Origin of the sequence: Chryseobacterium oranimense (assembly GCF_900129755.1) — a bacterium.
GTDB lineage: Bacteria > Bacteroidota > Bacteroidia > Flavobacteriales > Weeksellaceae > Chryseobacterium > Chryseobacterium oranimense.
The window spans coordinates 227,104-342,446 of sequence record NZ_FQWT01000003.1; the positions used below are offsets into that span (position 1 = coordinate 227,104).

At 38.2% G+C, this 115,343-nt stretch carries 108 protein-coding genes and 2 tRNA genes (1 of these 110 running past the window's edge); 50 read left to right on the forward strand and 60 right to left on the reverse strand.

Going from position 1 to position 115,343, the window contains the following annotated elements:
- Positions 1 to 89, reverse strand: the 5' end (the start) of a protein-coding gene (locus tag BUB03_RS22090) for a hypothetical protein (RefSeq protein WP_228417854.1). It extends 523 nt beyond the left edge of the window; only the first 89 of its 612 coding nucleotides appear in the window; the start codon lies at positions 87 to 89; its stop codon lies beyond the left edge, outside the window.
- A complete protein-coding gene (locus tag BUB03_RS11660; protein ID WP_228417856.1) occupies positions 34 to 1,257 on the reverse strand; it encodes an HNH endonuclease signature motif containing protein in 1,224 nt (407 codons plus the stop codon). Before BUB03_RS11660 ends, BUB03_RS22090 begins: the two co-directional genes overlap by 56 nt.
- A 193-nt stretch (positions 1,258 to 1,450) precedes the next feature.
- Here BUB03_RS11660 and BUB03_RS11665 point away from each other — a divergent pair, with 193 nt between their 5' ends.
- The 9 genes from BUB03_RS11665 to BUB03_RS11705 all read left to right on the forward strand — a co-directional run bounded on the left by BUB03_RS11665 (position 1,451) and on the right by BUB03_RS11705 (position 9,878).
- Entirely contained in the window at positions 1,451 to 2,590 is a 1,140-nt protein-coding gene (locus tag BUB03_RS11665) for an acyl-CoA dehydrogenase family protein (protein ID WP_040995243.1), read from the forward strand.
- A gap of 17 nt (positions 2,591 to 2,607) precedes the next feature.
- Positions 2,608 to 3,105, forward strand: a complete 498-nt coding sequence (locus BUB03_RS11670; RefSeq protein WP_040995245.1) for a DinB family protein — start codon at positions 2,608 to 2,610, stop codon at positions 3,103 to 3,105.
- Positions 3,106 to 3,311: 206 nt separating this feature from the next.
- The gene (locus BUB03_RS11675) at positions 3,312 to 6,242 is read left to right on the forward strand and encodes a reprolysin-like metallopeptidase (protein WP_073063266.1); all 2,931 of its coding nucleotides are present in this window, start codon (positions 3,312 to 3,314) and stop codon (positions 6,240 to 6,242) included.
- 384 nt (positions 6,243 to 6,626) lie between these two features.
- Entirely contained in the window at positions 6,627 to 7,340 is a 714-nt protein-coding gene (locus tag BUB03_RS11680) for a glycohydrolase toxin TNT-related protein (RefSeq protein ID WP_073063268.1), read from the forward strand.
- A 10-nt stretch (positions 7,341 to 7,350) separates the two neighbouring features.
- Positions 7,351 to 7,770 carry a hypothetical protein gene (locus tag BUB03_RS11685; protein ID WP_073063270.1) on the forward strand — a complete coding sequence of 140 codons (420 nt, stop codon included), beginning with the start codon at positions 7,351 to 7,353 and terminating at the stop codon, positions 7,768 to 7,770.
- A gap of 270 nt (positions 7,771 to 8,040) precedes the next feature.
- Positions 8,041 to 8,508 (forward strand): pyrophosphohydrolase domain-containing protein, encoded by a 468-nt coding sequence (locus BUB03_RS11690; RefSeq protein WP_073063272.1) that lies wholly within the window; start codon positions 8,041 to 8,043, stop codon positions 8,506 to 8,508.
- Between the two features lies 1 nt (position 8,509).
- On the forward strand, positions 8,510 to 9,076 hold the full coding sequence (locus BUB03_RS11695) for a TlpA family protein disulfide reductase (protein ID WP_040995250.1): 567 nt from the start codon (positions 8,510 to 8,512) through the stop codon (positions 9,074 to 9,076).
- Position 9,077: 1 nt separating this feature from the next.
- Positions 9,078 to 9,683 (forward strand): DUF4230 domain-containing protein, encoded by a 606-nt coding sequence (locus tag BUB03_RS11700; protein WP_073063274.1) that lies wholly within the window; start codon positions 9,078 to 9,080, stop codon positions 9,681 to 9,683.
- 12 nt (positions 9,684 to 9,695) lie between these two features.
- A complete protein-coding gene (locus BUB03_RS11705) occupies positions 9,696 to 9,878 on the forward strand; it encodes a hypothetical protein (protein ID WP_040995254.1) in 183 nt (60 codons plus the stop codon).
- A gap of 129 nt (positions 9,879 to 10,007) precedes the next feature.
- Here the strand turns inward: BUB03_RS11705 and leuB are convergent, their stop codons facing one another.
- The 4 genes from leuB to BUB03_RS11725 are packed head-to-tail and all read right to left on the reverse strand — an operon-like array spanning position 10,008 to position 14,310.
- Positions 10,008 to 11,132, reverse strand: coding sequence for a 3-isopropylmalate dehydrogenase (gene leuB / locus BUB03_RS11710; RefSeq protein WP_073063276.1), 1,125 nt, complete (start codon positions 11,130 to 11,132; stop codon positions 10,008 to 10,010).
- Entirely contained in the window at positions 11,113 to 11,718 is a 606-nt protein-coding gene (gene leuD / locus BUB03_RS11715; protein WP_073063279.1) for a 3-isopropylmalate dehydratase small subunit, read from the reverse strand. Before leuD ends, leuB begins: the two co-directional genes overlap by 20 nt.
- Positions 11,719 to 11,734: 16 nt before the next feature.
- A complete protein-coding gene (gene leuC / locus BUB03_RS11720; protein WP_073063771.1) occupies positions 11,735 to 13,123 on the reverse strand; it encodes a 3-isopropylmalate dehydratase large subunit in 1,389 nt (462 codons plus the stop codon).
- 23 nt (positions 13,124 to 13,146) lie between these two features.
- A complete protein-coding gene (locus BUB03_RS11725) occupies positions 13,147 to 14,310 on the reverse strand; it encodes a 2-isopropylmalate synthase (protein WP_073063281.1) in 1,164 nt (387 codons plus the stop codon).
- A gap of 146 nt (positions 14,311 to 14,456) precedes the next feature.
- On the opposite strand from BUB03_RS11725, the gene BUB03_RS11730 reads away from it, so the two are divergent.
- Positions 14,457 to 16,001, forward strand: a complete 1,545-nt coding sequence (locus tag BUB03_RS11730) for a hypothetical protein (RefSeq protein WP_073063284.1) — start codon at positions 14,457 to 14,459, stop codon at positions 15,999 to 16,001.
- Positions 16,002 to 16,102: 101 nt separating this feature from the next.
- Here BUB03_RS11730 and BUB03_RS11735 read toward each other — a convergent pair whose 3' ends face one another.
- Positions 16,103 to 17,074: a dipeptidase gene (locus BUB03_RS11735; protein WP_073063285.1), complete on the reverse strand. Its 972-nt coding sequence runs from the start codon at positions 17,072 to 17,074 to the stop codon at positions 16,103 to 16,105.
- Between the two features lie 360 nt (positions 17,075 to 17,434).
- Between BUB03_RS11735 and thrS the strand changes: the two genes are divergently transcribed.
- The 8 genes from thrS (at position 17,435) to BUB03_RS11775 (ending at position 25,694) form a co-directional block, all read left to right on the forward strand.
- Complete coding sequence (gene thrS / locus BUB03_RS11740) at positions 17,435 to 19,354, forward strand: threonine--tRNA ligase (protein WP_073063288.1); 1,920 nt, start codon at positions 17,435 to 17,437, stop codon at positions 19,352 to 19,354.
- A 184-nt stretch (positions 19,355 to 19,538) separates the two neighbouring features.
- Complete coding sequence (gene infC, locus BUB03_RS11745) at positions 19,539 to 20,039, forward strand: translation initiation factor IF-3 (protein ID WP_172617123.1); 501 nt, start codon at positions 19,539 to 19,541, stop codon at positions 20,037 to 20,039.
- Positions 20,040 to 20,319: 280 nt separating this feature from the next.
- Positions 20,320 to 21,018 carry a DUF6304 family protein gene (locus BUB03_RS11750; protein WP_052352597.1) on the forward strand — a complete coding sequence of 233 codons (699 nt, stop codon included), beginning with the start codon at positions 20,320 to 20,322 and terminating at the stop codon, positions 21,016 to 21,018.
- 151 nt (positions 21,019 to 21,169) lie between these two features.
- The gene (gene rpmI / locus BUB03_RS11755; protein ID WP_040995266.1) at positions 21,170 to 21,367 is read left to right on the forward strand and encodes a 50S ribosomal protein L35; all 198 of its coding nucleotides are present in this window, start codon (positions 21,170 to 21,172) and stop codon (positions 21,365 to 21,367) included.
- A 120-nt stretch (positions 21,368 to 21,487) separates the two neighbouring features.
- Positions 21,488 to 21,832 carry a 50S ribosomal protein L20 gene (gene rplT, locus BUB03_RS11760; protein WP_040995267.1) on the forward strand — a complete coding sequence of 115 codons (345 nt, stop codon included), beginning with the start codon at positions 21,488 to 21,490 and terminating at the stop codon, positions 21,830 to 21,832.
- A 233-nt stretch (positions 21,833 to 22,065) separates the two neighbouring features.
- Positions 22,066 to 23,241: a M28 family metallopeptidase gene (locus BUB03_RS11765; RefSeq protein WP_073063301.1), complete on the forward strand. Its 1,176-nt coding sequence runs from the start codon at positions 22,066 to 22,068 to the stop codon at positions 23,239 to 23,241.
- A gap of 26 nt (positions 23,242 to 23,267) precedes the next feature.
- On the forward strand, positions 23,268 to 24,449 hold the full coding sequence (locus tag BUB03_RS11770) for a M28 family peptidase (protein ID WP_073063304.1): 1,182 nt from the start codon (positions 23,268 to 23,270) through the stop codon (positions 24,447 to 24,449).
- Positions 24,450 to 24,506: 57 nt separating this feature from the next.
- Positions 24,507 to 25,694 carry a M28 family peptidase gene (locus tag BUB03_RS11775; protein ID WP_073063307.1) on the forward strand — a complete coding sequence of 396 codons (1,188 nt, stop codon included), beginning with the start codon at positions 24,507 to 24,509 and terminating at the stop codon, positions 25,692 to 25,694.
- Between the two features lie 79 nt (positions 25,695 to 25,773).
- Here the strand turns inward: BUB03_RS11775 and hisIE are convergent, their stop codons facing one another.
- The 11 genes from hisIE to BUB03_RS11830 form a co-directional block, all read right to left on the reverse strand.
- Positions 25,774 to 26,361 (reverse strand): bifunctional phosphoribosyl-AMP cyclohydrolase/phosphoribosyl-ATP diphosphatase HisIE, encoded by a 588-nt coding sequence (gene hisIE / locus BUB03_RS11780; protein WP_073063309.1) that lies wholly within the window; start codon positions 26,359 to 26,361, stop codon positions 25,774 to 25,776.
- Positions 26,358 to 27,110: an imidazole glycerol phosphate synthase subunit HisF gene (gene hisF / locus BUB03_RS11785; RefSeq protein WP_073063311.1), complete on the reverse strand. Its 753-nt coding sequence runs from the start codon at positions 27,108 to 27,110 to the stop codon at positions 26,358 to 26,360. Before hisF ends, hisIE begins: the two co-directional genes overlap by 4 nt.
- On the reverse strand, positions 27,103 to 27,825 hold the full coding sequence (hisA, locus tag BUB03_RS11790; protein ID WP_073063314.1) for a 1-(5-phosphoribosyl)-5-[(5-phosphoribosylamino)methylideneamino]imidazole-4-carboxamide isomerase: 723 nt from the start codon (positions 27,823 to 27,825) through the stop codon (positions 27,103 to 27,105). Before hisA ends, hisF begins: the two co-directional genes overlap by 8 nt.
- 3 nt (positions 27,826 to 27,828) lie before the next feature.
- On the reverse strand, positions 27,829 to 28,407 hold the full coding sequence (gene hisH, locus BUB03_RS11795) for an imidazole glycerol phosphate synthase subunit HisH (protein WP_073063317.1): 579 nt from the start codon (positions 28,405 to 28,407) through the stop codon (positions 27,829 to 27,831).
- Between the two features lies 1 nt (position 28,408).
- Positions 28,409 to 29,503 carry a bifunctional histidinol-phosphatase/imidazoleglycerol-phosphate dehydratase HisB gene (gene hisB, locus BUB03_RS11800; protein WP_073063320.1) on the reverse strand — a complete coding sequence of 365 codons (1,095 nt, stop codon included), beginning with the start codon at positions 29,501 to 29,503 and terminating at the stop codon, positions 28,409 to 28,411.
- On the reverse strand, positions 29,500 to 30,531 hold the full coding sequence (gene hisC / locus BUB03_RS11805) for a histidinol-phosphate transaminase (protein WP_073063323.1): 1,032 nt from the start codon (positions 30,529 to 30,531) through the stop codon (positions 29,500 to 29,502). The genes hisB and hisC overlap by 4 nt, the downstream gene beginning before the upstream one ends.
- Positions 30,532 to 30,535: 4 nt before the next feature.
- On the reverse strand, positions 30,536 to 31,810 hold the full coding sequence (gene hisD, locus BUB03_RS11810; protein ID WP_073063326.1) for a histidinol dehydrogenase: 1,275 nt from the start codon (positions 31,808 to 31,810) through the stop codon (positions 30,536 to 30,538).
- Positions 31,811 to 31,812: 2 nt separating this feature from the next.
- Positions 31,813 to 32,670 carry an ATP phosphoribosyltransferase gene (gene hisG / locus BUB03_RS11815; RefSeq protein WP_073063329.1) on the reverse strand — a complete coding sequence of 286 codons (858 nt, stop codon included), beginning with the start codon at positions 32,668 to 32,670 and terminating at the stop codon, positions 31,813 to 31,815.
- A gap of 252 nt (positions 32,671 to 32,922) precedes the next feature.
- Positions 32,923 to 34,020, reverse strand: a complete 1,098-nt coding sequence (locus tag BUB03_RS11820) for a glycosyltransferase family 4 protein (RefSeq protein ID WP_073063330.1) — start codon at positions 34,018 to 34,020, stop codon at positions 32,923 to 32,925.
- 120 nt (positions 34,021 to 34,140) lie between these two features.
- Positions 34,141 to 34,953, reverse strand: a complete 813-nt coding sequence (locus BUB03_RS11825; protein WP_040995292.1) for a 2,3,4,5-tetrahydropyridine-2,6-dicarboxylate N-succinyltransferase — start codon at positions 34,951 to 34,953, stop codon at positions 34,141 to 34,143.
- Between the two features lie 162 nt (positions 34,954 to 35,115).
- Positions 35,116 to 35,688, reverse strand: coding sequence for a C40 family peptidase (locus BUB03_RS11830; protein WP_139258828.1), 573 nt, complete (start codon positions 35,686 to 35,688; stop codon positions 35,116 to 35,118).
- A gap of 154 nt (positions 35,689 to 35,842) precedes the next feature.
- Between BUB03_RS11830 and BUB03_RS11835 the strand changes: the two genes are divergently transcribed.
- Positions 35,843 to 36,490 carry a hypothetical protein gene (locus tag BUB03_RS11835; protein WP_073063333.1) on the forward strand — a complete coding sequence of 216 codons (648 nt, stop codon included), beginning with the start codon at positions 35,843 to 35,845 and terminating at the stop codon, positions 36,488 to 36,490.
- A 40-nt stretch (positions 36,491 to 36,530) separates the two neighbouring features.
- Here BUB03_RS11835 and BUB03_RS11840 read toward each other — a convergent pair whose 3' ends face one another.
- A complete protein-coding gene (locus BUB03_RS11840; protein ID WP_040995296.1) occupies positions 36,531 to 36,899 on the reverse strand; it encodes a hypothetical protein in 369 nt (122 codons plus the stop codon).
- Between the two features lie 416 nt (positions 36,900 to 37,315).
- On the opposite strand from BUB03_RS11840, the gene BUB03_RS11845 reads away from it, so the two are divergent.
- Positions 37,316 to 37,999, forward strand: a complete 684-nt coding sequence (locus BUB03_RS11845) for a hypothetical protein (RefSeq protein WP_073063336.1) — start codon at positions 37,316 to 37,318, stop codon at positions 37,997 to 37,999.
- A 245-nt stretch (positions 38,000 to 38,244) separates the two neighbouring features.
- Here BUB03_RS11845 and BUB03_RS21700 read toward each other — a convergent pair whose 3' ends face one another.
- The 12 genes from BUB03_RS21700 to amaB form a co-directional block, all read right to left on the reverse strand.
- Complete coding sequence (locus tag BUB03_RS21700) at positions 38,245 to 38,400, reverse strand: UbiD family decarboxylase (RefSeq protein WP_139258831.1); 156 nt, start codon at positions 38,398 to 38,400, stop codon at positions 38,245 to 38,247.
- A 325-nt stretch (positions 38,401 to 38,725) separates the two neighbouring features.
- A tRNA-Ala gene (locus BUB03_RS11850) sits at positions 38,726 to 38,799 on the reverse strand.
- A gap of 163 nt (positions 38,800 to 38,962) precedes the next feature.
- Positions 38,963 to 39,445 (reverse strand): MarR family winged helix-turn-helix transcriptional regulator, encoded by a 483-nt coding sequence (locus tag BUB03_RS11855; protein ID WP_040995302.1) that lies wholly within the window; start codon positions 39,443 to 39,445, stop codon positions 38,963 to 38,965.
- Positions 39,442 to 39,939 (reverse strand): GNAT family N-acetyltransferase, encoded by a 498-nt coding sequence (locus BUB03_RS11860; RefSeq protein WP_073063339.1) that lies wholly within the window; start codon positions 39,937 to 39,939, stop codon positions 39,442 to 39,444. The genes BUB03_RS11855 and BUB03_RS11860 overlap by 4 nt, the downstream gene beginning before the upstream one ends.
- A 145-nt stretch (positions 39,940 to 40,084) precedes the next feature.
- Complete coding sequence (locus BUB03_RS11865) at positions 40,085 to 41,500, reverse strand: TolC family protein (RefSeq protein ID WP_040995306.1); 1,416 nt, start codon at positions 41,498 to 41,500, stop codon at positions 40,085 to 40,087.
- A gap of 96 nt (positions 41,501 to 41,596) precedes the next feature.
- Positions 41,597 to 44,743 (reverse strand): efflux RND transporter permease subunit, encoded by a 3,147-nt coding sequence (locus tag BUB03_RS11870; RefSeq protein WP_073063342.1) that lies wholly within the window; start codon positions 44,741 to 44,743, stop codon positions 41,597 to 41,599.
- 1 nt (position 44,744) lies between these two features.
- Positions 44,745 to 45,929 carry an efflux RND transporter periplasmic adaptor subunit gene (locus tag BUB03_RS11875; protein WP_040995308.1) on the reverse strand — a complete coding sequence of 395 codons (1,185 nt, stop codon included), beginning with the start codon at positions 45,927 to 45,929 and terminating at the stop codon, positions 44,745 to 44,747.
- A 1-nt stretch (position 45,930) separates the two neighbouring features.
- Positions 45,931 to 46,386 carry a P-loop NTPase family protein gene (locus BUB03_RS11880; protein WP_040995310.1) on the reverse strand — a complete coding sequence of 152 codons (456 nt, stop codon included), beginning with the start codon at positions 46,384 to 46,386 and terminating at the stop codon, positions 45,931 to 45,933.
- A 116-nt stretch (positions 46,387 to 46,502) separates the two neighbouring features.
- Positions 46,503 to 47,015 (reverse strand): GNAT family N-acetyltransferase, encoded by a 513-nt coding sequence (locus BUB03_RS11885; RefSeq protein ID WP_040995312.1) that lies wholly within the window; start codon positions 47,013 to 47,015, stop codon positions 46,503 to 46,505.
- Positions 47,016 to 47,346: 331 nt separating this feature from the next.
- Entirely contained in the window at positions 47,347 to 47,577 is a 231-nt protein-coding gene (locus tag BUB03_RS11890) for a DUF2007 domain-containing protein (RefSeq protein ID WP_040995314.1), read from the reverse strand.
- Positions 47,578 to 47,639: 62 nt separating this feature from the next.
- Positions 47,640 to 48,965: an L-lysine 6-transaminase gene (gene lat, locus BUB03_RS11895; RefSeq protein WP_073063344.1), complete on the reverse strand. Its 1,326-nt coding sequence runs from the start codon at positions 48,963 to 48,965 to the stop codon at positions 47,640 to 47,642.
- A 103-nt stretch (positions 48,966 to 49,068) separates the two neighbouring features.
- Positions 49,069 to 50,619, reverse strand: a complete 1,551-nt coding sequence (gene amaB, locus BUB03_RS11900) for an L-piperidine-6-carboxylate dehydrogenase (protein WP_073063346.1) — start codon at positions 50,617 to 50,619, stop codon at positions 49,069 to 49,071.
- A 135-nt stretch (positions 50,620 to 50,754) separates the two neighbouring features.
- Between amaB and BUB03_RS21895 the strand changes: the two genes are divergently transcribed.
- The gene (locus BUB03_RS21895) at positions 50,755 to 50,907 is read left to right on the forward strand and encodes a histidine kinase (RefSeq protein ID WP_040995320.1); all 153 of its coding nucleotides are present in this window, start codon (positions 50,755 to 50,757) and stop codon (positions 50,905 to 50,907) included.
- A gap of 122 nt (positions 50,908 to 51,029) precedes the next feature.
- Here the strand turns inward: BUB03_RS21895 and BUB03_RS11910 are convergent, their stop codons facing one another.
- The 3 genes from BUB03_RS11910 to ccsA all read right to left on the reverse strand — a co-directional run bounded on the left by BUB03_RS11910 (position 51,030) and on the right by ccsA (position 55,762).
- Positions 51,030 to 51,224, reverse strand: coding sequence for a type II toxin-antitoxin system antitoxin (locus BUB03_RS11910; protein ID WP_042279116.1), 195 nt, complete (start codon positions 51,222 to 51,224; stop codon positions 51,030 to 51,032).
- Positions 51,225 to 51,338: 114 nt separating this feature from the next.
- Positions 51,339 to 52,205: an SPFH domain-containing protein gene (locus tag BUB03_RS11915; protein ID WP_040995325.1), complete on the reverse strand. Its 867-nt coding sequence runs from the start codon at positions 52,203 to 52,205 to the stop codon at positions 51,339 to 51,341.
- A 287-nt stretch (positions 52,206 to 52,492) separates the two neighbouring features.
- Positions 52,493 to 55,762 carry a cytochrome c biogenesis protein CcsA gene (ccsA, locus tag BUB03_RS11920; protein ID WP_073063349.1) on the reverse strand — a complete coding sequence of 1,090 codons (3,270 nt, stop codon included), beginning with the start codon at positions 55,760 to 55,762 and terminating at the stop codon, positions 52,493 to 52,495.
- Between the two features lie 538 nt (positions 55,763 to 56,300).
- Here ccsA and BUB03_RS11925 point away from each other — a divergent pair.
- The 5 genes from BUB03_RS11925 (at position 56,301) to BUB03_RS11945 (ending at position 62,781) form a co-directional block, all read left to right on the forward strand.
- On the forward strand, positions 56,301 to 58,853 hold the full coding sequence (locus BUB03_RS11925; RefSeq protein ID WP_073063351.1) for an FtsK/SpoIIIE family DNA translocase: 2,553 nt from the start codon (positions 56,301 to 56,303) through the stop codon (positions 58,851 to 58,853).
- Positions 58,854 to 58,918: 65 nt separating this feature from the next.
- Positions 58,919 to 59,566, forward strand: a complete 648-nt coding sequence (locus tag BUB03_RS11930) for an outer membrane lipoprotein periplasmic chaperone LolA1 (RefSeq protein ID WP_040995327.1) — start codon at positions 58,919 to 58,921, stop codon at positions 59,564 to 59,566.
- A gap of 109 nt (positions 59,567 to 59,675) precedes the next feature.
- Positions 59,676 to 61,130 carry an LptF/LptG family permease gene (locus tag BUB03_RS11935; RefSeq protein ID WP_073063354.1) on the forward strand — a complete coding sequence of 485 codons (1,455 nt, stop codon included), beginning with the start codon at positions 59,676 to 59,678 and terminating at the stop codon, positions 61,128 to 61,130.
- Between the two features lie 145 nt (positions 61,131 to 61,275).
- Positions 61,276 to 62,067 carry a hypothetical protein gene (locus tag BUB03_RS11940; protein WP_083538907.1) on the forward strand — a complete coding sequence of 264 codons (792 nt, stop codon included), beginning with the start codon at positions 61,276 to 61,278 and terminating at the stop codon, positions 62,065 to 62,067.
- A gap of 72 nt (positions 62,068 to 62,139) precedes the next feature.
- Complete coding sequence (locus tag BUB03_RS11945) at positions 62,140 to 62,781, forward strand: hypothetical protein (RefSeq protein WP_073063357.1); 642 nt, start codon at positions 62,140 to 62,142, stop codon at positions 62,779 to 62,781.
- 51 nt (positions 62,782 to 62,832) lie between these two features.
- On the opposite strand, the gene frr is transcribed toward BUB03_RS11945, so the two are convergent.
- A complete protein-coding gene (frr, locus tag BUB03_RS11950; protein WP_040999213.1) occupies positions 62,833 to 63,387 on the reverse strand; it encodes a ribosome recycling factor in 555 nt (184 codons plus the stop codon).
- 118 nt (positions 63,388 to 63,505) lie between these two features.
- A complete protein-coding gene (gene pyrH, locus BUB03_RS11955) occupies positions 63,506 to 64,213 on the reverse strand; it encodes a UMP kinase (protein WP_040999212.1) in 708 nt (235 codons plus the stop codon).
- A 166-nt stretch (positions 64,214 to 64,379) separates the two neighbouring features.
- On the opposite strand from pyrH, the gene porQ reads away from it, so the two are divergent.
- The 5 genes from porQ to BUB03_RS11980 all read left to right on the forward strand — a co-directional run bounded on the left by porQ (position 64,380) and on the right by BUB03_RS11980 (position 67,467).
- Positions 64,380 to 65,372, forward strand: a complete 993-nt coding sequence (porQ, locus tag BUB03_RS11960; RefSeq protein WP_040999211.1) for a type IX secretion system protein PorQ — start codon at positions 64,380 to 64,382, stop codon at positions 65,370 to 65,372.
- Between the two features lie 85 nt (positions 65,373 to 65,457).
- The gene (gene cmk / locus BUB03_RS11965) at positions 65,458 to 66,132 is read left to right on the forward strand and encodes a (d)CMP kinase (RefSeq protein WP_073063360.1); all 675 of its coding nucleotides are present in this window, start codon (positions 65,458 to 65,460) and stop codon (positions 66,130 to 66,132) included.
- A gap of 95 nt (positions 66,133 to 66,227) precedes the next feature.
- Positions 66,228 to 66,578 carry a YtxH domain-containing protein gene (locus tag BUB03_RS11970; RefSeq protein ID WP_040999207.1) on the forward strand — a complete coding sequence of 117 codons (351 nt, stop codon included), beginning with the start codon at positions 66,228 to 66,230 and terminating at the stop codon, positions 66,576 to 66,578.
- 79 nt (positions 66,579 to 66,657) lie between these two features.
- A complete protein-coding gene (locus BUB03_RS11975) occupies positions 66,658 to 66,966 on the forward strand; it encodes a phage holin family protein (RefSeq protein ID WP_040999206.1) in 309 nt (102 codons plus the stop codon).
- A 3-nt stretch (positions 66,967 to 66,969) separates the two neighbouring features.
- Positions 66,970 to 67,467, forward strand: a complete 498-nt coding sequence (locus BUB03_RS11980; protein ID WP_073063363.1) for a phosphoribosyl-ATP pyrophosphatase — start codon at positions 66,970 to 66,972, stop codon at positions 67,465 to 67,467.
- A gap of 81 nt (positions 67,468 to 67,548) precedes the next feature.
- On the opposite strand, the gene BUB03_RS11985 is transcribed toward BUB03_RS11980, so the two are convergent.
- Entirely contained in the window at positions 67,549 to 68,274 is a 726-nt protein-coding gene (locus tag BUB03_RS11985; protein ID WP_040999203.1) for a TrmH family RNA methyltransferase, read from the reverse strand.
- Here BUB03_RS11985 and tamL point away from each other — a divergent pair.
- Positions 68,260 to 70,857, forward strand: coding sequence for a translocation and assembly module lipoprotein TamL (gene tamL, locus BUB03_RS11990; protein WP_073063365.1), 2,598 nt, complete (start codon positions 68,260 to 68,262; stop codon positions 70,855 to 70,857). The genes BUB03_RS11985 and tamL overlap by 15 nt on opposite strands.
- Here the strand turns inward: tamL and BUB03_RS11995 are convergent.
- Positions 70,854 to 71,444, reverse strand: coding sequence for a SanA/YdcF family protein (locus tag BUB03_RS11995; protein WP_228374969.1), 591 nt, complete (start codon positions 71,442 to 71,444; stop codon positions 70,854 to 70,856). The genes tamL and BUB03_RS11995 overlap by 4 nt on opposite strands.
- A 23-nt stretch (positions 71,445 to 71,467) precedes the next feature.
- Positions 71,468 to 72,592, reverse strand: coding sequence for a ferredoxin--NADP reductase (locus BUB03_RS12000; protein ID WP_073063368.1), 1,125 nt, complete (start codon positions 72,590 to 72,592; stop codon positions 71,468 to 71,470).
- A 32-nt stretch (positions 72,593 to 72,624) separates the two neighbouring features.
- On the opposite strand from BUB03_RS12000, the gene BUB03_RS12005 reads away from it, so the two are divergent.
- The 8 genes from BUB03_RS12005 to BUB03_RS12040 all read left to right on the forward strand — a co-directional run bounded on the left by BUB03_RS12005 (position 72,625) and on the right by BUB03_RS12040 (position 82,085).
- Positions 72,625 to 73,185, forward strand: a complete 561-nt coding sequence (locus tag BUB03_RS12005) for a TlpA family protein disulfide reductase (protein WP_073063371.1) — start codon at positions 72,625 to 72,627, stop codon at positions 73,183 to 73,185.
- Positions 73,186 to 73,207: 22 nt separating this feature from the next.
- Complete coding sequence (locus BUB03_RS12010; protein WP_073063372.1) at positions 73,208 to 74,179, forward strand: iron ABC transporter permease; 972 nt, start codon at positions 73,208 to 73,210, stop codon at positions 74,177 to 74,179.
- A 197-nt stretch (positions 74,180 to 74,376) separates the two neighbouring features.
- Positions 74,377 to 75,300, forward strand: a complete 924-nt coding sequence (locus tag BUB03_RS12015; protein ID WP_073063375.1) for an ABC transporter ATP-binding protein — start codon at positions 74,377 to 74,379, stop codon at positions 75,298 to 75,300.
- A 162-nt stretch (positions 75,301 to 75,462) separates the two neighbouring features.
- Positions 75,463 to 75,915 (forward strand): MarR family winged helix-turn-helix transcriptional regulator, encoded by a 453-nt coding sequence (locus BUB03_RS12020; protein ID WP_040999194.1) that lies wholly within the window; start codon positions 75,463 to 75,465, stop codon positions 75,913 to 75,915.
- Positions 75,916 to 75,970: 55 nt separating this feature from the next.
- Positions 75,971 to 78,364, forward strand: a complete 2,394-nt coding sequence (locus BUB03_RS12025; RefSeq protein ID WP_073063783.1) for a 3-hydroxyacyl-CoA dehydrogenase/enoyl-CoA hydratase family protein — start codon at positions 75,971 to 75,973, stop codon at positions 78,362 to 78,364.
- 87 nt (positions 78,365 to 78,451) lie between these two features.
- Positions 78,452 to 78,916, forward strand: coding sequence for an IS200/IS605 family transposase (gene tnpA, locus BUB03_RS12030; RefSeq protein WP_073063377.1), 465 nt, complete (start codon positions 78,452 to 78,454; stop codon positions 78,914 to 78,916).
- A 99-nt stretch (positions 78,917 to 79,015) separates the two neighbouring features.
- Positions 79,016 to 80,194 carry a thiolase family protein gene (locus BUB03_RS12035; RefSeq protein ID WP_073063380.1) on the forward strand — a complete coding sequence of 393 codons (1,179 nt, stop codon included), beginning with the start codon at positions 79,016 to 79,018 and terminating at the stop codon, positions 80,192 to 80,194.
- A gap of 115 nt (positions 80,195 to 80,309) precedes the next feature.
- Positions 80,310 to 82,085, forward strand: coding sequence for an acyl-CoA dehydrogenase family protein (locus BUB03_RS12040; protein ID WP_073063383.1), 1,776 nt, complete (start codon positions 80,310 to 80,312; stop codon positions 82,083 to 82,085).
- 77 nt (positions 82,086 to 82,162) lie between these two features.
- On the opposite strand, the gene BUB03_RS12045 is transcribed toward BUB03_RS12040, so the two are convergent.
- Positions 82,163 to 82,567 (reverse strand): DUF805 domain-containing protein, encoded by a 405-nt coding sequence (locus tag BUB03_RS12045; protein WP_073063386.1) that lies wholly within the window; start codon positions 82,565 to 82,567, stop codon positions 82,163 to 82,165.
- Positions 82,568 to 82,770: 203 nt separating this feature from the next.
- Between BUB03_RS12045 and BUB03_RS12050 the strand changes: the two genes are divergently transcribed.
- The 3 genes from BUB03_RS12050 (at position 82,771) to BUB03_RS12060 (ending at position 83,971) form a co-directional block, all read left to right on the forward strand.
- Positions 82,771 to 83,085 carry a hypothetical protein gene (locus tag BUB03_RS12050; RefSeq protein ID WP_139258833.1) on the forward strand — a complete coding sequence of 105 codons (315 nt, stop codon included), beginning with the start codon at positions 82,771 to 82,773 and terminating at the stop codon, positions 83,083 to 83,085.
- A gap of 24 nt (positions 83,086 to 83,109) precedes the next feature.
- Positions 83,110 to 83,445 (forward strand): YegP family protein, encoded by a 336-nt coding sequence (locus tag BUB03_RS12055; RefSeq protein WP_040999186.1) that lies wholly within the window; start codon positions 83,110 to 83,112, stop codon positions 83,443 to 83,445.
- 79 nt (positions 83,446 to 83,524) lie between these two features.
- Complete coding sequence (locus BUB03_RS12060) at positions 83,525 to 83,971, forward strand: phosphohydrolase (protein WP_081780238.1); 447 nt, start codon at positions 83,525 to 83,527, stop codon at positions 83,969 to 83,971.
- Here BUB03_RS12060 and BUB03_RS12065 read toward each other — a convergent pair.
- Positions 83,968 to 84,648 (reverse strand): DUF2490 domain-containing protein, encoded by a 681-nt coding sequence (locus BUB03_RS12065; protein ID WP_228417858.1) that lies wholly within the window; start codon positions 84,646 to 84,648, stop codon positions 83,968 to 83,970. The genes BUB03_RS12060 and BUB03_RS12065 overlap by 4 nt on opposite strands.
- A gap of 107 nt (positions 84,649 to 84,755) precedes the next feature.
- Positions 84,756 to 86,567: a TonB-dependent receptor plug domain-containing protein gene (locus tag BUB03_RS12070; protein ID WP_073063394.1), complete on the reverse strand. Its 1,812-nt coding sequence runs from the start codon at positions 86,565 to 86,567 to the stop codon at positions 84,756 to 84,758.
- 602 nt (positions 86,568 to 87,169) lie between these two features.
- Here BUB03_RS12070 and uvrA point away from each other — a divergent pair.
- Positions 87,170 to 89,968, forward strand: coding sequence for an excinuclease ABC subunit UvrA (uvrA, locus tag BUB03_RS12075; RefSeq protein ID WP_073063396.1), 2,799 nt, complete (start codon positions 87,170 to 87,172; stop codon positions 89,966 to 89,968).
- A gap of 39 nt (positions 89,969 to 90,007) precedes the next feature.
- Here uvrA and BUB03_RS12080 read toward each other — a convergent pair whose 3' ends face one another.
- Positions 90,008 to 90,649: an NAD(P)-dependent oxidoreductase gene (locus BUB03_RS12080; RefSeq protein WP_073063399.1), complete on the reverse strand. Its 642-nt coding sequence runs from the start codon at positions 90,647 to 90,649 to the stop codon at positions 90,008 to 90,010.
- A 267-nt stretch (positions 90,650 to 90,916) separates the two neighbouring features.
- Between BUB03_RS12080 and BUB03_RS22095 the strand changes: the two genes are divergently transcribed.
- From BUB03_RS22095 to BUB03_RS12090, 3 genes are all read left to right on the forward strand, one after another.
- Positions 90,917 to 91,291 (forward strand): alpha/beta hydrolase, encoded by a 375-nt coding sequence (locus BUB03_RS22095; RefSeq protein ID WP_228417860.1) that lies wholly within the window; start codon positions 90,917 to 90,919, stop codon positions 91,289 to 91,291.
- Between the two features lie 108 nt (positions 91,292 to 91,399).
- Positions 91,400 to 91,687, forward strand: coding sequence for a hypothetical protein (locus tag BUB03_RS22100; protein ID WP_228417862.1), 288 nt, complete (start codon positions 91,400 to 91,402; stop codon positions 91,685 to 91,687).
- A 390-nt stretch (positions 91,688 to 92,077) separates the two neighbouring features.
- A tRNA-Arg gene (locus tag BUB03_RS12090) sits at positions 92,078 to 92,149 on the forward strand.
- A 44-nt stretch (positions 92,150 to 92,193) separates the two neighbouring features.
- Here the strand turns inward: BUB03_RS12090 and BUB03_RS12095 are convergent.
- The 3 genes from BUB03_RS12095 to BUB03_RS12105 form a co-directional block, all read right to left on the reverse strand.
- On the reverse strand, positions 92,194 to 93,108 hold the full coding sequence (locus BUB03_RS12095; RefSeq protein ID WP_073063402.1) for a helix-turn-helix domain-containing protein: 915 nt from the start codon (positions 93,106 to 93,108) through the stop codon (positions 92,194 to 92,196).
- Positions 93,109 to 93,185: 77 nt separating this feature from the next.
- Positions 93,186 to 93,983 (reverse strand): SDR family oxidoreductase, encoded by a 798-nt coding sequence (locus BUB03_RS12100; protein WP_073063404.1) that lies wholly within the window; start codon positions 93,981 to 93,983, stop codon positions 93,186 to 93,188.
- Between the two features lie 198 nt (positions 93,984 to 94,181).
- The gene (locus BUB03_RS12105) at positions 94,182 to 95,240 is read right to left on the reverse strand and encodes a 3-oxoacyl-ACP synthase III family protein (protein WP_073063407.1); all 1,059 of its coding nucleotides are present in this window, start codon (positions 95,238 to 95,240) and stop codon (positions 94,182 to 94,184) included.
- A gap of 246 nt (positions 95,241 to 95,486) precedes the next feature.
- Here BUB03_RS12105 and BUB03_RS12110 point away from each other — a divergent pair, with 246 nt between their 5' ends.
- Positions 95,487 to 98,831, forward strand: coding sequence for a DEAD/DEAH box helicase (locus BUB03_RS12110; RefSeq protein ID WP_073063410.1), 3,345 nt, complete (start codon positions 95,487 to 95,489; stop codon positions 98,829 to 98,831).
- 98 nt (positions 98,832 to 98,929) lie between these two features.
- Here BUB03_RS12110 and BUB03_RS12115 read toward each other — a convergent pair whose 3' ends face one another.
- The 5 genes from BUB03_RS12115 to BUB03_RS12135 all read right to left on the reverse strand — a co-directional run bounded on the left by BUB03_RS12115 (position 98,930) and on the right by BUB03_RS12135 (position 102,853).
- Complete coding sequence (locus BUB03_RS12115; RefSeq protein ID WP_073063413.1) at positions 98,930 to 100,228, reverse strand: T9SS type A sorting domain-containing protein; 1,299 nt, start codon at positions 100,226 to 100,228, stop codon at positions 98,930 to 98,932.
- Positions 100,229 to 100,374: 146 nt separating this feature from the next.
- On the reverse strand, positions 100,375 to 100,944 hold the full coding sequence (locus BUB03_RS12120; protein ID WP_317041470.1) for an endonuclease V: 570 nt from the start codon (positions 100,942 to 100,944) through the stop codon (positions 100,375 to 100,377).
- Positions 100,890 to 101,252, reverse strand: coding sequence for a VOC family protein (locus BUB03_RS12125; RefSeq protein ID WP_073063415.1), 363 nt, complete (start codon positions 101,250 to 101,252; stop codon positions 100,890 to 100,892). Before BUB03_RS12125 ends, BUB03_RS12120 begins: the two co-directional genes overlap by 55 nt.
- Positions 101,249 to 101,698: a GNAT family N-acetyltransferase gene (locus BUB03_RS12130; RefSeq protein WP_228417864.1), complete on the reverse strand. Its 450-nt coding sequence runs from the start codon at positions 101,696 to 101,698 to the stop codon at positions 101,249 to 101,251. The genes BUB03_RS12125 and BUB03_RS12130 overlap by 4 nt, the downstream gene beginning before the upstream one ends.
- Positions 101,699 to 101,809: 111 nt before the next feature.
- Positions 101,810 to 102,853 (reverse strand): M28 family metallopeptidase, encoded by a 1,044-nt coding sequence (locus BUB03_RS12135; RefSeq protein WP_040999166.1) that lies wholly within the window; start codon positions 102,851 to 102,853, stop codon positions 101,810 to 101,812.
- 88 nt (positions 102,854 to 102,941) lie between these two features.
- Here BUB03_RS12135 and BUB03_RS12140 point away from each other — a divergent pair, with 88 nt between their 5' ends.
- A complete protein-coding gene (locus BUB03_RS12140; RefSeq protein ID WP_073063418.1) occupies positions 102,942 to 104,081 on the forward strand; it encodes an aminotransferase class I/II-fold pyridoxal phosphate-dependent enzyme in 1,140 nt (379 codons plus the stop codon).
- Between the two features lie 178 nt (positions 104,082 to 104,259).
- Here the strand turns inward: BUB03_RS12140 and BUB03_RS12145 are convergent, their stop codons facing one another.
- Complete coding sequence (locus BUB03_RS12145) at positions 104,260 to 106,998, reverse strand: sodium-translocating pyrophosphatase (protein WP_073063420.1); 2,739 nt, start codon at positions 106,996 to 106,998, stop codon at positions 104,260 to 104,262.
- Between the two features lie 133 nt (positions 106,999 to 107,131).
- Between BUB03_RS12145 and BUB03_RS12150 the strand changes: the two genes are divergently transcribed.
- A complete protein-coding gene (locus tag BUB03_RS12150; protein WP_073063423.1) occupies positions 107,132 to 108,859 on the forward strand; it encodes an amidohydrolase in 1,728 nt (575 codons plus the stop codon).
- A gap of 103 nt (positions 108,860 to 108,962) precedes the next feature.
- Here the strand turns inward: BUB03_RS12150 and BUB03_RS12155 are convergent, their stop codons facing one another.
- The 8 genes from BUB03_RS12155 to BUB03_RS12190 form a co-directional block, all read right to left on the reverse strand.
- Positions 108,963 to 109,574, reverse strand: a complete 612-nt coding sequence (locus BUB03_RS12155; RefSeq protein WP_040999160.1) for an inorganic pyrophosphatase — start codon at positions 109,572 to 109,574, stop codon at positions 108,963 to 108,965.
- 16 nt (positions 109,575 to 109,590) lie between these two features.
- Positions 109,591 to 110,103 (reverse strand): DUF7935 family protein, encoded by a 513-nt coding sequence (locus BUB03_RS12160; RefSeq protein WP_073063426.1) that lies wholly within the window; start codon positions 110,101 to 110,103, stop codon positions 109,591 to 109,593.
- Positions 110,104 to 110,127: 24 nt separating this feature from the next.
- Entirely contained in the window at positions 110,128 to 111,240 is a 1,113-nt protein-coding gene (locus tag BUB03_RS12165; RefSeq protein WP_175547502.1) for a hypothetical protein, read from the reverse strand.
- Between the two features lie 140 nt (positions 111,241 to 111,380).
- Entirely contained in the window at positions 111,381 to 112,313 is a 933-nt protein-coding gene (locus BUB03_RS12170) for a phytanoyl-CoA dioxygenase family protein (RefSeq protein ID WP_073063432.1), read from the reverse strand.
- A gap of 91 nt (positions 112,314 to 112,404) precedes the next feature.
- Positions 112,405 to 113,316 (reverse strand): hypothetical protein, encoded by a 912-nt coding sequence (locus BUB03_RS12175; RefSeq protein WP_083538908.1) that lies wholly within the window; start codon positions 113,314 to 113,316, stop codon positions 112,405 to 112,407.
- Positions 113,313 to 113,990 carry a RadC family protein gene (gene radC, locus BUB03_RS12180; RefSeq protein WP_040999150.1) on the reverse strand — a complete coding sequence of 226 codons (678 nt, stop codon included), beginning with the start codon at positions 113,988 to 113,990 and terminating at the stop codon, positions 113,313 to 113,315. Before radC ends, BUB03_RS12175 begins: the two co-directional genes overlap by 4 nt.
- 35 nt (positions 113,991 to 114,025) lie before the next feature.
- Positions 114,026 to 114,601: a murein L,D-transpeptidase catalytic domain-containing protein gene (locus BUB03_RS12185; protein WP_073063437.1), complete on the reverse strand. Its 576-nt coding sequence runs from the start codon at positions 114,599 to 114,601 to the stop codon at positions 114,026 to 114,028.
- Between the two features lie 13 nt (positions 114,602 to 114,614).
- On the reverse strand, positions 114,615 to 115,283 hold the full coding sequence (locus tag BUB03_RS12190; RefSeq protein ID WP_040999146.1) for an ABC transporter ATP-binding protein: 669 nt from the start codon (positions 115,281 to 115,283) through the stop codon (positions 114,615 to 114,617).
- Positions 115,284 to 115,343: the final 60 nt, after the last annotated feature.

A 115,343-nucleotide genomic window follows, 5' to 3' on the forward strand; every position in this document is an offset into this window, starting at 1 on the left:
TGTACCCGTATGCTGTAGTTGTTTAAATCTACTTCATGCCCTGTCTTGTTTACAATTTTCCAAAGCTTTGTTATTACCCGTTCCTTCAATGTATTTAACGATAAAAAGATCTTTTGAATTTGTATCTGCAGCTGTTGTTGATACCGTAATTGCATTGCTGTCAGGGGACTGCAGGTAACCCTGATCATACGCTTTCACTGTAAACGGATAAGAGGTGGAAGGTACCAGATGATCAATAACTATGGATGTAGATTTTGTTGTGGCTACAAGAGTCCCGTTCTGATAAATATTATACCCTATAACATCTGAACTTGTGCTTGGCGACCATGCTAGATTGGTATAATAAGCTCCGGATTGGGTAGAATTTAAGTTTAAAGGAGCCTGTGGTGCCACAGCATCAGGCGTCTGGACCCAGATAGCATTCACCCATTGAGGGTTATCAATAAAAGGATTCCTGTTTCTCTGAATGGCATATATGGCATTATTCCGGTCAATTTCCCTTTGAGATACAGGGTCCTGAACGTGCCACTGCAGAAGCATCGAAATATAAGCCGGATCAAAAGCCCGTTCTGCGGTTCCGTCAAGAGGAGACCTGTCTATCGCAGGATTAATATTCGTGGAGTAATTAAACGATGGCAATTTACCTTCATATCTTACCGCGAAATAAAGCAGCATTCTCGCAATATCTCCTTTAAATTCATTAACAGGCTCATAGACCCTGTTGGTATAAACATAATTAGGAATAGCGCTATTTGCAATTTTAGATGAATTTGTGAAAGTATAATGAACCGTGGAATTCCCAACACCGTAAGGATAATTATTTCTAAGCTGGTTGATTCTGGCATCCGTAGGAATCACAAAATGCAGGTCAGAATACATGGGATAATCACTGTTAAAGGTGCTCTGCGGAACAGCATGTTCCCTGTTGAAGCCCAGCCCTTCGGCTCCCGAAGTACTTATTAAATTGGCCGATGTATATTCGTAAGCATCCGCTCCGCCAGGAATTTCCGAATAAATATCAAGTAATATCGTCGTATTACCCGGCCCATGATCATAATACTTATCTAAATCCGTCTGATTATAAAAATTAGGAAGGTCACCGTAATGCCAGTTCACATTCTTTTCAGAAATAATATCATGCAGTTTCGACTTCAGTGCATAGCCTGTAAGTCCGGTCGTTCCGTCATAGTATCCTGCCGGAGCCTGGGCAGAAACAAATGATGCAATTAAAATAATAGGCAGTAAAAATTTTTTCATTCCTTAAAAATTGGGTGGCTAAAATAGTAAATTAAAACACTTAAAGTTCTGAAATTTTTATTAAAAAATCATTAATTGTTAAAATATAAAAAATTGATTATTAAAATCTTGCGTATTTGCCACCCCAAGCTGAATAATTATTTTTGGCTTTCCATCAATTTAATTATCTTTGGGAACTAACTATTTTATCTATATGAACACAGAGACTATTGACAACATTAAAATGATAGCAGAAACAGCAAGAGAATTTGCTGAAAAAAATATCAGACCGAATATTATGGAATGGGACGAAAGCCAGACGTTTCCAAAAGATCTTTTTCACCAGCTGGGAGAAATGGGATTTATGGGAATTGTAGTTCCTGAGCAGTACGGAGGTTCCGGTTTAGGCTATCATGAATATGTTACTATTCTGGACGAAATATCTCAGGTAGATCCGTCTATTGGTCTTTCTGTAGCTGCACACAACTCACTGTGCACCAACCATATTTATGAGTTCGGAAATGAAGACCAGAGAAATAAATGGCTTCCGCAGCTTGCTTCAGGAAAAGTGATCGGAGCATGGGGGCTTACGGAGCACAATACAGGTTCCGATTCAGGAGGCATGTCTACCACTGCTGTTAAAGACGGTGACGAATGGGTCATTAACGGGGCTAAAAACTTTATCACTCATGCTATTTCCGGAGATATTGCTGTGGTAATGACAAGAACAGGTGAAATAGGAGCCAAAAACAACTCCACAGCTTTCGTTTTGGAAAAAGGAATGCCAGGTTTTACTTCCGGAAAAAAAGAAAACAAACTGGGAATGCGTGCTTCTGAAACTGCTGAACTTATTTTCGATAATGTTCGTGTACCGGATTCTCACCGTTTAGGAGAGGTGGGCGAAGGTTTTAAACAGGCAATGAAAATCCTGGACGGAGGAAGAATTTCTATCGCAGCTTTAAGTTTAGGCACAGCAAGAGGAGCTTATAAAGCGGCTTTAAAATATGCTAAAGAAAGACACCAGTTCGGAAAAGCAATTGCTGAATTCCAGGCTATCAACTTTATGCTTGCCGATATGGCCACTGAAATTGATGCAGCTGAACTTCTGATCCAAAGAGCTTCAACCCTGAAGAATGCCAAGCAAAAAATGACTAAAGAAGGCGCTATGGCAAAATTATATGCTTCTGAAGCATGCGTAAGAATTTCCAACAATGCCGTTCAGATTTTCGGAGGTTACGGATATACCAAGGACTTCCCTGCTGAAAAATTCTACAGAGATTCCAAATTATGTACGATCGGTGAAGGAACTTCAGAAATCCAGAGACTTGTAATAGGAAGAGACATTACAAAATAATTCAAATACATACACAAATGATTAAACAAGCCCTCTTAGGTGAATTTCTGTATGAAGCAGAAAGCACAAGAAAACTGTTAAAAGCGATCCCGGATAGTGCTTTGAACTGGAAACCTTCTGAAAAGAACTGGACTACCGGCCAATTAGCTTCTCACATTGCAGAAGTATATAACTGGTATGAAGCAACTTTCAATCAGGATGTTTTCGATATGGGAACCTATCAGTATGATAAAGGTGATATTTCCAAAGCTGAAAATATTGTAGCAAAATTTGAAGAAAATGTAGCCAAGGCACAGAAAGTTATAGAAAATTCAAATGAAGACCACTATTTTAACGAATGGAAAATGGAAATGGGTGGAAACCCACTTTTCCCTCCTATGCCGAAGATCCAGGTGATCCGTTCTTTTTTATACAATCACTTATACCACCACAGAGGTGAGCTGATTGTTTATCTGAGAGCAACAGGGAATAACGTACCTGGCTTATACGGACCTACGGCTGACGACCAGATGTAATAATTTAGACTTATATTAAGATAAGTAAATAGCATACGTATTTTGCGTGTGCTATTTTCTTTTTTTGAGATAATACATTTTAAATTATATTCAATGCATTGCATAATAAACTGAACAGATGTTCTAAAAATTTCTTAAATAATTTTGTTTTTCGTAATAAATTTTTTATTAGCTTTGATATTCCACAATCAAAAATAAAATTTCATATGAAAAAACAATTATCCATGATTGGGATGCTTCTTATTACAGGCATCTCTTTCGCGCAGACTGACCGTCTCTGGAGTGAAGGTTCAAAAAAAGCACCTTCAAACGTTTTTGAAAACAAAACCCAAATCAACAATCCGAAAATCTACAGCTTAGATTTTGAAGGACTGAAAAACGCTCTCGCCAAGGCCCCGAAAAGACTTGCTCCGGGAGAAAAATCAGAGATTATCATTTCTTTTCCCAATTCTGAAGGGAAAATGGAAAACTTTAAAGTAAGAGAAAATTCAAACTTTGACCCTCAGCTTGCCGCGAAGTATCCGGATATCAAATCTTATGTAGGCGAAGGCCTTAGCGATTCTAATTCAACTGTGTATTTCAGCACCTCTTCCCTTGGTCTTTCTTCCATGGAGATCTATGGAGATAAATCTGCAGTGTTTATCGAGCCTTACACCAAAGACCTTTCTTCTTATGTAGTATATAGAAAGTCCGACAAAAAAGATGATCTTAGCAAATTCGAATGTACCGTTATCGACGTAGCCCAAAAAGGAGTGTCCAACAATACCCTTGCTGCCAGGCCCAATGCAGATGATGCCAAGCTGAGAACATTCAGGCTTGCCCTTTCAACTACCGGGGAATATACAACGTATTTTGGAGGCACCAAAGCAAATGCCCTTGCCGCCATCAACAATACAATGACCCGTGTAAATGGTGTTTTTGAAAAAGATTTTGCAGCAAGAATGGTTCTGATCGCCAACAATGATGCTGTAATTTATACCAACGCTTCTACAGACCCATATTCTCCCGCTTCAGGAATGAGCAACTGGAATTCACAGCTTCAGAGCACCCTTACTTCTGTGATCGGAGAAGCCAATTATGACATCGGGCATTTATTCGGTGCTTCCGGAGGAGGCGGAAATGCAGGATGTATCGGCTGTATCTGTACAAACGGATCAAAAGGAAGCGGATATACTTCACCGGCAGACGCTATTCCATCAGGAGATAATTTTGATATTGATTATGTTGCCCACGAAATGGGCCATCAGTTTGGAGGAAATCACACCTTCTCTATGAACAATGAAGGAACCGGCGCGAATATGGAACCGGGCTCAGGATCAACCATTATGGGGTATGCAGGAATTACCTCTCAGGATATCCAGCCTCATTCCGATGCATTTTTCCATGCGATAAGCATCCAGCAGATCACCAATAATATTAAAGCAAAAACATGTCCGGTAAGCACTTCAACAGGAAATGCCATTCCTACAGCCAATGCCGGTCTTGACTATACGATTCCTAAAGGCACACCTTTCATGCTTACAGGAACAGGAACTGACGCCAACGGAGATTCATTAACCTATATCTGGGAACAGATGGACAACGCTTCATCATCCCAAACCGGAGCAAGCTCAGCAGCCAGTGCTACCAAAGCATCAGGTCCAACTTTCAGATCATGGACTCCTACAACTTCTCCAACAAGATATTTCCCCAAAATGTCATCTATCTTAGCAGGAGCTACAACTACAGCGGGATCAGAGATCACAGTTGAGGCACTTTCCAACGTTGCAAGATCATTAAATTTCAGATTTACAGTACGTGATAACAGAGCCGGAGGTTCAGGAAATAATTCCGACGATGCTTTAATTACAGTAAACGGAACAGCAGGACCTTTCAGTGTTTCTTCACAGAACTCCGCAACTACCTATACGGGAGGAACCTCACAAACCGTAACATGGAATGTAGCAGGAACAACTGCTAATGGCGTGAATGCTGCCAATGTAGACATTTTATGGTCAACAGACAGTGGAAATACATGGACTACCCTTCTTGCAGGAACTCCAAACGATGGAACACAGGCCGTAACGATTCCAAATTCATCTACAACAACAGGAAGAATTATGGTAAAAGGCTCAAACCATATCTTCTTTGATGTGAACAATGCCAATATTACAGTGAATGCAGGCAGCGGAGGTACGGATACCGTAGCACCTACAGCTCCTACCCTTGCAGCTTCCGGAACTACAGCCACTAGCACTAATCTTTCCTGGAGTGGAGCTACAGATAATGTAGGCGTTACAGGTTACGATGTGTATCAGGGTACTTCATTAATTGGTTCTACAGCATCTACAACATATACAGTAACAAGCTTAACACCTGCAACTACTTACAGCTTCACTGTTAAGTCTAAAGATGCAGCAGGAAACGTTTCTCCTTCAAGCAATACAGTGAGCGTTACCACCCTTTCAGGAGGTACGGTAACTTACTGCTCTTCTTCTGCGAGCAATACAGCAGATGAAAGAATCGGAAATGTGAAATTCGGAACCATCAATAATACTTCAACAGGAACAGCAGGTTATGAGAACTTCACTTCAGTTTCTACGAATGTAACAAGAGGAAGCGCTTATACCATTTCGATAACTCCAACATGGACTTCAACGGTTTACAGCGAAGCTTACGCGGTATATATTGATTATAACGGTGACGGCGACTTTACAGACAGCGGAGAGCTTGCCTGGTCCAAAGCAGGTTCCACAACAACCCCTGTAACCGGAAGTATTACTATCCCTGCAACTGCCACTGTTGGCTCTACAAGAATGAGAGTAATGATGAAATACAGCTCCGTACCTACTTCTTCATGTGAGGCCTATACTTATGGACAGGTTGAGGATTATACCCTGAATATTGTTTCTTCAGGAAGAGGAGAACTTACAGATATCAAGGATCTGATCACTGATATCAAGTTGTATCCAAACCCGGCAAGAGATGTATTACATATTTCAAACACGACATCAGAAGAGTATAAAATCTTCGATATGGGTGGAAAACTAATCAATTCAGGAAAACTTGAAAGAGGCAGCGTTAATGTAAGCGGACTTATCAAAGGCGCTTATATGATCCAGGTTGGAGAAACTGCCAAGAGATTTATTAAAAATTAATAACCATTCAGTAAACACTTTGGAAGACTGCCTTCGGGCAGTCTTTTTTTATGTCTATGATTTTAAAACATTAACGGACATTTATAATACAAATAAAACTCTAAAAACAGAATATAAATAATTAAAATTCAATTGTAATTACTTATTTAAACAAAATTTATTAAGATTTAAAATTTTTAATTTAAATTTATCATTCAGATTTCTTTGTACCGTTACTGATCGGGCTTGATAGAACTGATAATTGTGCCCTCAGCTCATACCATATAAGCCTCTCAACTGAATTTTTATTTTTTAAATGGTCTGCAATAAAAAAATTGTCGGAGCAAGTTTATTTCATAAAAAACAATACCCAAAGCTTAAAAAAATAACCATAAAACTTTTACCATGAAACATTTATTCAAGTACCTTTTTTTAGTAACAACTCTATTATTTTCAGTTGCCTGTAGTTCAGACAATGAAGAAACCGAAAATCCCACGGGAGTCGTTACCCATGTGTTTTATAAAAATGCAGATGAATTCGCCTTAACCTATGATCCGGCCGGAACTGTAAGCCAGGCCATCAGAAATCAAGCGTTTGATTTATACAAACAGGGAAAATGGAGCGAGCTGGAAGCACTTTTCAATGCCAACAATCTTAATGGTGGATGGCCTCCTGCCAACGGCGGATACAATATCGTTGATGATGTTCCGTTTCAGGCAGGCCAAAAATTCGACAGGTATAGCGGAGCTGTTGGCAGCTATGACGGAACGGGTGTCCCTACTTTAGGGGGAAGCTTCACAAGCCCGATCATCAATGGATATGTGTATACTTTCTCCCAAAGAGCATTAAACCAACCCGAGAATAAATATGATTTCTATTACGAAATAGATGTTTTGAATAATTTACTACCTTTCAAATCTCAAACGGCAGATGTAATTCCCTGGTTTAATCAGATCGGCGGAGGAAAGCAGACGATGTGGAAAATCCCGATTGATGTGGCAACAGGTTATCAGAAAACATGGAATAAACTGGCCCAGGAAGGATATGTAAGGATTACCATTAAAAAAAGCCCTAGCGGAAAATACAATAATCAGGTAGGAACAGTGATTCAGCAATAAATAAACTCAGATGTATTCAATATTTAAAAAAATAAAACTCATCAGGCAGGCAGCCCTTGCCAAAAACCATTTCAGCAATGATGAAATCGTCCCGGCAGCTGTAACCCAATTCATATGTTGTGATTGCGGTCAGGAGAATTCCGTTAAAATCTTTCCTTATGAATCCGGCTTCCCTATTTTTCAGATTTACGATGAAGACAAAGTCCTATCTAGAAATGAGTTATTAGAAAACAAAATCGTTACTGAAACCTCCCGTAGAATATCATATCTCGGAGAGTTAACGGTAAATGATTTACCTACTTTATATTTTGGAACGGACTGTCAAAATTGTTACTCAAAATACTTCTGCGTATTCAGTTATGGGGAATGGCAGCCGGGATTGACACTTTTAAAAATTTCCGGTGTCTGGGAATATGAAGAATTGGAATAATCTGCTTACATTCTTAAACCATTAAGAAAGATGAAGAGATTAAAGTAAGTTAAGAAAAATCAAGATGTTTTTTTTTAATACATTCATAATAAAAACTGCAAAGTTCATCTTATCCTTAAAAATTTAAAATAAAATCCACGGTTCAGGCTGTGGATTTTCGTTACAAAGCTTTTCCACTAAAAATTAGTCAGATTTTTACGGGACAGATATGTAGGTGCATGCCAAAATTTTCAAAATCGTTTTCTATCTTTGCTGTAAATAATAAAATTCATGGATAAAATTGATAGTCTGAACCAGGTAGCAGAATTCCACACCACTTTTAAAGCCCCTATTTTAGATACCCCACAAATTCCTTCTCAGGAAAGATGTAACCTTAGAGTTGAACTTTTACAGGAAGAATTAAACGAGCTGAAGCAGGCCATTGCCGATAATGATATTGTAGAAATTGCTGACGCCCTGTGTGATCTTCAGTATGTTTTAAGCGGAGCTGTACTGGAATTCGGACTTGGCAATAAATTTGTAGAGCTATTTAACGAAGTACAGCGTTCCAATATGTCTAAAGCATGCGATAATGCAGAACAGGCAGAGGAAACTGTAGCATTTTATAAAGAAAAGGAAGTAGAATCTTTTTATGAAAAATCGGGAGAGAAATTTAACGTCTACAGAAAAGCAGACCATAAAGTTCTTAAAAACAAGTACTATTCTCCTGCAGATTTAAAAACAATTATCGAAAAATAATATGAAGAAATTTATTACTAATATTGTTGCCGTTTCAAGCCTTGTCCTGGCTTCCCAGCAGTTCAGCGCCCAAAAGGTCGTGATGAACCGCGAGGTAGAAACTCAGAATGACGGTAAAATGCTGTTAGGGAACCAATATAAAGAACAGTTCCTGAAAGCTCCGTATGCAGACTGGTACGTGAAAGAGCACGATGAGTATGCCATTGATCAGAAAGCCATCGGTGAACTGAAAAAAGCCAAATTCAATACTTATTCTCTGGTCGTTTTTATGGGAACATGGTGTGAAGACAGCCACAGGGATTTCCCTAGGCTAATGAAAATCCTGGAAGAACTTAAATATCCTGATAATAAACTGACAATCATTGCCGTAAACCGCAAAAAGGAATCCCCTACCGGAGATGAGGTACGCTATAACATCCAGAAAGTCCCTACCATTATTGTTGAAAGATATGGAAAAGAGATCGGAAGGATCATAGAAATGCCTACCACCGGATATATTGAAAGGGATCTGGTTGAAATCATGAAAAAAGACGACAGTTCTGTAATCAAAGAAATTTTTAACAAATAAATTGAGAAATTACAAAGTAATCATATCATTTGCAGCGGGAATTCTCGTTATGCTCATCCTGTTCTTCGGGCTCAAATCATGTTTAAATCTTGGCGGAAAGACGGAAAAGTCAGATTATTATATTCTGACCAACCAGATCTCTAAAATGAATAAGATGGTAGTTATGGAGCAGGATATTTCCAGCATGCAGAAAACCAAAATGGGCTATGAGGTGTTTGGAAAAGAAGTTTCAAACAACAGCATTATTACCTACACCCAAACCAATGCCCAGGTTTCTTATGATCTTAATAAAATGAAGATAGAAGTAGATTCCATCAACAAAAAATTAGTGATCACCGAACTGCCTGATGCGGAAATAAGAATTACCCCAAGCGTTGAAATCCAGTCACTGGATGATTCCTTTTTTAACAGGATTTCTGAAAAAGACATTAAAAATGTAACCCAAAAAGCCAAGGAAACGGCGATACAGTCCGTTAACCAGAACCAACTTAGAACTGAAGGTCGCAAACAATTATTGGAAAATCTCAATAATATTTTCGTTTTGGCAAAAGCTTTGGATTATACCATAGAAGATGAAACCGGCAAGCTCGGTGTTTTAGGACTCTAAAAATATAACGCTATGGATTCAAAAGACAACAAAAAGAAAGAATCTGCCAACAGTGCAGAAACAAAAAAGCAGAATGAAGATTTTCAGAACATTCCTGCTTCATCAGAAAAAAGCAATCCCCCTGATATTGATAAAGAAGATGTCCAGAAATCTTCAAAAAACAAATCAGGAAAAACGGATAATACCAAAAAATAGAAGGTTCTGTCTCATACGAGGCAGAATTTTTTTTTTGTAAAATCTTAAGCAGATAAAAACGAAAGATTCCATCCCAACGGAACAGAACCTTTCTAACTAATCTATTATTTATGTGAACTTTATTTGTAACTATACGATTGTAGATTTACCAATCTTGATATTTTCGAAATTGTAATAAGACTTTTCAGAATATTTAATGTAATCTGCAATAAAACTTCCTACTTCGCTCGTGGAATAATGCTGCTCCGAATTAAGATCCACAGTAACATACCTGTTCTCAATAGCATGCTCCACTGCCCTTCTCAATTTATCTGCTGCTTCGGGAAGCTCAAGATAATCAAGCATCATCGCTGTACTGAGGATAGATGCAACAGGGTTGGCAATCCCCTTCCCTTTTGCCTGAGGATAAGAACCATGAATAGGTTCAAACAAAGCATTTTCCTCGCCTATCGATGCCGATGGTAAAAGCCCGATGGAACCTCCGATAACACTTGCTTCATCGGAAATAATATCCCCGAACATATTCTCTGTCAGGATCACATCAAACTGTTTTGGATTCAGAACCAGCTGCATGGCTGCATTGTCTACAAATATATAATCCAGCTGTACATCAGGGTATTGCGGGGCAATTTTCTGGCAGGTTTTTCTCCAAAGTCTTGAAGTATCCAGAACATTAGCTTTATCAATTAGAGTAAGCTTTTTTCTTCTTTTTTGAGCTTCCTTAAAAGCCATATGGGCAATAGGAATAATCTCTTCTGTACTGTATTTACATACATCGTAAGCATATTTACCATCCGGATCTGTAAATTTTTCACCAAAATAAATACCGCTTACCAGCTCCCGGAAGATCTGGATATCCGTTCCTTCAATAATTTCTCTTTTCAGCGGACTTTTATCAATAAGTGAAGCATAGGTCTTCAGAGGCCGGATATTGGCATACAGTCCCAGTTCTTTCCGAAGTTTCAGCAGCCCCTGTTCAGGTCTTACCTTTGCTTCAGGGTTATTATCGAAAACAGGATCTCCAATCGCCCCAAAAAGGACAGCATCCGAGTCTTTACAGATCCTCAATGTTTCTTCAGGAAGAGGGTCTCCGGTTTTAAAAATGGCTTCAGCACCCATTAATCCATAGGAAAACTTGAACTGGCATTGAAAAACTTCTGCCACAGCATCCAAAACTTTAATACTTTCGCCGACCACTTCCGGCCCGATCCCGTCTCCGGGCAAAACTGCTATTTTAAAATAACTGCTGCTCATACTTTTGTGTTTTTTGTTCGAATTGTTGTATTGCCTCTTTTTTGCTGATTAAATAATCGATATCGTCATAACCGTTTAGCAGGCATATTTTTTTATAAGAATCAAGTTCAAAGGTCTCGGTTGTATCTTTAAAGCTTACAGACTGTAATTCCACATCAATGGCAATTTCATTATCAGGATTTTCATGAATGCCTTCCAGAATTTCTTTTAAGAATTCTTCGGAAACTTTTACAGGGAGAAGCCCGTTATTCAGGGCGTTTCCTCTAAAAATATCAGCAAAATAGCTTGATATGATTACTTTAAAGCCATAATCCGTTAAAGACCAGGCGGCATGTTCACGGCTGCTTCCACAACCGAAATTATTTCCCGCAACAAGAATTTCACCACTGAATTTACGATTGTTCAAAACAAAATCCGGATTCGGCTCTCCTGTATGAATATTGAACCTCCAGTCCCTGAACAGGTTCTCTCCAAAACCTTTTCTGTCTATACTTTTAAGGAATCTTGCCGGAATAATCTGGTCTGTATCTATATTTTCTGCCGGCAGCGGTACTGCGCGGGATTTTAAAACAACTAATTTTTGCATGTACTTTTTAATAGATTTAGTTTAAACTTTCAAAAGCAGATATCCTACCTTCTATCGCTGCTTTTGCTGCCGTAAGCGGACTGGCAAGAATTGTCCTCGCACCCTGCCCCTGTCTTCCTTCAAAATTTCTGTTGGATGTGGAGACACAGTATTCTCCTTCAGGAATTTTATCGTCATTCATGGCCAGGCACGCCGAACATCCGGGCTGGCGGATCTGGAATCCTGCATCGCTGAATATTTTATCCAAACCTTCTTCATAAATCTGCTTCACGACCTGCTGGGAACCCGGAACAATCAAGGCTGTTACCTTCTCCGATTTACTTTTTCCTTTAATATACTGTGCTGCAGAACGGAAATCTTCTATCCTGGCATTGGTACAGCTTCCGATGAAAACATGATGCACTTCAATTCCTGAAACTTCCTGTCCTGCTTTAAGTCCCATATATTTCAGGGCTTTTTCTTCAGATTCATTTTGAGGGACAGGAATCACTTCATTCACTGAAATTCCCATTCCGGGATTCGTTCCGTAAGTAATCATAGGAAAGATCTGTGATGCATCAAATGTCAGTTCTTTATCAAAAACAGCTCCTTCATCTGTTTTAAGAGTTTCCCAATAGGCCTGTTTTTCTGTCCATTCTTCACCTTTAGGAGCAAATGCTCTTCCTTTTACATAGTCAAAAGTAGTCTGATCAGGTGCAATCATTCCTCCTCTGGCTCCCATTTCTATACTCATATTGCAGACCGTCATTCTTCCTTCCATAGACATTTCTTCAAAAACATTTCCGGCATATTCACAGAAATAGCCTGTTCCGCCATCGGTTCCTATTTTAGAAATAATATACAGGATCACATCTTTCGGCTGAACATTTTCATTCAGTTTTCCGGATACTGTTATTCTCATGGATTTGGGCTTATCGAGCAGAAGGCACTGGCTTGCAAAAACCTGTGCCACCTGGCTGGTCCCGATTCCGAAAGCGATGGCCCCAAAAGCACCATGGGTAGAGGTATGGCTGTCTCCGCATACAATACTCATTCCCGGCTGGGTAATTCCCAGCTCAGGAGCAATAATATGGACAATTCCCTGATACGGATGTCCAAGTCCGAATAGTTCAATATTATTTTTTCTGCAGTTTACCGTAAGCTGTTCTACCTGGTTTCTTGAAAGCTCATCCCGGATTGGTTTTTCCTGATCAAGCGTAGGAACATTGTGATCCGCCGTAGCTACAATCTGGTTGGGTCTGAAAATTTCAAGATTCCTTGCTTCAAGTTCTGCAAAAGCCTGGGGACTGGTTACCTCATGGATCAGATGTTTGTCTATATAAATGATTTGAGGTCCGTCCGGAATAGTTTCTACTACATGGGCATCCCAGACTTTATCAAAAAGTGTCTTTTTTATGTTGTTCATTTTTAATTTACCTGATTTTAATACTATCCTATCTTTCTGCTGCATGTTTCCATGATCATATAAAGATCATCATTTTTAACTTCCTTCTTGCGGTCGGCAATCTTCAAAAACTCCTGATACAGGAAATCAAGCTCATTTTTAGTGATATCGTAACCGATATGCTTGAACCTGTAAGCCAAAGCCGAACGTCCGCTTCTTGCCGTAAGAATAATGGAAGAATCATTAACACCCACTTCCGCAGGATCGATAATTTCGTAAGTTTCCCTGTTTTTGATCACCCCATCCTGATGAATTCCCGAGCTGTGTGCAAAGGCATTGGCCCCAACAATAGCCTTATTGGGCTGTACCGGCATTCCCATCAGATCTGAAACCATAAGGCTCATTTCGTTAAGCATCTTTGAATTGACGTCCGTATGAAAATTTAAGTCTTTATGCTGCTTTAAAATCATAACAACTTCCTCTAAAGCAGTATTTCCAGCTCTTTCTCCTAACCCGTTAATCGTGCATTCGATCTGGCGGGCTCCGTTGATAGCTCCGGCAATTGAATTGGCTGTAGCCAATCCCAGATCGTTGTGACAGTGGCATGAAAGAATTGCTTTTTCAATACCTTTTACATTTTCCTTCAGGTATTTTATCTTCTGCCCATACTCTTCAGGTAAACAATAACCCGTTGTATCAGGGATATTCAAAACTGTAGCTCCGGCTTTAATGACTTCTTCGCAGACTTTCGCCAGGTATTCGTTATCTGTCCTTCCCGCATCTTCAGCATAAAACTCTACGTCTTCCACATAGCTTTTTGCATACCTCACAGCTTCTGCGGCGCGTTCAATAATATCTTCCCGTGTTGAATTGAATTTATATCGGATATGAGAATCTGAAGTGCCTATTCCTGTATGGATACGCGGTCTTTTTGCATATTTAAGTGCCTCCGCAGCCGTATCAATATCTTTTTTATTCGCTCTCGTTAATCCGCATACTTTCGCATTCTTTACCAGCTTGGAAATCTCTGAAACGGATTCAAAGTCCCCCGGGCTTGAAATTGGAAAACCCGCTTCTATTACGTCAATCCCTAGACTATCAAGCTTTTCAGCGATAATCAGTTTTTGTTTTGTATTCAGTTTACATCCGGGAACCTGTTCCCCATCCCTCAGCGTAGTATCAAAAATTTCAATTTTTTCGGAATTCATAATGAACTTTTTTACTTAATTTTGATCAAAACTACCGCTTACAATATTTTTGCATTTTCATTTTTGCTGAAAATTACAATATTCAACAACCGGAAAATCAATATTATTTATCTCATAATCAAAATATTACATTTTATAAATTTACAATGGCAGAATTGCAGAAAGATTTTTTGTTTGTACTGATCAAGTCATTAACCACTTCTGAAAAACGTCAGTTCAAGCTGTACGTCAATCGTCTGGGAATTAATGTGGACGCTAAATTCCTGCTGCTTTTTTCAGAACTGGACAAAATGAAAGAATATGATGAACATATCATCATTGAGAAAAAAATTTCTACCAAACAGCAGCTTTCCAACCTGAAGGCCCACCTTTATAAGCAGATCCTGGTGAGCCTCCGCATGAACCCCAGCCATCAGAATTACAGAATACAGCTTCGCGAACAGCTTGATTTTGCCAACATCCTATATCAGAAAGGACTTTACAAACAGGCTTTAAAAATACTGGATAAAACGAAACAGTCCGCATTGGAACTGGACGAAAAAAGTATAGCTTCAGAAATTATAGACCTTGAAAAAGTAATTGAATCCCAGTTTATTACACGAAGTATTAAAGGAAGAGCTGATGAGCTGATCCAGCAGTCTACGGAAATCAGCAAGCAAAATCATTATGCAACAGAACTTTCCAACCTTTCCCTGAGATTGTACAGTGAAATGCTTATGCATGGCTATGTGAAAAATGATGCAGACCGGGAAAAGGTATTGGAACTTTTCAATGATCAGATTCAAAAAATAAAACTGGAAAAGCTTAATTTTACAGAGAAGCTATGGTACTTTAAAGCTCATGTCTGGAAAAACCAGCTGCTTCAGGATTATAAGTATACGTTGAAATACGCCTATCAATGGGTGGATCTTTTCCATAAAAAGCCTGAAATGATCCTCAGCCATCCGGTATGGTATATCAAAGGAAATACTTACCTGCTGAAAATTCTGTTCCTGTATGGGAATATTGACATTCTGGAGGAACATTTCGAGAACTTCAATGCCATGGTAAATTCCCAGAATTTTGCCCAGAATGAAAATTTGCAGGCTTTGATTTTCCTTACCCATTACAATACTTTAATGAACATCCATTTTGTGAAAGGTGAATTTTTTACAGGCACAAAACTTATTCCTGAAATTGAAATGAAGATGGAGAAACTCAGGGAAAGAATTGATGAACATCACTTTATGATTCTTTACCTGAAAATGGCTGCCATGTTTTTTGGAAGTAAAATGTTTGGGAAATCCATTGAATATTCCATGAAAGTGGTTGAATGTAAAGGGAATGTTCAGGAGGATCTTCTTTTTCATACCCGTATCCTGATTTTAATGGCCAAATATGAGTCCGGTAATGATGAAGACTATGATGAATTCATCAATTCAACGCTGAAATTTGCCCGCAAGATGAAAAAACCTGAAGCTTTCCATTTTGAAAGTATTCAATTCTTTAAAAATATTAACAATCTGGTTTTAAGCCGTCAGCAGGAATCATTTAAAGCATTTGACAAAGTACTGGAAGAATTTTCAAAAAATGAATACTACAGAAGATCTTTGCTGTATATTGATATTCACGGCTGGGTAAAATCCAAGATTAAAAATGTGGATGTCATTGAGATCATCAAACAGAAAGTACGGTATAAAAGGAAGAAATAAAATATGCCTGGTAGCGTCGGAAGCCTCAGGCAACCAAGCGCTTTTTAACATATCAATCAGTAAATATATCATCTGGTGGCTGAGGCTCCTGAAGCCACCATCTAAACCGAAATTCTTTCTAAAAATTTCAAAGCATTTTTATGACTGATTTTCTCCATCAATTCAGTTGAAAAATCCTTTTCAAGCCTGCTGTTGATTGTATTAAATGCAGAAGCATCATCATAACCTTCAAAGAAAAAAGGGTAACGGGATTGGTCCGGATGGGCTTTATCATGGAAAAAATCCAGACCGTATGCAACAGCATCGCTCCCTCCCAGATCAATCCCGTGCTGAATATGTTCATATAATCTTTCAGGGCTGTTATCGTCCAGCCAGTCTTTTATAAGATTGAGACCTATTAAGCCTTTTCTTTTAATAACTTCTTTGGCCAGTTCGTCCGGAAGATTTCTTTTTTTATCCTGAATGCTTCTGTAATTGGAATGGCTTGCCAGAATGGGAATGCTATAATTTTTCTGATCTATGTAATTCAGAATATCATAAGCCAGCTGATCGCTTGTATGGGCCAGATCTATGGCAATTTTCCTGTCTTCAATATAGTCTATCAAGACTTTTCCATCGTCTTTAAGTCCGGCTTCGGAATTATTTCCACCTCCAAAACGGTTTTCTGTGTGATGCGTGATTCCTAAGTAAAGAATTTTCCTGGTGTTCTCAATAATCGTTTCAAGATTTTTAAAGCCTGCCTCCAAAGTGTCATCCTCATTACAGAAAGCGGAGGCATTTTCAATGGAAGCTATAACACCTACTTTATCGCTGTTCCCAGTGTTTTTATAGTTTTCGCCTTCGAATAAAAAGAAGTTTTCATTTTTTATCAGCTCGGAAAATATTTCACTCTGTTTTATTCCGTTAGCAGAGCTGTTTCCCCCTGTCCCGGCATATATGGCCATTACCTGAAGCTTCACGTTTCCCTGTTTTAAAAAAGGCAGCGAGCAGCCCAATTCCCTGTCATCAATTGCCGAACCTTCTTCAAGTAAATAGCATAATAAATCGCAGTGTAGATCAATATTAAAATTCATATGATTTAATGGTAAAATTATTTTTTTGTTTTTTTAATGCATTAATTCAATATACTTGTTACCGGGAACAAATCTTTGAAAGTTTTACATTACTTTTTAGCTCGTGTTCAAAATTCTTATTGTTCCTTTCTATGCCTGGAATTAAAGATTATTTGTAAAAAAAGGAGTTTAAGTATTTCGGTTGTAAAAGCCTGAATCCTGATCTGTTTTCCCGTAAAAAGCAGAATGTAAAAATAAAGAGACCCAAAACTACAGCAATCTTTTTCTTCTTTGATATTAATTCTTATTCTAAATGCAGGCTAATATAGTATTTTATCTAAAAAATGCGTATTTTTGCATCTTAAAATTTTTTAGTAAACAATGATAAAAATTACACTTCCAGACAATAGTGTCAAAGAATTCGAAGGAGCAGTTACTCCTTTAGATGTGGCAAAATCTATAAGCGAGGGATTGGCTAGAAATACCATTTCCGCAGTTGTAAACGGCAAACAAGTAGAAACCACCACACCTATAACGACGGATTCAACGGTACAGTTGTTAACATGGAATGATGATCTTGGTAAGAAAGCATTCTGGCATTCTTCTGCCCACTTGTTGGCGCAGGCTATCCTTGAATTTTATCCTAATGCTAAATTAACGATCGGACCCGCTATTGAAAGTGGATTCTATTATGATGTAGATTTTGGGGACGAAAGCTTATCCGAAAAAGATTTTGATAAGATTGAAAAGAAAGTTTTGGAAAATGCCAAAAAAGGTTCAACATTCTCTTTATATCCTGTTTCTAAAGAAGAAGCATTAAAAACGTATGCAGATAACCCTTACAAAGTGGAGCTTATTTCCAATCTTAACGATGGAGAGATCACTTTTGTAACTCATGATAATTTCACAGATCTATGTCGTGGAGGGCACATTCCAAATACTGGAATTGTGAAGGCCGTGAAAATCTTAAATGCAGCCGGAGCTTACTGGAGAGGAAATGAAAAAAATCCTCAGCTGACAAGAGTCTACGGTATTTCTTTCCCTAAACAGAAAGAGCTTACCGAATATCTTGAAAGACTGGAGGAAGCTAAAAGAAGGGATCACAGAAAACTAGGTAAGGAACTTGGAATTTTTGCATTCTCTGAAAAAGTGGGTGCAGGTCTTCCTTTATGGCTTCCAAAAGGAACCGCTTTAAGAAAGAAATTGGAGAATTTCCTTAGTGATGCCCAGAAAAAAGGAGGCTATGAATTCGTAATGTCGCCACACATCGGGGCAAAAGAATTATATGTAACTTCAGGACACTGGGATAAGTACGGTGCAGACAGCTTCCAGCCAATCAAAACTCCTAACGAAGGAGAAGAATTCATGCTGAAGCCTATGAACTGCCCTCACCACTGTGAAATCTACAAAACTTCACAATGGAGCTACAGGGATCTTCCGAAAAGATATGCAGAATTCGGAACCGTGTACAGATATGAGCAAAGTGGAGAACTTCACGGGCTTACAAGAGTGCGTGGATTTACCCAGGATGATGCCCACCTTTTCTGTACTCCGGATCAGTTGATGGAAGAGTTTAAAAAGACCATCGATTTAGTTCTGTATGTATTTGGTTCACTTGGATTTGCAGATTTCACCGCTCAGATTTCTTTAAGAGATCCTGAAAATACTGAAAAGTATATCGGTACCGACGAGAACTGGGAAAAAGCAGAAACTGCCATTGTTACCGCTGCAAAAGAAAAAGGATTAAATACCATTACAGAATACGGAGAGGCTGCTTTTTATGGTCCGAAACTGGATTTCATGGTAAAAGATGCTTTAGGAAGAAAATGGCAGCTTGGAACGATCCAGGTAGATTATAATTTACCGGAAAGATTTGATCTTCACTATATCGGAAGCGATAATGAGAAGCACAGACCGGTAATGATCCACAGAGCGCCATTTGGTTCTATGGAACGGTTTATTGCGATCCTTTTAGAAAATACAGCAGGAGATTTCCCGCTATGGCTGAGCCCGGATCAGTTCATCATTCTACCGATCAGTGAAAAATATGTAGATTATTCAAAAAAAGTTTCACAATTTTTGGAAAATCACGATATTAGCGGTCTGATTGACGACAGGAATGAGAAAACAGGGAAAAAGATCCGCGATGCGGAATTGAAGAAAATCCCATTCATGCTGGTTGTAGGTGAAAATGAAGAGAAGGAAGGCACAATTTCTGTAAGAAGACGTGGTGAAGGAGATCTTGGCGTCATGAGCATGGAAGATTTTGTTGCTTATTTTAAAAAGGAGGCAGCGATATAAAATTAATTAAGAGATTAAGTTATTAAGGGATTAAGAGATTCGTACGTGTAATTTCTTAATTTTTAAATCTCCGAATCTTTTAATTTTAAATAAAATAGTAATTAACCAATAAAATTATAATACAATAGCACAAAGATTTAACAACAGGGGCCCACAGAGACGTCCGGTACAGGAGGACTTACACTTGATCAACGATAAAATTCGTGTGAGAGAGCTTCGTTTGGTGGGCGATAACGTAGAGCCGGGAGTTTATCCGATAGATAAAGCAAGACAGCTTGCCACAGAGCAGGAGCTTGATCTGGTCGTAATCTCCGATAAGGCTGAGCCTTTCATTGCAAGAATATTAGACTATAAGAAGTTTTTATACGAGCAAAAGAAAAAGCAGAAGGAACTAAAAGCCAAGCAGGTAAAAGTGGTTGTAAAAGAGATCCGTTTCGGACCTCAGACTGATGACCACGATTATGAATTTAAGAAGAAGCATGCTGAAAAGTTTCTTGAAGAAGGTTCAAAATTGAAAACCTACGTATTTTTTAAAGGACGTTCAATTATCTTTAAAGACCAGGGAGAAATATTACTTCTAAAACTTGCCCAGGAACTGGAGCACGTTGGAAAAGTAGACCAGCTTCCAAAGCTTGAAGGAAAAAGAATGATCATGATGATGAGTCCTAAAAAACCAGCTAAATAGTTTTAACAGACATTGAGTCTGTTTCCTATCATATAAACCTCAAAATATTTTTGAGGTTTTTTATTTTCAATTACTAAATCATTTCGGCATAAACTGTGAGTAAATCTGTTTACACTTTATTTATATTTGTAGAATACGGATAACTATAGTATTATTTTACATATTTCTTATTTATTCGATCGTAGGCTAATCTTGGAAGATGACAATAGTTTCTATAGCACTTCATATATTTTGGTGAACGAGCTTTAGATTTTGTGTACAGGATTATTGGAAATTAAATATGAAAAGACAGGTAAAATATCACGGAACTTACAAAGATAATTTTGGAAAGACAGCAATAATCATTGAGAATAATTTTAAAACTTTATTCACAGAAATTGATGGTGTCGAATTTTCAGGTTCTGAATTTACCAGCTTAATTGTTTCTGACATAGCTAAATATACAGATGATCAGCTAAAAAGGTTTACATTTTTTGAGATACCCATTTACAATACAGATATAGTTGAACAAGCGCTTTGCAATTGCATTTTTGAAGTTTTTATCTCTCAACTGATCATAGACAAAACAAATTTTTCCGAATTTTATTCCGATTTAAAAATTGAATACTCTATTGGAAATCCTATACCAAGAGGCGGACTTGAATTTGAAAAAATAACACTTTCCATAACCATAGACGGAAAAAATTATACCGGAACGGGTGACCTGATCGAATCTGCTTTTGATCAAATCCGGGATCAATTTGATGATAAATACCAATTCAAAAATTGCTACGGATGCATGTTTGGTGATTACAGTGTTTTCGGGCAAAGCAGTTTCGGAACAATGCTGTGCTTTGTTTCACAGAAAGATAAATATAAAAAAGTCACTAATAAAAGTGAATATATGGAACTTCCAACTGAAAAAATTTTCTGTGTGCAGGAAACATATGGCTGTGATAAATATGAAGTCAGATCCAAAGGAGCAGGTTATCGTGGTTAATTATACATCATCATCTGCCACGATATGTGACAAAATCACAGATAATAAAAGTTCGGATTGATTTTTTTTGTATCTTTGCAAACTGTAATTCCTCTGTATTGCAGGAATCAAAGACAAGATATTGATAACAAAACAATAAAAAAGCAGAACAATGCCAAAATTAAAAACGAAATCAGGTGCTAAAAAGCGTTTTAAACTTACCGGAACTGGTAAGATTAAAAGAAAGAATGCTTTCAAAAGCCACATCTTAACTAAGAAAGAAACTAAGCAAAAGAGAAATCTTACGCAGACTTCTTACGTAGCTTCTGTGGATGAGAAAAGTGTTCTACGTCAATTAGCCATTAAGTAGTTTTTATAAATCTATATTCGGTTTATAAGAATTCAAACAAATTCAACAATTTAACCCTGAAATGGAGCCACTAAGAGTAATGAAACAATTACCGCACATTTCAAAAAAACAATTTAAATTATGCCAAGATCAGTAAATGCAGTAGCTTCAAGAGCTCGCAGAAAGAAAATTATGAAGCAAGCTAAAGGTTTTTTCGGTAGAAGAAAGAACGTTTGGACTGTAGCTAAAAACGCGGTAGAAAAAGCAATGCAATATGCTTACCGTGGAAGAAAAGAGAAGAAAAGAAACTTCAGATCACTTTGGATCACGCGTATCAACGCTGGTGCAAGAGAGCACGGAATGTCTTACTCTCAGTTTATGGGAGCTCTTAAAAAGAACAACGTAGAGCTTAACAGAAAAGTTTTAGCAGATTTAGCAATGAATCACCCTGAAGCTTTCAAAGCAGTTGTAGATCAAGTAAAATAATGTAGAATTTTTTGTTATCAATATAATCCCGGGCTTTGCCCGGGATTTTTTGTTATTTCCGGAATATATTTTTTTCATTAAAAATCACAAACTATAGATTTATTTTCTTCCATTTGAACCAATTATAAAAAATGAAGCTCCGCTAAAGATTTTTTCCATTTTGCATAAAATAAAATTGATTTTTATTATCTACATTTGCTTCATTATTAAATCTATAAAAACTTTAGTTAAAAGTGAAAAAAATATCAACTATTTTACTCCTTTCTTTATCAGCTTACAGTCTTCATGGTCAGAATTTTATACAGGCCTACCAAACCAGGGTTAATAAAATTTCTCAGGCAAATATTACAGCCAATCTTCAGGACTTCTCAAATCTCGGTGTAAAAACTACGGGTAGTATAGAAAATACCAATGCCCTGGAATGGCTTAAGGCTAAATATCAATCTTATGGATATACTGCTAGCCAGATTACAGAAGATACTTTTACCTATGGAAACAATACTTCCAAAAATTTAATCATAACCAAAACTGGAACCGTATATCCTGATACGTATGTGATCATTTGCGGGCACTACGATACGATAGTAGGCCCCGGAGTCAGCGATAATGGCAGCGGAACCTCTATTTTGCTGGAAGCAGCCAGAATTCTAAAAGATGTTCCTACGGAATATTCTGTGAAGTTTATTCATTTTTCAGGAGAGGAACAGGGACTTGTGGGAAGCAACCATTACGTAGATAATGTTGTTTTCCAGAATAATGTACGCCAGCTAAATCTGAAAGTTGTTTTCAATATCGACCAGGTAGGGGGAAAACTAGGGAATGTAAATAATAATATCAAGTGCGAAAGCGACCAGAGCGGGCAAAGCGGAAACAATGCAGCATCATTGGCGATGACCCAGCAGCTGGCTACCTGTACTACCCTATACTCTCCGCTTCAGACTACAATGTCAAATGCATTCAATTCGGATTATATACCTTTTGAAAATAAAGGAGATATCATTACAGGATTTTATGAAACGGTAAGAAGCCATAATGAACATACGGTAAATGATACTTTTGCCAATGTAGATCCGGTATATGTTTTCAATGTGGGAAAGGCAGCTTTAGGAGCATTACAGCATTTTGCGGTAGCTTCTGCGGTTACTTTGGCCACGGATGATGTTCAGAATGAAAACTCATTAGAATCGGTTAAAATCTACCCTAACCCGGCGCGTGATGTTCTTCATATTGAACTTCCGAAGGACCATAAAAACTTTACGGTAGAGATCACCGATATGAACGGACGCCTGATTTTAAATGCAGACAATGAAAAGACAATGAATACCTCCGGCCTGACAAGCGGAACATACATGGTCACCGTAAAATCAGACACCAACAGCATCACCAGAAAAATCATTATAGAAAAATAGCCACACACCCAATCAAAATATTTAATATGAAAAAATTGACCACCTTTTTATGCACTGCATTAGCGGTAGGAACCGTCAGTGCCCAGACCCTCGTTCAAGCTTATAAAAACAGAGCTGATCTGGTCTCACAGAACAACATTACCAGCAATCTTCAGGAGTTTTCCAATTTAGGAGTAAAGACCACGGGATCTGTGAATAATGCCAATACTTTAGCCTGGCTTAAAAACAAGTATACTTCTTACGGGTATTCCGCTAGCCAGGTCGTGGAGGATCCTTTCACTTTCGGAAGCACGAGTTCCAAGAACCTGGTGATTACCAAAACGGGAACTCTTTATCCTGATAAGTACGTCATTATCTGCGGGCATTATGATACCATTACCGGTCCCGGCACCAATGATAATGGAAGCGGAACATCGGTTATTCTGGAAGTGGCCCGGATTTTAAAAGATGTTCCTACAGAATATTCCATCAAGTTTATTCATTTTTCAGGAGAGGAACAAGGCCTGTACGGAAGCTCCCACTATGCAAATAATGTTGCCTACCAAAGCGGTGTAAAGAAACTGGATATCAAATTGGTTTTCAATCTTGACCAGGTAGGCGGCAAATCAGGGAATACCAATACCAAGATCATCTGCGAAAGAGATACTGGCGGACAGTCAGGGAATAACGCAGCGTCCAATACCATCACCCAGCAGCTGGCAACGTGTACTACCCTGTACTCTCCTCTTCAAACCAGTATTTCCAATGCGTATTCTTCAGACTATATGCCTTTTGAACAGAAAGGATATGTAATCACAGGCTTTTATGAATATACCAGAAGCTACACTGAACATACTGTAAATGATACTTTTGCCAATGTAGATCCTGTCTATGTTTATAAAGTAGGTAAAGCCGCTGTAGGTGCCATGCAGCATTTTGCCACGGCTTCTACGAATGTTACAGCTGTTTCTGCTTCAAAAGAACCTGCAGCAACACTGGAATCTGTAAAAGTCTACCCGAACCCTGCAAAAAACGTGTTAACCGTTGAGCTGCCGGACGCGACTATAAAGAACTTTACTGTTGAAATCACCAATTTAAAGGGACTTTCCGTATTGAAGGAAGAAAACCAGACCCGGCTTAATGTTTCACAGCTACAAAATGGAATTTATTTATGCACTGTAAGAACAGAAAGCGAAAGTATTACCCGGAAAATAATTATTGAAAAGTAATTAAATTATAAGTTAAATACAACTCTTAAATCACACCACAATCATAAAATAATTAAAATGAAAAAAACAATTGCAATGCTGTCTGTCTGCCTTGCCATATCCGGCAGTAAAGCCCAGACCTTCATCCAGGCTTACCAGGACAGAGCTAATCTGGTTTCCCAGACCAATATTACCACCAACTTACAGCAGTTCTCCAATCTCGGTATTAAAACAACCGGTTCCGTAAAAAATGCCGATGCATTAGCATGGATCAAAAATAAGTATATTTCTTATGGTTATTCTGCCAGTCAGATCGTTGAGGATCCTTTTACATTTGGAAGCACAAGCTCCAAAAATCTGGTGATTACTAAAACAGGAACGGTTTATCCTAATAAATATGTAATCATCTGCGGGCATTTTGACAGCATTTACGGCCCGGGAGTGAATGATAACGGAAGCGGGACTTCTATTATTTTAGAGGCAGCAAGAATTTTAAGAAATGTTCCTACGGAATATTCCATTAAATTTATCCATTTCTCCGGCGAGGAGCAGGGATTGAGAGGAAGTACCCATTACGTCAATAATGTGGCTTACCAGAACGGAACAAGGGTTTTGGATATCAAACTGGTATTCAATCTTGACCAGGTAGGCGGTGTTATGGGGAATAACAACAATACAGTGTACTGTGATCAGGACCAGGCAGGTCCCACAAGCAATAATGCAGCTTCTGCGGCAGTAACCCAGCAGCTAAGAAACTGTACGGCATTGTACTCACCTCTCCAGACCGCTGTAGATCCTGCAGAAGATACGGATTATATCCCGTTTGAAAGAAAAGGAGAAGTAATTACAGGCTTTTTTGAAAGAATAAGAAGCACCTATCCGCATTCTGCTGATGATACTTTTGCAAATACTGACCCTGTTTATATTTACAAAATAGGTAAGGCAACAGTGGGAGCTTTGCAGCATTTTGCAGTGGCCACTTCATCCAGTTCTATTGTGCTGGGAACAAAAGAAACTGCTTCCAAGCAGTCTCTCGAAGCAGTATCCATTTATCCGAACCCATCTAAAGATACCATTAATATTGAGCTCCCAGCCAGTGCAAGGAAAGATTTCAGCTTTGAAATTACAGATCTCTCAGGAAAATCCCTTCTTAAGACGGCTAACGAAACAGCTGTTAATGTTTCAAAGCTCGCTGAAGGTGCTTATATCGGAATTATACAAGCTGACGGTGAGAAAGCTGTGCGAAAAATTCTGATTGACAGGTAATCTGGATCAAGTATTTAAATCATAAGAGGATGTTTCACTTTTTGAAACATCCTCTTTTTATTACACAATTTGCTCTAAATCATTTATCCCTGCTCAGAAGAATCTGCTCAATGTCTTCCATAGAAAAACCTTTCGCTTTAAGCAGGATCAGAAAATGGTACATAAGATCGGCAGCTTCATTTTTGAAGAGATCATCATTGCTGTCTTTGGCTTCAATGACCAGTTCTACGGCTTCCTCTCCTACTTTCTGAGCCATTTTATTGATTCCTCTCTGGTAAAGGGAATACGTATATGAATCTTCCGTTTTCTTATCAATTCTTTCGGAGATTTTTGCTTCCAGTTCGTAGAGAAAACCTTTAGTTTCCTTTTCTCCAAAACAACTGAAACTTCCGGTGTGGCAGACTGTGTTCGTAGGAACAGCCTGTATCAAGATAGTATCCTGATCGCAGTCTATACTTATATTCTTTACAGTCAGGAAATTACCGGATTCTTCCCCTTTTATCCAAAGCCTGTTTTTGGAACGGCTGAAAAAAGTGACAATACCGTCCTTTTCTGTCTTTTCAAAAGCCTCCTCGTTCATATATCCAAGCATGAGTACCTGCTGCGTTCTGCTGTCCTGGATGATCACCGGAACAAGGCCATTATTTTTATTAAAATCTATTTTCATCGTACGGATATTTTTTGAGTTCTTAAATATTGTTTCAATTCCTGAACAGGTACTTCATTAAAGTGGAAAATACTGGCTGCCAAAGCTCCGGTTGCTTTTGTTTCATTGAATACTTTAATAAAATCATCTGCGCTTCCTGCTCCTCCTGAAGCAATCACGGGGATAGAAACAGATTCTGAAACCAGCTTCGTGATACGGAGATCGAATCCGTTTTTTGTTCCGTCACCATCCATTGAGGTCAGCAGAATCTCTCCTGCCCCCAATGATGAAGCTTCTTTTGCCCAGTCTACGGTATTCAAGTTCGTGGCAAGCTTTCCGCCTCTTACATAGACAAGATCTGAGCCGTCTGTAAAACGGGTATCAATAGCCACGACCACACACTGGCTTCCGAATTCTTTCGCAAGGTCACCAATCAACTGTGGATTTTTAACCGCAGAAGAATTGATGCTGATCTTATCTGCACCGGCTTCCAGAAGTTTTCTTACATCTTCCACAGAGGAAATTCCACCGCCTACCGTAAATGGAATGCTGAGCTGCCTGGCTATTTCTTTTACAAGTTCCGCAAACGTCTTCCTGTTTTCCAGAGTTGCCGTAATATCGAGGAAAACCAGTTCGTCAGCACCTTCATGCTCATATTTCACTGCAAGCTCTACGGGATCTCCGGCATTTCGTAATCCTTCAAAATTAACTCCTTTTACGGTAGTTCCGTCTTTAATATCCAGACATGGAATGATTCTTTTCTTAAGCATTTTCAATAAATTTCTGAAGTTGTGATAAACTTATTTTTCCTTCATAAATGGCTTTTCCGATAATAGTCCCCGAACATCCGATCTCTTTCATGCTGTAAATATCTTCAATACATGAAATGCCACCGCTCGCCGTAAGCTTTACTGAAGTTTTATCCAGTATTTCTTTATACAGGTCTGTGGACGGCCCTTCCAGCATTCCATCTTTGGAAATATCTGTGCATATGGTCTGGCTGATGCCTTTTTCCTGATACTGAAGAAGAAAATCTATAATATCCAGGCTGCTTTCTTCCAGCCATCCGGATGTTTTGATCTTCCTGTTTTCGCAGTCAGCTCCTAAAATAATCCTGTCATTGCCATATCTTTTAATCATTTCAACACAAAATTCCGGGTCCTGTACGGCAATGCTTCCCAAAGTGATCTGTTTTGCTCCCGAGTTAAATGCTGTTTCTATATCATTCCCTGTTTTTAAGCCACCTCCGAAATCAATATGAAGCGAAGTTTCCCGGGCAATATTTTCCAGGACTTTCTGATTCACAATATGTTTAGACTTAGCACCATCCAGGTCTACAAGGTGGAGAAACCGGATTCCGAAACTTTCGAATTCTTTAGCGATCTCCACAGGATTTTCGCTGTATATTTTTTGGGTAGAATAATCTCCCTTTGACAGACGGACACATTTTCCGTCAATGATATCAATCGCTGGAATAATCTTCATCACCTATAGTTTTATAAAGTTTTCTAATATTTTACTGCCCGTCAGCCCCGATTTTTCAGGGTGAAACTGTACCGCAAAGAAATTATCTTTCTGAAGCGAAGCACTGAACGGAAGAATATAATCGCATACGGACACTGTAGACTCTGCCAATCCGCAATAATAGCTGTGGACAAAGTAAACATCAGTATTATCCTCAATCCCTGAAAAAAGCGGTGATTTAAGATCTGAAATGGTGTTCCATCCCATATGCGGAACAAGGTCTTCCGGCGGAAACTGCTTAACATCTACATCAAAAATTCCCATTCCTTTTGTATTTCCTTCCTCATTATTGCCACACATCAGCTGCATTCCGAGGCAAATTCCTAAAACCGGCTGCTTCAGGCTGGGAATTAGCGCATTAAGCCCCTTTTCTTCAAGTACTTTCATCGTTGATGAAGATTCTCCCACCCCCGGAAATATTACTTTATCAGCTTTTATAATCAGGTCGGGATCATCTGTAATGATGGAATTAATATTGAGCCGGGCCAAAGCATTCTGGACTGAACTTACATTTCCGCCGTTGTATTTTATCAATGCGATCATATTATAAACTTCCTTTGGTTGATGGTAAATTAAAACTGCTGTCCGACTGATTTACCGCCATTTTAACAGCTTTTGCAAATGCCTTGAAGACCGCTTCTATTTTGTGGTGTTCATTATCTCCTTCCGCTTTGATGTTCAGATTAGATTTTGATGAATCTGTAAATGATTTGAAAAAGTGAAAGAACATTTCTGTAGGCACATCCCCTATTTTTTCTCTTTTAAAATCAACCTCCCAAACGATCCACGGCCTTCCTCCGAAATCAATGGCTGCCTGGGCCAGACAGTCGTCCATCGGAAGCAAAAAGCCATATCTTTCAATCCCTTTTTTATTGCCCAATGCTTTTGAAAAAGCTTCACCTAAAGCAATTCCGGTATCTTCAATCGTATGATGCTCATCCACATTAAGGTCTCCGTTTACTTTAATTTTAAGATCCAGGTTTCCGTGTCTTGCAATCTGATCCAGCATGTGATCGAAAAAATGAAGACCTGTAGAAATTTCTGCAGTACCTTTACCGTTCAGGTCTATTTCAATATCTATTTCTGTTTCATTGGTTTTTCTGTAGACCTTTGCCTTTCTTGATTCCTGCTTTAAAAAGAGATAGATTTCAGACCAATTTGTTGTAGTAAGCGCTGCTTTTTCATTAAAGCTTTCATTGATAAAAATAGCTTTAGTCCCCAAATTTTCAGCAAGTTGTACATCTGTAAGCCGATCCCCAATAACATATGAATTTTCAAGATCATAATTTCCGTAGATATATTTTGAAAGCATGCCGATTCCCGGTTTTCTGGTAGGAAGGCTTTCATGCTCAAAACTTTTGTCAATCAGGATATCACTGAAAATGATTCCTTCGTTTTCAAAGGTTTTCAGCATTTTCTCCTGGGGTTTTATAAAATCTTCATAAGGAAAACTATCCGTTCCTAAACCATCCTGATTGGTAACCATTACCAGCTCGTAATCCATTTCTCTGGCAATTTTGGAAAGGTTCTGGAAAACTCCCGGATAAAACTCAAGTTTTTCCAGCGAATCTACCTGAAAATCTTCGGGCGGTTCTATGATAAGGGTTCCGTCACGGTCTATAAAAAGTACTTTTTTCATGATGCAATTGCTTTTAAAACATTGATTAATTTTTTGTTTTCTTCACGGCTTCCTACATTGATCCTTATGCAGTCCTGAATTGCAGGTGACCTTTGGCTGGTCAGAATTTCCTTATCCAACATTTTCTGATACACCGTTTGGGCATTATTAACTTTGATCAGAAAGAAATTAGCATCGGTAGGAAATATCTTGATGATGCATTCCATATTTTTAAATTCCTGTTCCAGCCAGGTTCTTTCCTGCAAAATGCTTTCAACATTATTTTTAAGCCTATCTTTATCATCCAAAAGGTTTAAAATAAGCTCCTGGCTTAAAGAATTCACATTGTAAGGAGCCTTCACCGTATTGATGAAACGGATGATCTCTTTAGAAGCATAAGCAGCACCAACCCTGGCTCCTGCCGTTCCCCAGGCTTTAGAAAAAGTCTGCAGCACAATCAGGTTAGGATATTTATCCAGAAGTTCAATTGCCGATCTATTTTCTGAAAATTCAATGTAAGCTTCATCTATGACAACAATTCCGTCAAAATTCCGGATAAAAAATTCTATATCCTGGACACTGTTTCCAGTCGGGTTATTGGGAGAACAAAGGAAAAAAACTTTAATGTCGCGTTCCTGAGTAATCTTTAAAAAGTCACCTTTTACTATTTCAAAGTTTTCATCCAGATTTAATTTTACAACTTCATTTTCATTCACCGCCGCGTAAAAAGCGTACATGGCAAATGAAGGGTTCATCATCAGAATGGTGTCTTTTTTAGGCTCACAGAAGATTTTTATGATCAGATCAATCAATTCATCGCTGCCGTTTCCCAAAGCGATCTGTGAAGGAGTTACCTTTTTAAGGTCTGCAAGCTTGCTTTTAAGTTTTTTCTGAGTTGAATCCGGATATCTGTTGAATTCCCCGAACGGACATTCATTAGCATCCAGAAGAACCGGGGCTTTAAACTCACTGTTATCTCTGAAGCTGGTGTAAGGCTGTAAACTGAGTATATTTTTTCTAACTAAAGTATTGAGGTTGAATTCTTTCATTATCTTATTTTAATCGTATGGACACTGCATTTTTGTGGGCAATAAGACCTTCTGCTTCTGCCATTACTTCTATTGTTTTTCCTATTTTTTTCAAACCTTCTTTAGAAAGGTGCTGAAAGGTAATTTTTTTAACAAAACTGTCGAGGGAAACGCCGCTGTAGTTCCTTGCATAAGCATTCGTAGGCAAAGTATGATTAGTCCCGCTGGCATAATCTCCGGCACTTTCGCAGGAATAATTTCCCAGGAAAACCGATCCGGCATTGCTGATCTGTGGAATGTACTGCTCAAAATCTTCCAGGGCAAGGATAAGGTGTTCCGGAGCATACAAATTGCTGAATTCCAAAGCTTCCTCCAATGAATTCATCAGAACAAAAACACTGTGATCAAGGGCCTGTGTAGCCAGTTCGTTTCTCGGGAGCTTCTTCACCTGTTTTTCAACGGCTTCAATGGTTTCACTGAAAATTTTGAAATCTGTGGTAATAAAAACTACCTGGCTGTCGCTTCCGTGCTCTGCCTGTGAGAGAAGATCCGCTGCACAAAATTCAGGAACAGCCTGACTGTCTGCAATAACGAGAACTTCGCTGGGCCCCGCAGGCATATCAATCGCTACGCCGTAACGCTGCGCATATTCTTTGGCGGCAACAACATATTGGTTACCAGGTCCAAAAATTTTATACACCTTTGGAATACTTTCTGTTCCAACACTCATGGCTGCGACGGCCTGTGCACCTCCGGTTTTAAACACTTTTGTAATCCCGCAAAGCTTCGCTGTAAACAGAATTGCAGGATTAATATTACCGCTGCTGTCCGGTGGTGTACACAGGATAATTTCCTGACATCCTGCCAAATTTGCAGGTACAGCGAGCATCAGCACTGTTGAAAATAAAGGAGCAGTTCCTCCCGGAATATAGATCCCTACTTTTTCAATGCCTCGATTTTCTCTCCAGCAGGTTACTCCTTTTACAGTTTCTATTTTTTCTGTTTCTGCTATCTGCGCATTGTGAAATTTTGATATATTTTCTTTAGCCTGCTTAATGGCTTTCTTTAAATCTTCAGAAATTTTGTCTGCCGCATTCTCCAATTCTTGTTCTGTTACTGCAATTTGTGGTGTTACTGCCCTATCAAATTTTTTATTGAATTCAATAAGAGCACTGTCTCCCTGTTCTTCAACAGTATTAAATATTTTCCTGATCAGCCCGGATATTTCTTTCTGCTCCATTACAGGACGTTTTACGAGATCCGGCCATGCATTCCGTTCTGGATATCTGTATATTTTCATAATTAAATCACCATTTTATCGATTGGAATAATGAGTATGTCCTGCGCTCCGTTTTCTTTCAGTTCATCAATGACGTCCCAAAATCTTACTTCATCAATTACTGAATGAATACTGCTCCATCCTTGTTCAGCCAAAGGAATAACCGTAGGGCTTTTCAATACCGGAAGCACAGAAGCAATGGCGCTGATCTTTTCATCAGGAACATTCATCAGAATGTATTTTGAATTCTTTGCTTTCAAAACGGACTTAATTCTAAATAGAAATTTATCCAAAATAGCTTCCTTCTGAACATCAAGCACGGATGTTTTTGCAAGAACAGCTTCTGATTTAAGAATGGTAACCGTTTCTCTCAACCCGTTTTTAAATAAGGTGCTTCCTGAACTTACAATATCACAGATCCCATCTGCAAGGCCGATATTAGGAGCTATTTCAACGGAACCGGAAATGATGTGGATATCGGAAACGATCCCTTTTTCATCAAGGAAATTTCTAAGGGTGTTGGGATAGGACGTGGCAATCTTTTTACCCTGAAAGTAAGAAAGATCGTCGGTTTCCACTTCTTTGGGAACGGCTAAGGAAACACGGCATTTTGAAAATCCAAGCTTCTCAACAATCCTGATATTTTTCTGTTTTTCTTCTAAAAGGTTTTCGCCAACGATAGCAATGTCTACCACTCCATCTTCGAGGTATTGTGGAATATCCGAGTTTCTGAGGTACATGATTTCCATCGGGAAGTTGTCTACAGAAACCTTGAGCTGGTCTTTACCATTGTTGACGAAAATACCGCAGTCTTTGAGGAGCTGTAGAGAATCTTCGTAAAGTCTGCCGCTTTTCTGAATCGCAATTTTTAATTTACTCATTGTATTATTTTAGATAAATCTGAGCAAATAAAAACTGATCTGTTGAAGATTTCCGGGAAGAATTCGGGAAACAAAAAAACCGTCTATTTACTCAGACGGTTTTTAATTATTTTGATTTTAACACATGTTTATATCAATCAGTTCCGTCTTAGCAGAGATGATGATAGTAATGATGAAGTGTTAAAAAATTCGGTTTCATTGTTTTGAATTGTGGTACAAATGTAGGGTTTATTTTTAAACTGCAAAGTTTTTTTACAGATTTTTTTTGTAGAGTTCCATTAACTGTGCTGCAATAGGTTTGTCATTAAATTTCTGAACAAACTCGAAACTCTTTTCTGCACGGCGTTTTCTTTCAGACTCATTTTCCCAGAGGAATTTTATTTTAGTTCCTATATCAACGTAATTGTTGGGATCAATATAAACAGAATCTTTTCCACCCGCTTCCGGCAAGCAGCTGGTATTGCTGGTGATCGTTGCTGTTTTTGAGAAAAGTGCTTCTATTACCGGAATTCCAAAGCCTTCAAAAAAGCTAGGATACACGAAAATATCTGCCAGCTTGTAGATCACAGCCAGTTCATCCATAGAAACTCCTTCGAGGAAAAACACCTGTTTTTCCATCTTGTTTTTCTTGATAAAAGCCTCTACTTTTTTATAATACTTTGTCTTTCTTCCCACTACAACCAAAGGAATTTCAGTAACACTTATCCCTTTAACTATATTCAAAAGGTTTTTCCTGGCTTCAATGGTTCCTACATTTAAAATATAACGTTCCGGAAGGCTGAACTTTTCTTTTACAGCCTGAATTACATCATCTGGCTGCTGTTCTTTAAAGGCTTTGTGACAGCCCTGGTAAATAACTTCTATTTTACTTTCAGGAACTTTCAGATAGGTGATAATATCTCTTTTGGTCTGTTCCGAAATGGCAATGATTTTATCGGCAGAAATAGCTGCTTTTTTGAATTTCCACAAGTGAATCTTCCGGTCAAAAAAAGAATAATACTGGGGGTATCTCATGAAAATCAGATCATGGATGGTCACAATTTTTCTGATAGGTTGTTTGCCCCATTTCAAAGGCAGTTCACCGGAAAGACCGTGAAATATCTGTGCTCCTTCTTTCTGCGCATCTTTTCCCATTTTAAGCTGCCGGGAAAGGTTTCCTTTAGAAGTCGGCACAAATTTCACATTGGGATTTTCCAGAATGTCTCTGCCTCTTTCCGAACTGTTTTTATTCAGCAGCAGGTATTCGTTTTCAGGATAATACTGGGAAAGAATCCTGATAAGATCCCTGGAATAATTGCCCAATCCGGACGTATTGTGAAAAAAACGTTTTGCATCGAAGGCAATTTTCATATCAGAGTTTTTTATAAGCTTAATGGTTTAAAGGTATAAATAAAATAAACCCTAAATGAGTATTCAGGGTTTATTATATAAATTTTAAAATGAAACTTTAAAATTTAGAGAAAACATAGCTTATACCGCTACATTATTCTCTCTTAAAGCATCATTAAGAGATGTTTTCTTATCTGTAGATTCTTTTCTCTGCCCAATAATCAATGCACATGGAACCTGGTATTCTCCTGCAGGATACTGTTTTGTATAGCTTCCAGGGATTACCACTGAACGTGCAGGAACTCTTCCTTTGATCTCAACCGGCTGATCTCCTGTAACATCGATAATTTTTGTAGAAGCAGTCAATACTACATTGGCGCCCAAAACAGCTTCTTTTTCTACGTGAACACCTTCTACTACGATACATCTTGAACCGATAAAACAGTCATCCTCAATAATTACAGGAGCAGCCTGTAATGGTTCCAGTACGCCACCGATACCTACACCACCACTCAGGTGAACGTTTTTACCGATCTGTGCACAGCTTCCTACTGTAGCCCAGGTATCCACCATGGTTCCTGAATCTACATAAGCACCGATATTCACATAAGAAGGCATCATAATGACTCCTGAAGCCACAAAAGATCCTTCTCTTGCGATAGCATGAGGCACAACTCTTACTCCTTTTTCAGCATAATTTCTCTTCAAAGGAATTTTGTCATGAAATTCAAACGGACCTACTTCAATAGTTTCCATTTTCTGGATCGGGAAATACATTACTACAGCTTTCTTCACCCATTCGTTCACCTGCCATCCGTTTTCCGTAGGCTCAGCAACACGAAGTTCTCCGGAATCCAATAAGGAAATAACTTCTCTTATCGCCTTCTGGCTGTCTTCATTCTGTAATAAATCTCTATTATCCCAAATGTTTTCAATTGTTTGTTGTAACGACATGTTTCTTGTTTAAATTAATTTGAAAATTATTCGCGCCAAAGATACAAAAAAGTTCAGCAAAACAGTTTTATCGTGTATGCTTTTAACGAAACATACCCATCTGCAATACTGTACTTTTTCACCACAAATTTTCGGATAATAAAATCCGTCTATTGCAATGGTTTATAGCACTCTCTGGGCATGGAGGTAGGCTTTATTCCAGTATTTTTCGTTTAATGAAGAAATAATGACTCCTTTTGAAGTGGAAGCATGAATGAATTTTACTTCTCCATCTGCTCCGATATCATGAACAATTCCTACATGAGAAACCCTGCTTCCTCCGGCTGTGGCGAAAAAGAGAAGATCGCCGGGTTTAACGTCTTTGATATCAATTTTTTTACCGGCATCGGCCTGATCTGCAGATCTGCGCGGAAGGGAGAAATCATTTTCTTCAAAAACTTTTACGGTAAAGCCGGAACAGTCAAAACCTGACGAGCTGTTCCCTCCAAATTTATAAGGAGTTCCGAGGTATTTCTCTGCATCTTTAAGAATATCACTGACAGATCTGGAAACATTTCCATCAAATTTAGAATCCAGCTTTCTGAGATTTTCAGCCTTTGCAACAGTTTTGCTTGTTGTCTTTTTTTTGGAAGCTACATTTTTTGATGATCCGCAGGAAACTGTAATAACGGAGGCCATCATCAGAACGGAAAGCTGCTTTATCCTTAAGTTTTTTTCAAATAATCCCGGTATCATATTCATCTGATTTTAAATGAAGTAACTAATTGTTTGACAAATATACATTTTATATTTTAATTATAATAAAACTATACTACAACTATATGATAAATATATGTTAAAATTATGATTTCTTATATTTATTAGTATATTTGATCTCCAATTTGGTGATATGGCAACGTATGAAAGTTTAATAAAGATCAAAGGCAGTGTAGGCGATCTGGTTTTTTACAGCCTGAACGGGAAAAATGTGGTTCGTAAAAAGAGTGGATTCAATAAAACTGCTTTCAAAAAAAGCCCTTCTTATGAAAAGGTAAGGCAGAACAGTTCTGAGTTCGGGCACTGCTCAAAAGCAGGAAAAACCATACGCGGCTGTATTGAAAAGTACATTAAAGAGTCCGGAGAACCCCTGCTCTACCAAAGATTTGCAAAGCTGATGACCGCAATCAAAGATCTTGATACTGTTTCAGAGAAGGGAAAAAGGACCGTACAAAACGGCCTTATTACTGAGGAAGGGATGCACCTTCTTAAAGAATTCAAATTTGGAGAAAAGGAGAATTTCAGTGCAGGAACTTATCTTTCCGTAGAAAACGAGGCAAGCATTCTGAATCTGGATAACCGTCTTTCAGCAGATGAAATAGTTATGGTCACCATTCATGTGGATCTGGAAGCATATACTGCTGAATTTTTTGAAGAGAAAGCTTCTGTAAAAAATGAGAAAGAGATCCGTCTAAAAAAGTACTTTCAGGACGACAAACTTCTTCTCTGCTTTTTAGTGATTAAGGATAAAGGAAAAATTACCCATATGGGGTTTATTTAAATAAAAAAAGGCCTGCAGATTAATCTGCAGGCTTTCTGTCTTATTTTTTGTCTCCTGTCCAGGTCCCGTATCTTGCAGGGGTAGGAACAGCGTTTGACCAGCTTCCGTTTCCTTTTTTATCTCTTGAAAGGGTTCCTTTGAACTCGCCATCATCAGGCAACCCGACCACAGCGGTAAGATCCCCGGTTTCGGTTAAGTTCCCGGAAATATTATAATTTTCATCATTGACTGTAGAGTGCATGGTGCCGGTTACTTTGCCGTCGCTGGCTACCACAAGATTCCAGGTTCCGTCATCGCTTCCTGTATACTTTCCTGACCATGTTCCTATATAATCATAAATGGTGTCATCATCAGAACTGCATCCGATAAATAAAAAAGCGGTTAAAAGAAGTAAAAAAAGTTTCTTCATAGTTTCTAATAGTTTATAAGCTAATCAAATTTTATTGTTATTTATTCATCCCTACTTTGAAAATAGGAGCTGAATTATTTATTTTCTGTATTGTTCCGTGCAAATCTACTAATTTTTTCATTTAAATTATCTGAATTTTAATCAGCCGTTTATATTTTTATGAATTAGCAGCTTATTTTGGCTAAAATACAATTATTTACTAAAGAGAAACAAACAATCATGCCGTATTTCAGTAAAATGATTTACAAAACATTATCATTTGTATTTTACAGAGATTGGATTTCGTTTTTCAATGTTAAATTTAAATTCAGATTATTTAATTCTTTAAATTTAATTTAAATAGAAATTACTTTCATATTTATAAATATTTCTTACTTTAGTGAAAAATATAAACTCATTAAAACCTAATAAGCACCATGAAAACAAGACTCTTTTTTTTTGCCACAGTTACTTTATTTATTAATATCAGTTCACAGGTAGGGATTAATACTGCTACACCATCGCATACTTTAGATGTCAACGGACAAGCCAGAGTAAGAGGATTGGCCAACGCCGAAAGGAAAATTGTTGCAGCCGACCAGCAGGGAGTTTTAATTTTAATTTCCCCTGAAGAAGTTTTTTCTCCTAAGGCATTACTGAACACTTCTACATCAGCAGCAGAACAAAGACTGACTGTTTATGAAGGAAAATGTTTTCAGCCCGCCGATAATGCTTCAGCCTGTACGGTCAGCGTTAACCATTACAGCTCCTGCGCAGGTTTTACCAGGGCTGTAGATACTCAAATTGTAGTAGGACAAACCATCAATACAGTGAACGGACAATTTTTGGGAACCTGGTCTGCCCGTTTTATTGATAATAAAGGTTATGTAGGAGGAATAACAGCTGCTGAACAGGTTGCTCCCGATTATCCCAGAATCTCCTACCCTTCTGCGAATACAGCCAATTATTTAGGCAGCGGCTCATTTTCCGGACAGTGTAACGCAGATCTGGTAACGACCATTAACCAGGCAACCGGTGATATCAAAGTGGAATCTGTAAAGAGAAGTATGTTTGCCCATCTTGTTTATCTTTTGTCCATATCCCGTTCAAAAAGCAACTAAACTGATATTTCAGCAAATAACGACATTTATGAGTGAGGCTAGGGCAATATGGGTTTATTACTACGTGAGTTCTTTTAACAGCTAAATAGTTTGGAGCTATCATTTTAAAAAGGTTTAGATTTTATACCAGTAGCTATTTACTTCCTATTTTTCATTTACATTATACATCTTAATATTAATCTTTTGTTATGTTTTAAAATAAAAAACCACTCTTGTGCGAGTGGTTTCAATAAAAGAATATAAAATTAAGGAGCGTATTTGCATTGAAATTCTGCACATTGGATTCTATATACCTCACATACACCGGTATCTGGATCAGCACAGATCAGAAGTCCTGCAGTAATTACTCTCAATTCTTTTTTGTTCAACTTTTTTCCTTTTTGAAGATTTTGTGTTTTCATAATGTAATTTTTTATGATTTGTAATAGTAAATATAACAATTAAATCATCATACAGGGATAATTAATTTTAAAGAGATAATAAAATTCGGAATTTTAGCATTTTTTGCTTGATTATAGATTTACATGCTACGTTCCAATCTTTGGCCATAGCAATTTTAGATGAAACGTTTTTCAGAATTGGGAAAATAAACGGATCAGAGTAGCTGCATCCGTTCATGTTTTGATTTTTAAACAAACTTTGTTGTATTTAAGTTAGTACACTGTTAATACAACTTCAAGTTATCTAAATTACTGTGAAACCTTTATTGGTCGCGGTTTTGTCTTGTGGAGAATACGGGGATCGAACCCGTCACCTTTAGACTGCCAGTCTAACGCTCTAGCCAGATGAGCTAATTCCCCTACTTTTTTAAAGCGGTACAAAAGTAAGTATTTAAACCGCATATCCAAATTTTTTTTCAATTTTTTTATTAGATTTTTTTACTTTTTTTAGATTGTCATCATGCATTATAAATCATCAAAACAAAAAAAACGCATTCTAAATTCATAAAATACTTACAATCAATCATTCACTTTCTTTTTTCATCTTCAATGCTCTCTGATAGAAAGACTGCTCAGCTATTTTTTCTTCTGCTTCATTAATTGCTGCAAGTAGATTATTTTTATTATCTGCGATTTCGCCAAGTACTTTTGACACCAGTTCCCAAACCGGCTGCATTTTTTCAATCAGTTCAATACCTTTAGGAGTCAGTATAATCAGTCTTCTGCGCTCATCCTGTTTGTCTTTTTTGGATTGAATAAGCTTTTGTTTCTCCAGTTCTTTCAGTAAACTTATGGTAGATGGATGGGTATACCCTATTTCGTTGGCAATTTCCACAACGCTCAGCATTTCTTTATGATGGAGAGTAAAGATCACAGGGAACCATTTGGGTTCAAAGTCAATGCCGAAAGATTTATAAATCATGGCACCGTCTTTTCTCAATTGTTCACTTAAACGCTGCAGCCTCGTAGATATGGCCAGGATACCGGATTCATCTATTATATTCATACCTTTTGATTTATATTTAAATAGTAGAAAACATTATCTGCATTCATCAGTGGAAAACTTGCTGGCAGATTTTTCTTTTCAACCTGTGAAAAATGATTGCGTTCATAAAAACGCATGGCCGCCTTTAATATGTTAACGGTTCCAAGGTAAATGGCATCAATTCCATTTTCACGGCAGAAAGATATTAAAACTTCCAGAAGTTCCTGGGCAATATTCAGCTCTTTTCCCCTGAATTCTTTTTTTACAAACATTTTTCTCACCGCTCCTGCCCTTTCATCAAATTTAACCAAAGCTATGGAACCTACCAGCTCATCGTCTATAAAAGCACCCCAGAAATTTCCACCTGGTTCCATATAAAAGCTCTCAATCATTTTTAAATCCGGCTGATCTTCTATCGTGATAGGTACATTAAACTCTTTTTGCTGGATGGTAAGAATTAAATCAATCAGCTGATCTGAATAACTGTTATCTAATTGTCGGATGATCATTTTCATATGCATTTTATTTATAGTTCAAAACTACGTAGTTTGCTACATATATACAACCTGTTTTTTATTTTTATAAAAAAATTAACAATATCAGCCAATAAAAAACGTATGCCATTCTGACATACGTTATTATTTTATATTGAGTGGATTTCTATTTCCATCCACCGCCAAGAGCCTGGTAAAGCTCTACAGCAGCTTTCATTTTGCTGTATTCTGCATTGGAAATATTCAGTTCTGCATTTAATGAATTCACACTTGCATTCAATACTTCAAGATAGTTGGCCATACCGTAGTTAACAAGTTCCTGAGAATATTCAACAGAATTCTTATAAGCATTAAGTTCTTTCTGTTTTAACTCAATAAAAGAATCCTGAACCGAGAATACACGGATTGCATCTGAAACCTCTTTTCCGGCTGTAAGTACTGTTTTTCTAAAATTCAGATAAGCCGTTTCCTGATTGGCCAGGCTTACTTCATAATTGGTTTTGATTGCTCTTCTGTTTAAAATCGGCTGAGCCAAACCTCCCACTACACTTGCAAACAATGAATTTACACTGAATAAATGGTCAATATCAAGGGACTGGATTCCTCCGCTTCCTGTAATTTTTAAAGTAGGATAAAACTGAGCTTTTGCAGCATTGGTCAGTTCAAAAGTATTCATTAGATTATATTCCGCTCTCATTACATCAGGACGGTTGGCCAGTAACTGGGCAGGATATCCTAACTTTAAATCAACCGGAACCTGCTGGCTTCTCAATGTTGATCTTTCAATGGTATGGGAAGGCTCTCCCATCAGCAGACTCATTGTATTTTCCAACAGCTGGATCTGAGTATCCATGTCGATCAGTAATGACTTAGCATTGAAAACCAATGCCTCACTCTGCTGAACGGCAACTTCCGTTACTGTTCCCGCAACTTTCAAAGCTTTAGTGGTTTCCAAATTCTTCTCACGAACAGCAATAGTTTCTGTTATGATTCTTTTCTGATCATCAAAAGTCAGCAATTGATAATAAGCAGAGGCAATGGAGGCAACCAGGTCACTTTTAACAGCTCTGTGCGCTGCAACAGTTCCTAAATAGGTAGCTAACTGAGCTTTTTCCTGAGCTTTCAGTTTACCCCAGAGATCAGCTTCCCAGCCTAAACTTGCCGTAATATCAAGCTGGTTGATATACCGTCTCTCTCCAAATAACTGACCGGTCTGCGTATTTAAAGACTGAGTCTGGAAAGAATAGCCGGGACCTACTGTTAACGTCGGTTCATAGGCTGCCTTACTCTGCTTTAAGTAAGCTTCCGCAGAATTGATGCTCTGCAGGGCGATCCTTATATCTAAATTATTATCCAAAGCCTTTGAAATATGCTTCTGAAGTATAGGATCAGTAAATATTTCTTTCCATGAAACATTGGCGATCGTTGTACTGTCAGAAGGCAGCATATCTGTACGGAAAAGCTTTTCGTCTACAACGTTTTTCGGTCTTTCGTACTCTTTTCTAGCCATACAGGAGGTAACTGCACCAAGAATTGCAACTGAAAAAGTTATTCCTTTTATGATGTTTAATAAACTCTTCATTATTTTTAATTAGAAGTTAGAAATTAGAAACCAGAGGTTAGAAGCTGAGCATTAGACTAATTTCTAAGCTCTAACTTCTAGCTTCTCTAATTAATTTTATTCTGCTAAATTGATATCTTCTTTCTTAATAGGTTTAATTTTTTCCTGAAGTGTTTCAAAAATCACATACAGTACAGGAATTACAAATAATCCTAAAATAGTTCCTATCAATAGCCCGATCGCTGCACCCGTTGCAATAGACCTGTTCCCTACCGCACCGATTCCGCTTGCAAGAACCAACGGCAATAGACCGAAGATAAAGGCAAAGGACGTCATCAGAATTGGTCTTATCCTGGCTTTAGCCGCATTAATGGCAGACATGACAATGGTTTCCCCATGATGTCTTCGCTGGACCGCAAATTCAACGATAAGAATCGCATTTTTCGCAAGTAACCCAACGAGCATGATCAGGGCAATCTGGAAGTAAATGTTATTTTCCAGACCCATAATTTTCTGTCCGAAATAAGCTCCCATTACCCCGAGAGGAAGAGAAATAACTACGATCAGCGGAAGGATATAACTTTCATACTGAGCAGAAAGAATAAAGTAAACAAAGATCAAACTTAATCCGAAGATCAGAAGCGTCTGTGATCCTGAATTTAATTCTTCCCTGGTCAGCCCGGTAAACTCAACTGCATAGTTTTGGTTCAGCGTTTCGTTGGCTACCTGCTGTACAGCAGTAATAGCATCCCCGGAACTGTATCCTGCAGAGTTTGCTCCTGTTACTTTCACAGAAGTAAACAGGTTATAACGGCTTACCGACTGAGGTCCGTATGCTTTTTTCAGGGTAACGAACTGCGAAATCGGAGACATTATTCCTGAACCGGTTCTTACGTATAATTCATTAAGATTTTCAATGTTTTTTCTGTTTTCAGGAAGCGCCTGAACCATTACTCTGAACTGTTTCCCGTATTTGGTAAAGTCAGCGGTATAGATACCTCCGATGTACCCCTGCATGGTAGCCAGGATATCACTTACGGAAACTCCAAGCTGCTTGGTCAGAGGAACATTGATCTCCATCTGATACTGAGGATATTTTGTATTGAATGAAGTCTGGGCAAATTCTATTTCAGGTCTTTCCATCAGTTTCCCGATGAATTCGTTGGTTTTATTATCCAGATCAGCATATTCACCTCCCGATTTATCCAGAAGCACCATTTCAAAACCGGCACTGTTCCCGAATCCGGGTACACTTGGCGGCTGGAAGAATACCACTTTGGCATCAGGAACGGATCCTACGATGCCGAATAATTTTTTAGTGATGTCTTCAGAAGTCTGGCCGTCTTTTTTTCTTTCATCAAAAGGCTTCAATTTAACGAAGGCGAGACCATTGTTACTTCCGTTTCCGGATAAGAATCCTCTACCGGTAGAAATCGTCACGTTCTGTACTCCCGGAACTTTTAAAGCTTTAGCCTGAAGTGTTTTTAAAGCATTATACGTTCTTTCCATAGAAGCTCCCGGAGGTAGCTGAACGTCTGTAAAGATAATTCCTCTGTCTTCTGTAGGTACAAAACCTTTTTTCATGGTGCTGCTCGCCCAGAATAAAATACCTCCGGTCACCGCGAAGATGATCAGGGTTACCCATTTATGTCTCAGCAGGAATACAAATCCTCTTCCGTAACGCTCTGTGGTTGTTTTGAAAGCAATATTGAATTTGTAGAAGAATTTCTGAAGAAAATTAAGTTTGCTGTATTCTTTATGATGCTCTGCATGAGGCTTTAAAAACAGTGAACATAAAACCGGGCTCAGCGTCAAGGCATTGATTGCAGAAATGATAATCGCAATAATCAAAGTAATTCCAAACTGCTGGTAGAATACCCCTGTAGGACCCGTAATGAATGTTACGGGAATAAATACAGCTGCCATTACCAAAGTAATAGAGATAATCGCTCCTGTGATTTCGTCCATTGCCTCTACCGTTGCTTTTTTAGCATCGGAAATACCATGTTCCATCTTCGCATGGACGGCCTCGACGACGACGATGGCATCATCCACAACGATACCAATCGCAAGTACCAATGCAAATAAGGTTAAGAGGTTTAAGGAATACCCGAATAAATTCAGGAAGAAGAATGCTCCCACAATAGATACCGGAACCGCAATGGCCGGAATCAGGGTAGATCTGAAATCCTGAAGGAATATATACACAACAATAAATACAAGAATAAAGGCTTCGATCAGGGTATGCACTACCTTTTCGATTGAAGCTTCAAGGAATTCGTTTGTATCAAAGTTGAAGGTATATTTAATTCCCTGTGGAAAAGTTCCTTCCGCTGATTTCAGGTAAGTTTTAATATTTTTAATGATCTCCTGGGCATTGGATCCCGGAGTCTGGAAGATCCCCATACTGATGGACGGGTTGTTTCCGTTTTCCCCGATTCCGGTGTAAGACTGACCTGCCAGCTCTACTTTGGCAACATCTTTCAGCATTAAATTCTGTCCGTCACCAAGGGATTTAATAATGATATTATCGTATTGTTCCTTATCGTTGAATTTACCTACATATTTGATGATATATTCAAAAGAACTTCCGCTGTTCTGCCCGATAGAACCTGCAGCTGCCTCTCTACTCTGCTCGTTGATGGCATTGGTAACATCCGTAGGTGTTATGCTGTAGGCTGCCATTTTTGCAGGATCCAGCCAGATTCTCATGGAATAGTTCTTACCACCGAAAACGTTGGCATCCCCTACACCGTTGATCCTTTTAAGATTCGGTATAATGTTAATATTCAGGAAGTTTTGAAGGTATACATCATCCAGATCTTTGTTTTCCGAATAGAAAGACATATACATCAGGGCACTGGTCTGCTGTTTCTGGGTAACTACCCCTGAACGGGTTACTTCTGAAGGAAGAAGCGGTGTCGCTCTGGCTACACGGTTCTGTACGTTTACCGCTGCGATATCCGGATCTATTCCTTGTTTAAAGAAAACCTGAATCTGGGCAGAACCGTCGTTTCCGGCGCTGGAAGTGATATAATCCATTCCTTCTACCCCGTTAATCTGCTCTTCAAGAGGTACTACAACACTTTTCATCACAGTTTCCGCATTGGCCCCGGTATAGTTTGCGGATACGCTTACTGTAGGCGGCGCAATGTCCGGATACTGGGTAACCGGCAGCGATATCAATCCCAATACCCCGAGAATAACAATCAGAATTGATATTACGGTGGATAAAACCGGTCGGTTTATAAAATTTTTAATCATTTTAGAATTTCGGTTTTATTGATTGAACAAGGCTATCCATTTTTACAGGTTTCTTTTTAACGGCTGTTCCCGGTTTTAACCCTCCAATACCTGCTGCAACAATAACTTCTCCTTTGTTGACACCAGATTTTATAAGCGCAAGATTATCTATTCTGTCAATAACATTTACTACAACATTTTTAGCTGTGTCCTTATCTACCTTATAGACATAAACAATACCCTGCTGCTCGTAAGTTGCACTTTCAGGCACAACCAATACATTATCGTAATGTTGCGGGAATCTTATGGTTCCGCTGTTACCGTTGCTTAAGAGTTTCTGAGCATTGGTAAAAGCTACTCTGAACTGTATGGTACCGGTGGTAGGGTCAATCTGCCCGGTAATGGCTTCAATTCTTCCTTTTTCAGGATAGAGGCTTCCATTAGCCAGCTGAAGTTCTACCATCGGAAGGTTTTTGATCTTTTCAGGCATGGATGCTCCCGGAGATTTTTCAAGGAAATCAAAATATTCTTTTTCATTCATTGAGAAATAGGCGAAAATTTCAGAAGTATCAGAAATCGTCGTCAGTGCAGTCTGATCGGTCGGACCTACCAAACTTCCTACTTTTAATGGAAGTCTTCCGATTACTCCTGAAATAGGGGCACGGATGATAGAATATTCGATATTGGCTTCTACACCTTTATAGTTGGCAACAGCCTGTCTTTTTGCCGCGGTAGCCTGTTGCAGCTGGGCCTGGGCCTGGGCCAGATTGGCCTGAGCCGTTTGCAGCTGTACATTACTGATGATATTTTTCTGAACAAGAGGTTTCAGCTTATTGACTTCTACCTGCGCCGCATTTACAGAGGCCTGTGCTGCTGCAATATTAGATTCCGCAGCGCCGATCCCGGCTTTGGAAGCAGCGGCATTTTCGGTCAGGATATTGGTTTCAAGACGGAACAATGGCTGGCCTTTGGTAACATATTGTCCTTCGTCTACAAGCACCTGGGTAATATATCCCTGTATTTTTGCCCGGACATCATTGTTCACCCTTCCCTGGATGGTAGCGGGGAAGGTCTGATAGCCCACTATATTTTTTGACTCCACAGATACTACAGGATAAGGTTTCGGACCATCCTGTTTCGGAGCTTCTTTTTTGCAGGCTGTCAGTGAAAACGCTGCAATAGAAAGTATAACTAGCTTATTATTCATTTTAAAGTTTATTAAGAGATTCCTGAATATTTTCTATGTTTTTGTATAAAAGTGCTTTGTAAGCTTCTATTCGTTCGTTGTATTCATTGTCCTGATTTTTTTTAAAGCTGTTCAGGTCATCGAGCAATTTGAGTTCGTCTTTCATTTTCTGAACTATTTTTTCAAATCTGATTTTCTTGTACTCGTCATTGATGAAAAAATACCGTTTCCGTTCATCCATCTTGTTATGATCGATGATGAGCTGCGCATTCAAAAGCAGTGAAATACTTGTAGATACAGAGCTTTTGCTTGCACATAGCACTTCAACGAATTCATCAAAGGTAATTCCTACTTTCTCATAATCGAAAAGCAGGTAGGCATAAATCTTTGAAGCTAAAGGCGGTAGGTTGAAAACGGTGCCGTAAAATTTCACGGCATCCTGAAAAATTTTCTCATCAATTTCTATACTTTGGTGCATAATATAAAAATTTTGACAAAAGTAGAAATTAGTTCAGAACTAAACGAACAAACACGATAGAGTTTATAAATACAGACTCTTTTAAAAATTCAATGATAGTTGATTTAACTTTTGTCTCAAATTATAATCTTCTCAAAGGCTTTTCTCATTCCTCCTGCCAAAAGTACTTCACCACAATAGGAATACCCCTTGCTTTCAAGGATTTTCAGCATAGCGATATTATCATAATTGGTATCTACTTTTATGCTCTGAATTCCGTGGGACCTTGTAAAATCTTCAATATGGTCAAAAAGTTTTTTTACCATTCCTTTCCCTGCAAATTTTTCATCAACAGCTACTCTATGGACAACAACAAATTCTCCGTCGCTCAGCCATGCTCCTTCGATGGTACTGTAAGCAGGTTCGTCATTTAAAATAAGAGCTGTATACACTGCAATCTCTCCGTCAACGGTAAGAACATATCCAAAGCCTTTGGCAATGTCGCTTTCCACAGTTCCCTGGTTGGGATATCCATTCTGCCATTGGGTACTTCCGTCCTTTTTTCTTCTTTCGATGGACTGCCGGATTATTCCCCAGATAATATCCCTGTCCTCAATTTGTGCTTTTCTTAGTTTCGTCTCTGAATTCATTAATGTGTGGATTGTTAAATTGAAAGATTAAATAATTGAAGATTTAAAATTAGTGTGTAATTTATCTTTTGTTTTTAGGTTTTGGCTAAAGCCATTGTAACGGCTCATTAATTTAGGCGGGCTAAAGCCCACCTCTATTGAATATTTAAAAATCTGGAATTTTAATTTCCAAAATCTTTAATCTTTAATCTTTAATCTTTAATCTTTAATCTTTAATCTTTAATCTTTAATCTTTTAATAACGATTTATTATTTGAACCAAAAAACCGAAAACTAATTAAAATTAATTTTCGGTTCGAAGTAGTAAAATTTAAAATTATGAAATTGTTTTTTTATTGATTTTCGCTTTGTTGAAGATAAGCATCTATAATTTCAAATGCATTCTTCTCGTCTTCCAGTTTTACCATAACTTTTAGCGACGTTGCGGTAGGCGTTGTCGTAAAGGTAAGATAACTGTTTTCGACGCTGTTTGTAATTTGTGCATCATCCAATTTAGACTTTATTAGCTGGATTTCTGAAGGTTTATCACTTTCAAAAACCGATACTCTCGTACTTCTTTCCATATTCTATATCGTTTGAGTATCTAAATGTACAATGTTTTTTTTAAAATTACAAATCTTTGATTTTAAATTTTATTAATATTGTTTTCAATTTTATTCACGGCCAGCTCAATTTCTTCTCTCGTAACATTCAGATGGGGTCTGAAACGAAGAGACTGATCTCCACATGAAAGGATGATAAGCCCGTCTTTGAAAAGCTCGCTCATCAGATGATTTCTCTGTTCTGCGGAAGGAAGATCGATGGCGCACATCAGGCCTCTTCCTCTTGCATTTGAAATCTTTTCAGGATATTTCTGAGCCAGCTCTTTTAATTTTTCCAGCAGATAGTCGCCCACTACTCTTGCATTTTCAACCAGGTTCTCTTTTTCGATCACTTCCATTACCAGTTGGAAACGAAGCATATCGATAAAGTTTCCTCCAAAAGTAGAATTGATTCTTGAACTCTCTCTGAAAACGTTATTCGGAATCTGGTCGAATTTTTCTTTATTAGCTAAAACCCCACAAACCTGAGCTTTTTTACCAAAAGAAATAATATCCGGTTTTGCTGAAAAATGCTGGAATGCCCACATTTTCCCTGTAATAGCAATACCTGTCTGAACTTCATCAAAGATCAACAGAATTTCATTCTGATCACATAGTTTTCTCAAGCCTAGCAGGAACTCGTCTCTGAAATGATTGTCGCCACCTTCAGCCTGGATAGGTTCGATAATGATGCATGCCACTTTATCAGGATTCATCAGTATGGCTTCTTCTATCTGTAAAAGGGCCAGCCTTTCATTCTTTATGGTTTCTTCTAAATTTTCTTCTGTGATCGGGAATTTTAATTTCGGGTTTAAGATTCTCGGCCATTCAAACATTGGAAAATACTGATACTTTCTTGGGTCAGAAGTATTAGTCAAGCTTAAAGTATACCCGCTTCTTCCGTGGAATGCCTGTCTGAAATGGATACAGATTCCGGCTTCTGTCTGAAGTCCTTTTTCAAAATTTTTGCGTGTTTTCCAGTCAAAGCAGGCCTTCATGGCATTTTCAACGCCTAAAGTTCCTCCTTCAATAAAGAAAGCATACTGCAGTTCTTCAGGAATGACCACTCTTTCAAAAACTTCCAGAAAATGGGCATATTCTTCTGAATACACATCTGCCAAAGTAGGCTTATTCACAGCCATTTTCCCCAGCCATTCGGATCTTTCTACCAGATAAGGATGGTTGTAGCCTATGGAAGCGGAGGCAAACATTGAGAACATGTCGAGGTATTCTCTGTCTGTAAGCTTGTCATACAGCCATGATCCGTGGGATTTTTCAATATCCATCACAAAATCAAAGCCATCTGCCAGTACGTGTCTTCCTACGGTTTCTTTTACTTTATTTACTTTTATATCGATTGTTTGTTCCATAATTAAAATAGTTGTGTGATTTAATAAATTGAATGGCTAAGAATTTAAACATTCAGGTTATTAATTTTTGTTTTTTTGTTTTTGATTGGCTTAAACTAAATTCTTACAAATCAAATTTAATCCCTTGTGCCAAAGGAAGTTGAGTTGTATAATTTATAGTATTAGTTTGTCTTCTCATATAGTATTTCCAAACGTCTGATCCGGATTCTCTGCCGCCTCCGGTCTCTTTTTCACCTCCGAAAGCACCTCCTATTTCTGCACCTGAAGTCCCGATATTTACGTTGGCAATTCCGCAGTCTGAACCTGCATGAGAAAGGAATAACTCTGCTTCCCTTAAGTTCTGGGTCATGATCGCAGATGATAATCCTTGTGGAACATCGTTCTGGATAGCAATAGCTTCGTCTAAAGTTTTGTATTTAATCAAGTATAAGATCGGTGCAAAAGTTTCATGCTGAACGATTTCATAAGAGTTTTTTACTTCTGCAATACATGGTTTTACATAACAGCCGGATTCGTAGTCTTTTCCGCTTAAAACACCTCCTTCAACGATAAACTTCCCTCCTTCTTTCTTACATTTTTTAATAGCTTCTTCATATTGATTAACTGCGTCAACGTCAATAAGCGGTCCTACATGGTTATTCTCATCCAATGGATTTCCGATTTTCAACTGTCCGTAAGCTTTTATCAATCGGTTTTTCACTTCATTATAAACACTTTCATGAATTATCAGTCTTCTTGTGGAAGTACATCTCTGTCCTGCCGTACCAACGGCCCCGAAAACAGCCCCGATGATGGACATATCGATGTCGGCATCTTTAGAAATAATAATCGCGTTATTTCCTCCCAATTCAAGGATAGACTTCCCGAATCTTTCTGCTACTTTGGAAGATACCATTCTTCCCACTCTTGTAGACCCCGTAAAGGATACCAAAGAAACTCTCTTATCATCCACCAGTTTCTGCCCGATTTCATGATCAGCCACCAATACGCTTGAAATACCTTCGGCAAGATTATTTTCTTTCAGTACTTCAGCCATAATGTTCTGACATGCGATAGCACATAAAGGTGTTTTTTCTGATGGCTTCCAGATGGTAACGTTTCCGCAGATCCATGCTAAAGCGGTATTCCATGCCCAAACGGCAACAGGGAAATTAAAAGCAGTGATGATCCCTACCACGCCAAGCGGATGGTACTGCTCATACATTCTGTGACCCGGTCTTTCCGAGTGCATCGTATACCCATGAAGCTGTCTTGAAACACCTACTGCGAAATCACAGATATCAATCATTTCCTGAACTTCTCCAAGGCCTTCCTGAAGAGATTTACCCATTTCATAAGAAACCAGTTTTCCAAGGTCATCTTTATATGCTCTTAATTTCTGACCTAACTGTCTAACGATCTCCCCTCTTTTAGGAGCAGGGATAGATCTGAATTCCAGAAACGCCTTCTGAGCCGTCTCTATTACTTTGTCATAATCACTTTCTCCGGAAGTCTTTATTTTAGCGATTAACCTGCCATCTACAGGAGAAAAACTTTCTATCGTTTTCCCCGAAGCAAAATATTTTCCGCCCACTGAAGTCCCTTTATTTTCTTCTTTAATACCAAGGTTTTTGAGTGTTTTTTCGATTCCGAAATCCTTTACTTTTTTAGACATAAAATGTTTACTTTTCGTTTCCTCTAAAGATAGAAATATTATGCGAACCTCAAAATTTTAATTTTTAACATCCTTTTTATTTGGACTAATTATAAACATGTTTATCTTTGTAGGGTAATCTTTTGATATTGAGATATGGAAAATTCACAGGAAAATAACAATTCGAAGTTCAAGAAGTGGTTCAAGCGTGTAGGATGGGCAGGATTTGCTTTTTTCACGATCAAAGGCCTGATCTGGCTCGTCATATTTTACTTTGGAGCAGATACACTTCAGAGTTGCATCAAATAAAAAAGCAGAGAAACTTCTCTGCTTTTCTTTTTAATAAGGTTAATTAAATGGTACTGCCTTTTTAACGGCAGATCAAATGAAAACTTTGTTTACTATTCATTCCACAAACTGCTTCATTCTTTTTATTCTTCATCTTTCTTTTTTCTCCCTGAATTCACCAGGCTTTGGTGCAGCAGATATTCAATCTGCCCGTTCACACTCCTGAATTCGTCATTGGCCCACTTCTCCACCAGCTTATAGGTAGATTCATCGATTCTTATGACGAAGGATTTCTTGCCTTTAGTTTCAGAGGGTTTTGAAGGTTTTTCCGATTTCATTTTTTCTCTTTGCCAGATTAATAATACTCTTTTATAGAATAGAAGACGCAAAGGCTTTGTTTAATGTCTGCAATAAAAATCTAAACATATATTCTTCATTCCTGCTTTTTGCTCTTAATTATAAAGAGTTCCCGCATTTAAAACAGGCTGTGCAGCTTTTTCGCCACAAAGCACTACCATTAAATTGCTTACCATGGCTGCCTTTCTTTCATCATCCAGTTCAACGATATTTTCTTCCGAAAGTTTTTTCAATGCCAGATCTACCATTCCCACAGCTCCTTCCACAATTTTGGTTCTTGCTGCAACAATAGCTGTTGCCTGCTGTCTCTGAAGCATAGCTCCTGCAATTTCCGAGGCGTAGGCCAGGTGGGAAATTCTCGCTTCCTGAATTACAATACCCGCTTTCGAAAGACGGTCAGTAAGTTCCTGCTCCAAAATAGAATTGATTTTATCACCTCCTTCTCTCAAAGTGATCGGTGCATGATCATCTTCTAAATTGTCATACGGGAAACTCATGGCCAAATGACGCACCGCTGCTTCACTCTGCATTCTTACAAAGTCTGAATAACGCTCAACATCAAAAGCTGCTTTATAGGTATCTCCTACCTTCCAAACTATCACAACCGCAATTTCAATCGGGTTTCCCATTTTATCATTTACTTTAAGAGTCTGCCCCTGCAGGTTTTCCGAACGTAATGACATTTTCTGTGATGAATATAAAGGATTGATGAAAAACAATCCATTATCTTTTACTGTTCCCACATACTTTCCAAAGAAATTCAATACTCTTGAGTGATTAGGCTGAATAATCATCAGGCCTTTCAGAAAAAAGCAGAACAGGAGAAAACACAGCATGGCAAGAATGACGAATGTAATGCTTTGCTCTACTCCGGAAATAAAAAAATAAACGGCACCGGCAAATAAAACCAGACAGAATACTAATGCCAGATAGCCCGACATGGGCTTTAAAACTTTTTCCATGATTGTAATTTTAATTTGATATTATTTTGATATCATAAAGGTATGAATAAGTTTTTGAATTTTGAATCATTGTTGAGATTTTTTTCGGGGTGCGGGTTACGCGTTTAATGCTCCGGGGTGAAAAATATTAGTGACCAATTAAATTTTGATCTAGCTATTAACCTTAATTTGGTTTTATCTAATAACTCGAAACACTTATCCTTTATGCATGAACTCGAATCCGGCAACACGCACAAAAAAATCCCGGAATAAATTCCAGGATTTCAATTGTTATATTTTTATAAAATCTATTTCTTTGTTAAAACTTTAAACTTAAAGTAAGAAACAGCAGATAATAGCAGCATTGTGCCTAATCCGATATATACCCATGCCGGAACCGGAACCGGATCTCCTGCCGCGTATGAGTGAAGTCCGCTCAGGTAGTAGTTAACTCCAAAGTACGTCATTACCATTGAACAGAATGCAAACATCGTGGCAACGTGAAATGCCCATCTGCTTCTCAATCCCGGAACCAGTCTCATGTGCAGTACAAAAGCATACACCATGATAGAGATGAAAGCCCAGGTTTCTTTCGGGTCCCAGCTCCAGTATCTTCCCCATGATTCATTAGCCCAGATACCTCCTAAGAAGTTTCCTACTGTTAAGGCAAAAAGACCGATCGTGAGTGACATTTCAGATACAATTACCAATTCTTTTAATGTAGTATCGTGATGAAGTTTATAAGTATCTTTATTAGAGATAATATAGAATACCAAAGAGATCACGGCAATAATCATAGACAATGCAAAGAAACCGTAACTTGAGGTAATGATTGCCACGTGAACAATCAGCCAGTAAGATTTCAATACCGGAACAAGCGGTGTGATCTGCGGATCAAGGGCAGAACCTCCGTGGGCAAATCCCATCATAATAACCGCTACCATAAATCCGGCTGCAGGAATTAGGGCGTTTGCGTTTCTGTAAAGAATCAATCCGGCAGTGATCCCCACCCATGAGATAAAAATAATGGCTTCATAACCGTTACTCCAAGGTGCGTGTCCTGAGATATACCATCTTGCAACAAGACCTAAGAAGTGACATAAATATCCCACTATACCTATAGCAATAATTATTTTGATCGCTTTATTTAAAGTCTTGTTGGATTTGAACAATTCTACAAAACCTAAGATCAGAAGAAGTCCTCCGATGATGGTATAGAAAATCAATAGTTTGAAGTTGATGTTCACTTTATTCATGAAAACCTCAAGATCCACTTTAGATTTTGCAGGAACTACGGCTTTACCCCATTTCTGCTGGTATTCTGAAAGTTTTGCCAGTTCAGCATCTGCTTTACTCCAGTTTCCTGTTTTTTGTGCGGTAAGAGCTTCTGCAAAATAAGGTCCCATTACCTGCTGAGATTCCATATCCGGCTCGAATTTCTGATCCAGCCATGAATGCCATGTGTGATTGGCATCATTTTTCACAGGAACTATTCTCATAAACTGACCGCTGAAGAATTCATTGAAGATCTGTACTCTTTCATTTACAGCAATTACTTCTTTATCATAATTGGTCTGTTCGGCCGGTTTTTTACGGAATGCCGTATTATAATCATGTTCCAGAATGTAGGTAAGATTACCGTTGGCATCCGCCGGGAAAAGGTTCATTAATGAAGTATAGCCATCTTCATCAGCTTTTGTTTTATTCTTCAGCTCATCACCTCCTTTGGTTCCCACTTTAATGATCGGAACCATGGTCCAGCTTGGCGTATCTGTATTGATCGAAAGGAACCACTGATTGGCTGTAAGAGATTTTCCATCCGTTCCTTTGAATTCGTCTTTTTTGTATAGTTTTCTTAAAATATCTAATGCCTCCGTGTTGATAGGAACTATTCTTCCTTCAAAATTCTGAACCAGAAGATATCCGAATTTATCTGCATGTTCTTTGCTGATTCTGTTTTTTGCAATAATTTCATCCGGAGAGATAGATCTCATTTTAGTCATTGGGGTTGCCAGAGAGTTCTGCTTTGGAGCAGCACCATCAAGCGGCTGGGCAGAAGGAGCCGGAGCGTGAGAATGATTGTCTCCTTCTACATGGATGTGTTCTCTGCTTCCATCCGTTGTACCATGGGTTTCAATTTTCTGTGCATTTAAGCCTAAACTTAATAACAACAAAAGTACTGCGGCCGCTTTCTTTTTATTAACGTCGGTCAGCATTTTATTTAATTTCCAGAAGTGAGTTCCTTTCCAGAAGAAGATCACAAACATTCCTAAGAACAGAAGTCCGTACCCGATGTAAGAAATAATTGTTCCCCAGAAATCGTGGTTTACAGAAAGTACTGTTCCCATTCTGTCCGGATCAAAGCTTGACTGGAAGAAACGGTATCCTTTATGGTTAAGAACGTGGTTCATATAAATTTTATAAGGTGTTTCTTTTCCTTCATCAATAATCTTCACGTGACTTTCATAAGCACTCGGTGATGAACTTCCCGGATAGGTTTCCATTACGAAATCATCAAGCTTCAGAGCGAAAGGAGTATTATATACTTTAGGCCCGAAACCAACCATAATATTCAGTCCGTCCATGGTTACCTGCTTGAATGCGTTCGGATTTCCTTTTTCAACGGAAAGATCTACCAATTGTTTAGTTTTTGGTCCCTGAAGCTCTATTCTAAGCATATCCGGCACCATGGCATCTTTCTTTTTATCACCTTCAAACGCCATCAGTCTTCCTTTTTTAAGACCTTCAGGAACAACCAGTTTCAATTCGTTGATGGTATATAAACTTCTCAATACCAAAGGCTGGAATTCATCTTTCTTAGTAGTCCCTGTAGCCTGCGTTGCCATCGTCATAAAGGCTGCATCAACCGGGGTTTTGATGAACAGTTGCCCGCCTTCTTTTTTAAATTCCACAGCACCATCAATTGCTCGGTTGAACGTTACCAGAGTTCCGTTGATCGATTTTGTTTCTCCCGGTTTGATATAGATATTCTGTCTCCCGGTAGTTCCTGTAGACACCAGGTGAAGATATTCTGCACCATTGGGTTCAGCAATCAGGCTGTCTTTTTTTCTCTGGATATAATCTTTGGTAAATACTTTTACTTCTTTTCCATGGAAGTCGTAAGTCGCATTAAAATCTTTGTGCAAAGGCGACATCAGATAAGGAACATCCTGATAATTAAGAACATCGCCTTTTTCTTCAATCTGAATTTTAAAGAAATTCTTATCCGTTACGATCTCGTTGGAAGTTTCACCTTCACGGATATGCATTGTCCCTTCAAAACTAATATACCGGGTAATAGCCCCTCCAATGAAAATGAGGACAAAAGCAAGGTGAAATACCAGAACCGGCCACTTCTCTTTTTTCCACAGTCTGTATCTTGCGATATTTCCTACGAAGTTGAGAATGAGCAGAACCATGATGAGTTCAAACCATTTGGCTTCATAAATTAACGCTTTAGCTGTAGGAGTTCCGTAGTCGTTTTCTAAGAACGTGGCATAGGCCATCGCAAATGCATACACCAGTAACAGCACAGCCATTGTCCTGGTTGAGATAAGAATATCTTGGAGCTTCTTCATGATTTATTTTACTTGACATGCAAAAATAAGGATGATAAACTACAAAGAGGCTAAAAAAAGCTGTTTTTTGTCACTTTGAAGGCGATTTTAGTTATTTTGAATCATTCTTAATAACATAAAAATCATTAACAAAAATTCAAATTGTAATCCACTAAAATTCAGGGTATACTATTCTAACAGGAACGATTGAAATAGTGTATTCCAACCGAACTTTCCGAAAGCAATCAAACTTACTGATCTTCCATATATCTTCAAGGAAATTATGTTAAATGGATTTTAAAGAAATATTTCCACGATACTTTGAATTTATTTTTCATCTTTTTTAAATTTTAAAGTTTTATGGAATAAAATTAGTTGCAAAATAATGAAGGTATCAGGATCAACTTAAAAGTGCCTGCCATATGATGTTTGAATGAAAAAAATATCTTGAAAATGAAGTATAATTTTAAAAAAAATAACCTTAAATTACGCTATCTTTTTGAACAAAAAAAGATTCTATTAATGTTGAAAAAACATTAAATTTGCCCACATTGATATTATGGATAAAAAGACACAGACAAAACCAGCTGAATCGCCTGACAAAGGCAGAATCTTATCTAAGCCACGTATATTTTTCGGGCTTACCTTCATCCTTTTTTCTGTCGTTCTGGCATTTTCTTTCATCTCTTACCTGATGAACTGGAAGGCAGACCAGAGCCAGGCAGGAACAATGACAGATAAAACAATAAAATCTTCAAATATATTCGGAAAGGTAGGCGACTGGCTGGGAAATATTTTTATTTTCGAAAGCATAGGGATTGCCTCATTTATTATTGCGTTCCTGTTTTTAGTTGTGGGAACCCTTATCCTGAAGAAAAAAACATTCAAACCTTGGAAAACCATCGGGCATTCTTTGTTTTTCATCTGCTGGCTGCCTATTTTCATGGGAGCGGTAACGAAAGGCCAGGGTGTTTTGGGAGGGGTATATGGATACCAGATCATGGATTACCTGAATGCCATCATTGGCCCTGTAGGTCTTTGGGTGGTATTGGTAGCAAGCATACTTTTATACTTTATCCTGGAATTTAACCTCAGACCAAGTTCTATTAAATCCAAACTTGATAAGATCAATGACAATACTATCGGCAGAGTGAAATCCATGATGCCGAGTTCTGAAGAAAACTTTGATGCTGATACAGAACTTGAAGAGGCTGCCGAAGAAGCAGGCCTTAATGTTACCGTTACAGATCTTTCAGAAAAACCGAAGACTAAAGAACCGGAACCGGTAAATGTCCCTAAAGGGTTTCCAGAGGTTCAGCCTACATCAGACATAGAAACTATTGTTACCCCTAACCATACTTCTTTTGAAGAGGATGAAAAACCAATCAGCTTAAACCTGAATACAAAACCTGTGGTACCCACTTCAACTCCGGAGCAGGCATTTGATATAAAACCTATCAGCCCGGCAACTTCCCCAGTTCCTCCGGTAACCCCCTCTTCTACTGCTCAGGATAATATTAAATTCAATGTAGAAGTGGCTCCGGTGATAGATGTACTGGATGATTCTGACAGGAAATCCCAGGAACTTGTAGAAAAGCATGGTTTATACGATCATAAGCTTGATCTGGCCGGTTTCCAGATGCCAACCGTAGAATTGCTTAAAGACTATGGCAGCGAAGAAATTTCCATTAACAAGGAAGAATTAGAAGAAAATAAAAATAAGATTGTAGGACTTTTAAAAAACTTCAACGTTGGAATCTCCGAGATCAAAGCTACGATCGGGCCTACCGTTACCTTATATGAAATTGTTCCGGAAGCAGGGATCAGAGTATCTGCCATTAAAAAGCTGCAGGACGATATTGCTTTGAACCTTTCAGCCCTTGGGATCAGGATCATTGCACCAATGCCAGGAAAAGGAACTATCGGGATTGAAGTTCCGAGAAAAAATCCTACAATGGTTTCCATGCGTTCGGTGATCGCTTCACACAAGTTCCAGAATACGGACATGGATCTTCCTGTTGTATTCGGAAAAACGATTTCTAATGAAGTATTCATGGCCGACCTTGCTAAAATGCCTCACTTACTGATGGCAGGTGCCACCGGTCAGGGTAAATCCGTAGGAATTAATGCAATTCTGACATCTCTTCTTTATAAAAAACACCCGAGCGAACTGAAATTCGTGATGGTAGACCCTAAAAAAGTAGAGCTTTCATTATATTCAAAAATTGAAAGACATTATCTGGCTAAACTTCCGGATGCTGATGAAGCCATCATTACAGACACCAATAAAGTAATCAATACCCTGAACTCTCTTTGTGTAGAGATGGACACCAGATATGACCTGCTTAAAAATGCATTCTGTAAAAATTTAAAGGAATACAACAAGAAGTTTTCAGAAAGAAAACTGAATCCTGAGAACGGGCACCGTTTTCTTCCTTATATCGTATTGGTGGTAGACGAATTTGCCGACCTTATCATGACAGCAGGAAAAGAAGTGGAACTTCCGATTGCCAGACTTGCACAGCTTGCAAGAGCTGTGGGAATTCACCTGATCGTTGCCACACAGAGACCTTCAGTAAATGTAATTACAGGTATGATCAAGGCCAACTTCCCTGCAAGAGCTGCATTCCGGGTAATTTCGAGTGTGGATTCCAGAACGATTCTTGATTCTCCTGGGGCAGACCAGCTGATCGGAAAAGGAGATATGCTTTATTTTAACGGAAACGAGATCTTAAGACTGCAGTGTGCTTTCGTGGATACACCGGAAGTGGAAAGACTGGCTGAATATATTGGTGAGCAGAAAGGATACTCTTCTGCATTCCTGCTTCCTGAATTTGTTTCTGAAGATTCTGCAAGCACTGTAGGCGCTTTCGATCCGAATGAAAAAGATGCCTTATTTGAGGAAGCCGCAAGAATCATAGTTTCTACCCAGCAGGGATCTACTTCTATGCTGCAGAGACAGCTTAAACTGGGTTACAACAGAGCAGGAAGAATTATGGACCAGCTTGAAGCCACCGGTATTGTGGGAGGGTTCAATGGAGCAAAGGCGAGAGAGGTCATTATCAGTGATCTTCATTCTTTGGAACAGTTTTTGGAAGATTTGCGTAGTTAAAGGAAAAGTGCTTTATAAAATAAACCTTGAAGCACTGGAATGTTTAAAGTTTATTAAATAAGAAAATGAAAAATAGTATTTCAAAAATCATAGTCGGAAGTTTCGTAATTGGTGCTGTAGGATTTGCAGATGCACAAAAAATTGATGCAAAAGCTAAAAAGATCCTGGATGATATTACCGCCAACTACAATTCTAAAAAGAATTCGTACTTCAAATTTTCCTTCGGAACCGGAGTAAACGGCCAGGTGAACAAAACAGAGCCGGGAATTTATTACTCTGCCGGAGATAAATACAAATTAAAGATCATGGACACGGAACAGATCTTTGACGGAAATAAAATCTACAATATCAATGCTGATGATATGGAAGTAACCATTGCAAAACCTAACGGAAGCAGCAGCATGTTCTCCCCTATCAACTATCTTAGCACGTACAGAAACGATTATAATGTTACCTACAACGGTAAAAAGAATGTAAACGGTGTAAATGCAGATTTCATTAAATTGACCCCTATAAAATCCAATGGAATCCAGTACGTATATCTTTTCGTAGATTCTGCCAAAAAACAGATGGTAAAACTTGAACAGCACGGAAGCAATAAAGATGTTGCGGTTATTGCCATTAAGGAATATAAGGAAAACCAAACCCTGGATCCTAATATGTTTGTTTTTGATAAGAATAAATTCAAGAATTACATCATCACCGAATTGTAATAAGCAAAAGGGCAAATTTGCAAATAAGTCTTTTTGCCGTTTTACCAAAAAATAAAAAAATTACACAAGCCACAAGTAAACTTTGTGGCTTTTTGATTAATTTTGGCGCATGTTAAAAATACTAGACCGATATATTATAAAAACCTTCTTTGGACCGTTTTTCTTTATATTCAGCGTTTTGTTTTTCATTTTTATTGTAAACATTATCTGGGTTCAGCTGGGGCAGTTCATGGGAAAAGGGTTAAGCTACTGGCAGATCCTTAAACTTCTCTTTTATCTCGGAGTGAGTGTTATCAGTCTCGTACTCCCGCTCACTATCCTTTTGGCGAGCATTATGTCCTTCGGTGAATTTGGGGAACGGTATGAACTTGCTGCAATGAAAGCGGCAGGAATTTCCCTCACCAGGGTAATGGCTCCTTTGATGGGTGTGGCAACAGTACTGGCAGTCCTTCTTTTTCTTTTCTCCAATAATATCATTCCCGATTTTCAGAAAAAGGCAAAGAATATGCTTTTCAATATTGCACAGACCAAGCCTGCCCTGAATTTCACACCCGGTCAGTTCATAGATCAGCTTCCGGGATATATGGTGAAATTTGATAAAATTTATGGTGAAAACGGAGAGAATATTGAGGGGGTTTTTGTCCACAGAAAAGCAAGCACCTATGAAAACCAGCAGTCTATTGTAGCCGAAAAAGGGAAATTCGTACCTGCAGCCAATAAAAACTTTCTGAAACTGGAACTTTATAACGGTTACATATTTGAAGACAATTTTGCAGGAAAAGGTGAAAATGTAAGACTTAAGCAGCCTGATCAGGCCATTAAATTTGATACTTTAGTTTCGCACTTTGACATCAGTGAAGTGATTAATAAGGCTATTGAAAAAGAACAGATCACAGACGACTACCGTTTTCAGACTTATGGACAGCTTAATGAGACGGTTGCCAAAAATAAAAAAGAAAATGCCGCCTATTTTGAAAATATCAGTTCTGATGTACTGAGCCAGACCAATTCTGTGATCACCTATATGGACAAAACGAAATCCAAAGTGATGGCTAAACAGCAGGTCAAGCTTGATACTGTAAAAGAAGATAAAAAGCTTGAAATGATCTATAATGCCTACAACAGATTGGACAATCTGAAAACTACGGCTTCAGGAAAGAAAAACGAATTCGGCTCCAATATAAAATACTTCAGTAAGGTTGTTATTTACCAGCAGAGAATCATTTCCTACTCTGTAACGTGTATTATCTTTTTCCTGATCGGGGCCAGTCTTGGTTCTATCATCCGAAAAGGAGGAATGGGACTTCCCGTAATTATTGCGATCATTATTTTCATTATTTTCTATGTGATGAATCTGGGTATTGAGAATATTTCATGGGGAGGAGGAATGAGTCCTTATCTGGCAGCATGGCTCCCAAATCTTATCCTCTTGCCTTTCGGAGTGTGGATGACTTATAAAGCACTTACCGATTCACAGCTGTTTGATGCTGAAAAATACAAAGCACTGTTCAAACCTATTACCAAAAGATTCTCTAAAAATAAAGAACATAAGAGATATCAATAAAGGTTAAGATTGAAAATTCAATCTTTAAAAAAATATACAGGCCCGGAAATTCCGGGTCTTTTTATTTATGCTATGGTACATTATTCATTTTATAGTAAGAGATAAAAAGCTATATTTACAAAAAATGTTAAAAACTATAATAATTATGAAGAAAGCATTACTATTGGGAATGTTTACACTGGTTTCTTTCAACGCCTATGCACAGGAAGACAATACAGATTACGAATTGAGAACGGATGAAAAATACGGCTACATCGTTGACAAAGGAGGGAAAAAGACAGAAGGAATCGTAAGACTGAACGGAGATGCCATGAACCCATGGAATAACCAGAAAAAGGTAAAGTTTATTGCCGTTTCCGATATAGATAAGTCTAAGAAGAAACAGAAATTCAAAACCCTTGATTCAGATGATATCAAAGAATATGTCGCTTTTGATGAAAACAACAATGAAAGGCATTTTGAAATGATCAAATATACCAACACCAAAGAAGGCTTCAACACGGCGACCGGTGGTTTAAGTGGTAACATCAAAGCTTTCAACAACCTTACGAAAAGTACACAGTTTGCAGAAGTGGTAAAGGACGGCAAAATCAAAGTATACAAATTATATGGCTACCCTACTACATTCTCTGCCGGAGGCCAGATTGCTTTAGCAGAAAAGGAAACTGAAAGAATGAGAAATTCACCCTCATACATTTATTCTAAAAAAGGAGGTAAAATAGAGGAACTGACTTTAGCCAAAGCTAAAATGATCATTGCAGACTGCAGCTATGCAAAAGGCAAATTAACAAGCGGTTCTTACGCTTCTCTTAAAAACGATGAAAAGAAAAGATCCGGACTCGGGAAACTGATTAAAAGCCAGATTGACGATGTAATGTCCAATGTTCCGGAAATTGTTGAAGAAGTAATTACCGACTACAACGAGAATTGTAAATAAAAAATAAACAGAGAGACTTTCCCAAGGGAGAGTTTTTTTTGTATTTTTATAAATCACCAAATCCATTACGGTATGAAAATCCTATGCATTGCAGCCGGCCTGCTCATTATCTTTTCGTGTAAGAATGACAAAGATAGAACAGCCCGCAAAGAACAGATTTCCAAAGACAGTATTATCATAAAAAATGATCCGGTCACTACTGCCGCAACAGATCCTGTAGAGGAAATAAAAAAAGAATACGGAATGCTCCAGACCGGGCTGGAATCAAAAAAGTTCAGTTCCAGAGGCTTCACTTACGATTGTAATGAAGAGCCTTCCGGAGAAGTGAAGTTTTATTCGGATAAGGATGAGATTAGGGTTATAGAACATTTTTATTCAGAGCACAGCCATTTCTCTGCCTCTGAAAAATATTTTATTAAAAACGGAAAGCCTTTCTTTATCTTCAGGCAGGAAACAGTTTGGAATTTTGATGGCGGAACCCCGGAAAAGCCAATCACCAAAGATGACATTACAGAAACACGTATCTATCTTCAAAATGATAAAATACTGAAATGTCTTGAGAAAAAATACAGCATAAGATCAGATAATAAAGACCAAACTTCTCCCGACACCATTCCCGGTAAGGAAACGCAATGCAATACTGATGAAGTGATGAAAACTTATCAGTCTTTGCTAAAAAACAAAGATAAAAAGGGAGAAATAAAATGTCTGTAAAAGCAAAAGAGGCATCCTAAGAAGCCTCTTTTTTTATTTTTAATCTGAAAATTATACTTTCATAATTTCAGCCTCTTTCGTCTTAAGATGATCCTCACAAAGTTTCACATATTTATCTGTAAGTGCCTGGATTTCTTCTTCCACTCCTTTTACAACATCTTCAGAAATACCATCCAGTTTTTTAAGCTCTTTCAAACCGTCCTGTCTTGCATTTCTTATTGTTACTTTTGTGCCCTCAGTTTCTACTTTAGCCTGTTTTGCCAGTTCCCTTCTTCTTTCCTCTGTTAAAGGTGGAACGTTAAGAATGATATTTTCCCCGTTATTAGAAGGTGCAAAGCCCAGATTTGAATTAATGATCGCTTTTTCAATAGCACCAATAGCTGTTCTGTCCCAAGGCTGAATAGAAATAGTCATTGCATCCGGTACAGAAACGTTCGCAACCTGGTTGATAGGCGTTGGAGCCCCGTAATATTCTACCATTACATCCTGAACCATAGACGTAGAAGCACGTCCTGCTCTAATTCTTTGAAATGCATGATCCAAGTGCTTTACAGCTGCGTCCATGTCGTGCTTTACAGATTCTAATATAAGATCTAATTCTTCCATTATATAGTTAAAATTTGATAAATTACACATTAATTATAAGTGATGATGATGAATAATCAGTAATAAGCAATTGGCAATCTTTCAGTTCTTTAATTACCTCTAACTTATTATCTGTTGCCTATAAATCAACTAGAGTACCTACATTTTCTCCATCTACAATCTTCTCTAAATTACCGTCCTTGTTCATATCGAATACAATAATAGGCAATTTATTTTCATGACTTAAAGTAAATGCAGTCATATCCATTACTTTAAGATTTTTAGCATACACTTCATCGAATGAAAGTGAATTGTATTTTACAGCATCTGCATTTTTCTCTGGATCACTGTCGTAGATTCCGTCTACTCTTGTTCCTTTTAAGATCACATCAGCACCAATTTCGATCGCTCTCAGAGTTGCTGCCGTATCCGTTGTAAAGTAAGGATTTCCTGTTCCAGCTCCAAAGATTACTACTCTTCCCTTTTCAAGGTGTCTTACTGCACGTCTTTTGATAAAAGGCTCAGCTACTTTGTCCATTTCGATGGCAGACTGAAGTCTTGTTTTGATTCCTGCATCTTCAAGAGCTCCCTGAAGAGCCATTCCGTTGATCACAGTGGCAAGCATTCCCATATAGTCACCCTGCACCCTGTCCATTCCTTTGGCAGCCCCTGCTACTCCACGGAAAATGTTTCCTCCTCCAATAACGATCGCTACCTCACAGCCTTTTTCCACTACTTTTTTGATCTCAGCTGCATATTCCTGCAGTCTTTCATTGTCTATACCGTATTGTCTGTTCCCCATTAAGGCCTCACCACTCAGTTTCAGAAGGATTCTTTTATATTTCATCTTTAATTTTTAATAAATTTTCCCGGACTGATTTTCTCCGGAATTTGATTTTGCAAATATAATCATTAAAAATATTGAATAAAGAAAAATATTTACGCAGAAATAATGTCAGAAATATTTTGATAAGTACGAAAAAGGATTATTTTTGCATTAATTATAAATTGAATTGAAGAAAATTGTCATTTTTTCATTATTTCTGTCAGGAATTGTTTCTTATGCGCAAACAGGAACAAATGTTTATCCTTTCTTAAACATCCCTGTATCTGCCAGACAGGCTGCCTTAGGTGGCGATGCAATTTCCGTCAGAGACTATGATGTTTCCTTTGCTATTGCAAACCCGGCCCTTTTAAATAGAGATTCAGACAAACAGCTTTCCGTGAATGCCGCAGCTTACCTTGCCGATTCCAAATACGGAACTGTGGCTTATGCCAGAGATTTTGACAACGGACATATGGCAACCATCAATGCCAGGTATATGAGCTACGGAAGCATTCCCAGAACCGACGAAAGCGGTTACGAAAACGGTGAATTCAAAGCTTCGGATGTAGCTATTGGTGCGGGCTATGCCTACCAGTTTGAAGAAGACTGGACGATTGGTGGAGGCATCAATTTCATCACTTCAAAAATTGACAACTTTACTTCTTCTGCGATCTCCGGAACAGCAGGAGTTACCTATCATAATAAAAAAAACAAAGAAGTGCTCTCCTTGGTGGCGAGGAATTTCGGTTTTCAGCTGAAATCCTTCAACGGAACCAGAGAAAACCTTCCATTCAGGGTAGACCTGGGTTATACCAGAATCCTGAAAGCTATTCCACTTGCTGTTACCATTACAGCTCACGACCTTCAGCAGTTTGACATTTCTTCAGAATATAATGTAAACGGACAGGAAGTAGGATTCGGAAGAAAGTTAGCAGACCACTTTTCCATCGGAGCAGAGCTTTTCCCTGAAAAAAGCTTCAATATCAGGCTGGGTTATAACGCTAAAAGAGGGAATGAACTTGCAGTAGCAGATCAGAGAAACTTTTCCGGGCTTTCCGGAGGATTTGGAATTAAGCTGAGAAGATTCCGTATAGATTATGCCCATATCCGTTACCATAACTCATCCAATGTGAACCAGATAGGGGTTTCCATGGACCTTAGCAGCCACGCAGGAGAATAATTCCACCCCTAAAAGAATCTTCATAATAATAAAGATTTTTTCTGCGTTGTCTTGATTTTTTAAAAAAATTCTTGAAATTTGCGGTATGAAAAAACCTGTAATAGCTATCGATGGGTACTCGTCTACCGGAAAAAGTTCAATCTCTAAGGTCATTGCCAGTAAATTGGGGATCATACACCTGGATACCGGGGCGCTTTACAGAGGAATTACATGGTTTGCCCTGCAGAACTGCCTGAATGAAGATGGTTCCATCAACCTTCAGGAGCTTTTCTCCTCTTTAGACCAGATCGAACTTGAATTCAGGAACCAGGACAGCGAACTGATTCTTTATCTCAATCATATTGATATTTCCAAACAAATCCGCACTACTGAGGTCTCCGACAATGTAAGTATTGTGGCAAAACAGAAAGAAATAAGAGATTTCCTTCTTCAGTCCCAGCGCTCACTGGCAGAAAAAGGCGGCATTATTATGGACGGACGTGACATAGGGACAGTAGTTCTGCCAAATGCGGACTATAAGTTTTTCCTGACAGCCAGCATTGACGAAAGAACCAACAGAAGATATTTCGAACTGGCAGGAATGGGAATCCATGCAGAAAGGGAACAGGTAAAACAAAACCTTATAGACCGCGACAAGATCGACAGCGAAAGGGAAATTGCCCCTTTGAAGCAGGCTGAAGATGCTATCGTTATTGACAATACTTCGCTCACAAAAGAGCAAACCATAGACCTGATTTTATCTTATATCAAGAAGATTTAACAATTTTTAATAGGCATAATGCTCCCTTTGGTATACAAATTGTAGATTTTAACACAGTAAAAACTAATATTTATTAACTATTAAAAAAGCTTAAAATGTCGAAAAACGGAAAAAATACAGCAGGTATATTGGCAGGACTTCTTGCAGGTGCTGCAGCAGGTGTAATCTTAGGAATGCTTTATGCTCCTGAAGAAGGAAAAGAAACCAGAAAAAAAATCAAAGATAAAGCAGGAGACCTAAAAGACCAGGCTAAAAACAAGTATGGTGAAGTTTCTGAAAAAGTAAAAGACCAATACAGCAATATTTCTTCTACTTTCAAAGAAACAGCCAGCAGTGTAGCTCATACGGTAAAAGACGGATATGACAAATACAAAGACCAGATAGTTTCCAAAACTGCAGACGTAGTAAAGGATGTAGAAACGGAACTGAATGATCTTAAAAAATAAATAGTTTATTTTTTGAGTAAATTATGGGAAGGAACTTTTTGCGCGAAAGTTCCTTTTTTTGTAACTTTAAAAAAAAACAATGATAGAGACTATTAAAGAATATGCATCAAAGAGAATAGACCTTCTGAAGATTGAAGCTACTGAAAAATCATCTCTTTCTGCAGGGCTCATTACCTACTTTGTAGTGCTGCTAGTTGCTTTTACTTTTTTTATTATCCTTTTCAACTTTGGAATAGCATTTCTTATCGGCAAGGCGCTCGATAATACATCTTACGGCTTCCTGATTGTTGCCGGATTTTATGTACTGGTAATGGCATTTATTGTTGCCTTTAAAAATAAGATTGTGAATATGGTAGCAGATCAGGTTATTAAATTTTTAAATCATTAAGCTATGGGCAGAAAATACGACAGCATCGAAGAGTTAAGAAGAAAGAAAAAACTGCTTAAGAGCGAAATTGAAGACCTGGAAAACCTTCTTACTTTCAAAAATACGAAAGAAAGCCTGAGTGCATTTACCAATGGTCTTACCGATCAGTATCTGCAGGAAAAAGTGGATGATGATGGTGACGAAAAAGTAGTTCTCCGAAAAGATGTGATTGCCAGGCAACTTACCTCCGAGGTAAAAGACATGTTCATTAATAAACAAACAGCTGTGGGAATTGCAAGTACTGCATTAGGCGGGAATGTAACGGACGGCCTTATAAAACTGGGCATCACAGCTTTGGTGGGCAACTATGCCAAAAAGAATATGAAAAGCTCCAACTGGAAGAAAAAACTCCTGGGAGCAGCCATGATCTACCTCGCTCCTATTGCCTTAAAATATGTCAGAAAAAAACTTGAGGTATACCAGAAGAACAAAAGTGTTTCGAGTATGGAACAGCTTATATAAGATATCAGATTTCAGATGTATTAATTCGGTGATTAATTTCGCAACAGTATTAAATCTGAAATCTGATGTCTGAGATCTAATCTACTTAGAAAACAATTGTCCCAGTATAATTCCTGCAGCCATAGAAACATTCAGGCTTTCTGTTGACTGGGATTTCCCGAACCTTGGGATCGTAATGCACTTTTGAAGCAGCTTTTCCGTTTCCGGTCTCATTCCGTTTCCTTCATTACCCAGGATAAGATTCAGTTTTTCAGGCCTTTCAAAGGCATATATATTTTCCCCTTCCATATCCGTTCCGATATTGATATTCTCCGTGGTTGAAAGATATTCAACAAGATCAGTATAAATAATATTTACCCGTGTAAAAGAACCCATTGTAGCCTGAATCACTTTAGGATTATAAACATCTACAGTATCTTCACTGCAAATAATCTGTTCTATTCCAAACCAGTCGGCTAAGCGAATAATCGTACCAAGGTTGCCCGGATCCTGGATTCCGTCAAGGACCAGCTGAATATCCCTCTCCTCTTTTTTCTCTTCTTCAGGAAGGTAACAAACTGCTACAGAATCTTTAGGAGTTTTAAGGAAACTGATTTTTTTCAGCTCATTTTCAGTGATCTGGATAACAGGTGCATCTGTCCGGTCCAATTTTTGCGGATCGGTAGAAAATATTTCTTTAACTTTAAATTTAGATTCGGAAAGTTCACAAATGATTTTATTACCTTCAACCAAAAACAAATTGTATTTTTGTCTGAACTTCTTTTTATCTAAAGACTGTAAAATTTTTATTGTATGAGCTGTAAGCATTATAAGAATTCTCCTCAAAAATATTATAAAATTATCTCATTTGCAACATTTGTTGGTCTCCTTTATGCCTGCAGTACAACTAAAAAAGTTCCGGAGGGTGAATACCTGCTTACCAAAAACAACTTTAAGTTTGAAGATAAGAAAGAATCCTTCGATGAAGAACTGAAAGATTACGTTCAGCAGAAGCCCAATAAAAAACAACTTCTTTTCATGCCTTTGAGTTTAGGATTCTATAATATGGCCAATCCTAAATACGATACTTTACTCAACGAATACATGACGTACCCGAGTGAAATGAGAAATCAGAAATTAAGAGATTCTCTTTTCCTTAAATACGACATGAAAAGCAGTGTAGGAAAAACACTTTTCATGGATCGTTTGCTGCACACCTGGGGAACTCCACCCGTGATCCTGGACCAGACGAGAAGTGAAAAAAGCGCTGAATCTATCGAAAAAAGACTTGTTTACCGAGGCTTTTGGGATGCCAAGGTTGATTTCAAACATGTTATTGATTCTGCATCCAGAAAGGCAGCCGTTAATTATTTCATCAGGCACAATGATCCTACGTACATTAAGGATTACTACTATAATATTACAGACCCTACCGTAAAAGGTCTTTACTGGCAAAAACTTGATAAAAGCCTAATCCGGTCCGGGCAAAGACTTGACCAGACTGTTCTTGAAAAAGAAGTGACCCGGATCACTGATCTGATGAGAGAAAACGGCTATTATAGATTCAACAGCTCGAATGAAGAAATTTATTTCGTGGCCGATTCCCTGAAAAGCAAAAAACAGGTACCTCTTACCCTGGAAATCCATAAAGATTCTGCCGACCATCCTTATAAGGTAGCAACTATAGGAAATATAGATGTTGCCATTGTCAATGAAGCTGGTGATTTTCCTAAAAATACAGTTAAAGACAGCTTAAGAAGAATAAGGTTCCATAAAATGGACGACAACTATAAAATTTCTTCTTTATGGAGAGCTGTGATTGTAGACCACAAGAAAGTCTATGACCAGAAAGCCCTTGATCTTACCAAAAGAAATTTCATTGCCATGAACAATTTCAGTATTCTGAAAGCAAGAGATTCCTTAAGAAGAGGAGGCGTCACAGCACCTAATGACAGCATTATAGACGTGCTTTACGTATTGAAACCGCTTCCGAAATACGAACTAAAACTGGGAACGGATATCAACTACTCACAGATTCTTAATCTGGGGGTATCTCCTTCTGTAGACCTTACTACAAGGAATGTTTTCAGAGGGGCAGAAAACCTTTCTACCAGCATTTCGGGAACATTCGGTTCCATCAGAAGTACAAAAAATATTGATAAAAGAGAGCTTGCTTACGAAATTTCGGCACAGGCTTCCCTGAATTTCCCAAGGCTTCTCCTCCCTTTTAATTATTATAAGCTTCTTCCCAAAAGGTATACCCCGATCTCCTCTATTATTTTAGGAGCTTCGGTACAGAATAACATCGGCCTGGGAAGAGTAAACTTTAATACGGGACTGAATTACCAGGCGAATGTAAATGATCAGGTATCACACCGACTGACTCTTTTCAATACACAGGTCAGCCTTACGAAGAACAAGGATGCTTATTATGATTATTTCAGCAACGATGAAAGCATCAGAAAAGATATATTTTCCAGTTATTTTGCTTTTGATCCGGTTACCCAGCAAAAGTATCTTTCCGGCGAGCTCACTCTGGACAATGTTTCGAGACAGATTGTACAGGATGTGAACTATCAGGGAGTTCTGGACCAGAAGGGGCAGGATCTTCTTACCGCTTTCAAGGGTACGCTTGTAAATAAAGACAGACAGACCCAGGATGTCCTTATTTCATCTCTGATCTATAACTTTGTGTACAATGAGATCGGTAAAAAAGATTATCCTAATGCTCTTTATTTTAACGGAAAAGTAGAACTTGCAGGAAATATATTAAGTATTTTCAACCAGCGAAGAGATGATGGTGGCGTTATTGCAAGTCCGCAGAGAACTATTTTCGGGATTCCTTATGCCCAGTTTGTGAAGTTTGACGTTGATGCCAGAAAATATTTTAAATTCGGAAATCAGACCCTGGTACTGCGCCAGTTCATTGGATTGGGAATTCCTTATGGAAACTCAAAGGATATGCCGGTAATTAAGTCTTATTTCAATGGGGGATCAAATGATATCAGAGCCTGGGTTGCATTCGGCGGACTGGGACCTGCAGATTCCCAGCTTGATGAAAGAGTCCGTACCTACATGACAGATAATTTAAAACTGACAACCAACATCGAATACAGAATTCCTTTTAACGACATGTATGAAGGAGCTTTGTTTACAGATATCGGAAATACATGGAGTATTAAAGATAATAATAATGGATATGGCGATGAATTTAAATTCAATAAATTCCTGGGGCAAATGGGAGTTGGCAGCGGATTTGGCCTAAGGGTGAATGTTGCTTATATTACTTTCCGACTGGACCTTGCCTATAAGATTTACGATCCGAACAAGCCTGATGGTGACCGATGGAGATTTAAAAATTTCCAGCCTTTTAAACCAACCTTGAACATCGCATTCGGATATCCTTTCTAATCCGGAGAAATTCCCAATATGAAGTAAACTACAGCAATCACTCTGGCGAATATCTCCCTGATCTGGTTTCTGTAGTAGCTTTCGGGTTTTGTAACGTCCTGTGCATCGAATCCAAGAGCGTTCATATTGTTATTTCTTGCAAAAAACAGGGCACGGAGATTATGGAACCCCTGTGATACAATGATCACATCTTTCTTTTTATAGATATCTTTACAACGCAGAATGCTTTTATAAGTATTAAAACCCTTAGGGTCTTCTATGATGATATCTTCCGGAACACCTTCCTGATTCACCAGATAATTCTTCATGGCAGCAGGCTCGTTGTAACCTTTACTTTTCTCTCCACTTACAATAATTTTTTTGATTTTACCGTGATGGTAAAGAAGCGCAGCTGCATCCATTCTTTTCGTAAAATAAGGATTGGACTGTCCGGATCTCATCTTAGGCGAAGTTCCCAGCACAAGAGCAATTTCCCGTGGCGGGATTTTAGAAATCTTTGTATAGGTACGCCCGTTGGTGAGCCCGAAAACCCAGGCATTGCAAAGGCATATCAGCAGAATTCCTATTTCTGCCGATACAAAACCCAAGTTAAATATGTTCCTGATGATTCTCAACTAAGATCAAAGTTAAGCTTTATTTTCTTACTTTTTACAATAGACATACAGGCTAATATTTTCCCCTGTCTCTCTTCTTTTTCAGTTAAGTATTCATTCTCAAGAAGTTCCACTTCCCCTTCTTCAAGATAACATTCGCAGCTGCCGCAGATTCCGGATTTACATGAGTAAGGGACTGGAAATTTCTGTATCAGAAGTTGCTGAAGTATCTTTTCTTTATTATCAGGAAGATGGGTTTCATATTCTTTTCCAAGTATTTTAAAGGCGACCTCTATATTTTCGATCAGTGGAAATTCTTTTTCTACAGGATAGATATCATCATTATATTCTTCAAAAAGCTCAAAATGAATGTTCTTTTTCGGAATCCCGTGGTGGTAGCAGGCATTGGCCAATGATTTGATCATCTCCCCTTTTCCGCATATCAGTACTTCATCTACCGCATCCCAGATCGTAGATTCCTCATCGGTATCATCAAGATGCAGAATTTGATTGATGATCAGGTTCAGTTTCTTTTCATCCAGTCTCCCGAAGAAAAACCGGTCTGCCGTTTTCTCCTGTGAAAAAAAATAGAAGATCTGAAGCCTGTCGTCGTATATCCTGGCAAGGTTGTCGAGCTGTTCCCTGTAAATCAGTTCTTCGGAACTTTTATTTCCAAAAAACAGAAAAAGCCTGGTACGCGGTTCTGTATGAAGAATATTTTTAAAATGGCTCAGGATCGGGGTAATTCCTATTCCTGCTGCAAATGCAACAATCGTCCTGAATTCGCTTGGTTTGGAAACCAACGTAAATCTGCCGGAAGGTTCCCCAACCAATAATTCATCGCCTTCATGATAATTTTTAAACAATTCTGCAGTAGCCCCTTCAGGCGAATTCACCTTTATGCCAAGGGAAATTTTTTTCTCGTAAGGCGCTGAAGTCATTGAATAATCGTTAATAACTTCCTGGCCGTGGGCAATAAATTTTATGCTTACAAACTGCCCCGCCTCGAAACTGAAATTCTTCTGCAAACTCCCCGGAATCTCGAATTCCAGAGAAAAAGTATTTTTGGTCAGTTGTTCCTTTTTCGCTATTTTTAACGGATGAAACTGTATCAGTTTCCCTTTATAGATTTGTTGTTCCATACTTCAATTCAAAAATAGTCAAAAAATAATTTATGAAGAAGATAATTTTATCCGCGCTTGTTTTCACTGCTCTTTACAGCTGCAAAAAAGAAGGCCAGAAAACGGACGGTACAACTGTAGCAGATTCAGTTTCCGTTACGGACCAAACAGCATCTGCAACAGGGGCTTATTCATCCAGAGAACTTTCGCCAGAAAATCTTGGAAAATATTTAGCTCAAAAAAATGATACTTTATACGTTACCAATTTCTTCGCCACATGGTGCGGGCCCTGTATGAGAGAAATCCCTCATTTCAAAAATAAAATGGAGGAATTAAAAGGTAAGCCGGTAAAATTTACATTCATTAATCTTGACGATAAATCCGAATGGAATACCTCCGTAAAAACATTTGCACAGGAAAATAATCTTGCGAAAGATATTATTCTGTTAGATGGGCAAAAACTGGATGCTACATTTTTCAGCAGCAACTTCAAACAATGGGACGGCGGGTCAATTCCTTTTACCTATTTGAGAAAAGGTGATAAAACGGATGAGTATCTGGGAATGATGACAGAAGAAGTATTGAATTCTAAAGTTGATGCCCTTTTAAAATAAAACATCCAGATCCTTTCTGATCATGTCGAAAAAATTCAAAATCCTGTGTTTACTGTTGGCGGCTGCTATAACCCTTACCGTAGTCATCAACCTGAACACAGGATTTTTAAGTTTAAATTTTCAGGATTTTTTTCAGGATTCTCCTCAAAGCCAGATCGCTGAAATCCGTATTAACAGAGTGCTTGTAATGCTTCTGGCTGGAATTTCAATTCCAACATCCGGATTTCTGATGCAGGAATACTTTCAGAATCCTCTGGCAGGCCCTGATATTTTGGGAATCACCTCTGTAGCCAGCCTATCTGTGGCATTTTATATTTTCTTTTCTCATGATTTCCTGATTCCGGAGTTTTTACAGAACAGCTTTCTCAGTCTTTCTGCGATTGCAGGAAGCTTTGTTTTGATGCTTGTTCTGCTTTCCATGTCGACTAAATTCCAGGACAAATCTTACCTTATTATATTTGGATTCCTGGTTTCAGCATTTGCCGGTGCCATCGTTTCCCTGCTTCAGTTCTATGCGGAAAATCAAAGCCTGAAAAACTATATTTTATGGTCTTTCGGAGCGAATAATATGGTGACAAGGAATCAGATTTACGTATTATCCATCCTTGTTTTCGTGGGAATTTTCATTTGTTTTAAAACCATAAAGCCCCTGATCGGAAATTCATTGGGAACTTCCTATGCACAAAGTTTAGGAGTCAATCTCAATCAGCTGAAGGTTCTGATCATTGCAGCTTCTTCTTTGCTTTCGGCTTCCATTACTGCTTTTCTGGGACCCATTTTGTTTATCGGGATTATTGTTCCGCATTTCTGCAGGCTCATCTACAACCCGTCCAAACTATGGCAGCAATGGATCCTGAATATGTTTCTCGGAATGCTGATCATGATGCTTTTCTCTATAATGGCGGAAAAGACACAGATTCCTATGAATGTGATAAGCTCTGTATTTGGTATACCAGTAATTTTACTGATGCTTTTGAAACAAAATAAAGTTTAGAGGTCAATGTCAATAAGTCAATGGTCAATTGTGAATTTAAATGCATTACTCATCCAATAAAGCATAGCAATAATTAAGATCTGCTAAATCTGCTAAATCTGCGAGAGAAAAAATATACGCTCGCAGATTTAGCAGATCGAGCAGATTTAAAATAGTATTTTTGTAAACAATGTATCTGGGCAATTAATCAATATCCAATGTTCTTACAAATTAAACAAGCCAATATAGGTTACCATAAAACTTTAATTTCAAATGCTTATGCAGATTTGAAACTGGGTGATGTATGTCTTCTGATTGGGAATAACGGCGTAGGAAAAACAACCCTTATAAAGTCTATTTTGCATCAGATTCCTCTTTTAAATGGTGAAATCTCTATCAGTAATAAAAATATCAAAACCCTTTCCGTTAAAGAAATCGCTGAAAATATTGCTGTGGTTTTTTCAAAATCAAATATTCCGCAGCATTATACTGTTGAAGACCTTATTTCATTAGGGAAATACATCTACTACCCTTTTTATTTTGAGCTCAGAAAAGAGGACAGGGATGAAGTGGCACACATCATTGATGAGCTGGACCTTAATCAATATAAACATACTCTTCTTAAAAACCTTTCAGACGGAAATCTTCAGAAAGCATTTATTGGCCGTGCCATTACCCAGAATTCGCCGGTGATTATCCTGGATGAACCTACAACCCATCTGGACGAGAAAAACAAACTTATTATCTTAAAAACTCTCCGCAGGCTGGCCAAGGAGCAGCATAAGATTATCCTGTTTTCTTCCCATGACTGGAGACTAGCCAAAGAGTTTGCGGATAAAATCTGGTATGTAAAGGATAATCAGCTTTTTTCTGGGATCGTAGAAGATGTGTTATTGCAGCATGAGGAGCTTACCAATGTTTCTTTATTTCAGGTGAATGATAATTTTGTTCCACCTTCCATACAGGCCCCGCAGGTTCATAAAGAAATGCTGTACTCTTTATTGCAGAAAAATTTCGAAAAAGACCTTTCAGCTCTGCATTTTGAGTATAAAAAAGGGTTTTGGGAAATTATTGTTAATGACACTACACATCAATATGAATCCTTTGAAGAAATAGTCAATTTCGTTAAAAACATTCATTAATACTGCGTTTACATTAAATATTTCACATACTATGCATGCATAGTATTATGCTAATCATACAATTTAAATTGTTTATTATCAGCTTATTAACAAAATTTAACGTTAATAAATACTATGCATGCATAATATTTACTACATTTGGGTAACACCATTCGTAGATAAATGATGGATAATAAAGAAAAAATAGAAAACGTAGATTTAGTTTTAAAACAGACCTGGCTGGCTGTTTCTAAAATGTACACAGAACTTGCCCAGGAGCATGATTCTACGGCTGTACAAGCCTTAACCCTTCTTAAAATTGATCCCAAAGAAGGCACCCGAAGTACCAACTTAGGTCCTAAAATGGCCATTGAACCAACTTCTTTAACCAGAATCATCAAACTTCTGGAAGATAATGGCTATATCTATAAGGAAAAGACGACCACTGATAAAAGGGAGGTAATTATCAAACTTACAGATAAGGGGCTTAACTCAAGGAATATGTCAAAGGAAGTGGTCGTCAATTTCAACAAGAAAGTGATGGAAAAGATTTCCCCCGAGAAGATTGAGACCTTCAAAGAAGTAATGTCGGAGATCATGAAAATCGCCAACGAACTATTAAACAACAGAAAATAAATTATAATGAAACCATATGGTTGCATATGACCTTATTAATAATAAAAATTTACATATGAAAAGAAGAATCAAACATGTAACGGTTCTTGGTTCAGGAATTATGGGTAGCGGTATCGCAGCACATTTCGCCAATATCGGGGTGGAAGTGTCTCTTTTGGATATCGTTCCTTTTGAACTGACTGAAGCTGAACAGAAAAAAGGTTTGACCAAAGATGACAAAGCCGTAAGAAACAGAATTGCTTCTGAAAACTTTGAAAAACTGAAAAAAGCAAGTCCTGCCCTTCTCTATTCTCCGAAATTTGCGGATAGAATTACAATAGGCAACTTTGATGACGATCTTCAGAAGATCAAAAATACAGACTGGATCATTGAAGTAGTTGTTGAAAAGCTTGACATTAAGAAATCTGTTTACGAAAAAATTGAGCAGTTCAGAAAACCCGGAACATTAATTTCTTCTAACACATCAGGAATTCCTATTCATTTTCTTATTGAAGGAAGAAGCGATGATTTCAAAAAATATTTTGCAGGAACCCACTTCTTTAACCCGGTAAGATACCTTCCTCTTTTAGAGATTATCCCTACTCAGGAAACCCTTCCGGAAGTTGTAGATTTCTATATGAGCTTTGGGGCTAAATTCTTAGGAAAAACTACGGTTTTAGCCAAAGACACTCCGGCATTTATTGCTAACAGAATCGGGGTTTTCTCTATGATGGATCTTCTTCACAATGTACAGAAATTAGGTTTAACTGTTTCTGAAGTTGACAAACTGACAGGTCCTGTTATCGGGCGTCCGAAATCAGCAACATTCAGAACTGCTGATGTGGTAGGTCTTGATACCCTGGTAATGGTAGCCAACGGTGTACGCCAGAGCGGTGCAGAAGCTAATAATTTTAACGACGTTTTTGCCCTTCCTGACTATATCCAGAAAATGATGGATAATAAGTGGCTGGGTTCCAAAACCGAACAAGGTTTCTATAAAAAAGTAAAAAATGCTGAAGGAAAATCCGAAATCCACGGATTAAACCTTGATACCCTTGAGTACGAACTTCAGGGCAAATCTTCTTTCCCAACCTTAGAATTAACTAAAAATATCGATAAGCCAATCGATAGATTTAAAGTTCTAATCGGCGGTAAAGATAAAGCCGGAGAATTATACAGAAAATCTTTAGGAGCGTTATTCGCTTATGTTTCCCACAAAGTTCCTGAAATCTCTGATGAAGTCTATAAAATTGACGATGCTATGAGAGCCGGTTTCGGATGGGAAAACGGACCATTTGAAATCTGGGATGCAGTGGGAGTTCAAAAAGGTATTGAACTGGCAAAAGATGCCGGTTACGAAGTTTCAGACTGGGTGAAAAATGTTGAGTCTTTCTATAAAGTAAACGATGAAGGACAAAGTATTTTCGTTGATAAAAATTCCGGGCAATACAACACCATTCCAGGTCAGGATGCCTTCATTATCTTAGATAACATCAGAAAGAACAAAACCCTTTGGAGCAATTCAGGATCAGCAATTGAAGATCTGGGCGATGGGATCATCAACTTTGAAATCCGCTCAAAAATGAACTCTTTAGGAGGTGAAGTTCTTGACGGATTAAACAGAGCCATCGATTTAGCAGAAAAAGAATATGACGGATTGGTAGTTGGAAACCAGGGAACCAATTTCTCTGTAGGAGCCAATCTTGCCATGATCCTGATGATGGCTATCGAGCAGGACTGGGATGATCTGAATATGGCAATCGCCTATTTCCAGAAATCCATGATGAGAGTACGCTACTCCTCTATTCCTGTAGTAGTTGCCCCTCACGGAATGACCCTTGGCGGTGGATGTGAAATGACCATGCACGCAGACAGAGTGGTTGCTGCTGCAGAAACTTATATCGGATTGGTAGAAACCGGAGTCGGTGTAATTCCTGGCGGTGGTGGTACCAAAGAATTAACTTTGAGAACTTCAAGAGAATTCCATGCTGATGACGTTAAAAATAACAGACTTCGTGAAGCATTCATGAATATTGCAATGGGTAAAGTAGCTACCTCTGCTTATGAAGCTTATGACATGGGAATTCTTGAAAAAGGAAAAGACATTGTCTCCGTAAGCAAAAACAGACAGATCGCCGAAGCTAAAAAAGTAGCCAAACTATTATCAGAACAAGGCTATACGCAACCTATTGAGCAGAAAGTAAAAGTTTTAGGAAAAGATGCCCTGGGAATGTTCTACGTAGGAACAGACCAGATGCTTACCGGAAAATATATTTCTGAGCACGACAAGAAAATTGCAGACAAATTAGCCAACGTAATGGTAGGAGGAAACCTTTCCGAACCAACTGTAGTTACCGAACAATATTTATTGAATCTTGAAAGAGAAACTTTCCTTCAGCTTTGCGGTGAAAGAAAAACCTTAGAGAGAATTCAGTACATGTTACAAAATGGAAAACCGTTGAGAAACTAATGGTGAGCTCCGTAGGAGCGAACTGTTAATAGCAATGAATAATTTAAAAAGTTGTTGAGCCTAGTAGAGGCGACCTGCTGGTTTTTTATGGCAAACACATATACACAAGTTTATATTCAAATTGTTTTCGCCGTTAAAGGAAGACAAAATCTGATTTCAAAAGAAAACAGAGAAGAATTACACAAATTTATTACAGGTATCGTTGCCAATAGAAATCAAAAATTATTCGCAGTTTTTGCAATGCCGGATCATGTTCATATTCTGATAAGTATGAGTCCGACAATTACAATTTCAGATTTGGTTAGGGATATTAAAGCAGGTTCATCAAAATTTATTAATGATAAAGGATGGATAAACGGAAAATTCGGTTGGCAGGAAGGATATGGAGCTTTTTCTTATTCTAAAAGTAATGTAGATTCTGTTGTTAAATATATTTTAAATCAGGAAGATCATCATAAAAAGAAAACATTCAGAGAAGAATATATGGATTTTATGGAAAAATTTGAAATTGAATATGATCCTAAATATTTATTTGAATGGATTGAAAATTAACAGGTCGCTCCTACGGAGCTCCGCAAATTGCAAAATAAAGCTATGAACAGTTTACCTCTACGAGGCAAAAAACTCTCAAAATTTAATTAAACAAAAAATATGAAAACAGCATATATAGTAAAAGGATACAGAACAGCAGTAGGAAAAGCACCTAAAGGTTCCCTTCGCTTTACTCGTCCAGATGTTATGGCAGCTACAGTTATTGAAAAATTAATGGCTGAGCTTCCCCAATTAGACAAAAACAGAATTGATGACCTTATCGTGGGTAATGCAATGCCGGAAGCTGAACAAGGGCTGAACGTAGCGCGTTTAATTTCTTTGATGGGTCTGAATACAGACAAAGTTCCTGGAGTAACTGTAAACAGATACTGCGCATCAGGAAGTGAGGCGATTGCTATTGCTTCTGCAAAAATTCAGGCAGGAATGGCTGATTGTATTATCGCAGGAGGTACGGAATCCATGTCTTATATTCCGATGGGTGGTTACAAGCCGGTTCCGGAAACCGACATCGCCAAAACAAACCCTGATTATTATTGGGGAATGGGTTATACTGCAGAAGAAGTGGCCAAGCAATATAATATCACAAGAGAAGAACAGGATCAGTTTGCCTTTGAATCTCATATGAAAGCCTTAAAAGCTAATCAGGAAGGCAAATTTGCCAATCAGATTGTTCCGATTCCTGTAGAATATAATTTCCTGGACGAAAACCAGAAAATGCAGACTAAAAAGTTTGATTTCTCTGTAGATGAAGGTCCCAGAAAAGATACTTCATTAGAAGGCTTAGCCAAACTAAGACCTGTATTTGCCAACGGAGGAAGCGTAACGGCCGGAAACTCTTCTCAGATGAGTGACGGAGCTGCTTTTGTAATGGTTATGAGCGAAGAAATGGTAAAAGAATTAGGACTTGAACCGGAAGCCAGATTAGTGGCTTATGCCGCAGCAGGTCTTGAACCTAGAATCATGGGTATGGGACCAATCTATGCTATTCCAAAAGCTCTGAAACAGGCAGGTCTTGAACTAAAAGATATCGATTTGATCGAACTTAATGAAGCTTTTGCATCTCAATCAGTAGCAATCAAGAAAGAATTAGGCTTAAATCCTGATATTTTAAATGTAAACGGAGGAGCAATCGCTCTTGGTCACCCGCTTGGATGTACCGGTACAAAATTAACCGTTCAGCTTCTTGACGAAATGAGAAGACGCGGCAATAAATACGGAATGGTTTCAATGTGTGTGGGTACAGGACAGGGAGCAGCTTCAATCTTTGAACTTCTTTAAAAAAATGTACTGATCTATTTATGTAAAATGTGTTCATGAAAGAATTAATCATTAATACATTTTACATAAATAGGTTAATACAAAATTATTAATCGTTATAAAAACAAAATAATATATGGCAACATTAAAGGGCGGAGAATTCCTGATCAAGGAAATTCCTGCAAATGAAATTTTCAGTCTTGAAGAACTGAATGAGGAGCAAAAAATGCTTCGTGACTCTGCAAAAGAATTTATCGACAGAGAAGTTGTTCCGCAGAAAGAGCGTTTCGAGAAAAAAGACTATGCATTCACAGAAGAAACCATGCGTAAGCTTGGGGATATGGGGCTGCTTGGAATATCGGTTCCTGAAGAATACGGAGGTTTAGGAATGGGGTTTGTAACAACAATGCTTGCCTGCGACTACATTTCCGGGGTAACAGGTTCATTGGCTACAGCATATGGAGCTCATACCGGAATCGGAACGCTGCCTATCGTTCTTTACGGAACTGAAGAGCAGAAGAAAAAATACCTTCCGGACCTTGCTACAGGAACGAAATTCGGAGCGTATTGCCTTACGGAGCCGGATGCAGGATCTGATGCCAATTCAGGAAAAACAAGAGCAAAACTTTCCGATGACGGAAAACATTATATCATCAACGGACAGAAAATGTGGATCTCCAATGCAGGATTTGCAGATACATTTACATTATTTGCCAAAATTGATGATGATAAAAACATCACAGGTTTCGTGATCAACCGTTCTGAACTTGAAAACCCGGGAAGCATTACTTTCGGGGAAGAAGAACATAAATTGGGAATCCGCGCCTCTTCTACCCGTCAGGTTTTCTTCAACGATATGAAAATTCCGGTAGAAAATCTTTTAGGAGAGAGAAACAACGGTTTTAAAATCGCTTTAAATGCATTAAATGTAGGCCGTATCAAACTAGCCGCTGCGTGTCTTGATGCTCAGAGAAGAATCTTAAACCACTCTATCCAGTATTCTAACGAAAGAAAGCAGTTTGGAGTTTCTATTTCCACTTTCGGAGCCATCAGAAAGAAAATTGCTGAAATGGCTACAGGTGTTTTCGTAAGTGAAGCCGGATCTTACAGAGCCGCTAAAGATATTCAGGATAAAATTGACGAACTGGTAGCAGGTGGAATGGATCACCAGGCTGCAGAGCTTAAAGGTGTTGAAGAATTTGCTGTAGAATGTTCTATCCTTAAGGTTTTCGTATCTGATCTTGCACAGCATACAGCAGATGAGGGAATTCAGGTATACGGAGGTATGGGATTCTCTGAAGATACCCCAATGGAAGCCGCATGGAGAGATTCGAGAATTTCAAGAATCTACGAAGGGACTAACGAAATCAACAGATTATTATCCGTAGGAATGCTGATCAAGAGAGCTATGAAAGGTGAACTTGATTTATTGTCTCCTGCTATGGCTATCAGCAAAGAATTAATGGGTATCCCGTCATTTGAAGTTCCTGATTATTCAGCGTTCATGAGCGAAGAGAAAGCCATTATTGCCAACCTTAAGAAAGTGTTCTTGATGGTTTCCGGAGCTGCCCTTCAGAAATATATGATGGATATCGAAAAGCAGCAGCACTTATTATTAAATGCTTCTGAGATCCTTAACCAGATCTATATGGCAGAATCTGCTGTATTAAGAGCTGAGAAACACTTCTCTCCTGATTCTGTGGAAGCAGCAATGGCACAGCTTAACCTTTACAAAGCCGTTGAAAAAATCATCGTAGCCGCTAAAGAAGGAATTATTTCTTTCGCTGAAGGTGACGAGCAAAGAATGATGCTTTCCGGATTAAGAAGATTTACAAAGTATACCAATCATCCAAATGTAGTAGCGTTAACTGAAAAAGTTGCAGCACACTATATTGGTAAAGGAAATTACTAATATAATTTTTAAATATAATAGCAAACGCTCCAGAATCTGGAGCGTTTGTTTATTAATAAGCTGTAATTCTTTTAAAATTATAACTGCTTTTGCCCGATTTCATTAATTTCATTGAAATTTTCTTTAGGATTTACACCATATTGGTTGGTTCCCGGAGTTCCATCTGTTGCCAGGAGTACAAGTAACCAAATACTTCCAATGATCGGAATTAAACCTATAAAAAACCACCACCCACTTTTATCAACGTCATGTAACCTTCTTACCATTACTGCTAATCCAGGAATGAAAGTAGCTAATCCGTAAATTAAATAAATAAATCCGTAAGGAATTTCCGGTGTAAATTTCAATCCTAAAAGATTATCTAATACTGCTGCTGCAATTGCAAAAATCATATTAAATAATACGAACATCCAATATTCTGTTCTTCTAGCTCTCCCTGTAAAATCAGCGTACTGTTTTAGTACTTTTAAATACCATTTCATAGTTTATTCGTTTTTTGTTAGGTTCAAAAATAAAGATTTTTTTTAGATACCCAAATTCTTTTCATTTTATTCTCTATTTAATGATCTTTTTAAATCATTCAATATTGTATTTTAGAGAATATTCAGAATGTCTAAGTTCTTCATTTATAAGTATTTTTTATTTCCGTATTTTTTTATACTTTTATTTAAAATTCAAAAACCTTATGAAAATCTTATTATTTCCTTTACTCCTGATTCCTGTCGCACTTTCTGCCCAGAAAGAAGATCAAAAGCAACCACTTCTGAAAAAAGACACTACAAAAATTCTCAATTTCAAGCACATAGAAGACACAAAGGCAAAAACTGATACAGATAAGAATACACTCTATAAAATACTTACTGTAAAACCTAAAGATACAGCTGCATATATAGCTTTAAAACAATCTGAAAAAAAGGATTATTCAAAATACAGGATACTGAATCCCGACATTCCTGAAAAAAAGACAACAGGCACAAAAAAGGCTCCGCCTTCTAAATAATTAAAAAACAAAAAATTTATTACTATGGGAAAATTTGTTATCTCGAAAAGAACAGACAATGACTTCAAATTCAATCTCAAAGCCGGAAACGGACAGGTGATCTTAACAAGCCAGGGATACGGTTCAAAATCCTCCTGTGAAAACGGCATAGAATCCGTACGCACCAATTCGCAGGATGACTCAAAATTTGAAAGAAACACAGCAAAAGATGACCGATGCTATTTCAATCTAAAAGCCGGAAACGGGCAGATTATAGGAACCAGCCAGATGTACGAGTCTGAAAACGGCATGGAAAACGGCATAGAATCCGTAAAAACCAATGCACCGGGCGCCTCTGTAGAGGATGAAACCATTATTTGATATTACGCAAAATAATCTTAATAAAAATGTCTTATTTTTTAAGGCATTTTTTATTTTTGTATTCTATTTTCAATTTGGAATGACAAAAGAAGAAATGCTCAACCGAGCCATAAAAATAGCTGATAAAGCACACAAAGGGCAAACCGACAAATACCATGCTCCCTACATCGCCCACGTAATGCGCGTAATGGAATACGGCAAAACAATAGACGAAAAAATCGTAGGCGTCCTGCATGATGTGGTGGAAGACCATCCGGAAGAATTCAGCCTGGATTATTTAAGAACCGAAGGCTTTCCCGAATATATTATTTTTGCCATAAGCTGCCTGACCAAATTCGATCCCGAAGAAGATTACGACGAATTCGTTAAAAGAACAGAAAGATCACCTCTTGCTGTCGCGGTAAAGCTTAATGATCTTCGTGACAATATGGATCTCAGAAGAGTAAACAGGGAACTGACCCCTAAAGATATCAAAAGGTTTAACAAATACCTGAAAGCATACCGTTATCTGATAGAGAAATATTAATCCGCTCCAGGGAAATCATACGTTTTTGTAGGATGGTTCGTTCCGTCGATATTGATGTTCAGAGCCAGATAGATAAAGTGAAGGTTTTTGTTACCCTTTGCTTCAAATTCACGCTGCCATAAATACCCTGTCAGGATCCCGAAAACATCATCAATCTGATAACCGAATCCCCCATATACCCTGTTTCTTGCGAAAGTAGGTTTCATCGGGCTTACCAGGAAAATTTCGTCATAAGCATTCGCGAAAACAGTTCCCTTTTTTACTGTTTTTGCATTAAGGGGAACACTTACATTCAGACGGTATCTGTAACGCATTCTTTGGGAAGATTTGTCAGTGGCAGGCTCATAGAACCAGCTTTTTTCTGCGCGAAAACGATTTTCAAACTTAACGATTCCTTTTTTAAGATCGATCACGTCCTGCAGCCAGACTCTGAACTCCTCTCTGCTAAGGCTGTGATCTTTATAATTCACATATCTTCCCAAACCTATGAAAGGTTTATGGTTTTTGGTAAGATTATAACCTGCTCCCCCTTTGATCTCGTAATAATCCGGGTAAGTATAATCTTCATTTCCTCTGAGCTGTCCTTCTGCATAGAGGAAAAATTTGGGATGAAACTTATAGGTCAGAGTCACTGCATTGAAGCTGGAAATGTGTTCCTGGGCTTTTAAAAAGGTCATACTCAAAAGTAAACTCAAGCTGAAAAAAAGTTTCATAAAAAATTTTTGCAAAAGTAATCGATTTAACAATTTGTTAATGTTAATTTTTATTAACCACGAATTAACATTTATTTAATATTGATCGTATACGAGAAGCCTAAATGGAACCATCTCTGAGGCATTTCAACTCCGAATGCTTCCGTGTATTTTGTATTCGTCAGATTATTGATCAGTACATACACCGAAAGGTCTTTTCTGGAGAAGCTCAGCTTTTCATCAATCAGGTTATAAGTTCCCAGATTCAATCTTTCATTGTATCGGTAAACCAATTCATTGGTAAAATATTTCAGGAATCTGGTTTCCAGTTTGGCTACAACCTGATGTTTCAGGTTATCCAGAATATATCTTGAAACCAGCCCGTTGGATTTTTTTACCTTGCTGTCCAGATACGTATATCCTGCCGTATATTTCAGCCAGTCAAAAACCCTGTGGCTCAATTCTATTTCAACTCCTTTGGTATCGATTTTTCCAACATTCTGGGCATACCAAACCTTATTGGCAATATCTGTTTTTACCCAATCGATAGAATTATTGGAATTCCTCATAAATCCGCTCACCTTTGCTAAAATTCTGTTGCTCTGGTACTGATATCCGATTTCAGATGAAAGGGCATTTTCAGGAAGAAGATCAGGATTTCCCTGTTCGGTTTTACTGACATAATAAAGGTCAGTAAATGTTGGGACCCTATGGACTCTGGCAATATTTCCATAGATTTTATTATTCTGATTAAAATTATAACCTACATCCAAACCGGGATAGAAAAAGTTCCCTTCTTTGGAATAATTGGCCCAAGAAATTCCGGGACTGATGTTCAGTTTTTTATCCAGCAGCGAAAAATGATGCTCAAAGAAAACCTGTGAAACAAAACGGTTTCTCTCCCCTAAATTATTACTGGCCAGAAACTCCTTTCTCAGTTCAACTCCCACTCCGGTTGTTCCCAATCCCCACTGGTAGCTGGAATTCATCTCTCCCCCTACATTGTTTCCAATATGCATATTTCTGTAACCGTCCGGCTTATTTCTGTCATACAGATACATATCCTGCCCCCTTCTCCAATATACATTTGAATTTAATTTCAAATTGCCAAACTTCTGCTGATGAGCTACACTTACAATAGATGCCTGCGTTTCCTCATACTGCTCTGTAGCGTCTTTTGAAGCATAAAAACCATTTGCTCCGAATTTCTTCTCGGAAAAACCAGCCTGAAGCTTAAGATCTCCGTTTTTAATGTTTAGCTTACTTTGGTAGAAAACATTCCGTATCTCATAATCCGTATTGTACATATATCCCTGAGATGTTGCCGAATTAGCCTGAAGCGAGTTAGAAAACTTTTCATTTCCCAGCTGCGCATTGAAGCCGAATCCGTAAGTTTCATAATCTCCGCCATCAGCGCTTATCTTTACTCGTTTTCCCGGATTTGTTTTTGTAATAATATTAATAACACCGGCGTAAGCATTCTGCCCGAACCTTCTGGCTGCCGGCCCTTTGATGATCTCTATTCTTTCCACATCATCCATATCTACAGGAACGTTCATGGAATTGTGGCCTGTCTGGGAATCATTCATTCTGATGCCATTCAGCAACAGCAGAACCTGCTCAAAAGAACTTCCCCTGAACCCTATATCGCTCTGCACACCGTTGGCTCCCCTCCTTCTGATATCCATTCCCGGAACCTGCTGAAGAACTTCATCGATACTTTTTGCGGGAGAATTGGCAATGTCTTCCTTGGTAATAACGGTAATATTCTGATTAGCACTTTTATAAGGTGTTGAAGTAAATTTACCCTGAAATTCAATGCTTTCAATATCCGTTGTTTTTTCCTGCGCATGAGCATAAAGCATCGATCCCAATAAAAAAATACTTCCAATCTTCTTGATCATAATGGTTCCCGTTTTTGTTCTTAATCAGTTTCTTTAATAATGGGCTCAAAAGTAAGGGAGTTCCTGAAGACAGGCAAATGATAGTTGTCATAAAAAAAGATGCAGTACGGATATACTGCATCTTTTGAGGGAATAATTTTATCTTTTTCTCATTAAATGTGTAACAAGATCTCTGAATAACTTTCTCATTTCTATATTACATATTTATGAATACAATTTTAACTAATTTTAAAATACAAAGCAATAGTAAAATGCAAAAACATAATGAAAATCATCAATAGTTTTAAAATACGATAAGAATATGCCATTTGAATAACCGTTAGAAGAATTTTTTTATTCCAGACTATGCTTTAAGTCATAAAAGCAAATATTTCTGTTCCGGTAATCTCGGATTATATATTTGTATCGGAGAAATTTAAGCACACTTTTTCCGCTAAAAATTCGTAATTTTGTGGGTCTTAATTTTGTGATGATCAATATTATTTTTACATCCTTTTTAACCTCACTTATGTGGAAGTAAAGGTCTTGCAGGACCGGGAGACCAATAAATATGCTCATCATCATAAAAATAAGTCTCAGTCAGTATAATTTGAATAAAAAGCATGACTAAAACAACAGAAATAGATATAAAAAAACAGATCTTCGTTAAGAACGCCCATCTTAACAATCTGAAGCATATAGACGTTCTCATCCCGAAAAATAAACTGATCGTGATTACAGGAGTTTCCGGAAGCGGAAAATCTTCCCTGGCATTCGATACTATTTATGCCGAAGGACAAAGGAGATATGTGGAAAGCTTAAGTTCATATGCCCGACAGTTTTTAGGAAAACTGGAAAAACCAAAAGTGGACGATATCAAAGGACTTGCCCCTTCTATTGCCATCCAGCAGAAGGTGATTTCTTCCAATCCCCGTTCTACGGTAGGAACTTCTACGGAAATCTATGATTATATGAAGCTTCTTTTTGCAAGGATCGGGAAAACTTTTTCCCCGGTATCTGGTGAGGAAGTAAAGAAAGATTCCGTTTCGGATGTGATAGATTTTATCAAAGCTTCCAAAAAGGAGACTTCATTTCTACTGACGGCTCCTTTGGAATATGATGCCGCCAATTTTAAAGAAACGTTGAATGTTTTAAAATTAGCCGGTTTCACAAGGTTGGAGATCAATGGAAATGTTGCCGGTATCGAAGACCTGGAAAGCTTTGGGTTTACACCTGAAAAAGGAATGACCATCAATCTTGTGATTGACCGTTTTTCTTATGAAGAAGACGAAAGTTTCCTTCAGAGACTGGCAGATTCTATCCAGATGGCATTTTATGAAGGACATGGTTACTGTGCCCTGAAGAATACCGATTCAGGAAAAGTAAGAGAGTTTTCCAATAAATTTGAGCTTGATGGTATGGAATTCCTGGAACCAAATGTTCATTTTTTCAGCTTTAATAATCCGTACGGAGCATGTCCGGCATGTGAAGGATATGGAAAGGTGATCGGAATAGATGAGGATCTCGTGGTTCCGAATAAAACTTTATCTGTTTATGAAGATGCAGTAGTTGCCTGGAGAGGAGAAAGCATGAGCGAATGGAAAAAAGCATTCATCAAAAAAGCCGGTGATTTCCCGATCCACAAACCTTATCATCAGCTGACTAAGGAACAGAAAAGCTTCTTATGGAAAGGAGACGGAAAAAGCAGCTTCCCTTCGATTAATAATTTCTTCAAAATGCTTGAAGAAAACCTGTATAAGATCCAATACCGTGTTATGCTGTCCAGATACAGGGGAAAAACGTTGTGCCCTACCTGCGAAGGGTTGAGGCTTCGTGAAGAAACCAGCTGGGTAAAAATAGACGGACACAATATCCAGTCTATGATCGAGCTTCCGCTGGATGAGCTGTATCCTTTAATAGATGGATTGAAACTTTCCGAACACGATCAGGACGTTGCCAAAAGATTATTGTACGAAATCAAAACCCGTATTGAATTCTTATTAAAAGTAGGTTTAGGTTATTTAACCTTAAACAGAACCTCCAATACCCTTTCCGGTGGTGAAAGTCAGAGAATTAACCTTGCCACAAGTTTGGGAAGTTCCCTGGTAGGATCAATCTATATCCTGGATGAACCTTCCATTGGACTGCATTCAAGAGATACCGAAAACCTGATCAGCGTTTTGAAAAATCTCCGTGACCTGGGTAACACCGTGATTGTAGTTGAACATGATGAAGATGTCATGAAAGCTGCCGACTATATTATTGACATTGGCCCGGAAGCCGGTTATCTTGGAGGCGATCTGGTATTTGCCGGAGATTATAATGATCTTAAAAATGCAGACACCCTTACGTCAAAATACTTAACCGGAAGAATGGAAATTGAAGTTCCTAAAAAGCGCAGAAAAGCCAAGGAATGGATCCATATCAAAGGGGCAAGACAAAATAATCTGAAAAATATAGATGTAGACGTTCCTCTGGAAAGCCTTACGGTGATCTCCGGTGTTTCCGGAAGCGGAAAATCTACCCTGATGAAGGAAATTTTAACCAATGACATCCAGATCCAACTTGGAATGGGTGGCAAAAAAGGAGATTATGACTCTGTAGAATTCCCTAAGAAACTGATCAAAAATATTGAGCTGATCGACCAGAACCCGATCGGGAAATCTTCAAGATCCAATCCTGTTACCTATCTGAAAGCATATGATGATATCAGGGATCTTTTTGCCAGACAGAAAGTATCAAAAATGATGGGTTACAAACCGAAGCATTTCTCTTTTAACGTAGACGGCGGAAGATGTGATGAGTGTAAAGGCGAAGGAGTGATCAATGTTTCCATGCAGTTTATGGCAGACATTGAGCTTGAATGTGAAGTATGCAAAGGAACCCGTTTCAAAAACGAGATCCTGGAAGTGAAATTCGATGAGAAAAGCATTTCCGATATCCTTCATATGACCGTAGATGAAGCATTAGAGTTCTTTAAGGATAATAACGAAGAAAAGATCGTTACCAAACTGAAACCTCTTCAGGAAGTTGGATTAGGTTATCTGCAACTTGGTCAGAGCTCTTCTACCCTTTCCGGTGGTGAAGCGCAGCGTGTGAAACTGGCTTCATTCCTTGTTAAAGGCGTAACGACAGACAAAACCCTGTTTATTTTTGATGAACCTTCTACCGGACTTCATTTCCATGATATCCAGAAACTGCTGAAATCTCTGCAGGCACTGATCGATCTCGGTCATTCGGTAATCGTTATTGAGCATCAGCCGGATATTATCAAATGTGCAGATTATATCATCGATATCGGCCCTGAAGCTGGAAAATACGGCGGTGAAGTGGTTTTTGCCGGAACTCCGGAAGATCTTGCTAAAGATAAGAAGTCCCATACAGCGAAGTATATCAAGGAAAAACTTGAAAACAAAATATAAAACAGAGAGCCAAAATGGCTCTCTGTTTTTTTTTACTTTTTAACTGTTAACGTTATAAAGGAAAGGGCTCTGCTTAATGTAAGTCCTGTCATCGATCTGGGAGACCAGAAATTCAGCCAGGTCTGCTGCACTGATTTTCTCTCCCGGACAATCCGCAAGGTTGGTTTCCCTTTTAAACCGTTCGGCAGTGGGAATTATTAACGGAAGTCTCACCAACGTCCAATCCAGATCGCTGTTCACCAGAAGATCATATTCATCCTGCTTATCCTTTGTTGTTTTGGGATAATTCTGGTACATCCAGTCTGTGGCTGCCTTTACTTTGCTGTTTTTATGGTCAAAAGGAGTGTCTACATTCAAACCGGTAATGGTAATATACCGTTTAATTCCATGAAGATTCATAGATTGTATGATGTTTCCTGTTGAATCTGAAAATATGGGGTCCTCGCCGGCAGGCTGCCCTATCTTGCTGATAACTACACTGCAACCCGCAATAAGACGGTTTACAGACTCAAAATTTCTCGCATCTCCCTGTACAATTTCAATTAAAGGACTTTCTATAGTGAAATTTCCGGGTGTACGAAGCAAAAGCTTGATTGGGTATTCTTTTTTCAGAAGCTCATGAACAAGATAATGTCCTGATTTTCCGGTGCCGCCTATCACGGCAATTGTATTGGGTTTCATAATAATCTCTTTTTGTTTGTGAATAGAATATAATAAAGATGAGGAACAGCTCATGCCCTATTGTCATTCTTTAGTTTTGAATAATAATGAATAGAGGCTCAGAAAAAATTGAACCTTGGAATTCAAGCACTTGGAAACGTACCTGAATATTGGTGATATTTATAAAGAGATTTTAATAATTCAAAGATAATTATTTTTCCTGAAAAGAAATGTCTATCCTTTTATTTTGTAAAATATTCATTAATTTTCCATAGTTGAATAAAACGTATGAAGTATAAAATAGTATTTTCCCCTTTTCTTATTCTTCTATTATATAACTGTGCCCCTAAGAAAAATTTCAGTGCAGACCATAACTATGAAACTAAACTGGATACACTGACCTTTTTTGACCAAAGCAGAAACCGGAAAATTCCGGTTGCCTTCTACAGTCCGAAAACAGATCAGCCACTGCCCAAACAGCAGGTCGTTATTTTCAGTCATGGTTACGGTGCCAATAAAGGCGGAGATTATCTCATTTATTCTTATCTAACCCAAAAATTAGCTTCAAAAGGATATTTTACTGTAAGCATCCAGCATGAGCTTCCTACGGATGAACTTATTCCAACGGAAGGAAAAATCCAGACCGTGAGAATGCCTTTCTAGGAACGGGGTGCTGAAAATATTTTATATGTCCTGAATGAATTAAAAAGAACCAGACCGGATCTTGATTATAAGCATCTGACCCTGATAGGTCATTCCAACGGTGGAGATATGACTGCTTTATTTGCAGGTAAACATCCTGAACTTGTTTACAAAGTCATCACCATGGATAACCGGAGAATGTATCTTCCCCGCACCTCACTTCCCCGGATATATAGCCTCCGTTCTAATGATTATCCTGCTGATGAAGGGGTTCTCCCATCACCTGAAGAACAGAAAAAATACCATATCATCATTCAGCCCACCGATATAAACCACGGGCATATGGATAATAAAGGCAGTGAAAAAGAGAAGGAAACACTTAATAACTTCATTCTTCAATATATTGGAAAACAATAACTTAAAAACTTATCCACAATAAATTGTGGATAAGTTGTGAATTTTAACATTAAATTCATGTTTTGTATTAAAAATAGTGCTACATTTACTATGTAATACAACTGAAATGAAATCATTTTTTGCTTTTTTCAGCTTTGAAATTGCAATTAAATTTGAAATAAAAATTTAAGCACAGCATTGTCGGCTGTGCTTTTTATTGTTGTCTAATTAAAAAAATGAGATGTATTTATCTACTGGATCCGCTTCTAAAGAGCGGATTCTTTCATTCAGTGAATTCTGAAATAAAATTATTCTAAGATACCCGCCGAAAATAACATAAAAACAAAAGACTTTAAAATTTCAAAGTCTTTTGTTTTTTTTAATTTAATTAGTATTTTTATTCCCCTCAAAGGCTCCATAGTTCAACGGATAGAATAGAAGTTTCCTAAACTTTAGATCCAGGTTCGATTCCTGGTGGAGCTACTTTAATACTATCGAAAGGGCTATTTGATCTCGTTCAAATAAAATTAATTAAAAGACTGTTTATACCCTAACGGTGTGATTTCCATTTTCTTTTTAAACAGTTTGTTGAAAGACTGCGGATGCTCAAATCCTAAAGCATACGCTACCTCTGAAACGGAGAAACTGGTCCCGGTAAGGTATTCTTTCGCCTTTTCGATCAGCTTTTCATGGATGTGCTGCTGGGCGTTCTGTCCGGTAAGATTCCTCAGCATATCACTCAGATAATGTGGTGAAAGATTCATCTCAGAGGCAAGGAATTCTACCGTAGGAAGCCCTTTCGTCAATGTTTCCTGTCTGTTGAAATAATCTTCCAGTATCGTTTCCATTTTGGATAACAAATCGCTGTTGACCGCTTTTCTTGTGATAAACTGTCTTTTATAAAAACGGTTACTGTAATTCAGCAACACTTCAATATAAGAAATAATGACGTCCTGGCTGACCTCATCAATGGCAGTATTCAGTTCGTTCATAATATTGTCCAGCAATCCGGTTACGATGGCTTTTTCCTGATCGGACAAATGCAGAGCCTCATTGGTATCATAAGAAAAGAACCCGAATTTTTTGATATTCTTTGCCAAAGGATAGGTTCGTATAAAATCAGGATGCACCAACAATGTATATCCGCAATAAGAAGTATCCGCTTCTGTGGACAGAATCTGTCCCGGTGCTGTAAACATCATTCCCCCTTCATTGAAATCATAATAACCCTGCCCATATCCCATTTTTCCATTTTCGGAAAATTTATAGGAAATTTTATAAAAATTCAGATAAAAGTTTCGGTCCAGAAGTTCCTTATGAACAATCATTTTCGTATTATCTACCAGGCTTACCAGCGGATGGAGCGGCTTTGGAAGCTGCAGCATACTGTGAAGCTCCGATATCGACGAAATTTTTATTGGAGTATGATCTTTCTTTTCCATACTATAAAGTTATTAAATATTTGAATGAAAACAGCACAAGAAGATTGCCCGTGCTGTTTTCCATATTCAGGCATATATTAGATAAACTGCTTTCCAAACTGTTCCCTGAAGGCCTCATCTCCAAGCTCCAGACGCTGTGCGTATAATGCTTTTGCATCTTCTCCTGCCACATATCTCAACTGTTTTTTACCGTCTGTAGCTGCTTCATAAACAACCTCAGCAATCTGTTCCGGCTCAGAAGCTGCCGCCATCATTCCTTCCATATTGGAAAAAAGAGAGTTGGTCATTTCTTCATAGGCAGGACTGGTCGCTGCATCCAGAGAGCGGCTCACGAAATCGGTCTTGATTCCACCCGGAGAAACGGTTTTGATACCGATGCCAAATTCATTCAGCTCATAAGCCATACTTTCGCTCCAGCCTTCCAGAGCCCATTTTGTAGCATGATAGGTTGACCCTAAAGGAAAGGCGATCAATCCACCGATTGAAGTGGTGGAAATAAACATCCCGCTTTTTCTTTCTCTGAAATAAGGGATAAATGCCTGGGTTACGCGGATCACTCCCAGAAGATTGGTGTCCAGCTGTTTCAGGATCTGTTCATCTTTTAAAGCTTCCAAAGGTCCAATAAGCCCGTATCCGGCATTGTTGAAAACTACATCTACATTTCCGAACTCGAGTGTTTTATTAACGGTTGACTTTATCTGTTCCAGGTTGGTAACATCGAGAGGAAGTACAGTTACATTGTCCAAGGCGGCAAGCTCAGGTGCTGCGTCCGGGTTTCTCATTGTAGCAATTACATTCCATCCTCTGCTTTGAAATAATTGGGCTGCTGCTTTTCCTAATCCTGTTGAAGCGCCTGTTATAAAAATTGTTTTCATTTTGTTCTGTATTAAATTAACAGGACAAAGGTCAGAATTAGCATGAAAGCTAAAGTTGCCAAATTGGACGAACGTGTAGCCAAAATGAATTTACTGAAAAAGATTATCTCCAATAAACAATAAAGGCTCAGAGTTTATTTCTGAGCCTTTTTCAGGAAAAGAATAGACTATAGCTTCTACCCTTTTATAATGTATATCTTAAAATTTATAGACAAATGCGTTGATATTCATCCCTGCACCTACTGATGCAAACAGCACAACGTCTCCTTCTTTTATTTCATGGGTGGGAAGTTCTCCGTTCAGGATCATTGTGAGCAGACTTGGAATGGTAGCCACACTGCTGTTACCTAGTTTATTAATGACCATCGGCATAATATTTTCCGGCATCGCCAAATCATAAAGCTGGTAAAAACGTTTTACAATCGCTTCATCCATTTTTTCATTAGCCTGGTGGATAATAATCTTATCAAGCTGGCCAATGGAGTATCCACTTGCATCCATGCACTTTTTCATGGCATCTGCTACGTTAACCAGGGCAAATTCGTAGATCTTGCGGCCATCCATTTTGATATATTTCGTATCAGGACAGCTTTCGTTGTTGTATGACTTTCCAAAGAAAAGATAATCCTTTTCGTTTAAAGTATACGAAGCCGATAAGTGAGACAGAATTCCCTTATTGTCTTCACTGATTTCCAGGATAGCTGCTCCTGCGCCGTCTGCGTAGATCATACTGTCCCTGTCATGAATATCCACCACTCTGGAAAGCGTTTCAGCGCCTATAACAAGGCAACGTTTGGCAATACCTGATCTAATGAACGCATTAGCCTGTATCACTCCTTCAATCCAACCCGGACATCCGAACAGCACATCGTAGGCTACACAAAAATTATTTTTAATTTTCAGAAGATGCTTTACCCTGGAAGCCAGGCTCGGAACACTATCTGACTGGACAGTCCCAAAGCGGACATCCCCAAAATTATGGGCAAATATGATGTAATCCAGGGTTTCGGGATCTATATTTGAATTTTCTATTGCTTTCTGAGCTGCAATCAGTCCCAGGTCAGAGGTCACCTGGTGTTCAGATGCATATCTCCTTTCTTCTATGCCGGTAATTTCTTTAAGTTTTCTGGCAATAATATCGTTTGCTTCCTTTAATGACTCTCCGTTTTTATTAATAAAATGATGCTGGTCAAAAAATAAATTTGTAATTGTCTCCGGCGGAATATAATTGCCGACTCCTATAATCTTGCTTGTCATTAAAAATAATTATAATCTTTTTAAACTCATTTTGGTTTTTTTCATGAATTTTAATATTCTACAATAATAACGATAAAATATCTATTAATCGTATGATAAAAATATAATTGGACATTTATATTGGTATTCAAAGCATACAATGATGGATTTCCTGCTCTGTAATGCTCTTTTTGCTTATTTTATAAATTTCAAACCAGAAAATAATCCAGATAATATTGTTAGCTTTTTTTGTAAATTCGCACGTCTATGGCAGCCTATATTCTTGACAATACAAGCATCAGTACACTTTCTGTGTATGATCTTCTGAAGCATACTTCGGGTAGTGCATTTCTGGAGCTCAGGGATTTTCGGGATATTTACCCCGCTGCCATTGAAAACAATCATGGAATTTTCAGCAAACAGTCTCCTTTAAATGATTATCCTGAAGTTTCCATAAGCCAGATAGGCAGCTCCATCGTAAGTACATGTACCTGCAACAGCCCAAAAGAAAAACTTTGCGGGCATCAGGCAGAAGTGCTGCACTGTATTTTGGAAGAAAAAAATTTCAGGACTTTTTTTGATCCTTTCCTTCGCAAGAAACTGTTTATTGCCAAAGCAAAAACTTACGGTCTGGAAAACGAGCCTGATCTCGACATGTATTTCGAATTAAAATACATCGACCATAAAATTGAGGTTCATCCCAAGATCAAAGAAATGTTGCCTATTGATGAAGATCTTTTTAAACAGCATCTTATTCCTCAGCGTTCATCGGTAATCCATGAACTGGCATTACAGGACAGCGGAAAAATAAAAATACTGGTCATCGGAAGGCACCGCTACTACAGTCATCTTAGTTTTTCGCTCATGGAAGCTGAAACCACCCAGGCCGGAAAGATCAAAAATCCCGTACAGCCTGTTGATGCCATGCAGCTTATCTGGAATGCGGAAGAACCTCAGCATATTAAATTTTATACCGCTGTTTCTGCATTTCAGAATAATTATAATGAAGATTACAATCCTGCTGAACTGGAAGCCCTTAAACTGATCGTACAGAATCCTCTCGGTTTGGATACGTATTACCATGACCGGGAGCTGTCTGAAACTATATCATCCAAATCGCTTGTTCCCATCCATCTGGAACTGTTAAAAGCTGAAATAAAACTTAATGTATTCAAAAAAGAACCTTTCTATGAGGTGACGGGAGAACTTGAGTTCAATGATGTTTCTGTTCCTTTTAAAAATATAATGATCAGAAACGAATATTTCGTTTACAGCCGCAATACGTTCAGCTTTGTGGATGATCCTGATATGTTGCGGGTCATTAAATTTTTTAAAGCCAATAATGAAATCCTGCTTGTTCATGCCTCAAAATATGAAACTTTTATGCAGAACGTCCTCTCTTCACTTGAGGAACGGATTCACATCAATTACAGCTATATACAGCCTGCAACATCCATCCAGCTTGAAGAAAAAAACCACAGGAATGAACGGATCATTTATCTCCGGCAGCAGGGAAATTATATAGCCCTGACTCCGGTTATGAAATACGGGCAGGTAGAAGTTGCCGTTTATTCCAAAAAACAGCTTTTTGATACGGACCAAAACGGTAACATATTTAAAATTGAAAGAAGTGATGCCGAAGAATCGCGTTTTACTTCCCTTATCATTAAGCAGCATCCTGACTTTGAGGCACAGATGGACGGCTATGATTATTTTTATCTGCATAAAGATAAATTCCTGGATCAGGACTGGTTCCTTCATGCTTTTGAAATATGGAGAAATGAAGGGGTAATTATTCTTGGATTCAAAGAGCTTAAAAGCACTCAGCTTAATTCGTACAAAGCAAAAATCAATATACAGATCACCAGCGGACTGGACTGGTTCAATGCTAAATTAAAAGTAAGTTTCGGACAGAAAGACGCTGCCCTGAAACAGCTTCACCGTGCCATCCGGAACAGAAGCAAATTCGTTCAGCTGGATGACGGAACGCTTGGAGTTCTCCCGGAAGAATGGATCAGCAGGATGAATGAGTTTTTCCGGATCGGGGAAATAGATGCTGAAGATCTTAAAATTCCAAAGATCAATTTTACAGAAGTATCCTCATTGTTTGAAAAAGAGGTTTTAAGCAGCGAAGTACAGGAAGAGCTTTCATCTTATTCAATTCAGTTTTCATCTGTTAAAGATATTCCCCGCACCGATATTCCTTCAGGGCTACATGCAGTTTTGAGAGATTATCAGCATGACGGGCTGAACTGGCTGAACTTTCTGGATGGCTTCAATTTCGGCGGATGTCTTGCCGATGACATGGGTCTTGGAAAAACACTGCAGGTAATTGCTTTTATTCTTTCCCAGCGGGAAAAGCGCGGATCTGTTACCAACCTTATTGTGGTTCCCACTTCCCTGCTGTTCAACTGGCAGGAAGAAATTGATAAGTTTGCCCCTTCGATAAAGACCATGATACATTACGGAGCCGACAGACTGAAGACTACAGAACATTTTTCTGAATATGAGGTAATACTTACCACCTACGGAATGCTGCTTTCAGACATCCGTTTCCTGAAAAACTTCCGCTTCAACTTTGCTTTCCTTGACGAATCGCAAACCATTAAAAACCCTGATTCGGAAAGATATAAGGCTGCCCGTCTTCTGAATTCAAGAAACAGGTTTGTTCTTACCGGAACACCTATTGAGAACAATACTTTTGATCTTTACAGCCAGCTTTCCTTTGCCTGTCCGGGACTTTTGGGAAGCAAACAGTATTTTAAAGACATCTACGCTGTTCCTATTGATAAATTTGAATATGGCAGGCGTGCCCAGGAACTTCAGCAGAAAATAAGACCTTTTATTCTCCGCAGGACCAAAAAACAGGTTGCCAAAGAACTTCCTGAGAAAACAGAAATGGTTATTTACTGCGAAATGAATGCTGAACAGCGCAAAATTTATGATGCTTACGAAAAAGAGCTCCGTGAATTTATTGCTGCCAATGACGACGATGATCTGAATAAAAACAGCATGCATGTTCTTACGGGACTTACCAGGCTCCGGCAGATCTGTAATTCCCCTGTTCTTTTAAAAGAAGGATATACCGGTGACCATGCTGTAAAGATAGAAATACTTACGGAGCAGATTCAAAACAAATCTAAAGACCATAAAATACTGGTATTCTCACAATTTGTAGAAATGCTGGATTTAATTAAAACTGAGCTTGAAAATAAAGAAATTCCGTTTGAATATCTTACCGGACAGACGAAAAACAGGGGTAAGATCGTTAATAATTTTCAGGAAAATGATGAAATCCGGGTATTCCTGATCAGTTTAAAGGCCGGAGGCGTAGGGCTTAACCTTACAGAGGCGGATTATATTTATCTGGTAGATCCATGGTGGAACCCTGCAGCTGAAAACCAGGCCATTGACCGGAGTTACCGCATCGGGCAGACCAAAAATGTAATTGCTGTCCGGCTTATCTGTTCCAATACCGTTGAAGAGAAAATTTTAAGCTTGCAGAAGAAGAAAAGTGAACTGGCTCAGAATCTGCTTCAGACGGATAGAAATGGAATCCGTAAGCTTTCAAGGAACGATCTGCTTGAAATATTGGAACCGAAAACTTTATAAAGTCTTTTAAATAAAATATTCAGTCACAAAAAAACCGACAGATAAATCTGCCGGCTTAAAAAAACAAAAATTGATATGGATATGATTAGATAAAGTGTTTATTTTTTAATGATCTTCTCAGTAATAATTTTTTTATCACCGGTATATATCCTGATCAGGTAGGTTCCGCTTGTCAGACCGTCCATATTGACTATGTCCGAGGTTCCTTCCAGAATCTTTTGTGCTGATGAGTTATAAACTTCATATTTCTCGAGCTTCTCTTCAGTTTTTAAGGTAACAGTTCCTGATGTAGGATTAGGATAAATTCTGGCTGGTGCTTTTTTTACAGTCTCTGATGTACCCAGATTTGAGGCCAGTACATTCAGGGTATAGTCTTCAGCCTGTCCTATAAACCATCCCGCAGGACATGGAAGGTTTTCCAGGGTTCCCATCCAAGAGTTTGATTCGTAAGCCTTGACAATTCTGAAACGGGTCTCGCCCAACATAGCATCCGCAGGAATTGAAATGGTTCCGGTAGTTACTCCTGATTCTTTCCCGGGAATAGGATCAGAATTATCCAGATAGCCCAGATGAAATACTTCATGGGTATCGAATGTATCATTATGATTAAGGTCGATGTAAGCATAGGCCGAAACAGTGGTCTGCCCCTGCGTTTCTCCCGTTATTGTTATGGGGTAAGAATTTCCTCTGTTCACATTGAAAACTGTCCCGGTAAAGTTTTCCAGCACATCTGAAGCACCATTGATATTGCTTTCATTCGTAATTCCGGTAAATTCCACTTTAGTAATTTCGCTGACGGTGAGTGTGGTAATATTTTCAGTTCCGCAGTATGGTGCAGGGAAAACCACATTACTTCCCGTAATATTGACTGTATAATCTTCTGTTTGTCCTGCTCTAAGGCCGGTATCACAAGCTGTAAGTATAGAATTTGGTGCATTGGAATCGGAATAAGCAGCTGTGTTTGTGTTTTTCATTACTCTCATTCTTGTCACCCCTGATGCGGCATCAGCAGGAACCGAAACTGTCCCGGTTACCGTTAAAGCATTGAATGGATTCGCTGCTCCGAGTCTTCCTATATAAAAGCCTTCTCCTGCATCATCAAAACTTCCGTTTTTATTAAAGTCAATGTATACCATCACATCACTCGGGAAAGTACTGGAAGGCCCTTTTACAGAGATCTGATAAGTGTTTCCTGCCTGAATATCCGCCGACATTGAAGTAAAATCTTCATATACCTGCGCATTTGCAGATTGTGACGTTGATGTATTATTGATATTTCCAAAACTGACATTGGTAATCATATTGCTGTCTGCGCCATACTGGAATGCCGGTGTACAATACTGCCCGTTCATCACCATATAAAATACCATTGCAGAAAAAGTAGATAGTTTCTTCATTAATTCCTTTTTTTGTTGAAACAAATTTATATTTATTTAGAATTAATAAAAATAAGAAACGAATGACATTTATCACTTTTTACATAATAAATTAAAAATCAGAAAAATAAATTAGTTAAACAATAGAAATATTAATAAAATCTAAATTACGCTCTTGAGAGTTGATCCAGCTTTTTCAACAGGGCGGGTATTCTGTAACCTCCGTGCATCTGCTTTACTTTCGGAAGGATATCATCTACATCTGCTCCTTTTGCAGTAAGGAATAACGGGGTCTTACTTTCTCCTCTCAAGACATTTCTTCTTTGGGAATCAGGTGATGCAAATTCATTTTTTGCAATCCCGATAATGGCATATTTCCGGTCCAGAGCTTCATAAAGGTAACCTCCAAGACCGATTTTGCCATCATCATCAAGGGTAACATAACCGTCCACAATGATAATATCTTCTTCTTTTAAGTCGATTTTTTTCAGCAAACTCAAAATACAGGGCAGTTCTCTTTTATAAAAAGCACCGCTTTCATATCCGGAAGTGATGTCTGTTTTTTCAGTAAAAATCTCAGATTCGTTTTCCGAGGTCCAGTCTTCAAACGCAATACATACGGTATTGGCATAATCATCGTAATAATACGTATCAAAAGCGTAAATCATATTCTCTTCTGTCGTTAAAAAAATTCTCCAAAATGCCACAAAATCCCGGACGGATCGTGTACAAAGCATTCTTTTCCCCAATCCATTGTTCTGACAGGAACGAGCTTTACACCTTTATACTTCTCAGTAAGATTCAGAGTCTGGAGTTCCTTCCAGAAATCATCCGTATTATTAACTTCCATAAAGACCATGGTATTATCCACCCAATCTTTTGCATAATAATCCTGAAGATAAAAAGCGGTTTCCTGTCTTTTAAATAGAGATAATTTAGGCTCAAGAATTACTTCTTCAAACCCAAGATCTCTGTAGAAACTACGGCTTATTTCAAAATTCGCTGCACCGATGAAGGGTCTGATCGATTTTACCTCCTGTATCATGATTTTCTGTTTTTCCAGTTGTTATAAGTCATTTCAAATTTAATTTCGCTTTTTCCATGCATACCTGTCTCTTCCCAGCCTGATTTTCTGTAGAATGTTTCAGCTCTTGTATTTGGAGAGGTTCCCAGCCATACATTTTCCTTAGTCTGTCCGAAGTACCAGTTAAGCATGATGTCATGAAGCTTTCGCCCGATGCCTTGATTCTCAAAATCAGGATGTACAAACAGTGCCCAGATATTATTTTCCCTGAGGTCTGCAATAGAAAACCCGACGATTCCGGATTCGGTTTCACCTACCCAGCCTTTTCCTCTTTCAAACAGAAATTCTTCACAGTCTGCATTGGAAACCAATGAGGGATCAGAAAGGGTATTTTCTTTAACAGTGTTTCTAACAACCTGGATCTGTGGGATGTCCTCCAGTCTGGCTTCACGGATTACTATATTCATAAATACCTGTTAGCTATCAATTTAAATCAAAAAAATATCGGATCACTACAGAGATCTTATTTCTGGAAACAGTTCCAGATATTTACATCTTTGCAATGATCCGACAGGTATTTATTTTTTATCTACAACAATTCTGTCGGGTCTGTTTGCAATTTCCCACGCAGTAGCAAAAACCAGCTGGGCTCTTTTTTCAAGCAATGGATAATCAATCTTCTCAGGATCATCGGTAGGCTTGTGATAATCTTCATGAATACCGTCGAAGAAAAATGCTACCGGGACATTATTTTTAGCAAAATTATAATGATCTGAACGGTAATACAGGCGTTCTGTATCTGCCGGATCATCATATTTATAATTCAGCTCCAGATTATTGGTTTTCTTATTGGCTGCTTCATTGATCACTTTAAGCTGTGAACTCAGCATTTCTGAACCAATTACATAAACGTATTGCTTTCCTCTGTTCTCTGCATCATCGCGGCCGATCATATCAATATTGAGATCAACAACCGTATTGGCAAGTGGAAATACAGGATTGCTGGTATAGTAATCGGATCCAAAGAGACCATGCTCCTCGCCTGTTACATGAAGGAAAAGAATGGATCTTTTGGGGCCATTTCCAGCCTTTTTAGCTTCCTGAAAGGCTTTTGCAATCTGCATAACGGCCACGGTTCCGCTTCCGTCATCATCGGCTCCGTTGTAAACAACTCCGTTTCTGGTACCAACATGGTCGTAGTGTGCAGAAATTACCACAATTTCTTCAGGTTTTTCACTTCCTTCAATAAAGGCCAGAATATTTTCTGAGTCCGGAAGATTGCCGCCACCTCTTTTCTTCATAAATTCAGAAGGAACCTTCTGGTAATAGGAACCTAAAGCCTTTGGAGGAGCAATTCCCAGGTTTTTATAAAAATTAATCATATACTCACCCGCTTTTTTCTGTCCGGGGCTTCCGGTATCCCTGCCACCCATTTCGTCTGAAGCGATTACATATAAGTTTTTCTTTAATTCATCAGCTTTAATGGTCTTATATGCAGATAGAAATGCTTTATCTCCTTTTGCAACGGTGGTGGTTTGTGCCTTGGCTCCTTCAGGAGTTTTCGTTGTTCCGCAGCTGACTACCACAGCCAGGCCGATCAACGGGATAAGAATTTTTTTCATATGATAATAATTTGCCTAAAAATAACAAATTTTATTTAATCTTCAATGAATGTGTATTTTTCTTATATTTGATATAAATGCAACATAGATGGAAAAAATTTACGGATTTACACATTATTCCTTTTTTACAGAAATGTCTGAACTTGCAGCAAAACACAACAGTTTTGACCTGTCGCTGGGACTTCCCGATTTTGATATTGATGAACGGCTGAAATCCTTCCTACGGGAAGCTATAGATTGCAATACCCACCATTATGAGCCGCTTGCAGGAAGTCCTTTGCTTATTAACAATATCATTACCTATAACGCAGCCCGTAAAAACAGCCTCAAACTTAAGGATAATGAGGTAACCGTTATTCCATGTGCAACTTTTGCTTTACATACCGCTCTCAAATCTGTTTTAAATCAGGGAGATGAAGTTATTATCATTCAGCCTTCGTATTATACGTACGGGCCTTCCGTAGTACTCAACGGCGGTATTCCCGTGTATTATGATCTTGATAATGATTTTACCATAAACTGGGAAAAGTTTAAAAATTGCATTTCTGAAAAAACAAAGGCCATTATCGTTAATTCACCACAAAATCCTACGGGAACCATCTGGAAACAAAACGACTGGAACCAGCTATATGAGCTGATTAAACATCAGGAGATTTACCTGATCTCAGAAGAAATTTATGATACCTATTGCTATGACGGACTCGAACATTACAGTTCTTTTCTTCATCCTGAACTGAAAAACAGGACTTTCTGTATTTTTTCTTTTGGGAAAATGTTTCATACTTCCGGCTGGAAAGTCAGCTATATGCTGGCCTCGGAATTCCTTACCTCAAAGTTCAGATGCCATCAGCAGTATATTTCCTATAGTGCCAATGCTCCCGCCCAATATGCTCTTGCCAGATATCTGGAAGTATTTGATCCGTATGAAAACAGGTATATCATGCAGCGAAAAAGAGATATATTCAATGAAATGATGGCTTACACTCCGCTACAGGCAACCAAAAAGTCTGAAGGATGTGTTTTCCAGATTGTCAATTTCAGGAATGTATCCAAAACCATGACTGATGTAGAGTTTTCCAAATGGCTTACCATAGAGAAAAAAACAGCATGCCTGCCTCTTTCCGCCTTCTACAATTCACGGCAGAATTCAGATTATATACGGTTCAGTTTTGCTAAAAAAGATGAGGTGATTATCCAGGCTTTGGAACATCTTCAGAAAAATCTTTAGAGAATTACAATATAGTATTACAAGAATTATCATTATGTACGATGATATGTATAAATCCCTTGGGACAAAAGAATAAATTAAAATTTTATTTACCCGCAAATCTTGCCGATTTACACAGATTAGATATCAAAAAAAGCACCGCCTGCAAGGCGGTGCTTTAAATATTTGCTTATTGATCTTAGAGACTTAAAACCCTTACATCAATTCTTCTGTTTTTTGCTTTACATTCATCGGTATCATTAGCTTCGCAAACCGGGTGCTGGGAGCCGTAGCCTTCTGCTTCTACCCTGTCTGAAGAAATTCCTAATTCAAGAAGCTTCAGCTTTGCGGTCTGGGCCCGAAGGTTGGACAGCTTCAGATTGCTCTCTTCATTACCGGTGTTATCTGTATATCCTCCCAGTTTTATTTTCAGGTCAGGATAATCATTTAGAATTTCAGCAAGATTGTTCAGCTGTACTTCCGATCCTGGTTTCAAATCACTGGAACCGGTTTCAAAATAAAGATTTTCTAATGTATACCAGTTATTAGGATCTATGACCGTCTGATCTTTTTGTTTTACCGCATTGTACAACTGGAATAGTCTGCTTCCTTCTCCTAATGTAATTATTTTGCCTCCTTTCAGTTTTACTTCCTGAATGGTTCCGGTTTCATAAACAAAGTCTCCGTTTTCATTAAGGTGTCCTTTAATTTCTGTCGGATTCGCAGTAGGAACCCCCTCAATAGCTGTAGTGGATGTTGATGAATTTACATTATAAGTTTTGGTCAGGCTTTCCAGCTTAGCTTTTCTGTTAGCTTCAATTTTATCCTTATGCAATACAGCAAGTGTTGGAGCAATTACCAATGATACAATGGACATCAGCTTGATGAGAATATTCATAGATGGTCCTGAAGTATCTTTAAACGGATCTCCTACCGTATCTCCCGTTACGGAAGCTTTATGAGGTTCTGAGCCTTTATAATAGGTCTGGCCATTGATATCCACACCTTTTTCAAATGATTTTTTGGCATTATCCCAGGCGCCACCGGCATTATTTTGGAACATTCCCATCAAAACACCACTTACAGTAGCTCCGGCCAGAAACCCTCCCAAGACTTCAGGTCCGAAAATAAACCCGATCAATAAAGGTGAAATAATAGCAATGGCTCCCGGAAGCATCATTTTTCTGATGGATGCATCTGTGGAAATAGCTACACATTTTTCATACTCAGGCTGGGCTTTTCCTTCCAAGATACCCGGAATTTCGCGGAACTGTCTTCTTACTTCCTCTACCATCGCCATGGCTGCCTGTCCTACCGCCGTAATGGCAAGTGAGGAGAATATGAACGGAATCATTCCCCCTACAAATAATCCAGCCAGAACATCGGCTCTGTAAATATCGATCCCATCAATGCCTGCAATTCCTACGAACGCGGCAAATAAAGCCAGTGCCGTTAATGCGGCAGAAGCAATCGCAAAACCTTTACCTGTAGCTGCTGTGGTATTTCCTACGGCATCCAGAATATCTGTTTTTTCACGTACTTCTTTTGGAAGCTCACTCATTTCAGCAATTCCTCCGGCATTATCAGCAATCGGCCCGAAAGCATCAATAGCAAGCTGCATGGCAGTAGTAGCCATCATTCCGGCTGCTGCAATAGCAACCCCGTAAAGTCCTGCACACAGATAAGATCCGTAAATACCTCCTGCCAATACAATGATTGGAAGCAATGTAGATTCCATACCAACCGAAAGACCGCCGATAATATTGGTGGCGTGCCCTGTAGAAGACTGTCTTACAATGCTTGACACAGGCCTTTTACCCATAGCTGTATAATATTCGGTAATAATACTCATTAAAGTCCCTACGACAAGACCTACCATTATAGCTCCGAAGACGCCCATTTTAGTGAATTCATGTCCTCTGAGAGTCATTTTTTCAGGAAGGATGTAGGTAACCAGGAAGTAAGAGGATATAGCGGTAATCACGATACTTCCCCAGTTCCCTAAATTAAGGGCATTCTGAACACTGGAAGTAGATGAGCCTTCATTATCATTAATTCTTACAAACAAGGTCCCTATCATAGAGAAAATAATCCCTGTCCCGGCAATAAGCATGGGCAGGAGAATAGGTGCAAAACCTCCGAAGGAATCATCAGATATTGTTTCCCTACCTAAAACCATTGTTGCCAACACCGTTGCCACATAAGAACCGAATAAGTCGGCTCCCATTCCTGCCACATCTCCTACATTGTCTCCTACGTTATCTGCAATAGTTGCTGGATTTCTAGGATCATCTTCAGGAATTCCGGCTTCTACCTTTCCGACAAGGTCAGCCCCAACATCCGCAGCTTTGGTATAAATACCACCGCCTACTCTCGCAAAAAGAGCAATGGATTCTGCACCCAGGGAAAATCCGGTAAGAATTTCAATTGTTCTTTCCATCTCATGGGAATCTACCGTAGCATCGGGAGCAAAAATCTGTTTAATGATCAGGAAAAGGGCACCTAACCCCAGAACTGCCAGTCCGGCAACTCCCATTCCCATAACGGAACCTCCGGTAAAGGAAACTTTAAGCGCTCTGGAAAGCGAAGTTTTTGCAGCTTCTGCCGTTCTTACGTTCGCTTTTGTAGCGATCTTCATTCCGATAAATCCTGCCAGAGCAGAAAATACGGCTCCAACCGCAAAAGCAATCCCGATACTCCAGTGGGAATTGGAGTTGGTGGATCCCATTACGGCAAGCAATATAGCTACTATCACCACGAAATAGGTTAAAATCTTGTACTCAGCCTTTAGAAAAGCCATAGCACCGTCAGCGATATGACCGCTGATTATTTTCATTTTTTCATTTCCGGCATTCTGTTTACTTACCCAGTTACTCTGCAGGAAAGTATACAATAAGGCGACAACACCAAAAACCGGAATTAAATAGAACAAATCCATAGTTTATTATTTTTATATTAATAAATAGTAATTAGTTTTATAAATATAACAAAAATTCCATTGGTTTATTAAGCCTAGGCTGATAATATATTTTTTCGTAAATTTAAAGAACACCACAAAAACCTAATATCGTATGAAAGCATTAATTTATTTAATATTTTCAGTAGTTCTTATTGCTGTCAGCTGCACAGGAAGACCTCCGAAAGAAAAAGCAGAAATCCTTTATTTTGGAGGAACAATTTTAACGATGGAAGATACAGCTCCTCAGGCAGAGGCAGTAGTTTTAAAAAACGGCAAAATACTTTTTGCCGGAACAAAAGTAGAAGCTCACCGCTATACGGATGATAAAACGAAGATCATTAATCTTGAAGGAAAGGTTTTACTTCCCGGCTTCATTGATGTTCATGGCCATTTTACTTCAAGAGCCGGAATGATGCAGGCCATAGATCTGTTTCCTGAACCTTATGGCACGGTCAATTCCATTGAAGACCTTCAGAATACCATCAGGAAATATCTTAAAGACCACAGTGTCCCTGCTAATCAGCCGGTCATAGGCAACGGATATGATGATGCCATTATGACCGAGCACCGCCATCCGACCAGGGACGAACTGGATGCTATCAGCAAAACAAATCCCATTATTGTAATCCATACCTCAGGCCATGCCAGTGTAGCCAATACCGCCATGCTGAAGCTTTTAGGGATATCTGAATCTTCAAAGGATCCGGAAGGAGGCCATTACGGAAGGAATAAAAAAACAGGGAAGCTTAATGGAAAATTAGAAGAAAATGCAAGCTTTTCAGCACTTCTTTCCCTTACAGAAAAAATGAGTAAACAAACAGGAAATGCCCAAGCTCAGGCAATGGAGAATCTTAGAGAATCTCAGGATGAATGGCTCAGCTACGGCCAGACTACCATCTGTGACGGAAGAACAATGGGCGAAAGTGTGGCTCTTCTGGAGAAAGCGGCATCTGAACACCTTTTTAAAGCAGACGTAGTATATTTCCCTGATTATGAGTATTTCAAAAAGGATCTGCCTGCTTTTAAGCCAAAATATATGAAATACAACAATCATTTAAAGCTTGGTGGCTTCAAATTCTCGGATGATGGCTCGCCACAGGGGAAAACAGCCTGGCTTACCCAGCCTTATCTGGTTCCTCCCGAAGGCCAGTCAGCAGATTACAAAGGTTTCCCGATATTTACTGATCAGGTCCTGTACGATGATCTGAAAACTTTATTTCAAAACAATATCACTGCACAGCTTCATGTAAATGGGGATGCCGCTATTGATCAGGCATTACGGGTGATCGGAAAGCTGAAAGAGGAAAATATTTACAGGCCGGAACTTCGCGCCACCCTGATCCATGTTCAGAACAGCCGTCCGGATCATATTCAGAAAATTAAAGATATAGGGGTTATTCCTTCTTATTTTTCTACCCATGTATATTTATGGGGAGACTGGCATTATTCAAGTGTTTTCGGACCGGAAAGGGCGTCATTCATCAGTCCTGCCAATTCAGCATTACAGGCCGGAATTATCTTTACCATGCATCACGATGCTCCTGTTACCCCACCCGATTTGATTACGGCAATGTATTCTGCCGTGAACAGGAAAACCCGTTCAGGAAGGATACTGGGCCCCAATGAAAGAATAACCCCGCTTCAGGCATTAAAAGCCATTACGATCAATGCAGCTTACCAGCTTCAGGAAGAGGAAAGGAAAGGTTCCATCAAAGCAGGAAAACTGGCGGACTTTGTCATCCTGGATCAAAATCCTTTAACAATTGATCCTGAACAAATCAGGAATATTAAAGTATTGGAAACGATTAAAGAAGGGGTTTCTGTTTATCGAAGAAAATAGGAAACTTTATATGCAGTTTTTTTCACACCTCATTTATTAAAAAACATAAAGGCAGATGAAAATTCATCTGCCTTTATGTATTATGTTTCGGAATTGTCTTGTTTTAACCGCCGAATTTTTCTGCATAGTCTTTTTGAGAAGCTTTGATCACTTTTCTAGCATGTTCAGCTCCGTATACCTCATGAATTCTGCATTTTGCAGGCTCATCCGGTAAATTTTTATAAGTCAGGAAGTAGTGCATTAATCTCTTCACTTCTGCTTCAGGAAGTTCTGCAATATCTCTGAAGTGTCCGAATGCGTGGTCACCGATCATAACAGCTACAATTTTATCATCTGCCTCACCTCCGTCAATCATTTTAAATCCACCGATTGGAATAGCTTCCATTAATAGCCCTCCTGAATGAATATTGTGCGAGCTTAGTACACAGATATCAAGCGGGTCATGATCCCCTTCCGTGACATCATCAGCTCCGGCTTCTATAGCCAGCTTCATTACTTCATTGTGGCAATATGTTCTCGGAACAAAGCCGTATAGAGCGGGAATAATATTAGAAAATTTCTGAGGCCTATCTACCTTTAAAAATCCTGTTTCTTTATCTACTTCATATTTAATAGTATCTGAAGGAACGATTTCCACGAATACGTTTACAACATTTGGCGCATCTTCTCCTGCAGAAACCCCGTGCCATGGATGTGCTTTAAAATTTGGAATCATTATTTATTTGTTATTTTTAAGTTATAATTAAAATTTCTCTTCTAAGGTCTTCTATGGTAGCAGCAATATAATCGTCTCCTTCCATATAGTTCATGATAAAAATGGTTTTGAACTCTTCAAGATCCGCATTTCCTTTCAATCCATCATAGGTTTTGTGAAGCAAATCGATCACGGCATTTTTGGAGTCCACGATATTGGTCCATGAGGCTTTTGTGATGTAGAGCTGCTGGGAAGAATTGTATTCAAACTCTTCATTGATGGTTTTTTCCGTAAGAAAGATGAATTCGTGTACGGCTAAACCTTTATCAAATTTCTGGATGATGTTGGATGGCTTTATTCTTTCTAAAAAAAGAGTCATTCTTTCATAGGAATGGGCCTTATTTTCTGAATTTGATTTTACAGAAAGAAGCTTGACCTCCTGGTTTTTAAGGGTGATATATGAGTGTACAAATTGTCTCAGCAAAACCAAAAAAGGAATTGCAATAATTAATGCAAAAGCATACGGTAAATATCCTGAAAAACTAGCCATAATTTTAGACCGCAAAATTACTAATTATTTTCCGGCTTCTAAAGAGTTTTTAAATATATCAGTTTTAGAATTCTGAATATAGATGAGTGACAGGATGATAATGAGATAAAAACCAATCATCATCCTGTTTGCCAGGCTTGGAAAAACCAAATATCTTAAAAAGACGGAGACATAAACAGAAGCAAAAAATAAGCACTGTGCCCAGCTTTTTTTACTGCTCAAAGAAAATCTATTCGCCAGAATAATGACAATAAATAGTAACAGCAACGGAAAATATGATCCGTTAAAATCCAGCATAATGGTTTTCTTTAAAAAATTCAAATAATCCGGAAAATAAAACGGGTCCGGATCGGATACCGGATAAATCTGAACTTGTGTAAACTGGTTCATAAATAAAGTGGACCATGAAATCTGATTAAAATACTGGATCAGAAAAAAAGATAAAAGCACATAAGCATAAGACCAGAATACTTTAACAGTCTTAATCTGAAGGCTGTTTCTGTATACATAGACCAGGATATAAAGAAATGAATATAAAATAAAATACTCCGGTCTCGTTAAAACACAAAGCATCGCAAAAACCGTAGCCGCAAGATGCTTTTTCCTTACCATAAAAGTATACAGACTCAACAGCAGCAATAAACAGGACAAACTGTCTGCCGAGGCATGTCTGCTGGCTTCCAGAAGCGGCTTGAATAATGAAATTAAAATGGTTATAATGAATGCTAAAGGATAATTCTTTACGATCCTGATCAGGAAACAGAATATCAGGACCAAAATAAAAGCATATGATAGTATGGAAGTCAGAAATATGGAGGTCGTTACTTTAAAACCCAATTTAAAGAACATCAGATTAATAAAGTTATAAAAAGGTTTTACCGAAAACAGCTGTAGTTCTTCTTCATAAGCTTTTGGATTTTCCGACAAGACTTTATAGTATGTATTCTCCCCTTTTGCGATTTCTTCGTCCTGTGGAGTAATTCCGAAAAGTTTTGGATTTGTTCCTTTTAATTCAGTATATACTTTTTTATGAATATCCTCTATTTTCATATCCGGATATTCCGCTTTGTAAACAAGCCCTACATAAGCTTCCAGATCTACGTTGTAATACTGGTGGGTATACAAATAGTATGACATGATACATAAGTAGAGAGAAAAAATAAAAACAAGAATATTTTTGGTTTTCTTCATTTGCGTATTGGTTTTAAGAATGCAAAAGTAAAAAAACTATTCTTTCAGCTGTAATGATTTGGTAGTTCTTTGTAGAAAGCTTAGAGTTACAGCTCGAACAAGGCTGGCCTTTGGGTCACCTCGTGATAACATACGCTGTTTTCATCAAAAAAGTGATAAACCAGGCTTTTTCGTGTTCTGTTTTTATCTGTATGCGGTTCGCCACCGTGAAGAATATTCGCATGCCATATCAGCATATCTCCTTTTTTGGCTTTAAAGATTTCTTTCTTCAGCCCCAGCTCATGAACTTTTGATTCCAAAAATTCTTCATAAGCCCGATAGCTCTTTTTACCGATTTTCAATGCGTCACCTTCATTATCGTAATCGGAATTAAGGAAATAAGGAAGCTTATGGCTTTTCGGGATATAATGCAAGGCACCATTGGTCTCATCCACATCTTCCAAAGCAATCCATACCCCCAGCAGCCCGCCAAGCGGATAAGTGGTCATGTGAATGCTGTCTGAATGGGTTTTCTGCTGGCTTCCATTAATGAAATTGATGCTCTGGAAAAGCTTGGCTTTACCATCTAAAAGCACAGACAAAAAATCCAGTAAATTCTTATCGCTTCCAATGTTTTTAATAATTTCAGAATGATGGATGGCAAACATCAGCTTTCCACCATAGATAAATTTCAGGGTGCCGTTTTCCATCAGCTTGTCGATCTCAGCATTAATTTTATCAGCATCCTCTGCCGTGATAAAATTTCTAAGGATCATGTATCCGTTTTCATCATACTGAAGGGCACTTTCTTTATTCTCATCGGTAAGTTCCTTGAAAAAATCAGTTTCGAGAAGTTTATTCCGGTCTATTGCTCTTTCCGAAGCGGGAAGATGGGCAAAATCAGCACTGGAAATACTTGAAAAATAGCTTTTGTTGAGTCCGTATTTTTTATACAAAGGAATATTATGCTTTAATTTTTTCTTATTAAAAAAATTATAAATAATATAGGGTAGTTTATAATGACGGATCTGCTTTAGCATGGCTTGATTATTAGAATAAATACTTTATAAAGATACAGAATAATATTTAATTAAAATCATTCTAAATAGTGAAATAAACATGATATTAGTCTTAAAAAAACTTTCCTCTCATTAAAAATCCTGTAAAATTCTTGACTAATGTTTTTTTGGAATTTTCTATGACTGCATAGTGTTTCAGTGCAGGCCTGAATCCTCTGAAAAACTCTTCAATGCTGGGAAGGTTACCTCCTTCAAAATCAAAAATACAGTGTTCTATATTTTCTTTTATAGCATGATCGATAAGTGTTGATGCCCCAGCCATTTTAATGTATTTCTTATCATTAAAAGTTCCTAAAAGCGCAATCGTATCATAATCTGAGTAAACAGCTATCATATTCGTGATCTCATGATGATAGTAAAAAGCTAAAAACTTCAAGTGTTTTGATACATGGAATGCTTCCAGAGTTTTAAGCAAAGTAGCCGTATCATTTTCTTTATCCAGCCCTATTACATTGTTCTTAATAAAAGTCTCAGCTTCCTGATAGTTGATTTCTTTCAGCTCTGAGTTTTCTATTATTTCCTCATCCAGTCTGAGCTTCCTTTTCCTCTTGGGGGAATATCTGGCAAAAACTTTTGCATATTCGTCAGGATACAGAAGGAAATTCTTTTTGGTTTTTAATTTTGAATCAAAACTATTGGTCTCATTGAAATGGTAAGCTCTTACGAGGTAGTTTTTCCGAAGGAAATGTAAAAATTTTTCATTGATCTTCTTATCATCCTTGTGGGAAAACACACCTAGTTGCTGGCATATCAATGGATTATGCACTATTTTTATCCCTTTTTTAAGGATAAAAGGAACAGGCATTACAGCTTCATAATTATTGAGAACTAAAACCTCCCACAGATTATTAGTGGTTACATCCAGGAAGTTTTTTGATGCTGAATATTTTCTCTGTTCTGATCTTTCCAGGCAGTCAGTATATTTTTTAAAATCAATCTCGTTGTATTTCAGTCTTCTAATCATAATAATCCTTCATCTGAGAAACTAAGATAGGTATCGTGTGTAATGATAATATGGTCTAAAAGCTGTATACTCAATGTTTTTCCAGCCTCGTCTATTTTTTTTGTAATGTTAATGTCTTCTTTACTGGGTTTCAAACTTCCGGAAGGATGATTATGGGCAATAATAATTCCTGTAGAAAAATGATCCAAAGCAGTTTTAAATAAAACTCTGACATCTACAATGGATTGGCTTATTCCACCTTGGGTTAATTGTGAGATATGAATTACCTTATTGCTCTGGTTGAGATAGATGGCCCAAAACTCTTCAGTCCTTAAATCTGACAACTTATTTTTAAGAATAGAATAAGCATCATTACTATTTGAAATCACAGCCTTTTCAGGTATTTCCTGAATTATTCTCCTTTTTCCTATTTCCAATGCCGCAATAATAGAAACTGCTTTTACTTCCCCCACTCCTTTGAACTTCATCAGTTCTTTGTTGGAAAGAAGGCTCAACTGATGCCAATTGTTATTTACTGATGCCAGTATCTTTCTTGCTAATTCCAGTGCGCTTTCATCCCTGCTTCCGCTTCCCATAATAATAGCAAGAAGTTCGGAATCAGAGAGTGAACTCTTTCCTTTCAGCAAGAATTTTTCTCTGGGTCTGTCGTCGTGGGCAAGGAATTTGATGGTCATTTGTGTGTTTTAAAGTTAAAAGTAAGAATTCTAAGTTAATAAAATGCATACATGATTACAGGATATTTCGACTCGTCAAGATATCTTGCAGTCTGAGCTAAAGCTTTAGTAGACAACATCGGGCATCCCAGGCTCAGACAGGCCGGATCTGAAGATTCCTGATCAGGAGTACACCCGAAAGAATGCAGCACAATTGCCCTTTGCATAGCATTGCTATTACTAAAATCTAACCCGTTCAGCCTGTAAGCTTTTCCAAATTTCCCGTTATAACTGTTCAGTATTTCATATTTCCCAAGTGAAGACTGGTATGATCCTTCGATATTACTGAATTTCAAATCCTTTGAGTTTTTTATAACCGAACCTGAACCGTGAGAAACAATTGCTTTTTGCAGTATTTTATTGTTTTTCAGATCATACACGAAGTAGCGGTATTTTCCGGAATATGTCTTAAAGTTAATAAAAACAGCAATATCCTGATTATAGTTTTTTCCTTTTACAAAATTCTTAATTTCCAAAACCTTTGCTTCCGGAAGAACGCCGGAAATATTTTCCTGAGTCTCACCTTTAGAACAGGAAATAATAAAAAGGAACAGAAATATAAGTTTTTCCATTAATATAAAAGTGTTATTCGATAATCATACCATCTTTCATGACCAGTTTCCGGTCTGTAATCTCGGCAAGGTTCGGGTTATGGGTTACAATCACAAAGGTCTGATTGTATTTGTCCCTAAGGTCAAAAAATAATCTGTGAAGGTCATCAGCATTTTTTGAATCCAGGTTTCCCGTAGGTTCATCCGCAAAGATAATTTTAGGAGAATTAATCAGTGCCCTTGCTACAGCTACCCTTTGTGCTTCCCCTCCGGATAACTGGTTGGGCTTATGATTCAATCTCTGTTCTATCTTAAGGTCTTCAAATAAAGCATATGCTTTTTCTAAAGCTTCTTTTTCGTTCGCTCCTCCAATTTTGGTGGGAAGAAGCACATTCTCTAAAGCTGTAAATTCAGGAAGAAGCTGGTGAAACTGAAAGACAAAACCGATATTCTGGTTTCTGAATTTGGAAAGCTGCTTATCATTCATATTGATGAAAGACTCTCCCGCAATGCTGATTTCCGTATTGTATTTATTAGAATTGCTTGGATGGTCCAGCGTTCCTAAAATCTGAAGTAATGTAGATTTTCCTGCCCCGGATTCACCTACAATAGAAACCACCTCACCTGTTTTAATGTGGATATCAACACCTTTCAGTACTTCTAAATTTCCATAAGATTTATGGATATTACTTGCTTTAATCATGATTCAAAAATAACAATTACCAAAGTAAAAACATAATTAATTAAAGCAAAAAATAATAAA

What these genes read in the sequence shown, in the direction of transcription:
- BUB03_RS11660 (WP_228417856.1), bottom strand. Translation starts at nt 1,257, where the DNA reads ATGAAAAAATTTTTACTGCCTATTATTTTAATTGCATCATTTGTTTCT.
- BUB03_RS11665 (WP_040995243.1), top strand. Translation starts at nt 1,451, where the DNA reads ATGAACACAGAGACTATTGACAACATTAAAATGATAGCAGAAACAGCA.
- BUB03_RS11670 (WP_040995245.1), top strand. Translation starts at nt 2,608, where the DNA reads ATGATTAAACAAGCCCTCTTAGGTGAATTTCTGTATGAAGCAGAAAGC.
- BUB03_RS11675 (WP_073063266.1), top strand. Translation starts at nt 3,312, where the DNA reads ATGAAAAAACAATTATCCATGATTGGGATGCTTCTTATTACAGGCATC.
- BUB03_RS11680 (WP_073063268.1), top strand. Translation starts at nt 6,627, where the DNA reads ATGAAACATTTATTCAAGTACCTTTTTTTAGTAACAACTCTATTATTT.
- BUB03_RS11685 (WP_073063270.1), top strand. Translation starts at nt 7,351, where the DNA reads ATGTATTCAATATTTAAAAAAATAAAACTCATCAGGCAGGCAGCCCTT.
- BUB03_RS11690 (WP_073063272.1), top strand. Translation starts at nt 8,041, where the DNA reads ATGGATAAAATTGATAGTCTGAACCAGGTAGCAGAATTCCACACCACT.
- BUB03_RS11695 (WP_040995250.1), top strand. Translation starts at nt 8,510, where the DNA reads ATGAAGAAATTTATTACTAATATTGTTGCCGTTTCAAGCCTTGTCCTG.
- BUB03_RS11705 (WP_040995254.1), top strand. Translation starts at nt 9,696, where the DNA reads ATGGATTCAAAAGACAACAAAAAGAAAGAATCTGCCAACAGTGCAGAA.
- leuB (WP_073063276.1), bottom strand. Translation starts at nt 11,132, where the DNA reads ATGAGCAGCAGTTATTTTAAAATAGCAGTTTTGCCCGGAGACGGGATC.
- leuD (WP_073063279.1), bottom strand. Translation starts at nt 11,718, where the DNA reads ATGCAAAAATTAGTTGTTTTAAAATCCCGCGCAGTACCGCTGCCGGCA.
- leuC (WP_073063771.1), bottom strand. Translation starts at nt 13,123, where the DNA reads ATGAACAACATAAAAAAGACACTTTTTGATAAAGTCTGGGATGCCCAT.
- BUB03_RS11725 (WP_073063281.1), bottom strand. Translation starts at nt 14,310, where the DNA reads ATGAATTCCGAAAAAATTGAAATTTTTGATACTACGCTGAGGGATGGG.
- BUB03_RS11730 (WP_073063284.1), top strand. Translation starts at nt 14,457, where the DNA reads ATGGCAGAATTGCAGAAAGATTTTTTGTTTGTACTGATCAAGTCATTA.
- BUB03_RS11735 (WP_073063285.1), bottom strand. Translation starts at nt 17,074, where the DNA reads ATGAATTTTAATATTGATCTACACTGCGATTTATTATGCTATTTACTT.
- thrS (WP_073063288.1), top strand. Translation starts at nt 17,435, where the DNA reads ATGATAAAAATTACACTTCCAGACAATAGTGTCAAAGAATTCGAAGGA.
- BUB03_RS11750 (WP_052352597.1), top strand. Translation starts at nt 20,320, where the DNA reads ATGAAAAGACAGGTAAAATATCACGGAACTTACAAAGATAATTTTGGA.
- rpmI (WP_040995266.1), top strand. Translation starts at nt 21,170, where the DNA reads ATGCCAAAATTAAAAACGAAATCAGGTGCTAAAAAGCGTTTTAAACTT.
- rplT (WP_040995267.1), top strand. Translation starts at nt 21,488, where the DNA reads ATGCCAAGATCAGTAAATGCAGTAGCTTCAAGAGCTCGCAGAAAGAAA.
- BUB03_RS11770 (WP_073063304.1), top strand. Translation starts at nt 23,268, where the DNA reads ATGAAAAAATTGACCACCTTTTTATGCACTGCATTAGCGGTAGGAACC.
- BUB03_RS11775 (WP_073063307.1), top strand. Translation starts at nt 24,507, where the DNA reads ATGAAAAAAACAATTGCAATGCTGTCTGTCTGCCTTGCCATATCCGGC.
- hisIE (WP_073063309.1), bottom strand. Translation starts at nt 26,361, where the DNA reads ATGAAAATAGATTTTAATAAAAATAATGGCCTTGTTCCGGTGATCATC.
- hisF (WP_073063311.1), bottom strand. Translation starts at nt 27,110, where the DNA reads ATGCTTAAGAAAAGAATCATTCCATGTCTGGATATTAAAGACGGAACT.
- hisA (WP_073063314.1), bottom strand. Translation starts at nt 27,825, where the DNA reads ATGAAGATTATTCCAGCGATTGATATCATTGACGGAAAATGTGTCCGT.
- hisH (WP_073063317.1), bottom strand. Translation starts at nt 28,407, where the DNA reads ATGATCGCATTGATAAAATACAACGGCGGAAATGTAAGTTCAGTCCAG.
- hisB (WP_073063320.1), bottom strand. Translation starts at nt 29,503, where the DNA reads ATGAAAAAAGTACTTTTTATAGACCGTGACGGAACCCTTATCATAGAA.
- hisC (WP_073063323.1), bottom strand. Translation starts at nt 30,531, where the DNA reads ATGAAAGAATTCAACCTCAATACTTTAGTTAGAAAAAATATACTCAGT.
- hisD (WP_073063326.1), bottom strand. Translation starts at nt 31,810, where the DNA reads ATGAAAATATACAGATATCCAGAACGGAATGCATGGCCGGATCTCGTA.
- hisG (WP_073063329.1), bottom strand. Translation starts at nt 32,670, where the DNA reads ATGAGTAAATTAAAAATTGCGATTCAGAAAAGCGGCAGACTTTACGAA.
- BUB03_RS11820 (WP_073063330.1), bottom strand. Translation starts at nt 34,020, where the DNA reads ATGAAAATTGCCTTCGATGCAAAACGTTTTTTTCACAATACGTCCGGA.
- BUB03_RS11825 (WP_040995292.1), bottom strand. Translation starts at nt 34,953, where the DNA reads ATGTCGTTACAACAAACAATTGAAAACATTTGGGATAATAGAGATTTA.
- BUB03_RS11830 (WP_139258828.1), bottom strand. Translation starts at nt 35,688, where the DNA reads ATGATACCGGGATTATTTGAAAAAAACTTAAGGATAAAGCAGCTTTCC.
- BUB03_RS11835 (WP_073063333.1), top strand. Translation starts at nt 35,843, where the DNA reads ATGGCAACGTATGAAAGTTTAATAAAGATCAAAGGCAGTGTAGGCGAT.
- BUB03_RS11840 (WP_040995296.1), bottom strand. Translation starts at nt 36,899, where the DNA reads ATGAAGAAACTTTTTTTACTTCTTTTAACCGCTTTTTTATTTATCGGA.
- BUB03_RS11845 (WP_073063336.1), top strand. Translation starts at nt 37,316, where the DNA reads ATGAAAACAAGACTCTTTTTTTTTGCCACAGTTACTTTATTTATTAAT.
- BUB03_RS21700 (WP_139258831.1), bottom strand. Translation starts at nt 38,400, where the DNA reads ATGAAAACACAAAATCTTCAAAAAGGAAAAAAGTTGAACAAAAAAGAA.
- BUB03_RS11855 (WP_040995302.1), bottom strand. Translation starts at nt 39,445, where the DNA reads ATGAATATAATAGATGAATCCGGTATCCTGGCCATATCTACGAGGCTG.
- BUB03_RS11860 (WP_073063339.1), bottom strand. Translation starts at nt 39,939, where the DNA reads ATGAAAATGATCATCCGACAATTAGATAACAGTTATTCAGATCAGCTG.
- BUB03_RS11865 (WP_040995306.1), bottom strand. Translation starts at nt 41,500, where the DNA reads ATGAAGAGTTTATTAAACATCATAAAAGGAATAACTTTTTCAGTTGCA.
- BUB03_RS11870 (WP_073063342.1), bottom strand. Translation starts at nt 44,743, where the DNA reads ATGATTAAAAATTTTATAAACCGACCGGTTTTATCCACCGTAATATCA.
- BUB03_RS11875 (WP_040995308.1), bottom strand. Translation starts at nt 45,929, where the DNA reads ATGAATAATAAGCTAGTTATACTTTCTATTGCAGCGTTTTCACTGACA.
- BUB03_RS11880 (WP_040995310.1), bottom strand. Translation starts at nt 46,386, where the DNA reads ATGCACCAAAGTATAGAAATTGATGAGAAAATTTTTCAGGATGCCGTG.
- BUB03_RS11885 (WP_040995312.1), bottom strand. Translation starts at nt 47,015, where the DNA reads ATGAATTCAGAGACGAAACTAAGAAAAGCACAAATTGAGGACAGGGAT.
- BUB03_RS11890 (WP_040995314.1), bottom strand. Translation starts at nt 47,577, where the DNA reads ATGGAAAGAAGTACGAGAGTATCGGTTTTTGAAAGTGATAAACCTTCA.
- lat (WP_073063344.1), bottom strand. Translation starts at nt 48,965, where the DNA reads ATGGAACAAACAATCGATATAAAAGTAAATAAAGTAAAAGAAACCGTA.
- amaB (WP_073063346.1), bottom strand. Translation starts at nt 50,619, where the DNA reads ATGTCTAAAAAAGTAAAGGATTTCGGAATCGAAAAAACACTCAAAAAC.
- BUB03_RS21895 (WP_040995320.1), top strand. Translation starts at nt 50,755, where the DNA reads ATGGAAAATTCACAGGAAAATAACAATTCGAAGTTCAAGAAGTGGTTC.
- BUB03_RS11910 (WP_042279116.1), bottom strand. Translation starts at nt 51,224, where the DNA reads ATGAAATCGGAAAAACCTTCAAAACCCTCTGAAACTAAAGGCAAGAAA.
- BUB03_RS11915 (WP_040995325.1), bottom strand. Translation starts at nt 52,205, where the DNA reads ATGGAAAAAGTTTTAAAGCCCATGTCGGGCTATCTGGCATTAGTATTC.
- ccsA (WP_073063349.1), bottom strand. Translation starts at nt 55,762, where the DNA reads ATGAAGAAGCTCCAAGATATTCTTATCTCAACCAGGACAATGGCTGTG.
- BUB03_RS11925 (WP_073063351.1), top strand. Translation starts at nt 56,301, where the DNA reads ATGGATAAAAAGACACAGACAAAACCAGCTGAATCGCCTGACAAAGGC.
- BUB03_RS11930 (WP_040995327.1), top strand. Translation starts at nt 58,919, where the DNA reads ATGAAAAATAGTATTTCAAAAATCATAGTCGGAAGTTTCGTAATTGGT.
- BUB03_RS11935 (WP_073063354.1), top strand. Translation starts at nt 59,676, where the DNA reads ATGTTAAAAATACTAGACCGATATATTATAAAAACCTTCTTTGGACCG.
- BUB03_RS11940 (WP_083538907.1), top strand. Translation starts at nt 61,276, where the DNA reads ATGAAGAAAGCATTACTATTGGGAATGTTTACACTGGTTTCTTTCAAC.
- BUB03_RS11945 (WP_073063357.1), top strand. Translation starts at nt 62,140, where the DNA reads ATGAAAATCCTATGCATTGCAGCCGGCCTGCTCATTATCTTTTCGTGT.
- frr (WP_040999213.1), bottom strand. Translation starts at nt 63,387, where the DNA reads ATGGAAGAATTAGATCTTATATTAGAATCTGTAAAGCACGACATGGAC.
- pyrH (WP_040999212.1), bottom strand. Translation starts at nt 64,213, where the DNA reads ATGAAATATAAAAGAATCCTTCTGAAACTGAGTGGTGAGGCCTTAATG.
- cmk (WP_073063360.1), top strand. Translation starts at nt 65,458, where the DNA reads ATGAAAAAACCTGTAATAGCTATCGATGGGTACTCGTCTACCGGAAAA.
- BUB03_RS11970 (WP_040999207.1), top strand. Translation starts at nt 66,228, where the DNA reads ATGTCGAAAAACGGAAAAAATACAGCAGGTATATTGGCAGGACTTCTT.
- BUB03_RS11975 (WP_040999206.1), top strand. Translation starts at nt 66,658, where the DNA reads ATGATAGAGACTATTAAAGAATATGCATCAAAGAGAATAGACCTTCTG.
- BUB03_RS11980 (WP_073063363.1), top strand. Translation starts at nt 66,970, where the DNA reads ATGGGCAGAAAATACGACAGCATCGAAGAGTTAAGAAGAAAGAAAAAA.
- tamL (WP_073063365.1), top strand. Translation starts at nt 68,260, where the DNA reads ATGAGCTGTAAGCATTATAAGAATTCTCCTCAAAAATATTATAAAATT.
- BUB03_RS11985 (WP_040999203.1), bottom strand. Translation starts at nt 68,274, where the DNA reads ATGCTTACAGCTCATACAATAAAAATTTTACAGTCTTTAGATAAAAAG.
- BUB03_RS12000 (WP_073063368.1), bottom strand. Translation starts at nt 72,592, where the DNA reads ATGGAACAACAAATCTATAAAGGGAAACTGATACAGTTTCATCCGTTA.
- BUB03_RS12005 (WP_073063371.1), top strand. Translation starts at nt 72,625, where the DNA reads ATGAAGAAGATAATTTTATCCGCGCTTGTTTTCACTGCTCTTTACAGC.
- BUB03_RS12010 (WP_073063372.1), top strand. Translation starts at nt 73,208, where the DNA reads ATGTCGAAAAAATTCAAAATCCTGTGTTTACTGTTGGCGGCTGCTATA.
- BUB03_RS12015 (WP_073063375.1), top strand. Translation starts at nt 74,377, where the DNA reads ATGTTCTTACAAATTAAACAAGCCAATATAGGTTACCATAAAACTTTA.
- BUB03_RS12020 (WP_040999194.1), top strand. Translation starts at nt 75,463, where the DNA reads ATGATGGATAATAAAGAAAAAATAGAAAACGTAGATTTAGTTTTAAAA.
- BUB03_RS12025 (WP_073063783.1), top strand. Translation starts at nt 75,971, where the DNA reads ATGAAAAGAAGAATCAAACATGTAACGGTTCTTGGTTCAGGAATTATG.
- tnpA (WP_073063377.1), top strand. Translation starts at nt 78,452, where the DNA reads ATGGCAAACACATATACACAAGTTTATATTCAAATTGTTTTCGCCGTT.
- BUB03_RS12035 (WP_073063380.1), top strand. Translation starts at nt 79,016, where the DNA reads ATGAAAACAGCATATATAGTAAAAGGATACAGAACAGCAGTAGGAAAA.
- BUB03_RS12040 (WP_073063383.1), top strand. Translation starts at nt 80,310, where the DNA reads ATGGCAACATTAAAGGGCGGAGAATTCCTGATCAAGGAAATTCCTGCA.
- BUB03_RS12045 (WP_073063386.1), bottom strand. Translation starts at nt 82,567, where the DNA reads ATGAAATGGTATTTAAAAGTACTAAAACAGTACGCTGATTTTACAGGG.
- BUB03_RS12050 (WP_139258833.1), top strand. Translation starts at nt 82,771, where the DNA reads ATGAAAATCTTATTATTTCCTTTACTCCTGATTCCTGTCGCACTTTCT.
- BUB03_RS12055 (WP_040999186.1), top strand. Translation starts at nt 83,110, where the DNA reads ATGGGAAAATTTGTTATCTCGAAAAGAACAGACAATGACTTCAAATTC.
- BUB03_RS12060 (WP_081780238.1), top strand. Translation starts at nt 83,525, where the DNA reads ATGACAAAAGAAGAAATGCTCAACCGAGCCATAAAAATAGCTGATAAA.
- BUB03_RS12065 (WP_228417858.1), bottom strand. Translation starts at nt 84,648, where the DNA reads ATGACCTTTTTAAAAGCCCAGGAACACATTTCCAGCTTCAATGCAGTG.
- BUB03_RS12070 (WP_073063394.1), bottom strand. Translation starts at nt 86,567, where the DNA reads ATGATCAAGAAGATTGGAAGTATTTTTTTATTGGGATCGATGCTTTAT.
- uvrA (WP_073063396.1), top strand. Translation starts at nt 87,170, where the DNA reads ATGACTAAAACAACAGAAATAGATATAAAAAAACAGATCTTCGTTAAG.
- BUB03_RS12080 (WP_073063399.1), bottom strand. Translation starts at nt 90,649, where the DNA reads ATGAAACCCAATACAATTGCCGTGATAGGCGGCACCGGAAAATCAGGA.
- BUB03_RS22095 (WP_228417860.1), top strand. Translation starts at nt 90,917, where the DNA reads ATGAAGTATAAAATAGTATTTTCCCCTTTTCTTATTCTTCTATTATAT.
- BUB03_RS22100 (WP_228417862.1), top strand. Translation starts at nt 91,400, where the DNA reads ATGACTGCTTTATTTGCAGGTAAACATCCTGAACTTGTTTACAAAGTC.
- BUB03_RS12095 (WP_073063402.1), bottom strand. Translation starts at nt 93,108, where the DNA reads ATGGAAAAGAAAGATCATACTCCAATAAAAATTTCGTCGATATCGGAG.
- BUB03_RS12100 (WP_073063404.1), bottom strand. Translation starts at nt 93,983, where the DNA reads ATGAAAACAATTTTTATAACAGGCGCTTCAACAGGATTAGGAAAAGCA.
- BUB03_RS12105 (WP_073063407.1), bottom strand. Translation starts at nt 95,240, where the DNA reads ATGACAAGCAAGATTATAGGAGTCGGCAATTATATTCCGCCGGAGACA.
- BUB03_RS12110 (WP_073063410.1), top strand. Translation starts at nt 95,487, where the DNA reads ATGGCAGCCTATATTCTTGACAATACAAGCATCAGTACACTTTCTGTG.
- BUB03_RS12115 (WP_073063413.1), bottom strand. Translation starts at nt 100,228, where the DNA reads ATGAAGAAACTATCTACTTTTTCTGCAATGGTATTTTATATGGTGATG.
- BUB03_RS12120 (WP_317041470.1), bottom strand. Translation starts at nt 100,944, where the DNA reads ATGCTTTGTACACGATCCGTCCGGGATTTTGTGGCATTTTGGAGAATT.
- BUB03_RS12125 (WP_073063415.1), bottom strand. Translation starts at nt 101,252, where the DNA reads ATGATACAGGAGGTAAAATCGATCAGACCCTTCATCGGTGCAGCGAAT.
- BUB03_RS12130 (WP_228417864.1), bottom strand. Translation starts at nt 101,698, where the DNA reads ATGAATATAGTAATCCGTGAAGCCAGACTGGAGGACATCCCACAGATC.
- BUB03_RS12135 (WP_040999166.1), bottom strand. Translation starts at nt 102,853, where the DNA reads ATGAAAAAAATTCTTATCCCGTTGATCGGCCTGGCTGTGGTAGTCAGC.
- BUB03_RS12140 (WP_073063418.1), top strand. Translation starts at nt 102,942, where the DNA reads ATGGAAAAAATTTACGGATTTACACATTATTCCTTTTTTACAGAAATG.
- BUB03_RS12145 (WP_073063420.1), bottom strand. Translation starts at nt 106,998, where the DNA reads ATGGATTTGTTCTATTTAATTCCGGTTTTTGGTGTTGTCGCCTTATTG.
- BUB03_RS12150 (WP_073063423.1), top strand. Translation starts at nt 107,132, where the DNA reads ATGAAAGCATTAATTTATTTAATATTTTCAGTAGTTCTTATTGCTGTC.
- BUB03_RS12155 (WP_040999160.1), bottom strand. Translation starts at nt 109,574, where the DNA reads ATGATTCCAAATTTTAAAGCACATCCATGGCACGGGGTTTCTGCAGGA.
- BUB03_RS12160 (WP_073063426.1), bottom strand. Translation starts at nt 110,103, where the DNA reads ATGGCTAGTTTTTCAGGATATTTACCGTATGCTTTTGCATTAATTATT.
- BUB03_RS12165 (WP_175547502.1), bottom strand. Translation starts at nt 111,240, where the DNA reads ATGTCATACTATTTGTATACCCACCAGTATTACAACGTAGATCTGGAA.
- BUB03_RS12170 (WP_073063432.1), bottom strand. Translation starts at nt 112,313, where the DNA reads ATGCTAAAGCAGATCCGTCATTATAAACTACCCTATATTATTTATAAT.
- BUB03_RS12175 (WP_083538908.1), bottom strand. Translation starts at nt 113,316, where the DNA reads ATGATTAGAAGACTGAAATACAACGAGATTGATTTTAAAAAATATACT.
- radC (WP_040999150.1), bottom strand. Translation starts at nt 113,990, where the DNA reads ATGACCATCAAATTCCTTGCCCACGACGACAGACCCAGAGAAAAATTC.
- BUB03_RS12185 (WP_073063437.1), bottom strand. Translation starts at nt 114,601, where the DNA reads ATGGAAAAACTTATATTTCTGTTCCTTTTTATTATTTCCTGTTCTAAA.
- BUB03_RS12190 (WP_040999146.1), bottom strand. Translation starts at nt 115,283, where the DNA reads ATGATTAAAGCAAGTAATATCCATAAATCTTATGGAAATTTAGAAGTA.